Source organism: Micromonospora sp. M42, assembly GCF_000568915.1.
In the GTDB taxonomy this organism is placed as follows: Bacteria; Actinomycetota; Actinomycetes; order Mycobacteriales; family Micromonosporaceae; genus Micromonospora; species Micromonospora chalcea.
In genome coordinates, this window is record NZ_KK037233.1 from 5,178,786 (window position 1) to 5,263,492 (window position 84,707).

General features: G+C 71.7%; 75 protein-coding genes and 4 pseudogenes. 36 read left to right on the forward strand and 43 right to left on the reverse strand.

The annotated features are described in order from the left end of the window. Positions 1-761 (reverse strand): annotated as a pseudogene (locus MCBG_RS23940) (PspC domain-containing protein); the annotation flags it as partial. Between the two features lie 155 nt (positions 762-916). On the opposite strand from MCBG_RS23940, the gene MCBG_RS23945 reads away from it, so the two are divergent. The 7 genes from MCBG_RS23945 (at position 917) to MCBG_RS23975 (ending at position 9,289) form a co-directional block, all read left to right on the forward strand. Continuing rightward, positions 917-2,188 carry a PspC domain-containing protein gene (locus MCBG_RS23945; RefSeq protein ID WP_082930979.1) on the forward strand — a complete coding sequence of 424 codons (1,272 nt, stop codon included), beginning with the start codon at positions 917-919 and terminating at the stop codon, positions 2,186-2,188. Position 2,189: 1 nt separating this feature from the next. Further along, the gene (locus MCBG_RS23950; RefSeq protein WP_030501521.1) at positions 2,190-2,867 is read left to right on the forward strand and encodes a response regulator; all 678 of its coding nucleotides are present in this window, start codon (positions 2,190-2,192) and stop codon (positions 2,865-2,867) included. 583 nt (positions 2,868-3,450) lie between these two features. Continuing rightward, complete coding sequence (locus MCBG_RS23955; protein ID WP_043328348.1) at positions 3,451-5,094, forward strand: peptide ABC transporter substrate-binding protein; 1,644 nt, start codon at positions 3,451-3,453, stop codon at positions 5,092-5,094. A gap of 146 nt (positions 5,095-5,240) precedes the next feature. Further along, a complete protein-coding gene (locus MCBG_RS23960) occupies positions 5,241-6,167 on the forward strand; it encodes an ABC transporter permease (protein WP_013288523.1) in 927 nt (308 codons plus the stop codon). Positions 6,168-6,242: 75 nt separating this feature from the next. After that, the gene (locus tag MCBG_RS23965; protein WP_043328349.1) at positions 6,243-7,226 is read left to right on the forward strand and encodes an ABC transporter permease; all 984 of its coding nucleotides are present in this window, start codon (positions 6,243-6,245) and stop codon (positions 7,224-7,226) included. A gap of 25 nt (positions 7,227-7,251) precedes the next feature. After that, positions 7,252-8,280 (forward strand): ABC transporter ATP-binding protein, encoded by a 1,029-nt coding sequence (locus tag MCBG_RS23970; RefSeq protein WP_043328350.1) that lies wholly within the window; start codon positions 7,252-7,254, stop codon positions 8,278-8,280. Beyond that, positions 8,273-9,289 (forward strand): ABC transporter ATP-binding protein, encoded by a 1,017-nt coding sequence (locus MCBG_RS23975; RefSeq protein ID WP_043328351.1) that lies wholly within the window; start codon positions 8,273-8,275, stop codon positions 9,287-9,289. The genes MCBG_RS23970 and MCBG_RS23975 overlap by 8 nt, the downstream gene beginning before the upstream one ends. A 73-nt stretch (positions 9,290-9,362) precedes the next feature. Here MCBG_RS23975 and MCBG_RS23980 read toward each other — a convergent pair whose 3' ends face one another. After that, positions 9,363-9,716 (reverse strand): chorismate mutase, encoded by a 354-nt coding sequence (locus MCBG_RS23980; RefSeq protein WP_043328352.1) that lies wholly within the window; start codon positions 9,714-9,716, stop codon positions 9,363-9,365. 288 nt (positions 9,717-10,004) lie between these two features. Here MCBG_RS23980 and pcrA point away from each other — a divergent pair, with 288 nt between their 5' ends. Continuing rightward, the gene (pcrA, locus tag MCBG_RS23985; RefSeq protein WP_043328353.1) at positions 10,005-12,398 is read left to right on the forward strand and encodes a DNA helicase PcrA; all 2,394 of its coding nucleotides are present in this window, start codon (positions 10,005-10,007) and stop codon (positions 12,396-12,398) included. 60 nt (positions 12,399-12,458) lie between these two features. Here pcrA and MCBG_RS23990 read toward each other — a convergent pair whose 3' ends face one another. Both MCBG_RS23990 and MCBG_RS23995 read right to left on the reverse strand, forming a co-directional pair. Continuing rightward, the gene (locus MCBG_RS23990; RefSeq protein WP_176722804.1) at positions 12,459-13,220 is read right to left on the reverse strand and encodes a M23 family metallopeptidase; all 762 of its coding nucleotides are present in this window, start codon (positions 13,218-13,220) and stop codon (positions 12,459-12,461) included. Between the two features lie 255 nt (positions 13,221-13,475). Continuing rightward, entirely contained in the window at positions 13,476-14,186 is a 711-nt protein-coding gene (locus tag MCBG_RS23995; protein ID WP_043328356.1) for a M23 family metallopeptidase, read from the reverse strand. Positions 14,187-14,588: 402 nt separating this feature from the next. Here MCBG_RS23995 and MCBG_RS24000 point away from each other — a divergent pair, with 402 nt between their 5' ends. From MCBG_RS24000 to sucD, 3 genes are all read left to right on the forward strand, one after another. Continuing rightward, on the forward strand, positions 14,589-14,993 hold the full coding sequence (locus MCBG_RS24000) for a cobalamin B12-binding domain-containing protein (protein ID WP_030501512.1): 405 nt from the start codon (positions 14,589-14,591) through the stop codon (positions 14,991-14,993). A 434-nt stretch (positions 14,994-15,427) separates the two neighbouring features. Next, entirely contained in the window at positions 15,428-16,606 is a 1,179-nt protein-coding gene (gene sucC / locus MCBG_RS24005; RefSeq protein WP_043328357.1) for an ADP-forming succinate--CoA ligase subunit beta, read from the forward strand. Between the two features lie 2 nt (positions 16,607-16,608). After that, a complete protein-coding gene (sucD, locus tag MCBG_RS24010) occupies positions 16,609-17,496 on the forward strand; it encodes a succinate--CoA ligase subunit alpha (protein ID WP_030501510.1) in 888 nt (295 codons plus the stop codon). Between the two features lie 56 nt (positions 17,497-17,552). Here the strand turns inward: sucD and MCBG_RS24015 are convergent, their stop codons facing one another. Further along, positions 17,553-17,822: a hypothetical protein gene (locus MCBG_RS24015; protein ID WP_043328358.1), complete on the reverse strand. Its 270-nt coding sequence runs from the start codon at positions 17,820-17,822 to the stop codon at positions 17,553-17,555. A gap of 159 nt (positions 17,823-17,981) precedes the next feature. On the opposite strand from MCBG_RS24015, the gene MCBG_RS24020 reads away from it, so the two are divergent. Then, on the forward strand, positions 17,982-19,307 hold the full coding sequence (locus MCBG_RS24020) for a cell division protein PerM (protein ID WP_043328359.1): 1,326 nt from the start codon (positions 17,982-17,984) through the stop codon (positions 19,305-19,307). 78 nt (positions 19,308-19,385) lie between these two features. Here the strand turns inward: MCBG_RS24020 and MCBG_RS24025 are convergent, their stop codons facing one another. Next, a complete protein-coding gene (locus MCBG_RS24025; RefSeq protein WP_043328360.1) occupies positions 19,386-19,931 on the reverse strand; it encodes a DUF4190 domain-containing protein in 546 nt (181 codons plus the stop codon). A gap of 35 nt (positions 19,932-19,966) precedes the next feature. Further along, positions 19,967-20,263: a CD225/dispanin family protein gene (locus tag MCBG_RS24030; RefSeq protein WP_043328361.1), complete on the reverse strand. Its 297-nt coding sequence runs from the start codon at positions 20,261-20,263 to the stop codon at positions 19,967-19,969. Between the two features lie 180 nt (positions 20,264-20,443). Between MCBG_RS24030 and purN the strand changes: the two genes are divergently transcribed. From purN to MCBG_RS24045, 3 genes are all read left to right on the forward strand, one after another. Then, positions 20,444-21,064 (forward strand): phosphoribosylglycinamide formyltransferase, encoded by a 621-nt coding sequence (purN, locus tag MCBG_RS24035; protein ID WP_043328362.1) that lies wholly within the window; start codon positions 20,444-20,446, stop codon positions 21,062-21,064. Then, complete coding sequence (gene purH / locus MCBG_RS24040; protein WP_043328363.1) at positions 21,061-22,635, forward strand: bifunctional phosphoribosylaminoimidazolecarboxamide formyltransferase/IMP cyclohydrolase; 1,575 nt, start codon at positions 21,061-21,063, stop codon at positions 22,633-22,635. The genes purN and purH overlap by 4 nt, the downstream gene beginning before the upstream one ends. 146 nt (positions 22,636-22,781) lie before the next feature. Further along, positions 22,782-23,222 (forward strand): hypothetical protein, encoded by a 441-nt coding sequence (locus MCBG_RS24045; protein WP_043328364.1) that lies wholly within the window; start codon positions 22,782-22,784, stop codon positions 23,220-23,222. Between the two features lie 207 nt (positions 23,223-23,429). Here MCBG_RS24045 and MCBG_RS24050 read toward each other — a convergent pair whose 3' ends face one another. The 5 genes from MCBG_RS24050 to MCBG_RS24070 all read right to left on the reverse strand — a co-directional run bounded on the left by MCBG_RS24050 (position 23,430) and on the right by MCBG_RS24070 (position 29,061). Next, on the reverse strand, positions 23,430-24,458 hold the full coding sequence (locus MCBG_RS24050; RefSeq protein ID WP_043328365.1) for an ABC transporter ATP-binding protein: 1,029 nt from the start codon (positions 24,456-24,458) through the stop codon (positions 23,430-23,432). After that, the gene (locus MCBG_RS24055; RefSeq protein ID WP_043328366.1) at positions 24,442-25,479 is read right to left on the reverse strand and encodes an ABC transporter ATP-binding protein; all 1,038 of its coding nucleotides are present in this window, start codon (positions 25,477-25,479) and stop codon (positions 24,442-24,444) included. Before MCBG_RS24055 ends, MCBG_RS24050 begins: the two co-directional genes overlap by 17 nt. Positions 25,480-25,485: 6 nt before the next feature. Beyond that, a complete protein-coding gene (locus tag MCBG_RS24060) occupies positions 25,486-26,442 on the reverse strand; it encodes an ABC transporter permease (protein WP_030501500.1) in 957 nt (318 codons plus the stop codon). After that, on the reverse strand, positions 26,435-27,373 hold the full coding sequence (locus MCBG_RS24065) for an ABC transporter permease (RefSeq protein ID WP_043328367.1): 939 nt from the start codon (positions 27,371-27,373) through the stop codon (positions 26,435-26,437). Before MCBG_RS24065 ends, MCBG_RS24060 begins: the two co-directional genes overlap by 8 nt. Positions 27,374-27,462: 89 nt before the next feature. After that, entirely contained in the window at positions 27,463-29,061 is a 1,599-nt protein-coding gene (locus MCBG_RS24070; protein WP_043328368.1) for a peptide ABC transporter substrate-binding protein, read from the reverse strand. Between the two features lie 390 nt (positions 29,062-29,451). On the opposite strand from MCBG_RS24070, the gene MCBG_RS24075 reads away from it, so the two are divergent. Beyond that, positions 29,452-30,315, forward strand: a complete 864-nt coding sequence (locus MCBG_RS24075) for a bifunctional methylenetetrahydrofolate dehydrogenase/methenyltetrahydrofolate cyclohydrolase (RefSeq protein ID WP_043328369.1) — start codon at positions 29,452-29,454, stop codon at positions 30,313-30,315. A 98-nt stretch (positions 30,316-30,413) separates the two neighbouring features. After that, positions 30,414-31,364 carry a malate dehydrogenase gene (locus MCBG_RS24080; protein WP_043328370.1) on the forward strand — a complete coding sequence of 317 codons (951 nt, stop codon included), beginning with the start codon at positions 30,414-30,416 and terminating at the stop codon, positions 31,362-31,364. 133 nt (positions 31,365-31,497) lie between these two features. On the opposite strand, the gene MCBG_RS24085 is transcribed toward MCBG_RS24080, so the two are convergent. Further along, positions 31,498-32,295, reverse strand: coding sequence for an MBL fold metallo-hydrolase (locus tag MCBG_RS24085; RefSeq protein WP_043328371.1), 798 nt, complete (start codon positions 32,293-32,295; stop codon positions 31,498-31,500). A 139-nt stretch (positions 32,296-32,434) separates the two neighbouring features. Between MCBG_RS24085 and MCBG_RS24090 the strand changes: the two genes are divergently transcribed. Beyond that, positions 32,435-33,652: an NADP-dependent isocitrate dehydrogenase gene (locus MCBG_RS24090; protein WP_043328372.1), complete on the forward strand. Its 1,218-nt coding sequence runs from the start codon at positions 32,435-32,437 to the stop codon at positions 33,650-33,652. 313 nt (positions 33,653-33,965) lie between these two features. Here MCBG_RS24090 and galT read toward each other — a convergent pair whose 3' ends face one another. The 4 genes from galT to MCBG_RS24110 all read right to left on the reverse strand — a co-directional run bounded on the left by galT (position 33,966) and on the right by MCBG_RS24110 (position 39,203). Next, positions 33,966-35,039: a galactose-1-phosphate uridylyltransferase gene (galT, locus tag MCBG_RS24095; protein ID WP_043328374.1), complete on the reverse strand. Its 1,074-nt coding sequence runs from the start codon at positions 35,037-35,039 to the stop codon at positions 33,966-33,968. Beyond that, the gene (locus MCBG_RS24100; protein WP_043328376.1) at positions 35,036-35,824 is read right to left on the reverse strand and encodes a DeoR/GlpR family DNA-binding transcription regulator; all 789 of its coding nucleotides are present in this window, start codon (positions 35,822-35,824) and stop codon (positions 35,036-35,038) included. The genes galT and MCBG_RS24100 overlap by 4 nt, the downstream gene beginning before the upstream one ends. A gap of 171 nt (positions 35,825-35,995) precedes the next feature. Beyond that, the gene (gene cysC / locus MCBG_RS24105) at positions 35,996-37,525 is read right to left on the reverse strand and encodes an adenylyl-sulfate kinase (protein ID WP_043328378.1); all 1,530 of its coding nucleotides are present in this window, start codon (positions 37,523-37,525) and stop codon (positions 35,996-35,998) included. Positions 37,526-37,655: 130 nt separating this feature from the next. Beyond that, entirely contained in the window at positions 37,656-39,203 is a 1,548-nt protein-coding gene (locus MCBG_RS24110; RefSeq protein ID WP_084789606.1) for a glycosyltransferase family 2 protein, read from the reverse strand. Between the two features lie 152 nt (positions 39,204-39,355). Here MCBG_RS24110 and MCBG_RS24115 point away from each other — a divergent pair, with 152 nt between their 5' ends. The 5 genes from MCBG_RS24115 (at position 39,356) to MCBG_RS24135 (ending at position 43,397) form a co-directional block, all read left to right on the forward strand. After that, positions 39,356-40,270: an ABC transporter ATP-binding protein gene (locus MCBG_RS24115; RefSeq protein ID WP_043328380.1), complete on the forward strand. Its 915-nt coding sequence runs from the start codon at positions 39,356-39,358 to the stop codon at positions 40,268-40,270. Next, positions 40,263-41,141 (forward strand): ABC transporter permease, encoded by an 879-nt coding sequence (locus MCBG_RS24120; protein ID WP_043328381.1) that lies wholly within the window; start codon positions 40,263-40,265, stop codon positions 41,139-41,141. Before MCBG_RS24115 ends, MCBG_RS24120 begins: the two co-directional genes overlap by 8 nt. Next, complete coding sequence (locus MCBG_RS24125; protein ID WP_043328382.1) at positions 41,138-42,097, forward strand: ABC transporter ATP-binding protein; 960 nt, start codon at positions 41,138-41,140, stop codon at positions 42,095-42,097. Before MCBG_RS24120 ends, MCBG_RS24125 begins: the two co-directional genes overlap by 4 nt. Then, positions 42,097-42,807, forward strand: coding sequence for an ABC transporter permease (locus tag MCBG_RS24130; protein ID WP_043328383.1), 711 nt, complete (start codon positions 42,097-42,099; stop codon positions 42,805-42,807). The genes MCBG_RS24125 and MCBG_RS24130 overlap by 1 nt, the downstream gene beginning before the upstream one ends. A 152-nt stretch (positions 42,808-42,959) precedes the next feature. Beyond that, positions 42,960-43,397, forward strand: coding sequence for a hypothetical protein (locus MCBG_RS24135; RefSeq protein WP_181373771.1), 438 nt, complete (start codon positions 42,960-42,962; stop codon positions 43,395-43,397). 110 nt (positions 43,398-43,507) lie between these two features. On the opposite strand, the gene valS is transcribed toward MCBG_RS24135, so the two are convergent. The 5 genes and pseudogenes from valS to MCBG_RS24160 all read right to left on the reverse strand — a co-directional run bounded on the left by valS (position 43,508) and on the right by MCBG_RS24160 (position 52,261). Beyond that, positions 43,508-46,072, reverse strand: a complete 2,565-nt coding sequence (valS, locus tag MCBG_RS24140) for a valine--tRNA ligase (protein ID WP_043330943.1) — start codon at positions 46,070-46,072, stop codon at positions 43,508-43,510. Between the two features lie 152 nt (positions 46,073-46,224). Further along, positions 46,225-48,055 (reverse strand): annotated as a pseudogene (locus tag MCBG_RS24145) (ABC transporter ATP-binding protein). Positions 48,056-48,442: 387 nt separating this feature from the next. Further along, a complete protein-coding gene (locus tag MCBG_RS24150) occupies positions 48,443-50,263 on the reverse strand; it encodes an ABC transporter ATP-binding protein (RefSeq protein WP_043328385.1) in 1,821 nt (606 codons plus the stop codon). Between the two features lie 37 nt (positions 50,264-50,300). Then, complete coding sequence (locus tag MCBG_RS24155; protein WP_043328386.1) at positions 50,301-50,813, reverse strand: methylated-DNA--[protein]-cysteine S-methyltransferase; 513 nt, start codon at positions 50,811-50,813, stop codon at positions 50,301-50,303. Continuing rightward, on the reverse strand, positions 50,810-52,261 hold the full coding sequence (locus tag MCBG_RS24160) for an AlkA N-terminal domain-containing protein (protein WP_043328388.1): 1,452 nt from the start codon (positions 52,259-52,261) through the stop codon (positions 50,810-50,812). Before MCBG_RS24160 ends, MCBG_RS24155 begins: the two co-directional genes overlap by 4 nt. A 243-nt stretch (positions 52,262-52,504) precedes the next feature. Here MCBG_RS24160 and MCBG_RS34340 point away from each other — a divergent pair, with 243 nt between their 5' ends. Beyond that, the gene (locus MCBG_RS34340) at positions 52,505-52,969 is read left to right on the forward strand and encodes a hypothetical protein (RefSeq protein ID WP_223201312.1); all 465 of its coding nucleotides are present in this window, start codon (positions 52,505-52,507) and stop codon (positions 52,967-52,969) included. 176 nt (positions 52,970-53,145) lie between these two features. On the opposite strand, the pseudogene MCBG_RS24165 reads toward MCBG_RS34340, so the two are convergent. Further along, a pseudogene (locus tag MCBG_RS24165) lies at positions 53,146-53,919 on the reverse strand (EamA family transporter); the annotation flags it as partial. 89 nt (positions 53,920-54,008) lie between these two features. Here MCBG_RS24165 and MCBG_RS24170 point away from each other — a divergent pair. The 3 genes from MCBG_RS24170 to ychF are packed head-to-tail and all read left to right on the forward strand — an operon-like array spanning position 54,009 to position 56,427. Beyond that, entirely contained in the window at positions 54,009-54,515 is a 507-nt protein-coding gene (locus MCBG_RS24170; RefSeq protein WP_043328390.1) for a MarR family winged helix-turn-helix transcriptional regulator, read from the forward strand. A 30-nt stretch (positions 54,516-54,545) separates the two neighbouring features. Next, entirely contained in the window at positions 54,546-55,283 is a 738-nt protein-coding gene (locus tag MCBG_RS24175; RefSeq protein ID WP_043328392.1) for a Type 1 glutamine amidotransferase-like domain-containing protein, read from the forward strand. A 58-nt stretch (positions 55,284-55,341) separates the two neighbouring features. Next, positions 55,342-56,427: a redox-regulated ATPase YchF gene (ychF, locus tag MCBG_RS24180; RefSeq protein WP_043328395.1), complete on the forward strand. Its 1,086-nt coding sequence runs from the start codon at positions 55,342-55,344 to the stop codon at positions 56,425-56,427. 309 nt (positions 56,428-56,736) lie between these two features. On the opposite strand, the gene MCBG_RS24185 is transcribed toward ychF, so the two are convergent. From MCBG_RS24185 to MCBG_RS24245, 12 genes are all read right to left on the reverse strand, one after another. Next, positions 56,737-57,705 (reverse strand): hypothetical protein, encoded by a 969-nt coding sequence (locus MCBG_RS24185; protein WP_043328396.1) that lies wholly within the window; start codon positions 57,703-57,705, stop codon positions 56,737-56,739. A 253-nt stretch (positions 57,706-57,958) separates the two neighbouring features. After that, on the reverse strand, positions 57,959-58,414 hold the full coding sequence (locus MCBG_RS24190) for a hypothetical protein (protein ID WP_140946403.1): 456 nt from the start codon (positions 58,412-58,414) through the stop codon (positions 57,959-57,961). A gap of 463 nt (positions 58,415-58,877) precedes the next feature. Then, positions 58,878-59,327, reverse strand: a complete 450-nt coding sequence (locus MCBG_RS24200) for an NUDIX domain-containing protein (RefSeq protein ID WP_043328400.1) — start codon at positions 59,325-59,327, stop codon at positions 58,878-58,880. Between the two features lie 6 nt (positions 59,328-59,333). Next, on the reverse strand, positions 59,334-60,053 hold the full coding sequence (locus tag MCBG_RS24205; protein WP_043328401.1) for a DinB family protein: 720 nt from the start codon (positions 60,051-60,053) through the stop codon (positions 59,334-59,336). A gap of 143 nt (positions 60,054-60,196) precedes the next feature. Then, positions 60,197-60,892 carry a hypothetical protein gene (locus tag MCBG_RS24210; protein WP_043328403.1) on the reverse strand — a complete coding sequence of 232 codons (696 nt, stop codon included), beginning with the start codon at positions 60,890-60,892 and terminating at the stop codon, positions 60,197-60,199. After that, positions 60,889-61,767, reverse strand: a complete 879-nt coding sequence (locus tag MCBG_RS24215) for an ATP-binding cassette domain-containing protein (protein ID WP_043328404.1) — start codon at positions 61,765-61,767, stop codon at positions 60,889-60,891. Before MCBG_RS24215 ends, MCBG_RS24210 begins: the two co-directional genes overlap by 4 nt. Continuing rightward, positions 61,764-62,123, reverse strand: coding sequence for a GntR family transcriptional regulator (locus MCBG_RS24220; protein ID WP_043328406.1), 360 nt, complete (start codon positions 62,121-62,123; stop codon positions 61,764-61,766). The genes MCBG_RS24215 and MCBG_RS24220 overlap by 4 nt, the downstream gene beginning before the upstream one ends. Before the next feature lie 495 nt (positions 62,124-62,618). Continuing rightward, a complete protein-coding gene (locus tag MCBG_RS24225; RefSeq protein ID WP_043328407.1) occupies positions 62,619-63,113 on the reverse strand; it encodes a GNAT family N-acetyltransferase in 495 nt (164 codons plus the stop codon). 84 nt (positions 63,114-63,197) lie between these two features. Continuing rightward, positions 63,198-63,929, reverse strand: a complete 732-nt coding sequence (locus tag MCBG_RS24230; protein WP_043328408.1) for a class I SAM-dependent methyltransferase — start codon at positions 63,927-63,929, stop codon at positions 63,198-63,200. A gap of 206 nt (positions 63,930-64,135) precedes the next feature. After that, the gene (locus MCBG_RS24235; RefSeq protein WP_043328410.1) at positions 64,136-64,849 is read right to left on the reverse strand and encodes a SanA/YdcF family protein; all 714 of its coding nucleotides are present in this window, start codon (positions 64,847-64,849) and stop codon (positions 64,136-64,138) included. Between the two features lie 23 nt (positions 64,850-64,872). Further along, on the reverse strand, positions 64,873-65,235 hold the full coding sequence (locus MCBG_RS24240; RefSeq protein WP_018784695.1) for a PH domain-containing protein: 363 nt from the start codon (positions 65,233-65,235) through the stop codon (positions 64,873-64,875). A 31-nt stretch (positions 65,236-65,266) separates the two neighbouring features. Continuing rightward, the gene (locus tag MCBG_RS24245; RefSeq protein ID WP_018784696.1) at positions 65,267-65,575 is read right to left on the reverse strand and encodes a 4a-hydroxytetrahydrobiopterin dehydratase; all 309 of its coding nucleotides are present in this window, start codon (positions 65,573-65,575) and stop codon (positions 65,267-65,269) included. A gap of 184 nt (positions 65,576-65,759) precedes the next feature. Here MCBG_RS24245 and MCBG_RS24250 point away from each other — a divergent pair, with 184 nt between their 5' ends. After that, on the forward strand, positions 65,760-66,203 hold the full coding sequence (locus tag MCBG_RS24250) for a (deoxy)nucleoside triphosphate pyrophosphohydrolase (protein WP_181373769.1): 444 nt from the start codon (positions 65,760-65,762) through the stop codon (positions 66,201-66,203). 80 nt (positions 66,204-66,283) lie between these two features. Here MCBG_RS24250 and MCBG_RS24255 read toward each other — a convergent pair whose 3' ends face one another. The 6 genes and pseudogenes from MCBG_RS24255 to MCBG_RS24280 all read right to left on the reverse strand — a co-directional run bounded on the left by MCBG_RS24255 (position 66,284) and on the right by MCBG_RS24280 (position 73,984). Beyond that, positions 66,284-67,393 carry a succinate dehydrogenase/fumarate reductase iron-sulfur subunit gene (locus MCBG_RS24255; RefSeq protein ID WP_043328414.1) on the reverse strand — a complete coding sequence of 370 codons (1,110 nt, stop codon included), beginning with the start codon at positions 67,391-67,393 and terminating at the stop codon, positions 66,284-66,286. Next, complete coding sequence (locus MCBG_RS24260; RefSeq protein WP_043328415.1) at positions 67,383-69,305, reverse strand: fumarate reductase/succinate dehydrogenase flavoprotein subunit; 1,923 nt, start codon at positions 69,303-69,305, stop codon at positions 67,383-67,385. The genes MCBG_RS24255 and MCBG_RS24260 overlap by 11 nt, the downstream gene beginning before the upstream one ends. A gap of 10 nt (positions 69,306-69,315) precedes the next feature. Continuing rightward, on the reverse strand, positions 69,316-70,137 hold the full coding sequence (locus tag MCBG_RS24265) for a hypothetical protein (RefSeq protein WP_043328416.1): 822 nt from the start codon (positions 70,135-70,137) through the stop codon (positions 69,316-69,318). A gap of 228 nt (positions 70,138-70,365) precedes the next feature. Further along, positions 70,366-71,775 (reverse strand): annotated as a pseudogene (locus MCBG_RS24270) (TldD/PmbA family protein). Between the two features lie 76 nt (positions 71,776-71,851). Beyond that, entirely contained in the window at positions 71,852-73,288 is a 1,437-nt protein-coding gene (locus MCBG_RS24275) for a TldD/PmbA family protein (protein WP_043328418.1), read from the reverse strand. Positions 73,289-73,435: 147 nt separating this feature from the next. Continuing rightward, positions 73,436-73,984: a Uma2 family endonuclease gene (locus MCBG_RS24280; RefSeq protein ID WP_043330945.1), complete on the reverse strand. Its 549-nt coding sequence runs from the start codon at positions 73,982-73,984 to the stop codon at positions 73,436-73,438. A 240-nt stretch (positions 73,985-74,224) separates the two neighbouring features. On the opposite strand from MCBG_RS24280, the gene MCBG_RS24285 reads away from it, so the two are divergent. The 5 genes from MCBG_RS24285 to MCBG_RS24305 all read left to right on the forward strand — a co-directional run bounded on the left by MCBG_RS24285 (position 74,225) and on the right by MCBG_RS24305 (position 80,201). Continuing rightward, positions 74,225-75,328, forward strand: coding sequence for an ABC transporter ATP-binding protein (locus MCBG_RS24285; RefSeq protein ID WP_043328420.1), 1,104 nt, complete (start codon positions 74,225-74,227; stop codon positions 75,326-75,328). Continuing rightward, a complete protein-coding gene (locus MCBG_RS24290; RefSeq protein WP_043328422.1) occupies positions 75,325-76,347 on the forward strand; it encodes an ABC transporter ATP-binding protein in 1,023 nt (340 codons plus the stop codon). The genes MCBG_RS24285 and MCBG_RS24290 overlap by 4 nt, the downstream gene beginning before the upstream one ends. Further along, positions 76,344-77,348, forward strand: coding sequence for an ABC transporter permease (locus MCBG_RS24295; RefSeq protein ID WP_043328424.1), 1,005 nt, complete (start codon positions 76,344-76,346; stop codon positions 77,346-77,348). The genes MCBG_RS24290 and MCBG_RS24295 overlap by 4 nt, the downstream gene beginning before the upstream one ends. A gap of 13 nt (positions 77,349-77,361) precedes the next feature. Next, complete coding sequence (locus MCBG_RS24300; RefSeq protein WP_043328426.1) at positions 77,362-78,348, forward strand: ABC transporter permease; 987 nt, start codon at positions 77,362-77,364, stop codon at positions 78,346-78,348. A gap of 107 nt (positions 78,349-78,455) precedes the next feature. Beyond that, the gene (locus MCBG_RS24305; protein ID WP_043328427.1) at positions 78,456-80,201 is read left to right on the forward strand and encodes an ABC transporter substrate-binding protein; all 1,746 of its coding nucleotides are present in this window, start codon (positions 78,456-78,458) and stop codon (positions 80,199-80,201) included. Between the two features lie 84 nt (positions 80,202-80,285). On the opposite strand, the gene MCBG_RS24310 is transcribed toward MCBG_RS24305, so the two are convergent. Beyond that, positions 80,286-82,430 carry a prolyl oligopeptidase family serine peptidase gene (locus MCBG_RS24310; RefSeq protein ID WP_043328429.1) on the reverse strand — a complete coding sequence of 715 codons (2,145 nt, stop codon included), beginning with the start codon at positions 82,428-82,430 and terminating at the stop codon, positions 80,286-80,288. A gap of 85 nt (positions 82,431-82,515) precedes the next feature. Between MCBG_RS24310 and mshB the strand changes: the two genes are divergently transcribed. From mshB to MCBG_RS24325, 3 genes are all read left to right on the forward strand, one after another. Beyond that, complete coding sequence (mshB, locus tag MCBG_RS24315) at positions 82,516-83,439, forward strand: N-acetyl-1-D-myo-inositol-2-amino-2-deoxy-alpha-D-glucopyranoside deacetylase (protein WP_176722736.1); 924 nt, start codon at positions 82,516-82,518, stop codon at positions 83,437-83,439. After that, positions 83,436-83,930, forward strand: a complete 495-nt coding sequence (locus MCBG_RS24320) for a hypothetical protein (protein WP_043328433.1) — start codon at positions 83,436-83,438, stop codon at positions 83,928-83,930. The genes mshB and MCBG_RS24320 overlap by 4 nt, the downstream gene beginning before the upstream one ends. 85 nt (positions 83,931-84,015) lie before the next feature. Beyond that, positions 84,016-84,480 (forward strand): hypothetical protein, encoded by a 465-nt coding sequence (locus MCBG_RS24325; protein ID WP_043328434.1) that lies wholly within the window; start codon positions 84,016-84,018, stop codon positions 84,478-84,480. Positions 84,481-84,492: 12 nt separating this feature from the next. Here the strand turns inward: MCBG_RS24325 and MCBG_RS34345 are convergent. Continuing rightward, positions 84,493-84,707 (reverse strand): GNAT family N-acetyltransferase (locus tag MCBG_RS34345; RefSeq protein ID WP_223201313.1); only part of this gene is annotated, 215 nt, incomplete at its 5' end.

Sequence of the window (84,707 nt, forward strand, 5' to 3'; positions counted from 1 at the left end):
CCGGGCTCGGCGTGGGCGGCGTACGACGCTGCTTCGGGGCGTACCGGTGGCGTGGTACCGACCGGCGGCGCGGCGGTCCACGGCGGCCCGGCGGCCCCCGCGGTCCACGTGCCCGGGGCCGGCGGTGCGAGTCAGGCCACCGGCGGCACCGGACCCGGCACCGGGCCGGGCGGCGGTGCCGGCTGAGCCGGCCGCTGCCCCGGGCCGCGCTGCTCGCGGTTGAGCAGCAGCGCGCCGCCGATCAGGATCACCGCGCCCAGCAGGATGGCCCGGAACCCGTCGGTGACGACGTAGGCGAAGCCGAGCGCCACCACGATGCCGAGCACGATCACGGTGATCGGGGACATGCTGGACCGGCCGCGGCCGAGCATGGCCTCCACCGGGGAGGCGGTGTCGCCCTCGCCGGGGATGATCAGCCAGCCGGCGACGTACACGATGATGCCGATGCCACCGAAGAAGCCGAGCACGGCCAGCAGCACGCGCCACAGCACCGGGTCGGTGTTCGTGGCCCGGCCGATGGCGGCGCACACCCCGGCCAGGTAGCGGCCCTCGCGGGGGCGCACCAGCCCGTACCGGGTGGTGAAGCCGGCGGCGCCGGGCGGCGGGGCGTACCCCCCGGGTGGCGGGCCGGTGAACGGCGCGCCGCCGCCGGGCGGCGTGGTCGCGTGGTCGGTGGGGGGCGCCGACCCCGGTGGGGGCGGCGGCGGGGCGTCCTGTGCTGCCGCCCAGGGGCGGGGCGGACGGGCAGCGTCCTCGGTCATGCCTCCGATACTGCTTGCCCGGCCGCCCGGACTGCCTCAGGACCCGACCCTGACCCCACCCTGAGATCCGCCGGTGGCGAAAGTCCGGGGCGTCCCCGTGGTCCGGGACGTCGCCGCCGTGTGACGATCTGAGCGTCGGCGCCGCCGCCCTCTCCATCTCGACCTGGGAGTTTCCGATCAGCAGCACCCCTGCCCCGCACGCCCCGCGCCTCTACCGGGCCACCGAGCACCGGCTGGCCGCCGGGGTGGCCGCGGGCATCGCCGAGCACCTGGGCATCCCGGTGCTGCGGGTGCGGATGGCGTTCATGGTCCTGCTCGGGCTCAGCGGCCTCGGGCTGCTGCTCTACGCCGCCTTCTGGGCGGTGGTGCCACCCCGCCCCGGCGACACCGCCGTCCCGCCGCGCCGTGACCTGACCCAGCTGCTGCCGTTCGTGGCGATCGGGCTGGGCGTACTGCTGTTGCAGGTCTTCGCCTTCAACTCGGTGGGCGCGGCCGGCACCGCCGGCTGGCTGGTGGCGATCATCGCGGTCGGCGCGGGCGTCATCTGGCACCAGTCCGGGCCGGAGCGGCGCCGGCAGTGGGGCGACGCGGCGGTGCCCTGGCTGGGCGCGGTGGTGGAAGAGACCGACCGGCGCGCGTTCGTGCTGCGCTTCATCGGCGGCGGCGTGCTCGTCGCGGTCGGCATCATCGGCGTGGCGGCCGTCTACTCGCCGGCGCAGAACTTCGACGCGGTGCTCAACGGCGTGATCTTCGCGCTGGTCGGGCTGGCCGGCGTCGGCGTGGTGACCGGCCCGGTGCTCTGGCGGACCTGGAACCAGCTCCGCTCGGAGCGGGAGGGACGCATCCGCGAGCAGGAGCGGGCCGAGCTGGCCGCCATGGTCCACGACCAGGTGCTGCACACACTGGCCCTGATCCAGCGCAACGCCAGCGACGTCAAGACGGTGCAGCGGCTGGCCCGTGGCCAGGAGCGCTCGCTGCGCAACTGGCTCTACAAGCCGACCGCCTCGCCGACCGAGCGGTTCGCGGCCGCGCTGGAGCAGGCCGCCGCCGAGGTGGAGGACACGTTCGCCATCACTGTCGAGGCGGTGGTCGTCGGCGACCGGGAGACCGACGAGCGGGTCGGCGCGCTCGTGGCCGCCGCCCGGGAGGCCCTGGTCAACGCGGCCCGGCACGCCGGTGTGCAGACCGTGTCGCTCTACGCCGAGGTGGAGCCGGAGCAGGTGAGCGTCTTCGTCCGGGACCGGGGCAAGGGCTTCGACCCGGATACGGTGGAGAATCACCGGCACGGCGTCCGAGGATCGATCATCGGGCGGATGAAGCGGCACGGCGGCCGGGCGGAGATCCGGTCCGAGCCGGGAGAAGGGACCGAGGTCCGGCTGATCCTGCCGATCAGCGGCTCCGGCTCCACGGCGGAAAGGGACAGGTGACATGTCCGAGCAGGAACCGGTCGAGGGCACGGCGCCGCGCGGGCCGCTGCGGGTCTTCCTCGTCGACGACCACGCGATGTTCCGGGCCGGCGTGCGCGCCGAGCTGGGCGCGCGGGTCGAGGTGGTCGGCGAGGCCAGCTCGGTGGCCGAGGCGGTGACCCGGATCGCGGCCACCGCGCCGGACGTGGTGCTGCTCGACGTGCACATGCCCGACGGCGGCGGCCGCGCGGTGCTGGAGGCGATGCGGCGTACCCACCCGCAGGTGCGGTTCCTCGCGCTGAGCGTGTCCGACGCCGCCGAGGACGTGATCGGGCTGATCCGGGCCGGCGCGCGGGGCTACGTCACCAAGACGATCTCCCCGGAGGAGCTGACCGACGCGATCCGCCGGGTGGCCGACGGGGACGCCGTGTTCAGCCCCCGGCTGGCCGGGTTCGTGCTTGACGCGTTCGCGTCCCGGCCGGACGCGCCGGTGGCCGACCCCGAGCTGGACCAGCTCACCAACCGGGAGCGCGAGGTGCTCCGGCTGCTCGCCCGCGGGTACGCCTACAAGGAGATCGCCAAGGAGCTGTACATCTCGATCAAGACGGTCGAGACGCACGTCTCCAACGTCCTGCGCAAGCTCCAGATGTCGAACCGGTACGAGCTGTCCCGCTGGGCTGCCGACCGCCGCCTGGTCTGAGCTCACGTCGCTCGGCGACCCCCTGGGAGGCATCGTCCCCCCGGGGGGTCGTTGTTGTCCGCACAGTCGACGTCGGTATCCTCCGGACGGACAAAAAAGCCGCAGCCGTGCGCCCGTTGACGGCCCGGAGCGGGCGCGGTCCATGTCACAGCGCATGCGGGCGGCAGGGATGCCCGTCAACCTCCATGTGCCCGTCTTGCCTGTTCAGGGCCCTATCGTCCGTACGCTTTGTGATCTTTTCTCAAGTATCGGCAACGTGGCGGGCAACTAACGTCTTGATAACGGCACCTTCACGGAAAGGGCCGGTGGGTGTCACAGTGGCAGCACCTCACCCCCCGGTGTGAGGCATCTCGTCGGGCCTGCCGACCACGTGGACGCCGCCACCAGCGTCGCCGCGTGGTTGTCGACCCTGCGCGGTGCCCACGTCCAAGGTGTGGCGCCCGGCGGATCGGTACCCCTGGGGTGTCCCGAAATCCTCTGCGGTAAACCGACGTCCGGCTTGTCCGGGTCGCCGGTGGTGTCACCCCCAAACGTGCGTGAAACCCACGACGGAACCAGGTTAAGAAAGAGGAGGCCCCTCGGAATGAGAGTCTCGAAGCGGGCGAGCGGCGCGCTCGCGGTGGGCGCGGCATTCGCGCTCGTCGCGTCCGGCTGCTCCAGCGGGAACAACGACGGTGGCGACGCCGGCGCCAGCTCGGACGGCGCGATCGTCATCGACGGTACCCAGCCGGAGAACCCCCTGGTTCCGGCGAACACCACCGAGACCGGTGGCGGCGCGATCATCGACTGGATGTGGAGCGGTCTGGTCGAGTACCCCAACAACGGTGGGGCGCCGCAGAACCTGCTCGCCGAGTCGATCGAGACGAGCGACTCGAAGGTCTTCAAGATCAAGATCAAGCAGAACACCAAGTTCCACGACGGCACCACCGTCAAGGCCGAGAGCTTCGTCAAGGCCTGGAACTGGGCGGCGTACGGCCCGAACGGCGCGCAGAACGCCTCCTTCTTCTCCGACATCCAGGGCTTCGACGAGGTCTACACCGAGGACCCGGACGGCCCGGACGGCCCGCAGAAGGCCCCGGAGCCCAAGGCCAAGGACATGTCCGGCCTCAAGGTCGTCGACGACTGGAACTTCGAGGTCACGCTGAACGCGCCGACCGCCGTGTTCCCGACCAAGCTCGGCTACAGCGCCTTCGTGCCGCTGCCGGACGCCTTCTTCTCCACCACCCCGGCGGAGTTCGGCAAGAAGCCGATCGGTAACGGCCCGGTCAAGCTCGTCTCCTGGCAGGACGACGTCGAGATCAAGCTGACCCGCTTCGACGACTACAGCCTGCGCGACAAGATGAAGATCAAGGACGTCACCGTCAAGATCTACCAGGACGACACGGCGGCCTACAACGACCTGCTCGCCGGCAACCTGGACTTCCAGCAGCAGGTTCCGGTCTCCGCGCTGGCCGGTGACAAGTGGAAGACCGACCTGGCCGAGCGGGCCATGTCCTCGACCACCCCGTCGACCGGCATCATCGCCTTCCCGATCTACGACAAGCGCTTCCAGAACCCGAAGCTGCGCAAGGCGATCTCGCTGTCCATCGACCGGCAGGCGATCACCGACAAGATCTTCTTCGGTACCCGTAAGCCGGCCGACAGCTGGGCCAACCCGCTGACCCCGGGCGCCGAGCCGGGCAACTGCACCGCCTGCAAGTTCGACGTGGCCGAGGCCAAGAAGCTCTACGCCGAGTCCGGTGGCTTCCAGGGCAAGCTGACCCTGTCGTACAACGCGGACGCCAGCCACAAGGAGTGGATGGAGGCCGTCGCCCAGCAGATCAAGACCAACCTGGGCATCGACGCGGTCGCCGTCGGCGTGCCGACCTTCGCGGTCTTCCGCGCCAACATCAACGCCTACAAGATGACCGGCGCGTACCGGGCCGGCTGGCAGCAGGACTACCCGGACGTGGAGAACTGGATCAACCCGCTCTACGTCACCGGTGGTTCCTCGAACGACGGCAAGTACAGCAACCCGCAGGTGGACGCCCTCTCGAAGGAGGCCACCGCGGCCCCCAGCATCGAGGAGGCCCACAAGAAGTTCGCTGAGGCCGTCAAGCTGATCGACCAGGACGTTCCGTCGATGCCGATCTACTTCGGTGGCCAGCAGTCCGGCCACTCGGAGAAGATCAAGAAGCTCGAGCTGACCAACGTCGGCGAGCTCGACATCACCTCGGTCGAGCTCTGATCCGAACGCTCTGACCCCGGGTCGGGCTCGCCTACCGGTGAGCCCGACCCGGGGCCGTTCCGCGAGGGGGTGTACAACGAACCCCTCGCAACGTTGTCGCCGCCGCGCCGGCCCGCCCCGGCGCTCCCTGTCTGGAGGACCACCCCATGGGCCGTTATCTCTTGAGACGGCTGCTGCAACTCGTGCCGGTGTTCATCGGTACGACGTTCCTGATCTACTGGCTCGTCTGGTCAGTGCCCGGTGACCCCTTCGCCGGCAAGTGCGGCGACCGCGGTTGCCCGCCGAACTACCGCGCCATGATGACCGAGAAGTACAACCTCGACGAGTCGATCTGGGTGCAGTACGCCAGCTACATGAAGAACCTTCTGCAGGGTGACTTCGGTATCACGTTCGGCGGTCGCGAGATCAGCGACATCATCGCCACGTCGTACCCGAACACCCTGAAGCTGGCGGTGGTCGCCCTCGCCATCGAGGCCGTGATCGGTCTCGGCGCCGGCATCCTCACCGGCCTGCGGCGCAACGGCTTCCTGGACAACCTGGTCCTGGTCTCCACCCTCTTCCTGATCGCCCTCCCGGTCTTCGTCATCGGCTTCGTGCTGCAGTGGCTGCTCGGTGTGAAGTGGGGCATCATCAACCCGACCGTGTCCAACGAGATGCGGTTCAGTGAACTGATCGTGCCGGGCTTCGTGCTCGGAAGCGCATCGATGGCGTACATCGCCCGGGTGGCGCGTACGAGCATCGCCGAGAACCGGCGTGCCGACTACGTCCGCACCGCGATCGCCAAGGGCCTCCCGATGCGCCGCGTGGTCGGCGTGCATCTGCTGCGCAACTCGCTCATCCCGGTGGTCACCCTGCTCGGCACCGACCTCGGCGCGCTGATGGGTGGCGCGATCGTGACGGAGGGCATCTTCGGCATCAACGGCATCGGCCGTCAGGTGCTCCGCTCGATCGTCACCAAGGAGAGCGCTACCGTTGTCGGCATCGTCGTGGTGTTGGTGCTCGTCTATCTCATCATGAACCTGGTGGTGGACCTGCTCTACGCCGCCCTCGACCCGAGGATCCGCTATGAGTGACCGCCGCAGCGTACGAAACGTCCCAGCAGTCTGCGCGGGTAACCACGCCCGCGCCGAGCGCAGCGAGGTACGGGCATGAGTGACCCGAATACCGCGTCGATCGTGTCGACGCCGCCCGCGACCATGCCCACCGAGGCGGGGTCGGGCGCGCCCACCAACGCGGGCCTGCCGGAGAGCGCGAAGCAGAACAAGCCGCGTGGCCTGCTCGGTGACGCCTGGATCGACCTGCGCCGCAAGCCGCTGTTCTGGATCTCGGCGACGATCATCCTGATCTTCCTCGTGATGGCGGCCTTCCCGTGGCTGTTCACCTCCGGCGACGCGGTCAACGGCTCGCTGGACCGCAGCCGGGTCGAGCCGTCGTCGGCCGCCTGGTTCGGCTACGACGTGCAGGGCCGCGACGTCTACGCCCGGGTCATCTACGGCGCCCGCGCCTCGATCGTGGTCGCAGTGGTCTCCACCGTCCTGACGCTGCTCGTCGGCGGCACGATGGGCATCATCGCCGGCTACCGCGGCGGCTGGGTGGACGCGCTGCTGTCCCGTGTCGCGGACATCTTCTTCGGCCTGCCGTTCGTGCTCGGCTCGATCGTCATCCTGACCACGTTCAACGGCTCCGGCACCGACAACGGCGAGTGGACGATCATGGGCCTGGTCATCCTGTCCCTGAGCGTGCTGAGCTGGCCGGTGGTGATGCGGCTGATGCGCTCCTCGGTGCTCGCCACCAAGGAGGCCGACTACATCGTCGCGGCCCGCGCGCTCGGCGCCAGCACCGGCCGGATCATCCTCAAGCACCTGCTGCCGAACTGCCTGGCCCCGCTTCTGGTCTACGGCACGATCATGGTCGGCTCGTTCATCGGCGCGGAGGCCACGCTCTCGTTCCTGGGCATCGGCCTGAAGAGCCCGGTCGTCTCCTGGGGCATCATGATCAGCGAGGCGCAGAACTACATCCGGGTCTCGCCGTACCTGCTGTTCTTCCCCTCCGCGTTCCTCGTCGCCGCAGTGCTGAGCTTCGTCATGCTCGGCGAGGCGGTCCGCGAGGCCCTCGACCCGAAGCTTCGATAGGGGAACTGAGTTGTCCGACATTCTCGTGTCCGAGCAGTCCGCGCCGGGCGCCGACGGATCCGGTCGCCCCTCGGGCCGGCTGCTCGAGGTCGACGACCTTCGGGTGGAGTTCCGTACCCGGGACGGCGTCGCCAAGGTCATCAACGGAGTCACGTACCACGTCGACGCGGGGGAGACCCTCGCCGTGCTCGGCGAATCGGGCTCCGGCAAGAGCGTCACCGCGCAGACCATCATGGGCATCCTGGACACCCCGCCCGGGTTCGTCACCGGCGGCCAGGTCCGCTTCCACGGCAAGGACATGCTCACCATGTCCCCCGAGCAGCGGCGGCGGATCCGGGGCGAGGGCATCGCCATGATCTTCCAGGACTCGCTCTCGGCCCTCAACCCGGTTTTCACAGTCGGCTTCCAGATCGCCGAGCAGTTCCGCATCCGGCGCGGCATGAGCCGCTCGGACGCCAAGAAGCGCGCGATCGAGATGCTCGACCAGGTGAAGATCCCCAACGCCAAGGGCCGGTTCAGCAACTACCCGCACCAGTTCTCCGGCGGTATGCGGCAGCGCGCCATGATCGCCATGTCGCTGGCGCTGGACCCCGAGGTGCTGATCGCCGACGAGCCGACCACCGCCCTGGACGTGACCGTGCAGGCCCAGATCATGGACCTGCTCGGTGAGCTCCAGCGGGAACGGCAGATGGGCATGATCCTGATCACCCACGACCTCGGCGTGGTCGCCGACGTCGCGGACCGGATCGCGGTCATGTACGCCGGCCGGATCGTCGAGGAAGCCGACGTCTACGACCTGTACCGCAAGCCGGCACACCCGTACACGCTCGGCCTGCTCAACTCGATCCCGCGGATGGACGAGAAGGGCCAGGAGCTCCGCACGATCAAGGGCCTCCCGCCGAACCTGATGAACATCCCGCCGGGCTGCGCGTTCAACCCGCGCTGCCCGATGGCGCAGCCGGTGTGCCGGGAGAAGGTCCCGCCGCTGCTGCAACTGGGCAACGGCCGGGCCAGCGCCTGCCACTTCGCCGAGGAACTGGTGAACCGTGACTGAGAACATCATCGAGGTTCGTGACCTGGTCAAGCACTACCCCGTGACCCGGGGCGTGGTGTTCAAGAAGACCATCGGCCACGTCAAGGCGGTCGACGGCGTCTCCTTCGACCTCAAGGCCGGCGAGACGCTCGGCGTGGTCGGCGAGTCCGGCTGTGGCAAGTCCACGCTGGCCCGGGTGCTGATGAACCTGGAGAAGCCGACCGGCGGCCAGGTGCTCTACAAGGGCCAGGACATCTCCAAGCTCTCCGGTGGCGCGCTGCGGCGGCTGCGCCGGCAGATCCAGCTGGTGATGCAGGACCCGTACACATCGCTCAACCCCCGGATGACGGTGGGTGACCTGATCGGCGAGCCGTTCGAGATCCACCCCGAGGTGGCTCCGCGCGGCAGCCGGCGCACCAAGGTCAAGGAGCTGCTCGACCTGGTCGGCCTCAACCCGGAGCACATCAACCGGTACCCGCACCAGTTCTCCGGCGGCCAGCGGCAGCGCATCGGCATCGCCCGGGCGCTGGCGCTGCGGCCCGAGGTGATCGTCTGCGACGAGCCGGTGTCGGCGCTGGACGTCTCCATCCAGGCGCAGGTGATGAACCTGCTGGAGAAGCTCCAGGGCGAGTTCGGCCTGTCGTACGTCTTCATCGCCCACGACCTGTCGGTGGTGCGGCACCTCTCCGACCGGGTCGCGGTGATGTACCTGGGCAAGATGGTGGAGATCGGCACCGAGGACGAGATCTACGAGCGTCCGACCCACCCGTACACCCAGGCGCTGCTGTCGGCGGTGCCGGTGCCCGACCCGACGGTGCGCGAGAGCAAGGCGATCATCCGGCTCCAGGGCGACGTCCCCTCGCCGGTCAGCCCGCCCTCGGGCTGCCGGTTCCGGACCCGGTGCTGGAAGGCGCAGGACGTCTGCGCCCAGGAGGTGCCGCTGCTCCAGATCCGGCCGGGCTCGGACCACCCGAGCGCCTGCCACTTCGCGGAGAAGCGGGAGATCGTCGTCACCCACGACGCGGCCTGAACCGAACCGGACCGCCTGCCGGCGTCAACTCGACGCCGGTAGGCGGTTCGTCGTATCCGGGGGCGTCACGGCGTCACAGCGGGCCGCGACCGGCGCGCAGCAGCAGGAGCGCGAGCTGGGTGCCGTCCGCGCCGAGCTCGGCCCGGAACCGCTCCAGGATCTCCCGTTCGCGGGAGAGCACGAGCCGGGTCCCACCGGAGGCCATCCGGGTCGCGCCGACCTCCTGGGAGAGCGCGGCCCGCTCCTGCCAGAGCGCGATGAGCGTGCTGTCGATCTCGTCGATCCGCCGCCGGATCTCACCGATCCGCTCGGCGGCCGTCGCGTCGTCGGTGCCGGTCCGGGACGCCGCGGCGCCGCTCGGGTCGGCGTCGGCCGGCCGGCCGTTGCGCGCCGGGCTGCCGCTGGACTCCACCACGTCAGTCATCATCGTCGTCCCTCTCGGGGCTCGGGCCCGGTACCCGGATCCCGGGACGGAAACGCCCCGGGCTCTCCGAGCCCGGGGCGTTTCGTAGGTCTGTGATCAGGCGCGACCCACGGCTGCCGGACTCCCGGTGCCGTAGTAAAAGTAGAAGCGCTGATCGAACACGTCGTCGAGTATGCCGACCACCCGGGCGGGCGCGCAAGAAGACGCACCAACAGGTGAGACGTGCCGCCGGGCGCCGACCGGCCGCGCGGGCGGGGAAGTGTCCGGCCGACGGCATAGACTCGGACTGCGATGCATCCTCTCTTCGACATCCCCGCGTCCCCGCCTGCGCCGGAGTCCCGGCCGACCCCGCCGCGCCGCCCCGGGGCCCCCGGGTCGGACCCGCAGGCCCTCCTCGACGGCCTGAACGGCCCCCAGCGGGACGCGGTGACCCACGCCGGCTCCCCGCTGCTCATCGTGGCCGGCGCCGGCTCCGGCAAGACCCGGGTGCTGACCAACCGGATCGCCTACCTGCTCGCCGCCCGGGACGTGCATCCCGGCGAGATCATCGCGATCACCTTCACCAACAAGGCCGCCGGCGAGATGAAGGAGCGGGTGGCCGCGCTCGTCGGCCCGCGCGCCCGGATGATGTGGGTGTCGACGTTCCACTCCGCGTGCGTACGCATCCTGCGGGCCGAGCACGAGCACGCCGGCCTGAAGTCGACGTTCTCGATCTACGACGCGGACGACTCGCGCCGGCTGATGCAGATGGTCGCCCGCGAGCTGGACCTGGACCCGAAGCGCTACCCGGCCCGGGGTCTGGCCGCCCAGGTGTCGAACCTGAAGAACGAGCTGGTCGACCCGGAGGAGTTCGCCGGCCGGGCCAAGGGGCCGAACGAGCGGGCGCTGGCCGAGGCGTACACGCTCTACCAGCGGCGGCTGCGCGAGGCGCACGCGCTGGACTTCGACGACCTGATCATGACCACGGTGCACCTGCTCCAGTCGCACCCGCACGTGGCGGAGAGCTACCGGCGGCGGTTCCGGCACGTGCTGGTCGACGAATACCAGGACACCAACCACGCCCAGTACGTGCTGATCAAGGAGTTGGTCTCCGGCACCGAGGGGATCCCGCCGGCCGAGCTGTGCGTGGTCGGCGACGCCGACCAGTCGATCTACGCGTTCCGCGGCGCGACCATCCGCAACATCCTGGAGTTCGAGCGGGACTTCACCGACGCCCGCACGATCCTGCTGGAGCAGAACTACCGCTCGACCCAGACCATCCTCAACGCGGCGAACGCGGTCATCGACCGCAACACCTCCCGCAAGCCGAAGCGGCTGTGGAGCGACGCCGGGGCCGGGGAGCAGATCGTCGGGTACGTCGCCGACACCGAGCACGCCGAGGCCGACTGGGTCGCCCGCGAGATCGACCGGCTGGTCGACGACGGCGACACCCGCCCGGGCGACGTGGCCGTCTTCTACCGCACCAACGCCATGTCCCGCGTGTTCGAGGAGGTGTTCATCCGGGTCGGCCTGCCCTACAAGGTGGTCGGCGGGGTGCGCTTCTACGAGCGCAAGGAGGTCCGCGACGCGCTCGCGTACCTGCGCGCGGTGGTGAACGACGACGACACGGTCAGCCTGCGGCGGATCCTGAACACCCCGCGCCGGGGCATCGGCGAGCGGGCCGAGGCGTGCGTGGAGGCGCTGGCCGCGCGCGACCGCATCTCCTTCGGCGCCGCGCTGCGCCGGGCCAAGGACGCACCCGGCATCTCCACCCGGGCCGCGAACGGCATCGCCGAGTTCGTCGCGCTGCTCGACGCGGCGCGGGAGCTGGCCGCCACCGGCACGCCGGAGGAGGTGCTGGAGGCGGTGCTGACCCGCTCGGGTTACCTGGCCGAGCTGGAGGAGAGCCTCGACCCGCAGGACGCCGGCCGGGTGGACAACCTCCAGGAGCTGGTGAGCGTCGCCCGGGAGTACACCGAACGGATCGAGGCGCTCGGCGCCGACGACGAGCGGGCCACCCTGGCCGGGTTCCTGGAGCAGGTGGCGCTCGTCGCCGACGCCGACCAGATCCCCTCCGACGACCCGGACCACCAGGGCGTGGTCACGCTGATGACGCTGCACACGGCCAAGGGCCTGGAGTTCCCGGTGGTCTTCCTGACCGGCCTGGAGGACGGCGTCTTCCCGCACCTGCGCTCGCTCGGCGACACCCGGGAGCTGGAGGAGGAGCGGCGGCTGGCGTACGTGGGCATCACCCGGGCCCGCCAGCGTCTCTACCTGTCCCGCGCGGTGACCCGGTCGGCGTGGGGCGCGCCCGCGTACAACCCGCCGTCGCGGTTCCTGGAGGAGCTGCCGCCGGAGCTGGTCCGCTGGGAGCGCACCGAGGGGTCGTACACCTCGTGGGGTGGCGGGGGCGGCGGCGTCGGCGGCCGGGCGGACCGCCTGGGCCGCGGCGGCTTCGCCGGCGGCACGCCGAAGGCGACCGAGCTGGCGAAGCGGCTGGGCGTGGACGCCAGCCGGCTGTCCACGGCGAGTGAGCTGAAGCAGGCCCCGAAGGTCTCGGCCGGGGACCGGGTCAACCACCAGCGGTACGGCCTGGGCCGGGTGCTGGCGGTGGAGGGGGCCGGGCCGGGCGCCCGGGCGCAGATCGACTTCGGCGACCAGACGATGTGGCTGGTGCTGCGGCACGCCCCGATCGACAAGCTCTGAGCGTGAGCGGGCCCGGTCCGGCTCGTGGCCGGACCGGGCCCTGCCCCTGTCGTGGCGCGGTCAGCAGGCCACGTCGATGCCCCGTGCGCGCAGGAACGGCGCCGGGTCGATCTGGTTCCACATGGCGCCCTGGTGCACCTCGAAGTGCAGGTGCGGGCCGGTGGAGTCGCCGGTGGAGCCTTCGTAGCCGATGACCTGACCGGCGGTGACCTTGTCGCCCACGGCGACGGCGAGCCGGCTCTGGTGGGCGTAGTGGGTCAGGTAGCCGTTGTGGTGGTCGATGAAGACCGAGATGCCGTAGCCGTCGCCCACGTCGCCGGCCTTGACCACGGTGCCCGCCGCGGCGGCGTGGATCGGGGTGCCGGCCGGCATGGCGAAGTCGATGCCGGCGTGCTGGGTGCCCCAGCGGGGCCCGTAGCAGGACGTGATGTCCGCGCCCTTCATCGGGATGACCCAGGTCGGCTTCTTCGCCACCGCCTTCTTCGCCACGGTCTTCTTCGGCTTGGGCTTGGCGGTGGCCGTCTTCTTCGGCGCCGGGGTGGTCGCGCTCGGGCTCGGCGCGGGGCTGGCGGGGACGGCGGACGGGGTGATCGGTTCGCGGGCCGAGCGGTCGGCGCGGGCCGCGTCGTCGACGCGGGCCTGTACGCCGAGGTCGACGGCGGCCGGCGTCGGCGCGGACCGGTCGGCGACGGTGACCACGCCGCCGATGCCGAGGCCGAGCAGGGCCACCGCGCCGGTGACCACGTATGCGGTGCGCCGGGCGCGGCGCGGACGCCGGTGCCGGGCGGGAGCGTTGTCCGGGGTGGGGCTGCTGTGCTGCACGGGATCCTTCACCAGTCGAGGGGCACGTGACCACGAAATACTGGTGTCGGGCCGACCGGTTCTGGACGTTCCAGCTCATCGAGGCTGCGGGCCGTCGCGGCGTGCCCGGTTGCCGACCGGACGGGCGGTTCATCGGCGAAGACGATCACCTACCGATGTGGTCCCGCTCACACCGGCGGGTGTGACGTGGCAGACTTCCGCCAAACGAAACCGCCCGGATCGTGTGATCCGGGCGGTGACGGGGCGTACTGAGCGTCAGGAGGCGGCTACGTCGCCGTAAATCGCTTCGATTTCGAGCTGGATGTCCACTCCGCGCTCCTTGAGGAACGCCACCGGGTCCTGCGGCTGGCCCTTGACATGGATCTCCAGGTGCAGGTGGGAGCCGTAGGAGTGGCCGGTGTTGCCGACCAGGCCGAGCTGGTCGCCGGCCTTCACCTCCTGGCCCTCCTTGACCGACACGGCGGAGGAGTGGCCGTAGATGGCCTCGGTGCCGTCGGAGTGCTTCACGATCACCGCGTAGCCGTAGCCGCCGAACCAGCCCGCCTTGGTGACCGTCCCGGCGTGGACCGCCTTGTACGGCGTGCCCTCCGGCGCAACCAGGTCGATGCCGGTGTGCAGCTTGCCCCAGCGCATGCCGTAGGGGGACTTGAAGTCGTAGCCGTGCAGCGGCAGGAGCCACGGGTCCTGCTCGGTGATCTTGCTGTCGGTGCGGTCGGACCGGGACGCGCGGTCGGCGCTGTCGGCACGGGCCGCCGCGTCCTGGCTGGCGACCGAGGCCTGCCGAAGCTCGTCGAGGACCGAGGGGTTGACGCTCTTGGCGTCAGGAAGGGCGTTCGCGCCGATGGCGACGATGCCGGCGCCGACGAACGCGGTGGTGACCACCGCCGCGTAGCGGCTCCGCGGGGGGGTGGGTACGCGACGGCGGCCGCGATAGCGATCGGGCTCAGACGACAGGCGCTGGCGCACGCACACCCTCCGTTGTCGGGGATCCGATGCGACTCCGGACCGTTCGGTGAAGCTCGGTGGAACCTCCGGTGTCGCGTCGTCACCCGTCCGTGGACCTGATGACAACCGTGGACACGTTAGCCAACTGCCACTCCTGTCACAAGCCGAAGCGCCGAACTGGCGATTCGTTATGTCCGTTTCCATCCTGGCTTGTCATGTCTCGTGCCGCCGGTCGGATGGGCCTCCGACTGTCCATTCGTCGCGGACAGTGACCGATCGGCGGAGGTGTCCGGCTTTCCGCGTCCGCGCCTGAGCGGTAGGAGAGTAGCCCGGGCGTGGGACGGTCCGGGCCCCGCTTTCCGCCCCCCGCTCCGCCGGGTTACCGTTCGTTCAGGTCAGTGTCCTGGTGAAAGGTGTGCGCAGATGAGCTCTCGTATCCGGGTCGTCGTCGCGAAGCCCGGCCTGGACGGCCACGACCGGGGCGCGAAGGTCGTCGCGCGTGCCCTGCGCGACGCGGGCATGGAGGTCATCTACACCGGCCTGCACCAGACGCCCGAGCAGATCGTGGAGACCGCCATCCAGGAGGACGCGGACGCGGTCGGCCTGTCCGTGCTCTCCGGCGCGCACATGACGCTGTTCAAGCGCGTACTCGAACTGCTCGCCGAGCGCGAGGCCACCGACATCGTGGTGTTCGGCGGCGGGATCATCCCCGAGGCCGACCTGCCGGAGCTGGAGCGGCTCGGCGTCGCGAAGATCTTCACCCCCGGCGCGACCACCGGGTCGATCGTCGAATGGGTGCGGGAGAACGTGGCCCAGCCGGTCGGCTGACCCGCCGCATCTGCGGCTCCGGGCACGGGGGAGGGGCCGGACGCACCCCTCACACGCCCGGCCCCTCTATGCACGATGCCCCGCCGCCACCCCTCGACCGACAGGGCATCGGCCGCTCCCGTCGTCGCGCTTGACCAGCGCTCCGACATCACACTCAACGACGCCCCCGACCGGCGGTTACGCCCGGTCCGGCACATCCCCCGGACGGCTGACAACCGCGGCCGCCGCCGCGTGCCGGCGCCGCCGGAAACCGGTGCCGGCCGAAGAGGGCTGTGCATTACCGCACACCCCGCACCCGCTCGGTTGCCGCCGGTTCCCATCTCGTTAGGCTGCGGCAAATGGCCTGTCTCTTCTGATGACAGGCGTCAAACTGATTTTCCAACGCTGGTGGCGGCGCGACGGCGCGCCGCGGAGACGGGACGGGACGCGCAAACGTGGACCTGTACGAGTACCAGGGGCGGGACCTGTTCGAGCGGCACGGCTTGCCCGTGCTCGCCGGCGGCGTCGCCACTACCCCGGAGGAGGCCCGCGCGATCGCCGAACGCCTCGGCGGTCGGGTGGTCGTCAAGGCGCAGGTGAAGGTCGGTGGCCGCGGCAAGGCCGGCGGCGTGAAGCTGGCCGAGGGCGCGGAGGAGACGGTGGCCCGGGCCACCGACATCCTCGGCATGGACATCAAGGGTCACACCGTCCACAAGGTCATGATCACCGTGACCGCGGACGTGGCCGAGGAGTACTACTTCTCTTACCTGCTCGACCGGGCGAACCGCACCTTCCTCTGCATCGCCAGCGTGGCCGGCGGCATGGACATCGAGCAGGTCGCCGCCGAGACGCCCGAGAAGGTCGTCAAGGCTCCGATCGACGCCAACACCGGCGTCGACGAGGCGAAGGCCCGGGAGATCGTCACCGCGGCCGGCTTCCCGGCCGAGGTCGCCGACCAGGTCGTCGACGTCGCGGTGAAGCTGTGGCAGGCGTTCGTCGCCGAGGACGCCACGCTCGTCGAGGTGAACCCGCTGGCCACCACCAAGGACGGCAAGCTGCTGCTCCTGGACGCCAAGGTCACGCTGGACGAGAACGCCGCGTTCCGGCACCCGGACCACGAGGCCCTGGTCGACCAGGCGTCGGTGGACCCGCTGGAGCAGGCCGCCAAGGCCAAGGACCTCAACTACGTCAAGCTCGACGGCGAGGTCGGCATCATCGGCAACGGCGCGGGCCTGGTCATGTCCACGCTCGACGTGGTCGCGTACGCGGGCGAGCGGCACGGCGGCGTCAAGCCGGCCAACTTCCTCGACATCGGCGGCGGCGCGAGCGCCGAGGTGATGGCGAACGGCCTGGAGATCGTCCTGTCCGACCCGTCGGTCAAGAGCGTCTTCGTCAACGTCTTCGGCGGCATCACCGCGTGCGACGCAGTCGCCAACGGCATCGTGCAGGCGCTGGCGCTGCTGGAGCAGCGCGGCGAGAAGGCCACCAAGCCGCTCGTCGTCCGTCTCGACGGCAACAACGCCGAGGCCGGTCGGGCGATCCTCGACGGCGCGGCCAACCCGCTGATCCAGCGGGTCGACACCATGGACGGCGCGGCCGAGCGGGCCGCCGAGCTGGCAGCTGCGGGGGTCTGACAATGGCTATCTGGCTGACCAAGGACTCCAAGGTCATCGTGCAGGGGATGACCGGTTCCGAGGGTTCCAAGCACACCCGGCGGATGCTCGCCGCCGGCACCAACGTGGTCGGCGGCGTGAACCCGCGCAAGGCCGGCACCACCGTCGACTTCGACGGCACCGAGCTGCCCGTCTTCGCGTCCGTCGCGGACGCGATGAAGTCCACCGGCGCGGACGTCACAGTCATCTTCGTGCCGCCGCAGTTCACCAAGGCCGCCGTGGTCGAGGCGATCGACGCCGGCATCGACCTGGCCGTGGTGATCACCGAGGGCGTGCCGGTGCACGACACCGCCGCGTTCTGGGCGTACAACAAGTCCAAGGGCGAGCGCACCCGGATCATCGGCCCGAACTGCCCGGGCATCGCCTCGCCGGGCGCGTCCAACGCGGGCATCATCCCGGCCGACATCACCGGCTCCGGCCGCATCGGCCTGGTCAGCAAGAGCGGCACGCTGACCTACCAGATGATGTACGAGCTGCGCGACATCGGCTTCTCCACCTGCGTCGGCATCGGCGGTGACCCGATCATCGGCACCACCCACATCGACGCCCTGGCCGCCTTCGAGGCGGACCCGGAGACCGACGCGATCGTCATGATCGGTGAGATCGGCGGCGACGCCGAGGAGCGGGCGGCCGAGTTCATCAAGGCCAACGTCACCAAGCCGGTGGTCGGCTACATCGCCGGCTTCACCGCCCCGCCCGGCAAGACCATGGGTCACGCCGGCGCGATCATCTCGGGCTCGGCGGGCACCGCCGACGCCAAGAAGGCGGCGCTGGAGGCGGTGGGCGTCAAGGTCGGCAAGACCCCGACCGAGACCGCCAACCTGATGCGGGAGCTCATGTCCGGCCGCTGAGCGGCCGTACCACGCGCCGAGGGGGCCGACCGGGGAACCGGCCGGCCCCCTCGCGTTCAGCGGTACCAGTACGGGTAGTACGAGTTGCCCCGGGCCCGCACGATGGCGCTGGCGACGATGTTGATCACACCGAACGCGATGGCCAGCCAGCCGAGCAGCTGCGACTTGCCGTTGCGCCGCGCGTCGCGGATCGACAGCGCGCCGAAGACGATGCCCAGGATGCCGCAGCAGAACAGGCCGAAGACGATGCCGAGGACGCCCCAGAGCGTGGTCCGGTCCCGGCCGACGGCCGGCGGCGGCGGTGGTGGCGGATACGGAGCGTGCACGGCTTCCTCCGAACGGTAGGCGCCGCGACGGGAATGGTCGCGTCTGAGGCCGAGGCTAGACCGGATCACCACCGCTGAGGCGGGGGTTCGGCGAACTCGCCGCGCTGCCGACCCGGTATCGGACTGCCGTCCTTCCCGCGGCGTGCCAGAGTAGACCCGATGTCACGTGTCACCCCTGACCAGCCACGCCGTCCGGCTTCCGGTCCCCGCGCCGGGGAACGGCCACCCGGCCGCGCCCGCCCGGCCGCGCGGGTGCCCGCGCCGCGCTCGGGCGAGGAGCCGCGCAGCCGGGCGCCGTTGCCCGTCGCGGCCGGGGTGGCGGCGCTCTGGGCCGCGCTGACCTCGTGGCTGCCGGTCTCCGTCGTGCTGGGCCTGGCCCAGCTCAGCGAGGACGCCGGCTCGCTCGGTGGCGCGCTGCGCGCCGGCCTGGCCGGCTGGCTGCTCGGGCACGGCGTGCCGCTGCAGACCACAGCCGGGCCGCTGGGCCTGATCCCGCTCGCGCTGAGCGCGCTCGCCGTCTGGCGGCTCACCCGCGCCGGCGTGCACGTCAGCCGGGCCGTCGGCGCGCGCGGGGCCGGCTCGCCCCGCCAGGCGCTCACCGTCGCGGCCGCCGTCGGGATCGCGTACGCGCTGCTCGGCGCGCTCGCCGCGTTCGCCGTCGACGCGGGCGGGCTGCGGGTCTCCCCGGTCACCGCCGCGCTCACGTTCGCCGCGTTCGGCGTGCCGGCCGCCCTGGTCGGGGCGCTGCGCACCACAGGCGTCTGGGCGCTGCTGACCGCGCGCTGCCCACCGCCGCTGCGCGACGGCCTGCGTACCGGCCTGGTCGCGGCGCTGCTGCTGCTCGGCGCGGGCGCGGGGGCGGCCGGACTGGCGGTGGCCACCGGCGGCGGCGACGCGGCCGACATGATCGGCGCCTACCGGACCGGGGTGGCCGGTCAGGCCGGCATCACCCTGGTCAGCCTCGCGTACGCGCCGAACGCCATCGCCTGGTCGGCCAGCTACCTGCTCGGTCCCGGGTTCGCCGTCGGCACCGACACCGCCGTCCGCACGAGTGAGGTGTCGGTCGGCGCGCTGCCGGCCGTACCGTTGCTGGCCGGCCTGCCGCGCGGCCCGATGGACGGGCTCGGCGCCGCGCTGCTCGCGGTGCCGGTGCTGGCCGCGATGGCGGCCGGCTGGCTCCTGGCCCGGCGGCTGATCCGGGCGGCCGCCGAGGAACGGGCCGATGTGGCCTGGCCGGCGCTGCTCGGGCCGGCCGCGCTCGCCGGACCGGTGGCCGGCGTGCTGCTGGGGCTGGTCGCGGCGGTCTCCGGCGGGCCGCTCGGCGGCGGACGGCTGGCCGAGGTCGGCCCGTCGCCCTGGCCGGTGGCGGTGGTGGCCACCCTGGTGATCGCGGTGGGCGCGGTACTCGGCGCGGCCGCCACCCGCACCCTGACCCGCCCGGCGCGTCCGGCACCCCCGCCCCGCGCCACCCCGGCGCCCCGCTGATCCGTCCGGCGCCGCGCGGGGAGAGAGACGCGCGAGGGGCGCCCGGCGGTTGCCGGACGCCCCTCGTTCGAACGACGGTCAGGCGCCGAAGTTGTTCATGTTGATCGCAGCGCCCGCGATGGCGCTGACGATGCCGACGACCACGCCGACGGCGCCGCAGATCAGGGCGGCCCGCGCCTGGCCGGCGTTGCTGGCCTCGCCCGCCTGGACCTTCTTCTGGCCGAGCACGCCGAGGACGACCGCCACGATGCCGGCCGGGACACCCAGCAGCGGGCAGCACAGGCCGAGCACGATCGAGGCGATGCCGACGATCATGCCGGCCAGGCCCATGGTGTTGTTCTGGCCCTGACCCTGCGCCGGGCCGGCCGGGTAGCCGGCGGTCGGGTACTGCGGCGCGGCACCGTACGGCGGCTGCTGCTGCGCGTACGGGTCCTGGCCGTAGGCGGGCTGACCCGAGGTGGGCTGGCCGTACGGCTGGCCCGACGTCGGCTGCTGGCCGTACTGGGGCTGCTGGCCGTACTGCGGGGCCTGCGGCGGCTGGGCGTACGGGTCGTTCGGCTGAGCGGTCGGGTCCTGGTTCGGCTGCTGGCCGTACGGGTCCTGGCCGGGGTAACCGGGCTGCATGTCTGGGTGCTCCTCAGGTTCGGTTCGGTTGTGCGTCAGTTGCTGCCGCTGTTGCCGGCGATACCAGCCAGGCCGCCGAGGAGGCAACATCCCACCACGATGATGGCGATCCAGGCCAGGCCGGCGATGAGGGCCCACTTGGACCACTTCTTGGACTCGGCGGCGGCAGCCTGGGCGCCGGCGTAGTCGCCCTGCTGGATCAGCGGGTTGACCTTCGACGCGTTGATGATGGCCGGGATCGCGAGCGGCCAGAACAGGAAGATCGCGACGATGGACATCGTCATGTTGTTGTCGATCTGCTGCGGCTGCTGCGGGGGGTATCCGGGCTGCATGCGACGTACTCCTCGGTCCGACGGCACGCGGCGTGCCGGATTCTTCGTGGGGGTGCGGGCCGGGCGCGAGGCCGGACACCGGGCGACCGGCAGCGTACCGCGAGCACGCCACCCGGGAGGTCAACCGTTGAGCCGCCGCCCCGAGGCCGGGGCGCCTGACCTGCCCGATAGGGTTGCCGCGTGACCGAGCCCGCGTCCGTCGCCCGCCTCGTCGTCCTCGTCTCCGGTTCCGGCAGCAACCTCCAGGCGCTGCTGGACGCCACCGCCGACCCCGGCTACGGCGCCCGGGTCGTCGCCGTCGGCGCCGACCGGGACGGGATCGCCGGCCTGGACCGGGCCGCCGCCGCCGGCGTGCCGTCCTTCGTCGAGCGGCTCAAGGACCACCCCACCCGCGCCGACTGGGACAAGGCGCTCACCGCGCGGGTCGCCGAGCACCGGCCGGACCTGGTCATCAGCGCCGGGTTCCTCAAGCTGGTCGGGCCGGAGTTCCTGGCCGCGTTCGGCGACCGCTACCTCAACACGCACAACACGCTGCTGCCGGCGTTCCCCGGCATCCACGGCCCCCGTGACGCGCTGGCGTACGGCGTGAAGGTCACCGGGGCCACGCTGTTCTTCGTCGACGCCGGGATGGACACCGGGCCGATCGTGGCCCAGGTCGCCGTGCCGGTGCTCGACGACGACGACGAGGACACGCTCACCGAGCGCATCAAGTCCGCCGAGCGGCGCCAGCTCGTCGAGCAGGTCGGCCGCCTGGTCCGTGAAGGCTGGACGATCACCGGAAGAAAGGTCACCATCCCGTGAACGCCACTGAGGACGCCGGCCGCCGCCCGATCCGGCGCGCGCTGGTCAGCGTCTACGACAAGACCGGCCTGGCCGAGCTGGCCCGCGCCCTGCACGGGGCCGGCGTGGAGATCGTGTCGACCGGGAGCACCGCGTCGACGATCTCCGGCGCCGGGGTGCCGGTCACGCCGGTCGAGCAGGTCACCGGCTTCCCGGAGATCCTCGACGGGCGGGTCAAGACGCTGCACCCGAAGATCCACGGTGGTCTCCTCGCCGACCTACGCAAGGACGCGCACGCCGCCCAGCTCGACGAGCACGGCATCGCCGGCATCGACCTGCTGGTCTCCAACCTCTACCCGTTCCAGGCCACCGTCGCCTCCGGCGCCGACACCGAAGAGTGTGTCGAGCAGATCGACATCGGCGGCCCGGCGATGGTGCGGGCCGCGGCGAAGAACCACGCCTCGGTCGCGGTGGTGACCGACCCGGCCGCGTACCCGGCGGTGGTGGCCGCGCTCGCCGACGGCGGTTTCACGATCGCCCAGCGCCGGGCGCTCGCCGCCCGGGCCTTCGCCGACATCGCCGACTACGACGTGGCGGTGGCCGACTGGTTCGCCACCACCGTGGCGCCGGCCGAGGACGGCTGGCCGCAGTTCGCCGGGCTGGCGCTGCGCCGCCAGGCCGTGCTGCGGTACGGCGAGAACCCGCACCAGGCGGCGGCGCTCTACACCGATCCGGGCGCGCCGGCCGGGCTGGCCCAGGCCGAGCAGCTGCACGGCAAGGAGATGTCCTACAACAACTACGTCGACGCGGACGCCGCCTGGCGGGCCGCCAACGACTTCCCGGACCAGCCGGCGGTGGCGATCATCAAGCACGCCAACCCGTGTGGCATCGCGGTCGGCGCGGACGTGGCCGAGGCGCACCGCAAGGCGCACGCCTGCGATCCGGTCTCCGCGTTCGGCGGGGTGATCGCGGTGAACCGGCCGGTCGACGCGGCGATGGCCGGCCAGGTCGCGGAGATCTTCACCGAGGTGCTGGTGGCGCCCGGCTTCGACGAGGACGCGCTGGAGCTGCTGCGGGCCAAGAAGAACCTCCGCCTGCTGCGGGCGCCCGAGTTCGCTGTGCGGCCCGCCGAGTGGCGGCAGGTCAGCGGCGGCGTGCTGGTGCAGTCGCGGGACGCCGTCGACGCGCCCGGCGACGACCCGTCCGGCTGGACGCTGGCCACCGGCGACCCGGCCGACTCCGCGACGCTGCGCGACCTGGCGTTCGCCTGGCGGGCGGTCCGCGCGGTGAAGAGCAACGCGATCCTGCTGGCCCGCGACGGCGCCACCGTCGGCGTCGGCATGGGTCAGGTCAACCGGGTGGACTCGGCGCGGCTGGCGGTCAGCCGCGCCGGCGACGAGCGGGCCCGCGGCTCGGTCTGCGCCTCCGACGCGTTCTTCCCGTTCGCCGACGGCCCGCAGATCCTCATCGATGCCGGGGTACGGGCGATCGTGCAGCCGGGCGGCTCGATCCGGGACGAGGAGACCATCGCGGCCTGCAAGGCGGCCGGCGTCACCATGTACCTGACCGGGACGCGGCACTTCTTCCACTGACCAGGCCGTAATCGCCCGGGTGCGTCGGTCGTCCACCCGACGGACGCACCCGGACGCCGGGCCGTTGCCCGCCGCCGGAACCGGTTGCTAGCGTGTGCGCGGCGAGATCGACCGTCTCCGCCGCCCGTGAGACCGGCAGGTGTGCCATGCGCGTTCGCGACCGGTTGACCGCCGTCGTCGTCACGCTGGCCTTCGTCCTGGCCGGACTGGGATCGGCCGCCGCGCCCGCCGTCGCACCGGCCCCCGCCCCGATCGTTGCCGCGCTCGCCGCCGCGCCGCCCGCCGATACGCCCGCCGCCGCGCCGCCTGCCGGAACGCTCGCCGCCGCGCCGTCCGCCGGAACGAGCCCGGTCGCGCTGCGTACCGCGTACCCCGGAATCTCCTGGTCGGAGCTTGCCGCCGGGCCGTGGCACGACCACGGCGGCGGCCTCGGCTACGCCGACGGACCGGACGACCTGGCCCCGGCCGCGCTCCCGCGCGTGGCCGGTCCGGCCGTGCCGGAACCCGTCGTGCCCGCGCCCCGGCCGCCGGTCGTGCCGCTGCCGCCGCGCGGCCCGCTCGCCGCGCGCGCCCCGCCGGCCGCCTGAGCCACGCCGGACCCGGGACCCGCACGCCGGGACACCTCACCCGAGCCGCACCGGACTGCCGCGTCGACCCGGCGGTTCCGTCGCGGGACACCGATCACGTACGGCGGCGCGCCTCAACGCCTCCGGGATCGCCCCGGGTCCACGCCCAACCCGCCGCAGCGGAGGCCCCGCCCCCTCTTCCTCCGGGGGACGGGGCCTTCGTCGCGCTCACACGTCGGTGCGGACCTCGGCGAAGTGGCAGGCGCTGGGGTGCGGGTCCGCCGCCCGGGGCACGGTCTGCGGGTCCTGGACCGCGCAGACCTCCTCGGCCTTCCAGCAGCGGGTCCGGAAGTGGCAGCCGGACGGCGGGTCGGCCGGGCTGGGCACGTCGCCGCTGAGCCGGATGATGGTCTGCCGGTCGCGGGCCTCCGGATCGGGCACCGGGACCGCCGACAGCAGCGCCTGGGTGTACGGGTGGGTGGCCCGCTGGTAGATCTGCTCCTCGGTGCCGATCTCGACGATCCGGCCCAGGTACATCACCGCGACCCGGTCGGAGATGTGCCGCACCACCGACAGGTCGTGGGCGATGAAGATGTACGACAGCCCGAACTCGTCCTGGAGCTGCTCCAACAGGTTGATCACCTGGGCCTGGATGGAGACGTCGAGCGCCGACACCGGCTCGTCGCAGACGATGATCTCGGGCCGCAGCGCGAGCGCCCGGGCGATGCCGATGCGCTGCCGCTGGCCGCCGGAGAACTGGTGCGGGTACCGGTTGACGTGTTCCGGGTTGAGCCCGACCACGTCCAGCAGCTCCTGCACCCGCTGCCGCCGGCTGCGCTTCGGCGCCGCCTCCGGGTGGATCTCGAACGGCTCGCCGACGATGTCGCCGACAGTCATGCGCGGGTTCAGCGAGGTGTACGGGTCCTGCATCACCATCTGCATGTTGCGGCGCAGCCGGCGCAGGTCCGCCCCGCCGGCCCGCAGCAGGTCGCGGCCCTCCAGCGTGACCCGCCCGGCGGTGGGCGTCTCCAGGCGCATCAGCAGCCGGGCCAGCGTGGACTTGCCGCAGCCGGACTCGCCGACCACGCCGAGCGTCTCGCCGCGCCGCAGCTCGAAGGAGACGCCGTCGACCGCCTTGACCTGGCCGATGGTCTTCTTGAACAGCACGCCCTGGCTGATCGGGAAGTGCTTGACCAGGTGGTCGACGGAGAGGATGGTCTCGCCGCGCACCTTCGTGGCGTCAGCCGGCGCTGTCATCGTGCACCTCCTGCGCGAAGTGGCACGCGCTGGTCCGCCCGTCGCCGAGCACCAGGTCGTGCGGCACCTCGTCCACACAGACCTGCTGGACGTACGGGCACCGGGGGTGGAACGGGCAGCCGGAGGGGATCGCCATCAGGTTCGGCGGCAGGCCGCGGATGCTCGACAGCTCCTGGCCGCGCACGTCCAGGCGCGGGATCGACTCCAGCAACCCCTTCGTGTACGGGTGGGCCGGCGCCCGGTACAGCGCGCGCACGTCGGCGTGCTCGACGATGCGGCCCGCGTACATGACCGCGATCCGGTCCGCGACACCGGCGACCACGCCCAGGTCGTGGGTGATCAGGATGAGCGCCGTGCCGAGGTCGCGGCGCAGGTCGGCCAGGAGGTCCATGATCTGCGCCTGCACCGTCACGTCCAGCGCGGTGGTCGGCTCGTCGGCGATCAGCACCTTCGGGTCGAGAGCCAGCGCCATGGCGATCATGACCCGCTGGCGCATGCCGCCGGAGAACTGGTGCGGGTAGTCGCCGAGCCGCTTCGCCGCGGCCGGGATCCGGACCAGGTCCATCAGCTCGATCGTGCGCCTGCGCGCGTCGGCCCGGGACATCCCGGCCCGTTCGCGCAGCGACTCGCCGATCTGCCAGCCGACCGGGAAGACCGGGTTCAACGCCGACAGCGCGTCCTGGAAGATCATCGCGATCTCGGTGCCCCGGATCTGACGGCGTTCCTCCTCCGGCCGGGTCAGCAGGTCCCGCCCCTGGTAGAGGATCTGCCCGCCGCGCACGTACGCGGGCGGGGTGTCCAGGATGCCCATGATCGCCTGGGCGGTGACGGACTTGCCGGAGCCGGACTCGCCGAGCACCGCGAGCGTCTCCCCGGCGTCCAGGTGGTACGTCACCCCGTTGATGACCCGGGCCACGCCCTCGCGGGTGCGGAACTCGACGTGCAGGTCCCGTACCTCCAGCAGGTGCCCGCCCGGCGGGGTGGGCGAGGCCGGCGTGGGCCGGGCCGACGACTGGGTCATGGGTTGTCACCGCAGCTTCGGGTCGAAGGCGTCGCGGATCGCGTCGCCGAGCATGATGAAGGCGAGCACGGTCAGGGCGAGGAAGGCCGACGGCACGATCAGCGGCGTCGCCGACTCGCGCATGTGCACCCGCCCGGCGTCGATGTCGATGCCCCAGGAGATGGTCGGCGCCTTCAGGCCGATGCCGAGGAAGCTCAGCGTCGCCTCGGCCGCGATGAACGAGCCGAGCGCGATGGTGAGCACCACGATGGCCGGGGCGAGCGCGTTCGGCAGGATGTGCCGCCACATGATCCGGCCGTTGCCGGCCCCCAGCATCCGGGCTGCGGCCACGTAGTCCTGCTCCCGGGCGGTGATCACCGAGGAGCGGACCACCCGGGCCGCGGTGGTCCACCCGAGCAGCGCCAGCACGAAGATCACCGCGAACAGCCGTACCGTGTCGCCGCTGGTGCTGACCCGCTTGAGCAGCACGATCGCGGCCAGCAGCAGCGGGATGCCGAGCACGATGTCGATCACCCGGGAGAGCACCGCGTCGACCCAGCCGCCGAAGTAGCCGGCGAGCATCCCGACGACGAGCGCGATCACGCCGGTGATCAGCGCGGAGAGCGCCCCCACCAGCAGTGAGGCGCGGGCGCCGTAGACCGCGCGGGCGAACGTGTCGCAGCCCTGGAAGTCGTACCCGAAGATGGCCCCGCCGGACGGCCCGGCGTGCTGGCGGGAGAGCACGCAGTCGCGCGGGTCGTTCGCGGCGAACAGCCCGGGGGCCACCGCCATCGCGGCGACGAGCACCACCAGGAGCAGGCTGATCCAGAAGACCGGGTTGCGGCGCAGGTCCCGCCACGCGTCCCCGGCCAGGCTGCGGGCCCGGTCGGGGCGCCCGGCCCGGCCGGGCGTGCCCGGTTCGCCGGAGACGCCGCGCCGCGCCGCCTGGTTCTCGGTGGCCGCCACCGTCTCGAAGTCACTCATAGCGGATCCTCGGGTCGAGGACGGCGTAGAGCACGTCCACCACCAGGTTGGAGAGCAGGTAGACCACGACGAGCACGCTGACGATGCCGACCACCAGGGGGCCGTCCTCGGTGCGGATGCCGCGGAACAGGTTGAAGCCGACGCCGGGCACGTTGAACACGCCCTCGGTGATGATCGCGCCGCCCATCAGGTTGCCCAGCTCGACGCCGAGGAAGGTGATCACCGGGATGAGCGAGTTGCGCAGCACGTGTACGCCGACGATGCGGCGTCGACGTAGGCCCTTCGAGCGGGCGGTGCGGACGTAGTCGGCGCGCAGGTTCTCGGTCACCGAGGTACGGGTCAGCCGCAGCGCGGTGGCCAGGGACAGCGAGCCGAGCACGATGCCGGGCAGCAGCAGCGCGTAGAAGGAGGGTTGCGCTCCGGCGGTGGGCGGGAAGATCGGCCACCGTACGCCGAGGAAGTACTGCGCCAGCGGCGCGAGCACGATGGTGGGTATGCCGAGCACCAGCAGCGTGAGCACGAGCGTGGCGTGGTCGAACACGCCGGAGCGGCGGATGGCCGCGATCACGCCGGCGGTGACTCCGAAGATCACCGTGACCGCCATCGCGATCACCGCCAGCTTGAGGGTGACCGGCCAGGCGGCGGCGAGGATGTCGCTGATCTGCCGCCCGGTCAGCGACTGCCCGAGGTCACCCTGGACCAGACCGCCGAGGTAGTTGAAGTAGCGGTAGAAGAAGCCGCCGACCCCTGTCGCGTCCAGGTGGTACTTCTCGGTCAGGTAGGCCCGCTGCGCGGGGGTCACCGGCCGCTCCCCGGCGAGGGCCTGGATCGGGTCGCCCTGCCCGGCGAACATCAGCGCGTAGACGATCAGAGTGGTCCCGAAGAAGGCGAGGACCATCTGCAGGAGTCGCCGCAGGATGAAGCGGAGCATGCTGGCAAGTCTGCCGAAAACGGCGCAAATGCGGGCCAATGCCAAGGCCGGGCCACCCGGTGGGGGTGGCCCGGCCCGTCAGCAGGGTGTCAGGCGAGTTCGATCTTCAGCAGGTCCACCCGGTCGAAGAGGTCCACGTGGACGTTCTTGACCTTGGTCGAGTGGCCGAAGTTGTTCTGCCCGTACCGCAGCGGGATCACCGGCATGTCCTGCGCGAGCAGGTCCTCAGCCGCCTGGTACTTCTTGATCGCCTCGTCCTCGGTCGCCGCGCGGGCGCCTTCGGCGAGCAGCTTGTCGAACTCCGGGTTGCTGTAGCCGTAGTAGTTCGACGAGCCGGTGCTGCTGTACAGCGGGCCGAGGTAGTTCTCCATGGACGGGTAGTCCATGACCCAGCCCATCCGGAACAGGCCGACCGGCTGCTTCTTCTTGACCTTGGTCAGCAGGTCCGCGAACTTCGGCTCGGCGGTGCCGACGCAGTCCACGCCCAGGTTGGCCTTGAGCTGGTTACAGGTGGCGTCGATCCAGTCCTTGTGGCCGCCGTCGCCGTTGTAGGACAGCTCGATCTTCTTCGGGCCGCCCGCGGCCTCGTACATGGCCTTGGCCTTGACCGGGTCGAACGCGCCCGCGGTGCCGATGGTGTTCTCCCGGTAGCCGGCGACCACCGGCGAGACGAACGAGCGGGCCGGCCGCTGCGAGTCCTTGAAGATCGACTTGGTGATCTCGTCCCGGTCGATCGCCATCGAGATGGCCTTGCGCACCTCGGGCTTGCTGAACTCCTCCTGGAACGTCGGGAAGGCCAGCACCTGCAGCGAGGAGGCCGGGCTCTCCTGGTAGCGGTCGCCCAGGTCGGTCGCGGCGGTGGACAGGTTCTCGGTCGGGATCGTCTTGATCACGTCGAGGTTGTCCGACAGCACGTCCGCGTACGCGGCGGTCGGCTGCTGGTAGATGCGGAACTCGACACCGGCGACCTTGGGCTGCTGGCCCGGGAAGGCGTCGTAGCGCTCCACCTCGACCTTGGCGTCGTGCTGCCAGCTGCCCTTCATCTTGAACGGGCCCTGACCGATCGGGGCCTGCTCGTAGCCCTCGGCCAGCACGCCCGGCGCGGAAAAGGCCGCCTCGGGCAGCGGGTAGAAGGCGGTGTAGCCGAGCATCGACTTGAAGTCCACGTACGGCTCGTTGAGCGTCACGGTGAAGGTCAGGTCGTCGACCTTCTGCAGGCCGCTGAGCGTCTTCGCCTTCGGCGTCTCGCCCTGGAGGTCGTCGTAGCCGGCCACCTTCTCGAAGAAGTAGCTGGAGTTCTGGCCGTTCGGGGCGTACGCGCCGTAGTTCCAGGCGTCGATGTAGTTGTCGGCGGTGACCTTCTCGCCGTTGTGGAACGTGTAGCCGGGCTTCAGCTTGATCGTCCAGACCTTGTTGTCCGACGTCGTCACCGAGTCCGCCGCCACCTCGTGCGGCTTGTTCGCCTCGTCGTAGTCGACGAGCGGGCTGAACAGGGCCGACAGGACCTGGGAGCCGCTCGTCTCGTTGGTGTTTGTGGGCACCAGGTGCTGCGGCTCGGCGATCTCGATCCGCACGGCCGCGTCGGGGTTGCCGGCACCGCCGCTGCCGCCGCCCGAGCCGCAGGCCGTCAGGCCGAGCGTCACCGCGAGCGGGAGCGCGGCCCAGGCCGCGAGCCTACGAACACGCATGGGGTCTCCTCATCTCCTCACGCTGCGCGGTCGTCCCGACGTTGGGTGACTCTGCGCAACGAGCGGTAACGGTAGGTCGCGGTTCGGCCCATCGACAACTGGCGCGTGGTTGATCGATGACGGATCGTGTTCGCCCTGTCTTGTCGTTGCCGCTCGCGCGTGCTAAACCTCGCCCCTGCCTGGTTCTTTCCTGGTTGCCTCTGTTCCGGTCCGCGCGTGGCCGGGCGGTCTGCGACGGCTGTTCCCGCTGTCCGGTCCCTGCCCGTCCGGGTGTGACCGGGCTGCGGCGTCACCGTGATTGGTGACTCTCCGTGACTTAGCGCACGTTGCGCAGCGTGATCGTCGGCCGTCGTCGTCCGGGCCCGCCAGCGGGCGTGAGACGATCACGACGTGACGGCGACGATCCTGGACGGCAAGGCCACCGCGGCGGAGATCAAGGACGAGCTACGGGCCCGGGTCAAGGCGCTCGCGGAACGCGGCATCACCCCCGGCCTCGGCACGGTGCTGGTCGGGGAGGACCCCGGCTCCCAGGCGTACGTCAACGGCAAGCACCGCGACTGCGCCGAGGTCGGCATCGCCTCGCTGCGGGTCACGCTGCCCGCGGACGCCACCCAGGAGCAGCTCGACGCGGCTCTGGCCGAGCTGAACGCCGACCCGGCCTGCCACGGCTACATCGTCCAGCTCCCGCTCCCCGGGCACCTCGACACCCAGCGCGCGCTGGAGTCGATCGACCCGGACAAGGACGCCGACGGGCTGCACCCGGTCAACCTGGGCCGGCTCGTCCTCGGGTACGACGCGCCGCTGCCCTGCACCCCGCGCGGCATCGTGGAGCTGCTGCGCCGCCACGACGTGCCGCTGCGCGGCGCGAACGTGGCCGTCGTCGGCCGGGGCAACACGGTCGGCCGTCCGCTGGGCCTGCTGCTGACCCGGCGCAGCGAGAACGCCACCGTGACGCTCTGCCACACCGGCACGCTCGACCTCGCCGCGCACACCCGCGCCGCCGACGTCGTCATCGTCGCCGCCGGCGTACCGGGCCTGCTCACCGCCGACATGGTCAACCCGGGCGCGACAGTGGTCGACGTCGGCATCACGCGCGTGATCGGCGACGACGGCAAGGGCCGCTACACCGGCGACGTCGACCCGGAGGTCGCCGAGGTCGCCGGCAAGCTCGTGCCGATGCCCGGCGGCGTCGGTCCGATGACCCGGGCGATGCTGCTCACCAACGTGGTCGAACGGGCCGAGCGGGCGGGCTGACACCCACCCAGGTCATAACCGTCCGCCCCTGGCCCGATCGGTGCCAGGATGGCTGATACGGTCCGGAAAACCGACTGGGATCAGGGAGTGGGACGACCATGGGTAAGAAGGTCACTGTCGTCGGCGCCGGCTTCTACGGCTCGACCACCGCACAGCGCCTGGCCGAGTACGACGTCTTCGACACCGTCGTGATCACCGACATCGTGGAGGGCAAGCCGGCGGGTCTCGCGCTCGACCTCAACCAGTCCCGCGCGGTCGAGGGCTTCGAGACCAAGGTTGTCGGCGTCACCACCGGCCCGAACGGCGAGGGCTACGACGCCATCGAGGGCTCGGACGTGGTCGTCATCACCGCCGGCCTGCCGCGCAAGCCCGGCATGAGCCGGATGGACCTGCTGGAGACCAACGCCAAGATCGTCCGGCAGGTCTCCGAGAACGTCGCCAAGTACGCGCCGAACGCCGTCGTCATCGTGGTGTCCAACCCGCTCGACGAGATGACCGCGCTGGCCCAGCTCGCCACCCAGTTCCCGCGCAACCGGGTGCTCGGCCAGGCCGGCATGCTGGACACCGCCCGCTTCACCAACTTCGTCGCCGAGGCGCTGAGCGTACCGGTGAAGTCGGTACGGACCCTGACGCTCGGCTCGCACGGCGACACGATGGTCCCGGTGCCGTCCAAGAGCACCGTGAACGGCAAGCCGCTGCGTGACGTCATGCCGGCCGAGCAGATCGAGGAGCTGGTCGTCAAGACCCGCAACGGTGGCGCCGAGGTCGTCGCGCTGCTCAAGACCGGTTCGGCGTACTACGCCCCGTCCGCCGCCGCGGCCCGGATGGCGAAGGCAGTGGCCGAGGACTCCGGCGAGGTCATGCCGGTCTGCGCCTGGGTCGACGGCGAGTACGGCATCTCCGGCGTCTACCTGGGCGTCGAGGCCGAGATCGGTGCCGAGGGCGTGAAGCGGGTCGTCGAGACCGACCTGGACGCCGACGAGCTGGCCGCGCTGAAGGAGGCCGCCGAGGCCGTCCGCGCCAAGCAGGGCGACGTCGCCAGCATGTGAGCCCGACCAACTGCGCAGAAGGCCCGCCGGCTTCCGCCGGCGGGCCTTCCGCTGTCCCGCCCGCGTCTCTTCCCGCCCTCCCCGTCGATCATGAAGTTGACGGCGTATTCGATCTCCAATTCCGCCGCCAACCTCATGATCGAGCCGGTCGGGGGTGGGGGGTGAAGGGAGCGGTCAGGTGGGGAGTGGCCAGGGTGGCGGGGGAGAGGGTTGCCAGCAGGGTCGTGCGGGCGTGGCGGGCTTCGTCCGGGTCCACCTCGTGGGCGTACGCCAGCTCCGGGGCGACCAACTGGATCGCGTGCACGAGCAGGTCGCCGGTGATCAGGAGGCGCTCGTCGTCCGCCTCGATGAGCACCGACTGGTGACCCGGCGTGTGGCCTGGGGTGTGCAGCAGCCGTACCCCCGGGGTGAGGGGCGTCTCGCCGTCGACCACCCGCAGGCGGCCGGCGGCGCGCAACGGCCCCAGGAGCCGGGCCGGCAGTTCCGGGTGGAACAGATCCAGCGCGTCCAGCTCGGCGCGCTGTACCAGGTGGTCCGCGTTCGGGAACAGCGCGCCGGCCCAGCCCACGTGGTCGGTGTGCAGGTGGGTGAGGACCACGGTGCGGACGTCGGCCGGATCGATCCCGGCGGCGGCCAGCTCGGCCGGCAGCCGGCCGGGGACCGGCGCCCAGCTCGCGGCGAGCGAGTCGGCCGGGCCGATGCCGGCGTCGACGAGCGTGACCGGCCCGTCGCCGGTCCGCACCGCGAACGCGCGGAACCGCAGCCACCACCGGCCGTCGGCGGTGACGGCGCCCGGGTCGAGCCGGTCGGCAGCCGCCCAGTGCGCCTGGGTGGCGCCGGGAAACGCCTCGCCGCGGGGCTGGAAGAAGGGCCCCTCGCCGTCGGACAGCGCGGTGACCGTGATAGACCCGAGGGTGCGGCTGCGCGGCATCGCACGATGATGCCAGCGGGTCGCGGTACGGCGCAGCCCGCTTTTCCGGCGGCCCACCCGGGCCGCCTGGGGACTGCCGGCCAGTTTCCAGTACGCTCGTACTGCTTGAGCACGTGTCCCCCGAGAGGAGCGCCGGCCGATGGCGAAGATCAAGGTAAACAACCCGGTCGTGGAGATCGACGGCGACGAGATGACCCGGATCATCTGGAAGCAGATCCGGGAGCAGCTGATCCTGCCCTACCTCGACGTCGACCTGCACTACTACGACCTGTCGATCCAGCACCGTGACGCCACCGACGACCAGGTCACCGTCGACGCCGCCAACGCCATCAAGGAGCACGGCGTCGGCGTCAAGTGCGCCACCATCACCCCGGACGAGGCCCGGGTGGAGGAGTTCGGCCTGAAGAAGATGTGGCGGTCGCCGAACGGCACCATCCGCAACATCCTCGGCGGCGTGGTCTTCCGCGAGCCGATCATCATGTCGAACGTGCCGCGGCTCGTCCCGGGCTGGACCAAGCCGATCATCATCGGCCGGCACGCGCACGGCGACCAGTACAAGGCCACCGACTTCGTCGTCCCCGGCCCGGGCACGGTGACCATCACCTACACCCCGGCCGACGGCGGCACCCCGATGGAGATGGAGGTCGCCAACTTCCCCGGCGGCGGCATCGCCATGGGCATGTACAACTACGACGAGTCGATCCGGGACTTCGCCCGCGCCTCGTTCCGGTACGGCCTGGACCGCAACTACCCGGTCTACATGTCCACTAAGAACACCATCCTCAAGGCGTACGACGGCCGGTTCAAGGACATCTTCGCCGAGGTGTTCGAGAACGAGTTCAAGGCCGAGTTCGAGGCCGCCGGCCTCACCTACGAGCACCGGCTGATCGACGACATGGTCGCCGCCGCGCTCAAGTGGGAGGGCGGGTACGTCTGGGCCTGCAAGAACTACGACGGTGACGTGCAGTCCGACACCGTCGCGCAGGGCTTCGGCTCGCTCGGCCTGATGACCTCGGTGCTGCTCTCCCCGGACGGCCGCACCGTCGAGGCCGAGGCCGCCCACGGCACCGTCACCCGGCACTACCGGCAGTACCAGAAGGGCGAGAAGACCTCGACCAACCCGATCGCCTCGATCTACGCCTGGACCCGGGGCCTGGCCCACCGGGGCAAGCTGGACGGCACCCCGGCGGTCACCGAGTTCGCGAACACGCTGGAGAAGGTCATCGTGGACACCGTCGAGGGCGGCCAGATGACCAAGGACCTCGCGCTGCTCATCTCGCGGGACGCCCCGTGGCTGACCACCGACGAGTTCATGAACGCGCTCGACGAGAACCTGGCGCGCCGGCTCGCCGCCTGACGTGTAAGGAAGGGCCCCTTCTTAACGCCTCGCGTTGTAGAAGGGGCCCTTTTTAACACCTCAGGGCTGTCGGGGCGGCGTGACCTCGCTCGGTGCGTTCTCGTTGACAGGGTGGACGAGATGCCAGTCGCGTCCGTGAAGGTGGGCCGTCGCCGCGCGCCGGCCGGCCGACCTTCGAGGCTGCTGAGCGCAGCCAGCCGTCCCTTCCCTGCGGGGGGTCCTGTCCCGGGCCCCCCGCGCCCCCGTGCCCGGGCTGCGGTTGTTAAGAAGGGGCCCTTTCTCTACCGCAGGCGTTAACAAGGGGCCCTTCCTTTCATGCGGCGCGCAGCAGCTCGGCGGCTCGCTCGGGGGCGATGTCGTTGATGAACACCCCCATGCCGGACTCCGACCCGGCCAGGTACTTCAGCTTGTCCTTGGCCCGCCGGATGCTGAACAGCTGCAGGTGCAGGTGGCCCAGCTCCCTGTCGATCCGTACCGGCGCCTGGTGCCAGGCCGCGATGTACGGCATCGGCAGGTCGAACAGCCCGTCGAAGCGACGCAGCAGGTCCAGGTATAGCGGCCCGAACGCGTCCCGCTCGGCGTCGTCGAGCGCCGGGATGTCCGGCACCGGCCGGTGCGGCGCCACGTGCACCTCGAACGGCCAGCGCGCCGCCGCCGGGACGTACGCGGTCCAGTGCTCGTTGCTCGTCACCACCCGTTCCCCGGAGGCGCGTTCGGCAGCCAGCACGTCGGCGTACAGGTTGCCGCCGGTGCGCTCGGCGTGCCGCCGGGCGGCGGCCAGCATGTCGCGGGTGCGCGGCGTGACGAACGGGTACGCGTAGATCTGCCCGTGCGGGTGGTGCAGCGTCACCCCGATCTCCACGCCCCGGTTCTCGAACGGGAAGACCTGCTCCACGCCGGGCAGCGCGCTCAGCGCTTCGGTGCGGTCGGCGAGCGCGTCCAGCACGGTCCGCACCCGGTGCGGGGGGAGCCGGGCGAACGAGGCGTTGTGGTCGTCGGTGAAGCAGACCACCTCGCACCTGCCGAGGCCGGGGCGTACCGGGGTGAACGGCGTGATCTCGGCCGGTTCGTCGGCGACCCGCTGGCTCAGTGACGGGAACCGGTTCTCGAACACGACGACGTCGTAGTCGGGCGCCGGGATCTCGCTGTGCCGGTCGCCCCGGGACGGGCACAGCGGGCACTGGTCGGCCGGGGGCAGGAACGTGCGGGTCTGCCGGTGCACCGCGACCGCCACCCACTCGTCGGTCAGCGGGTCGTACCGCAGCTGCGAGGCGGGTGGGGGAGGGGGCAGGTCCCGCCGGTCCGGCTGGTCCCGGACCGCGTCGTCCCGCTCGTCGAAGTAGATCAGCTCGCGGCCGTCGGCCAGCGCGATCTGCGTACGCTTCACTGCGCCCCCCTCTGCGCGGGCACCGTCACCAGCTCGCCCACCCTGTCGTCGAGTACCCGTCGTGCCTCGGGCGCCAACCGGTCGTCGGTGACCAGCACGTCCGCCGCGTCCAGCGGCACTATCGACGAGATGCCGACGGTGCCCCACTTGGTGTGGTCGGCCAGCACCACGAGCCGGTCCGCGGCGGCCACGAGCGCCCGGTTCGTGTCCGCCTCCATCAGATTGGGCGTGGTGAACCCGGCCCGTTCGCTGATGCCGTGCACGCCGAGAAAGAGCACGTCCAGGTGGAGCGCGGCGATCGCGGCCACGGCGAGCGGCCCGACGAGCGCGTCCGACGGCGTGCGTACCCCGCCGGTGAGCACCACTGTCTGGTCGGGCCGGCCGCCGACGTGCAGCGCCTCCGCCACCGGCAGCGAGTTGGTGACCACCGTGAGGCCGGGCACGTCGACAAGTCGCCGGGCCAGCTCGGCGGTGGTGGTGCCGGCGGAGAGCGCGATGGCGGCGCCGGGCCGGACCAGCCCTGCGGCGTGGTCGGCGATCGCCGCCTTCTCGGCGGACTGGCGGTCGGCCTTGGCGCGGAAGCCGGGCTCGTCGGTCGAGCCGGGACCGGCGGGCGTCGCGCCGCCGTGCACCTTGGCGAGCAGGCCCTGCTCGTGCAGCGTGTCCAGGTCGCGGCGGATGGTCATGTCGGACACGCCGAACTCGGCGGCCAGTTCGGTGACCCGGACGCCGCCGGCGAGACGCAGTCGTTCCAGGATCGCCGTCTGCCGCTGCCGTGCCAGCATTCCGGCCCACCTCCGAGCGTCACCGACCGCGATGCTCACGCGGTCGAACGTGTTCCAACAAAGGCGAACACTACCGCGCAGCGAGGGGCGATGCGAAACCGCCGTCGTCCGTAAGGCCGGACGACGGCGGTCGAGGCGCTCGCAGGCCGGACGCGTCCGGCGGCCGAAAGGTCAGGCGGGCTGGAGGCGGGGCTCCACCCAGCCGGTCTCGGTGAGGTGTTCCATCACCTTCCCGATGGCCTCCTCGACGCTGATGTCCGAGGTGTCCACCACGAGATCGGCGTCGGTGGGCTCCTCGTACGGGTCGTCGATGCCGGTCATCCCGGTGAGCAGGCCGGCCCGGGCGCGGGCGTACAGGCCCTTGCGGTCGCGCTGCTCACAGACCTCAAGCGGCGTCGCCACGTGGACCAGCAGGAAGCCCGCGCCGGCCGCCTCGGCCATCTCCCGCGCGGTGGCGCGGGCCGCCGCGTACGGCGCGATCGGGCAGCAGATGCCGACCCCGCGGTGCCGGGCGATCTCGGCGGCCACCCAGCCGATCCGGCGCACGTTGAGATCCCGGTCGGACTTGCTGAACCCGAGCCCGGCGGACAACTCCCGCCGCACCACGTCGCCGTCGAGCAGCGTGATCGTGCGGTCGCCCTGCTCACGGAGCACGTCGGCCAGGCCCCGGGCGATCGTCGACTTGCCCGAGCCGGACAGCCCGGTCAGGAAGATCACCAGTCCCCGGTACCGCCGCGGCGGGCGGGCCCGGACCAGTTCCTTCGCCACCGCCGGCGGGGTGTGCCACTCGGGCAGCGGGAAGCCCCGGTCCAGCAGGTCGTCGATCTCCTCCACGCTCAGCGCCAGCCGGCGGTTGCGCGGCGGGATGTCCTCCCGCCAGCGCCACTGCCCGTCCCGGTTGTCGTAGGCCAGCTCGCGGGGCACCAGCACACGCAGGCCGGCGCCGGAGAGCATGCCCTCGGTGGAGAGCAGGTGGGTCACGCCGTACGCGGCGGCGACCCGGGCCCGCAGCAGCGCGTCGCTGATCTCGTCACGCCGGCGGGCCAGCGGCACCGCCACCAGCGTCGCCGGGGGCATCCGGTCGCGGGCGGCGAACACGGTACGCACCAGCGCCTCGGACGGCAGGCCACCGGTCGACCCCTCGCCCACCGGGATCAGCACCAGCAGGTGCGCGCCGAGCGTGCGGGCCGCGTGCGCGATCTGCGCCAGTTGCGGGCGGTGCAGCGGACGGTCGGCGAAGACCCCGAGCACCCGGCCCGGCGGCAGCAGGCCGCGTACCTCGTCGGGGCCGCGCCGCAGGCGCTGGAACGGTCCGTGGCCGCCGTCGCCCAGGCGGCGCACCGTGCCACCGACGCCCACCAGGCCCTCGCGGCCCGGCCAGACGTCCGTCACGTCCATCGCCGCGACCGGCGCGCCCTCGCCGTCGGTGAGCACCACCGCCCGGCGGGCCGGGTCCGCCGGGTCGAGCCCGTCGGCCAGCGCGGCCGGCACCTGGAGCGTCACCGGCACCGGCCACGGGGTGCCGTCGGCCAGCCGGCCGCGCCGGCTCAGCGAGGTCAGGTCGGCCCGGCTCATGAAACCGGTGAGCGGCGCGTACGCCCCGCTCAGCAACAACTGGAGATCGGCCAGCTCAGCGGGTCTGGGCGCGTACGACGGCGCATCCCGCAGAACGTCCTCGGGCAGCAGCCACCCGTTGCTCATCGAACCCCCAACTCACCGGCCGGCACACAGTTTCGCAGCCCACCGGCGATCGGTCGAGAGCGCCACCCGGCCTCCCGGTAATCGCGCGTTCCGGCGATCGTGCCGAGGACGAACCGGGGTCTTCGAATCCTTACCGCCGGGCCGCCGCCGGTCGATCGTGCGAACGGCTGCCGGCGCGCGCCGTCCGGCCGAGCGCGCGATCCCGGATCCGCCGGACCGCCCGCCGGATCCGGGCGCGGAGCCGGCGCGGATCCTCCACCCGGGGCGGCCCGCCGTCGGCCGCGCAGCGCACCACGAGCGGCAGGTTCGCGTCCAGCGCCCACCCGGCCTGAATCACCCGGGCCCGGACCTCCCAGGTGCCCCGGGTCCGGCCGCCGTCGAGCGCCGCGAAGTCGACGGTGGCGGTGCTGCGGTGACAGACCCGGCCGTCGGCGGCCGGCTCGGTGGTGGCGTCGACCGGCAGGAAGAACTCCTCCCGGGTCTCCCGGCGGCGGATCACCACGTCGGTCCTCGCCCCGCCGGCCCGCATCACGACACCGTCCGGCGCGGCCTCGGCCACCGGGAGCACCGGCAGCCCTCGGTCGTCGAAGCGCAGCGGCTCGTCCCCGGCGCGCAGGTGGGCGGAGACGGCGACGGTCAGCGTCCGTCCCTCCACCTGCCACCGGTCGACGGCGGCGTGCGCCCGGACACTCACGTCCCACTCCGCCAGCCGGCGCAGGTCGGCCATCCGCCCCTGCGCGGCGAGATGCGCGATCACCTGGTACATCGGCGGCACCCCGGCGATCGCCTCGGGTGCGACACGCTCCTTCACGAGCTGCCCCACCTCGTCCGCCACCTGCCCGGCCCAGGGCTCCGGCGCGCTCAGCAGCGCCTGCCCGCGCAGCCGGTTCAGCATCTCCTTGCGCAGCCAGCGCCGGTGCAGCCGCAGGCGGGCCGCAGCCGGTGGGCGGTGGGCGTCCACGATGTCCATCGCGGCCCGCAGCGCCGCGTAGTACTCCGCCGGGTCCATCCGGGTGGCGGTGACGTTGCCCGCGTCCTCGCGGCGGGCGTGGTGGTAGCAGGGGTGGTCGGCCAGCACGCAGATCCGCTCGGCGAGCAGGTAGGCCGCCGCCATCAGCCGGTGGTCCTCCAGGCGTCGCGGGTGGCCCTCCGGGAAGCGCAGCCCGTGCCGGTCGAGGAAGGACCGCCGGAACAGCTTGTGACAGGTCATGCTGTCGGCCAGCGGCGCGTTCGCCAGGGTGGCGTCGAACCGGTTCTCCCGGAACAGCTCCCGCGGTACGCCCCGCCGGTGCCCGATCATCCGTCCGACGACGATGTCCGCGTCGTGTGCCCGGGCGCAGGAGTGCAGGCGGGCCAGCGCCTCGTCGCCGAACCAGTCGTCGTCGTCGGCGAAGAAGACGTACTCGCCGCGTGCCTGCTCCAGCCCCTGGTTGCGCGGGCGCGACGGCCAGCCCGAGTGCGGCAGGCGCAGCACCCGCACGTGCGGGTCGGCAGCGGCCAGCTCGTCCAGGCGCTGCGGCGTCCCGTCGGTCGACCCGTCGTCGGCGAAGATCACCTCGTATCCGCCGGGCGGCAGCCCCTGCCGCGACAGCGACGCGACGAGCGGATCGAGGTGGGCCCCGCAGTTGTACGTGGGCACCACCACGCTCACCGCCGGCCGGTCCGTACCGTCGCTCATGACGCCCCCCGTCGAGTCGCCTCACACGGTGGCAGCTTCCCCGCGACGCCGCTACCCCGTCGGTCACCTAGGGGGCCCGGAGCCGAGGGATCAGGGGATCGCCCGGGTCAGGACGGGCTCCGGCGCGGCCCCGGAGTTCTACGCTGAACGGCGTGACACTGCTCGCGACCGAGTCGCTGACCAAGACGTACGGAGGCCGGGTCACCGCGTTGACCGACCTCACCGTATCGGTCGAGCCGGGGATCATCGGGCTTGTGGGCGCGAACGGCGCCGGCAAGTCCACTCTGATCAAGATCCTGCTGGGTCTGCTCCCGCCGACCAGCGGCCGGGTACAGGTGCTCGGCCTCGACCCGACCACCGACCCGGCGGCGGTCCGCGCCCGGGTCGGATACATGCCCGAGCACGACGCCCTCCCGCCCGACCTGTCCGCCGCCGAGCTGGTCACCCACCTGGGCCGGATCAGCGGACTGCCGCGCACCGTCGCCCGGGAACGGGCCTCCGAGGCGCTGCGCCACGTCGGTCTGCACGAGGAGCGGCACCGGGCCGTCGGTGGCTACTCCACCGGTATGAAGCAGCGGGTCAAGCTCGCCCAGGCGCTCGTACACGATCCCGATCTGCTGCTGCTCGACGAGCCGACGAACGGCCTCGACCCGGCCGGCCGGGACGCCATGCTCGCGCTGATCCACCGGATCGGCACCGAGTTCGGCATCTCGGTGGTGGTCTGCTCGCACCTGCTCGGCGAGGTGGAGCGGATCTGCGACACGCTCGTCGCCATCGACGGCGGCCGGCTGCTGCGCGCCGACCGGGTGTCCGCCATGACCACCGCCACCGACGTGCTCGCCGTCGAGGTGAGCGAGGGCACCGACGAGCTGGCCGCCCGGCTCGCCGCGCTCGACCTGCCGGTGACCCGCGACGGGCGGCTGCTGCTCGTCCCGCTCGCCGACGACGCCACCTACGACCAGATCCTCGGCGCGGTCGCCGAGCTGGACCTGCCGCTGCACCGGCTGGACCAGCGGCGGCACCGGGTGGCCGAACTCTTCGCCGCGAGGGAGCCCAGCCATGTCTGACGCGACCGGGGTCATCCACGACATCGGCTACCAGCGCTACACCGGCCCGCGGCTCGGCCGCCGGCAGGTCTTCGGCGCGCTCTACCTGCACGGCGTGCGTACCGTCTTCGGGCTGGGCCGCAGCGCCAAGGCCAAGATCTTCCCGTGGCTGGTCGTCTCCGTGGTGACCGTGGTGGCCGCCGGGGTCACCGCGGTGCGCAGCCAGATCGGCGAGGTGGTGATGACGTACGCCCAGTTCGCCGACGCGATGAGCTGGCTGGTCATCTTCTTCGCCGCGGTGGCCGCGCCCGAGCTGGTCTCCCGCGACCTGCGCAGCGGCGTGCTGCCGCTGTACTTCTCCCGGCCGCTGCCGCGCGGCGACTACGCGCTGTCCAAGCTGCTGGCGCTTGTCACCGCGCTGTGGCTGCTGCTCGGCGGCCCGCAGCTGGTGATGTTCCTCGGCGCCGCGTTCACCACGAACCGGGGCGTACGCGGGGTGTGGGACGAACTGCTCGACCTGCTGCCCGGGCTGCTCTACGCCGGGCTCTGGGCGGTGGTGTTCGCCTCGATCGCGCTGCTCGTCGCCTCGCTGACCGGCAAGCGCGCGTTCGCGGCCGGCGGCATCGTGGCGGTCTTCCTGATGACCACGCCGGTCGTCGGCGTGCTGTCCATCCTGCCCTCGCGGACGATCAACGAGCTGGCCTTCGTCGCCTCCCCGCCGACGCTCGTCGGCGGCGTGGGCAACTGGGCGCTCGGCGACCGGCTGACCCAGGGACGGGGTGGCATGCCGATCGGCGACTTCGGGCCGGTCTACGCCGCGGTCGCCGTGCTGCTGGTCGCCGCCTGCGTCAGCCTGCTGCTCCTGCGATACCGGAAGGTGGCCGCCCGATGACGGCGATCAGCACCCAGTCGACGGCCGGTACGCCCGCCGCCGCGACGAGCACGCTCGACCTGGCCGGTGTCTCCCGCTGGTACGGCAACGTGGTGGCGGTCAACGACGTCACCATGCGGCTCGGCCCCGGCGTGACCGGCCTGCTCGGCCCCAACGGCGCCGGCAAGACCACGCTGCTGCACATGATGGCGGGCTTCCTGTCGCCGTCGCGCGGCACCGTGACGCTGGACGGGGCGCCGACCTGGCGCAACCCCGGCGTCTACCGGCGGCTCGGCCTGGTCAGCGAGCGCGAGGCGGTGCACACGTTCCTCAGCGCGTACGAGTTCGTGCTGGCCAGCGCGAAGCTGCACCGGCTGCCCGACCCGGAGGCCGCCACGAAGCGGGCGATCGAGCTGGTCGAGATGGAGGACGCGCAGACCCGCCGGATCGGCACCTACTCCAAGGGCATGCGGCAGCGCACCCGGGTCGCCGCCGCGCTGGTGCACGACCCGCAGGTGCTGCTGCTCGACGAGCCGTTCAACGGGATGGACCCGCGCCAGCGGCTGCACATGATGGCGCTGCTGCACCGGCTCGGCGACGCGGGACGGACCATCCTGTTCAGCTCGCACATCCTGGAGGAGGTCGAGCAGGTCTCCGGCACCGTCCAGGTGATGGTCGCCGGCCGGCTGGCCGCCTCCGGCGACTACCGGACCATCCGCCGCCTGATGACCAACCGGCCGCACGTGTTCGCGGTCCGCTCGACCGACGACCGCGCCCTGGCGGTGGCGCTGATGGCCGAGGCGTCGGTCTCCGGCGTCGAGCTGGGCCGCACCGGCCTGACCGTCAAGGCCGGCGACTATGGCGCGTTCACCCGGGCCCTGCCCCGGATCGCGCTCCGGCACGGCATCCGGGTCCGGCAGCTCCTGCCGGAGGACGAGTCGCTGGAGAGCGTCTTCTCGTATCTGGTGGAGGCATGATGTCGACAGTCACCTGGATCACCGCGCGCGGCCTGTTCGGCCGGAGCCGGTTCCTCATGCTGCTGCCGTTGCCGCTGATCCTGATCGGCCTGGCGGTGCTCTGCCGGTCGCTCGGCGTCGACCCCGGCCAGTGGGGCCCGCCGGTGCTCGTCGGTCTCGGCCTGGCGGTGGTGCTGCCGGTGGTGGCGCTGATCGTGGGCACCGGCGTGCTCGGCGCGGAGATCGACGACGGCACCGTCGTGCACATCCTCACCAAGCCGCTGCCGCGCTGGCAGATCGTGCTGCCGAAGCTGGCGGTCGCGGCCGGCGTCACGGCGGTCACCGTCGGTGTCCCGATCTACGTCGCGGGCGTGCTCGCCGATTCGGTACGCCTCGGACTCGCCCTGGTCGTCGCCTCGGCGGCGGGCGCGCTGGCGTACTCGGCGCTGTTCCTGGCGCTGAGCCTGGTGACCCGGCGGCCGGTGCTGCTCGGCCTGGTCTACGTGCTGATCTGGGAAGGCCTGCTGGGCCGGTTCGTCAGCGGCACCCGGGTGCTGTCGATCCAGCAGTGGGTGATCGCCCTGGCCGACCGGATGGCGCCGACGCCGCTGCTCGGCACCAGTGTCTCGGTGCCGGTCGCGGCGGTGCTCACCGCGCTGGTGGCGGTCGGGTTCACCGTGCTGGCGATCGACCGCCTGCGCTCGTTCAGCGTGGCCGGCGAGACGAGCTGAGCCCTGAGGGCGGGACCCGTTTTCTGGCGTTCGCGACGGAAAACGGGTTCCGCCCTGCCGTGTCCGGTCTGCTAGTTTGCGGCGGCTACGAACACCGACACGGGGAGAACACTGTGCGTTCAGCTCGCTTCGCCCTGCTCGCTCCGGCCGCGGTGGCGATGATCGTCATGTCCGGCTGCGGCGACGACGAGGACACCCCCTCGGCCGGGTCGGCGGCACCCTCCGCCCCGGCCGCCACGTCCGTGCCGCCGGTGACGCCGGCCCCGGTGGGCCTCGACGAGGCCACCCGGAAGACCTGCACGACGGCGGAGAAGGACATCACCGCCGCCCTGAAGGAGGTGGCCGAGGCGGAGAAGATCGGCCCGCCGGCCGGTCACTCGGCGGTCAGCGCGCAGTACTCGGCGGGCGCGGCCACGCTCTACACGCACGCCTTCACCAACAGCGACGAGGTGAACAGCGCGGTGAAGGGCGTCGCGACCGAGATGAGCGACCTCGCCGACGCCTGGGCCAAGGCGCCGGGCAAGGCGCCGAGCAGGGCGGATCTCACCGCCGCCCGGGACAAGCTCAAGGCCACCTGCGCGGCCGACTGAGGCATGCACCGCCGCGGGCCGGTCCGGCCGGCCCTTCGGGGTGTTAAGAAGGGCCCCTTCTACAACGCCAGGCGTTAAGAAGGGGCCCTTCCTTACATCGCCGGCGGCGCTCAGAACGCGCAGGCGATGACCAGTTCGGTGGTGCGATCCGGCAGCAGGTCCAGCTTCGCGATCCGGCCCGCCGCGCGCAGGTCGTCGGCGACCGTGCCGAGCTGGTCCAGCACCGCCGCCGGTCCGAGCGCCTCGGCCAGCGGCACGTCCGCCTTCATCGACAGCTTCCGTTCCGACTTGGCGCGGCGCACCTGACCCAGCGCGTCAGCGGCCAGTCGCAGCAGTTCCGGGTGACCCGGCGCCTGCGTCGCGCGGCCCACCTCGTACGTGGTCGGCCACGGCGAGCGGTGCACCGAGCCGTACCGCCACCACGACCAGACCTCCTCGGTGACGAACGGCAGCACCGGCGCGAACAGGCGCAACTGCACCGACAACGCGGTCGCCAGCGCCGCCCGGGCCGAGTCGGCCGCCGGCCCGGTGCCGTAGGCGCGCTCCTTCACCAACTCGATGTAGTCGTCGCAGAACCGCCAGAAGAACGCTTCGGTGGCCATCAGGGCGGCGGTGTGGTCGTACCCGTCGAAGGCGGTGGTCGCGGTCGCGACCACGCCGGACAGTTCGGCGAGCATCGCGGTGTCCAGCGGTTGGGTCGCCGCGGCCCGCAGTGCGTCGGCGGCGCCCAGCCCGAGCGCGAACCGCGACGCGTTGAGCAGCTTGGTGGCCAGCCGCCGGCCCACCTTGACCTGGGCCGGGTCGAAGGCGAGGTCCATGCCCGGCTTGCCGTTGGCGGCCCAGTAGCGGACCGCGTCGGAGCCGTTCTGTTCCAGCAGCGCCATCGGCGTGACCACGTTGCCCTTGGACTTCGACATCTTCTTGCGGTCCGGGTCGAGGATCCAGCCGGAGAGCACAGCGGTGTGCCAGGGCAGCGCGCCGTGCTCCAGGTGGGACCGGGCGACGGTGGCGAACAGCCAGGTCCGGATGATGTCGTGCCCCTGCGGGCGCAGGTCCATCGGGAAGACCCTGGCGAACAGGTCCGGGTCGGTCTCCCAGCCGCCGACGATCTGCGGGGTCAGTGACGAGGTGGCCCAGGTGTCCAGCACGTCCGGGTCGCCTGTGAAACCGCCCGGCACGCCGCGCTGCGACTCCTCGTATCCGGGCGGCGGTTCGCTGCTCGGGTCGATCGGGAGCGTCGCCTCGTCCGGTGTGAGAGGGTGGGTCCAGTCCGGCTCGCCAGTGTCGTCGAGCCGGTACCACACCGGCACCGGCACGCCGAAGAACCGCTGCCGGCTGACCAGCCAGTCACCGGTGAGGCCGCCCACCCAGTGTTCGTAGCGGTGCCGCATGTGCTCCGGCACCCAGTGCAGCTCCCGACCCCGGGCCAGCAGCTCCTCGCGCAGGCCGGCGTCCCGGCCGCCGTTGCGCAGATACCACTGCCGGGTCGAGACGATCTCCAGCGGCCGGTCGCCGCGCTCGTAGAACTTCACCGGGTGCGTGATCGGGCGCGGCTCGCCGACCAGATCACCCGCGTCGGCCAGCAGCTCCACCAGCGTCCGCCGGGCGCCGTTCACCGTCTGCCCGGCCAGCGCCGCGTAGGGCGCCGCCGGCACGCCGGCCGGCGGCTCCGGCAGCAGCCGCCCGTCCCGGCCGATCACCACGCGGGTGTCCAGCCGCAGCTCACGCCACCAGGTCACGTCGGTCAGGTCACCGAACGTGCAGACCATCGCGATGCCCGTGCCCTTGGCCGGGTCCGCCAGCGGGTGCGCGCGCACCGGCACCTCGACCCCGAACACCGGGGTACGCGCGGACGCGCCGACCAGGTCCGCGTACCGCTCGTCGTCGGGGTGGCAGACCAGCGCCACGCAGGCCGGCAGCAGCTCCGGGCGGGTGGTGTCGATCAGCACCTCGCGGCCGTCCGGCCCGGTGAACCGCAGCCGGTGGTACGCGCCGGGCCGCTCCCGGTCCTCCAGCTCGGCCTGCGCCACGGCGGTGCCGTACCCGACGTCCCACAGCGTCGGCGCCTCGGCCTGGTACGCCTCGCCCCGCGCCAGATTGCGCAGGAACGCGCGCTGGCTCGCGGCGCGGGCCGCCGACCCGATCGTGGTGTACGTCAGCGACCAGTCCACGGACAGCCCGAGCCGCCGCCACAGCGCCTCGAACGCCTTCTCGTCCTCCACGGTGAGCAGTTCGCACAGCTCGATGAAGTTACGCCGGGAGATCGCCGTCGGGTTCTTCCGGGCCGCGTCGTCCACCGGCGCGGACGGCGGCCGCCAGTTGCTGTCGTACGGCAGCGCCGGGTCGGGACGCACGCCGTACACGTTCTGCACCCGGCGTTCGGTGGGCAGCCCGTTGTCGTCCCAGCCCATCGGGTAGAAGACCGTGCGCCCGCGCATCCGCTGGAACCGGGCCACCGTGTCGGTGTGCGTGTACGAGAAGACGTGCCCCATGTGCAGTTCGCCCGACACGGTCGGCGGGGGAGTGTCGATCGCGTATACGTCCGACCGCTCCTTCGTACGGTCGAACGCGTACGTGCCGTCGGACTGCCAGCGGCGGGCCCAGGTCTCCTCGAGGCCGTCCAGGCTCGGACGCTCGGGGACGCCGCCGCGGGCGCTGATCGTCGTGTCGGTCATCAGCCGATGGTAGGCAGCCCGGTTGCCGCACTCCACGACTTTCCCCACCCCGCGCGTCCTCGCCGATCTTGCGCTTGCCGCCCCGGCACAAGCCGCTTTTCGGGCATCCCTCGGGCCGCAAGTGCAAGATCAACGAGGGTCGGAGGAGAGAGCTAGAGGAGCGAGTCGCGCCACTGGCGGTGCAGGGCGGCGTAGCGGCCGTCGGCCGCGATCAGCTCGGCCGGTGGGCCGTCCTCCACGATCCGGCCGTCGTCGAGCACCAGCACCCGGTCCGCCGTCTCCACGGTGGAGAGACGATGGGCGATCACCAAGGCGGTACGGTCGCGCAGCACGTTGTGCAGGGCCCGCTGCACCAACCGCTCGGTCGGCACGTCCAGCGACGAGGTCGCCTCGTCCAGGATCAGCACCCGCGGGTCGGCGAGGAACGCCCGGGCGAACGCGACGAGCTGCCGCTGACCGGCGGACAGCCGCCCGCCGCGCCGGTGCACGTCCGTGGCGTACCCGTCGGGCAGCGCGGCGATGAAGTCGTGCGCGCCGATCGCCCGCGCCGCCGCGACCACCGCCTCGTCGTCCGCGTCCGGCCGCCCGAACCTGATGTTGTCGGCCACGGATCCGCTGAACAGGTGGGTCTCCTGGGTCACCAGCACCACCGCCCGGCGCAGTTCGGCGTCGGCCAGGTCACGCAGGTTCACCCCGTCCAGGTCGACAGCGCCCGCGTCCGGGTCGTGGAACCGGGCCAGCAGCTTCGCGACAGTGGACTTGCCGGCGCCGGTCGGCCCGATCAGCGCCACCGTCTGCCCGGGCGGCACGACCAGGTCCAGGCCGGACAGGATCGGCGTCTGCCGCCGGTAGCCGAAGTCGACGGCGCGGAACGTCACCGCCCCGCGCGGCGGCCCGGCCGGCAGCGGCACCGGATCCGCCGGTTCGGCCACCGCCGGGCGCTCGTCCAGCACCCCGGCCAGCTTCTCCAACGCGGCGGTCGCCGACTGGAGCGCGTTGTAGAACTGGCTCAACTCCTCCATCGGCTCGAAGAACCGGCGCAGGTAGAGCAGGAACGCGGCGAGCACGCCCACCTCGACGCCGCCGCCCAGCACCCGCCAGCCGCCGTACCCGAGCACCACCGCCGTGGTCAGGTTGCCGATCAGCCGGATGCCCGGCGAGTAGATCGCGATCAGCCGGAACGCGCGCAGGCTGGAGCGCCGGTAGTCGTCGTTCACGGCGGCGAAGATGCGCTCGTTGCGCTCCTCCCGGCGGTACGCCTGCACGGCCCGGATCCCGCGCAGCGACTCGACGAAGTGCACGATGACCAGCGCCACCGCCTCCCGGGTACGCCGGTAGGCGCCCGCCGACGCGCGCGCGAACCAGCGCGACAGCAGGAACAGGAACGGGAACGCGAGCAGCGTCACCGCCGCCAGCGGCAGGTCCAGCCAGAGCAGGATGCCCGCCACCGACAGCACCGACAGCCCGGCCATCACCAGCTTGTCGATGCCCCCGTCGACCAGTTCGGCGATCGACTCCAGGTCGCTCGTCAGCCGGGACACCATCCGCCCGGAGGTGTAGCGCTCGTGGAAACCGACGTCGAGGCGGAGGAAGTGCCCGTACACCCGTCGGCGCAGGTCCAGCAGGACGGCCTGGCCGATCCGGGCGGCGAGGGTGAGGAACGCGCGCCGGGCCGCGTACTCGACGGCTGTCGCCACCACGAACGCGGCGGCGACAGCGATCAGCGGGCCGGGATCACCGGCCCGCAGTGGCCCGATGCCCCGGTCGATGCCGAGCATGACCAGGTACGGGCCGGACATCGCGGCGGCGTTCTGGGCCAGCAGAAGCGCCACCGCCAGCCCGAGCGCACGCCGGTGCGGGCGCAGCAGTTGCCGCAGCAGGAGCCGGCTGCGGGCGCGGAGCCGGGCCACCGCCGCCGGGAGGAGTCTCGGCGCGTTGCGGTCGGCGTCCGGGTCGGTGGCCCGGGCCGCGCCAGCGGGACAGGTCGTCGCGTCCGCCGGTGCGGTTCTAGGGCAATAAATCATGAACACTGAAGAGGGGGAACGACCACCTTCGCCGTGAGAATGACATTTTTACTCGTGTGCACTGTGATAAATTACTTAGTAGATTTTGGCTTGGCGACCCCCAAGCACGGAGCCCAAAGGGGCAAGGCTAGCCGCTACCGACACGCCGGACAGGAGCTTATCCAATAAACGAGGCCTTTCTACCTGTACTAAAGAACAACCGGAATCAGACCCTGACGAGCAGCGGGTTGCACTACGCCCGTGTGCTTTTCATTCGCTCAGGCTCCAATGCCCTATATGTGTTCGCTTACAGTCCCGGCCAGGCCGAGCGCTCCCTGAGGCGGGGCAACCCGCGGCGCGCCGCCGGTCACGAGCGCACCAGACCGACGCCGCCGGAACGGCGCTCCGGCTCGGCGGAGAGCACCGCCCGGTACGCCGGCACCCGGGCCAGCAGCTCCGAGTGGGTGCCGACGGCGACGATCCGGCCGCCGTCCAGCAGCGCCACCCGGTCCGCCAGCGCCACTGTCGAGGGGCGGTGCGCCACCAGCAGGGCCGTGGTGCGGCTCTCCCGCAGCACCCGGCGCAGCGCCGCCTCCACGAGCGCCTCGGTGTGCACGTCGAGCGCGGAGAGCGGATCGTCGAGCACCAGCAGTACGGGCCGCCCGAGCACCGCGCGGGCCAGCGCGAGGCGCTGCCGCTGCCCGCCGGACAGCGACAGCCCCTGTTCACCGACCCGGGTGGCCAGCCCCCAGGGCAGCTCGTACGCGAAGTCCGCCTGCGCCAGCGCCAGCGCCGCCCGGACCTCCTCCTCGCCCGCGTCCGGCCGCCCCAGCGTCAGGTTCTCCCAGACCGACATGGAGAACAGGGTCGGCTCCTCGAACGCCACCCCGACCAGCCGTCGCAGCGAGCCGAGCCGCAGGTCACGCACGTCGCGCCCGTCGACGGTGATCCGGCCGCGGGTCACCTCGTGCAGCCGGGGGACGAGCGACAGCAGCGTGCTCTTGCCGCAGCCGGTGACGCCGACGAGCGCCATCGTCTCGCCCGGCTCGACGGTCAGGTCCAGGTCGTGCAGCACCGGCGCCGAGGTGCCCGGGTAGCGAAAGGTGACCCCCTCGAAGCGGAGCCGGCCGCGTACGTCGGCGCGCTCCAGCGACCGGGCGTGCGGCGCGTCCACGATCGTCGGGCGGGTGTCGAGGACCTCCTGGATCCGGTCGGCGGCGGTGGCGGCCTCCTGGCCGTTGGCGATGATCCAGCCGAGCGACTGCACCGGCCAGATCAGCATGAGCTGGAGGCTGACGAACGCGACCAGCTCCCCGATGGACAGCGCGCCCTCGGCGACGGCCGCCGCGCCGGTCACCAGGACCGCGCCGAGGGTCAGGTTGGGCACCAGGTCGAACAGCGCCGAGGTGCGGGCCAGCAGCCGCGCCTTGCCGATCCCGGTGTCGTGCAGCCGGCGCGCGCCGACGGCGAACCGTGCGGCCAGTTCCGGCCCCCGCCCGTACGCCCGCATGGTGCGCAGCCCCTGCGCGGTCTCCTCGACGAGCGTGGCCACGTCGCCCTGCTGGTCCTGCATCCGGCGCGACGCCGCGTGGTAGTGCCGGGCGAAGCGGCGGCTGATCAGGAACAGCGGAACGGCGCTGGCCGCGACCAGCGACCCCAGCCAGGGGTGCAGCCGGATCAGCAGCACCACCACGGCGACGTAGGTGATCAGGTTGAGGACCAGGAACAGCAGCCCGAAGGAGAGGAACCGCCGGATCACCGAGAGGTCGCTGGTGATCCGGGACAGCAACTGGCCGGACTGCCAGCGGTCGTGGAAGCCGGCCGGGAGCCGTTGCAGGTGGGCGTAGATGTCGGCGCGGATGGCCGCCTCCATGCCCACCGAGGACGACGACTGGGTCCAGCGGCGGATGAAGATGAGAACCGCCTCGGCCAGCCCGAGCAGCAGCGCGAGGGCGCCGAGCCGCAGCAGCCCGGCCTCGTCGTGCCGGGCCACCGGCCCGTCGACCACCCGCTGCACCACCAGCGGAACGGCGAGGCTCGCCGCAGTGGCCGCGAGCGCCGCCACCAGCAGCCAGGCGAACTCCGTCGCGTACGGGCGCAGGTAGGGCCGCAGCCGCCAGAGGTTGCGCAGCGGCTTGGACCGGGCGTCGTCTTGCGCCGCGGGGTTGCCGTCGCTGGGCGCGGGCACTACCCGACGGTAGCCGCCGGGGGTGACGTTTCCGCTGTCAGCTAGCCGTCACCCGTCCCTCATGCCCGAGAAGCCACTTCTTCACGGGCAGGCCCCAGCGGTAGCCGCCGAGCGTGCCGTCGGTGCGCAGCACGCGGTGACAGGGCACGAAGAGCGCTGCCGCGTTGCGCGCGCATGCCGCCGCGGCGGCGCGGACCGCGGCGGGGCGTCCGGCCAGTGCGGCGAACCCGGTGTAGGTGACCGGGTCGCCGGGCTTGACGTCGCGCAGCACCTGCCAGGCGTGCGTCAGGAAGAGCCCGCCGCTGTGCTGCTCCACCGGGATCGCGTCGATCGCGGCGAGGTCTCCGTCCAGGTAGGCCCGGACGGCGGCGGTGACCGGACCGAGGTCGGGCCGTTCCCGCAGGTCACCACGCAGGCTCGGGTGGGTCAACGGCGCCAGGGCCGCCGGGTCGGGCGTGAAGCCGGCCGCGCGTACCGCGCCGTCGGGGCCGGCGAGCACGCTCAACGGGCCGACCGGTGTGTCGATGACGGTGCTGTCCACAGTGCTCATGCTGCTCTCCAGAGTCGGATCGTCGCGTAGGACCGCCAGGGGCGCCAGCGTTCGGCGTACGCGAGCAGGGTCTTGGGGGTGTCGGGCAGGCCGAGCGCGGTTGCGCCGCGGCGTACGCCCAGGTCGGTGGTGAGGGCGACGTCGGGGTCGCCGAGTGCGCGCATGGCCAGGTAGCCGGTGGTCCACGGGCCGACGCCGGGCACCGCGGCCAGGAGCCGGACCGTCTCCTCCCGGTCGCCCCCGGGTTCCAGGTCCAGCGTCCCGTCGGCGACGGCGCGGGCCAACGCCCGGATCGTCTCCCGGCGGGCGGCCGGCATCCGGAACGCCGGGTCCGGCGCCGCGAGCACGTCGGCGGGACCCGGGAACGCCACCAGGCCGTCGGCCGGGTCGTCGGTGCCCGAACCGCTCGCCGACCGGACGGCGGAGAGCAGGCGGGTGAGCGTGGTCCGCGCCGAGGTCAGCGAGACCTGCTGGGTCACGACGGCGCGGACGGCCAGCTCGAAGCCGTCGACCGCGTGCGGAAGCCGGACGCCCGGCTCGGCGACGACCGCCGGGGCCAGCGCCGGGTCGGCGGCCAGGGTGGCGTCCACCGCGACCGGGTCGGCGTCCAGGTCGAGCAGGCGGCGGCAGCGGGCCACCGCGGGAGCCAGGTCACGCATGTCGGCCAGCCGCAACGTGGCGTCGATGTGGCCGTCGGACGGGGTCAGCGCCACCGTGCCGGGACCGTGCGGCAGGCGCAGCCCCCGGTGGTAGGTGCCGTCGCGGACCACCTCGACGCCGGGCAGCGCGCGCAGCGCGAGGAAGTCCAGCAGCGCGCCCGCGTGCAGCGGTGGCCGGTATGCCAGCCGCAGCGAGAGCGTGCCCGCGCCGGTGGCCGAGGCCGGACCGCGTCGCCCGGCGCGCAGCTCGGACGGGGTGCCGCCGTAGACCTCACGGACCGTCTCGTTGAACTGCCGGACGCTGCCGAACCCGGCGGCGAAGGCCACCTCGGCCAGGCCGAGGCCGGTGGTCTCGATCAGGATCCGGGCGGTCTGCGCGCGCTGTGCCCGGGCCAGCGCCAGCGGGCCGGCGCCCAGCTCGGCCTGGAGCATCCGGTGCAGGTGCCGCTCGGTGTAGCCCAGCCGGCCGGCCAGCCCGGGCACCCCGTCGCGGTCGACCACGCCGTCGGCGATCAGCCGCATGGCGCGGCCGACCAGGTCGGCCCGGACGTCCCACTGCGGGGAGCCCGGCGCCGCGTCCGGCCGGCACCGGCGGCACGCCCGCAGCCCGGCTCCCTGCGCGGCGGCGGCCGACGGGAAGAAGCGGACATTCTGCCGCTTGGGTGTCATCGCCGGACAGGACGGCCGGCAGTAGATCCCGGTCGACGTCACGCCGGTGTAGAACCAGCCGTCGAACCGCGGATCGCGGCTGTCGACGGCCCGGTAACACCGCTCAAAGTCCAGCTCCATGCCCCCGATCCTGCCCCCCGCCCCGCCGGCGTGGCTGGCGGTATTCGGACATGACGTTTGGCAGTCGCGTCAGCTCGGGGAGGTGGCGGTATCGCCGGTTCCCGGATGCCGCCACCTCGGCGGAATGGTGTGGATCATGCCCGGCGGACCCGAGAAAGTGTCGTAAGTGGTCGGTACGGTCCCGCCACCAACTCAAGAAAAGGTGCGGGGCATGGCGAGCGTGGCCGGGCGGGGTGTCCGCTGATGCGATCGGGGCGGGCACCGTTGGACGCCGCGGTGGTGCAGGGCTTCTACGAGCGGATGAGGTTGGTGGCGCCGGCCGCCTACGGCGCGATCGAGCGCGACCGGGCCGGTGACCCCGGGCGCCCCTTCCCCGACACCGCCTGCGGCCGGCTGGCCGGCTCGCTCGACCCGGACGGGCTGCGCGCGCTCGGCATGTGGGCGCACCACTGGTGCATGCGCTTCTACGACGACGACACCCGCGTCGGCCTGCGGCTGGTCCGGGAGATCGCCGCCCGGTCCGGCCTGGGCTGGACCGCCGACGAGGTGCGGTGGCTGCTCGACCGGTCGTACGAGGCCGGGCCCGCCGCCGCGCACCGGTTCACGCTGCCGCTGGCCGCCGCGGCGCAACTGCCGGCCGGTGCGCTGCCCGAGGGTGTCGCCGCCGAGGCGTGGCCGGACGACTGGCGCCGGCTGCGGGCCGGCTGACGGCGCCGCCACCAGCCCACCGCTCTGCCGCCCGCCCGAACGCCGACCAGCGCCATCGCCGGGTGGTCCGCGTCGCCACCCAGCCGCGGGCGAGGAGGCCGGTCCGGCATCTGGGCGAGCACCATCGCCGCCACGGCCACCGCGAAACCGGCGAGCTGGACGGGGTCCAGCGCCTCACCGAGCACCGCCCAGCCGAGCGTCGCCGCAGTCAGCGGGCTCAACGCGCCGAGCACCGACACGCGGGACACCGGCAGTCGCGCCGCGCCCCGGAACCACAGCACGTACGCCAGCGCGGTGCCGGCCAGCCCGAGCCACGCGTACCCGAGGACTGCCGGTCCGTCGGGCACGGGCGGCGCGCCCTCGACGGCGGCGGCGACCGGCACGATCATCAGGCCACCGGCGACGAGCTGCCAGCTCGTCGCGGCCAGGATGCCCACTCCGGGTGGCCGGCCCCAGCGGCGGGTGAGCACCAGCCCGGCGGCCATCGCCACGGCCCCGGCGAGCCCGGCGGTGACGCCGAGCGGGTCGAGGCCGGCGCCGGGGCGCAGCACTACGAGGGCGACGCCGAGCGGGGCGGCCACGGCGGCGACCAGCGCCGGCCGGGTGGGGCGGTCGCGGAGCAGCGCGACCGTCAGCACCGCCACCAGCAGCGGCTGGGCGGCGCCGAGCACGGCGGCGGTGCCGCCGGGCAGCCGGTACGCGGCGAGGAAGAGCAGCGGGAAGAACACCCCGATGTTGAGCGCGCCGAGCACGGCGGCCCGCCCCCACCAGAGGCCGTGTGGTCGCCGTCGGGTCAGCGCGAGCAGCAGCAGACCGGCCGGGAGGGCGCGGATCGCGCCGGCCCAGAGCGGCCGGTCCGGGGGCAGGAGTTCGGCGGTGACCAGGTAGGTGGTGCCCCAGGTGACGGGGGCGGCGGCGGTGAGCGCGACGTCGGTCCAGCGAGAGTTCACAGCAGCTTCCTCAGCTCTAAGTATCTTAGGGCTAAGCTACTCAGGCCCGAGCGAAAAGGGAAGTGGGACGTGGGGCACAATCGGCAGCCGTGACAGGCGACGAGGTGGACGCGATCGTCGAGCAGTGGCGGCGGGAACGACCCGGCATGCGGCCCGAGCCGATGGCCGTGTTCGGCCGCATCTACCGGCTCGCCCGGCTGGTCGGCGACGGCCAGGAGAAGGTGTACGCGGCCTGGGGCATCGGCCGAGGTGAGTTCGACGTGCTCGCCGCGCTGCGCCGCTCCGGTGAGCCGTACACGCTGGCGCCGAAGGCGCTCGCCGCCTCGCTGATGCTCACCTCGGGCGGCATGACCGGGCGGCTCGACCGCCTCGAACGGGCCGGCCTGGTACGGCGCTCGCCGGACCCGGCCGACCGGCGGGCGCTGCGGGTCACACTCACCGACACCGGTCGCCGGGTGGTCGAGGAGTCCGCCGAGGCCGGGCTCGCGGTGCAGCGGCGGATCCTCGACGCGCTGCCGCCGGCCGACCAGGAGCGGCTGGCCGACCTGCTGCGTACGCTGCTCGCCGCGGCCGACACCTCCGGTCCGGCACAATGATCGTCACTGTCATCGGCCGGAAGGACGCCCGTGCCCGCCACTGAACCGACGATCGTCGCCACCAGCATGGGTTTCGCCAGCCGTCGTCGTGGCCCCTGGGACGCCCGGCCCAGCGCCCTGTTCGACCTGATGGCCGACCTGGCCGGGGCCGGTGACGCGCCGCGCGTCTGCTACCTCGGCCAGGCCACCGGCGACCAGCCGACCGGGTTCACCGTCTTCTACGGCGCCTTCGCCGGCACCCGGTTCCGCGCCTCCCACCTGGCGCTCTACCCGATGCCGAACGTCGAGGACATCCGCGCCCACCTGCTCGCGCAGGACGTCATCTGGGTCGGCGGCGGCAGCGTGGCCAACCTCTGCGCGGTCTGGCGGGTGCACGGCCTGCCGGAGATCCTGCACGAGTGCTGGCAGGCAGGCGTGGTGCTCGGCGGTGTCTCCGCCGGCTCGATCTGCTGGCACACCGGCGGCGCCACCGACAGCTACGGCCCGACGCTGCGGCCCTTCACCGAAGGGCTGGGCTGGCTCCCGTACGGCAACGGCGTGCACTACGACAGCGAGGAACAGCGGCGACCGCTGATGCACCAGCTGGTCGCCGACGGCACGCTCCCGGCCAGCCACTGCACCGACGACGGCGTCGGGCTGATCTACCGGGGCACCCGGCTGGCCGAGGCGGTGGCCGACCGGCCGGGCGTGGCCGCGTACCAGCTGGTCCGCGCCGAGGACGGCACCGCCCGGGAGACCCGGATCGAGCCGCGCCTGCTGTCGGAGTGACAGGCTTCGCGGACCTGCCTGCCCGGCGCGGGCGGCGAACCGCGTAAGCTGGTTCGTCGTGAGTCTCACCATCGGCATCGTCGGCCTGCCCAACGTGGGCAAGAGCACCCTGTTCAACGCGCTGACCAAGAACGACGTGCTCGCCGCGAACTACCCGTTCGCCACCATCGAGCCGAACGTCGGCGTGGTCGGGCTGCCCGACGAGCGGCTGGCCAAGCTGGCCGAGATCTTCTCCTCGCAGAAGGTGCTGCCGGCGCCCGTCTCCTTCGTCGACATCGCCGGCCTGGTCCGCGGCGCGTCCAAGGGGCAGGGCCGGGGCAACGCGTTCCTTGCCAACATCCGCGACGCCTCGGCGATCTGCCAGGTGGTGCGCGCCTTCTCCGACCCGAACGTGGTGCACGTCGACGGCAAGGTCTCCCCGGCCGACGACATCGAGACGATCAACACCGAGCTGATCCTGGCCGACATCCAGACGCTGGAGAAGGCGCTGCCCCGGCTGGAGAAGGAGGCCAAGCTCCGCAAGGACCGGGCCGCCGCCGTCGAGGCCGCCAAGAAGGCGGTCGAGGTCCTCGACAACGGTGTGACCCTGTACGCGGGCGCCGCAGCCGCGAAGGTCGAGCTGGAACACCTGCGTGAGCTGCACCTGCTCACCACCAAGCCGTTCCTCTACGTCTTCAACGTCGACGAGGCCGAGCTGGGCAACGCCGAGTTCCTCGACGAGCTGCGCGGTCTGGTCGCCCCCGCCGAGGCGATCTTCATGGACGCCAAGATCGAGTCCGAGCTGGTGGACCTGCCCGAGGACGAGGCCCGCGAGCTGCTGGAGTCGATCGGGCAGTCCGAGCCCGGCCTGAACCAGCTCGTCCGGGTCGGCTTCCGCACGCTCGGGCTCCAGACGTACCTGACGGCCGGCCCCAAGGAGGCGCGGGCCTGGACCGTCCCGGTCGGCGCGACCGCGCCGGAGGCCGCCGGGGTGATCCACAGCGACTTCCAGCGCGGCTTCATCAAGGCCGAGGTGGTCTCCTACGACGACCTGGTCGAGGCCGGATCGATGGCGGCGGCGAAGGCCGCCGGCAAGGTCCGGATCGAAGGCAAGGAGTACGTGATGCAGGACGGCGACGTGGTGGAGTTCCGCTTCAACGTCTGAATCCGGCCCGTTTCCGCAGGTCAGAAGGGTGGTTCCTCGCTCTGGGGCACACCGGGGGGCAACTCCACGCCTCATCGACCGCCCGGCGGGTGCGCTCCTCCGAGTCCGGCATGCACCAGCAGTTCGGCCACGATGATGACCGACTCGCCCTGCATCAGCAGGACCGAAGCGTAGTGGTTGCGCAGGTCGTGAGTCGACTTGAAGGGTTGCAGTTCGCCGGCCCACTTCGGGCCATGGCCTCACAGTGCCGCTACCACGCTGGATCAGCTCTGATCCCGCACCCGAACTCCTCGCGGGTCTTGCGGCCGGCTACAGCACGCGTAGAAGGCCGTACCTCACGGCGAAGTCAGTGTCGGAGCGTGGTGGTGTCCGCCGCAGAAGTTGCTCAGCCTCGCAGCTGCGGCGCTCGGTGCCTAGGCCGACGCTGACGTGTTCAAGCGTCGGGTGATCAACGAATGGCTTGAACGCATCAGCAGGGAGCAGGGCCTCAGTTACCGACAGCTCCCGCAGCTGGGGTGCGGCAGCGAGGCCCTGTAGGGATGTCGTGTGCCGAAGGTGTCGCATGGCGGTGCAGTCGGCGCGTAGCAGCGTAGTGCAGGAGCTGAAGTCGGGAAGTCGGTCCGCAGTGAGCGCGTCCAAACACAGCCATTGCAGTGCGGGCAGGCGTGTCACCGGGTCGAGGTCGGTGAGCTTGCGAACTGCGCGTAGCGCGACGTAGCGAAGCGTGGGGACCTGGAGCAGCCATTCGCCGTGTGCCAACGAGCCGAGGGTCAGCGCCAATGACTGCAGGTGGGGCAGGGCAATCAGTGGGAGATATTGGTCGACCGGGAGTCGCCACAGCGAAAGTCCCTGCAGGTTGGGGTTGGCGTCGATCAGTTCCGGAAGGCCGCCTCGGTGCGCGACGATCCGCAGTTGGCGAAGGTCACGGAACGCGGCGACCGGGGTCAGGTTGAGAGGCTTGCGGGTCTCGCCGATGTCGAGGAGCTCGACGTCGGCGCTCAGTTGGTGCAGCGGCGCCAAGTCAGTCAGGTTGTGTAGGTGGGCGACGCTGAAGCGACGGAGGCGTGGGAACCAGCGCAGGAACCGCAGCGTAGCGAGGTCCTCGTCGAAGCCGTACGCGCGCAGAGTGACCGTCGGATGCTCCGCCAATAGCGCGGCGAGCAACCTGTACTCCGCCTCGGCGAGTGGCTGGCTGAACTGAACAACCGAAGCATCGTCGAGCCTGACTCGAAGCTGCTGCATGTCGAGAGGGCTCGACACGTCCACGATGCGGCTCATGACCTGCGATCTTCCTGCCCAGGCTGCCAGCACGCCAGCGTCGTGAACCATGGTGTCACCGTCGGTGCCCGGCGCTCTCCGGGCCTGTGTAACCCGTCAACTGGCATCGCCGTTTAGCGCATCAACCGGATTACGACACCGGCTGCCAGCGATGTCGGGTCTCAGGACCTGCGTGACAGATCAGTCTCGGGACGTGGGTGACACGTCCGGCTAGACGATCTTCGGTTGAGGGTAGCGCTTGTGTATGCCCTGGCTAGTTGGGGTTGGCAAGAACTTCGATGTGGATCGGTTCTTGGCTGTTGAGGTAGAGGACGTAGCCCGCTTCTTGGTCCTCGATCGCGTCGACAGGAACCATCTCAAGCGCGTAGTCCGGCCGGGGTAGGAATCCGAAGTCGGCGGGAGGGTCGAACCTCTCGATGGAGGTAACCCGCACCTTCGTCGGTGGGATGCCGACGAAGCAAGGGTCACTGGCTTGCAGTTCGGAGGCGTCGGGCTCCAGTCGCCACGGTGTGTTGAGCCAGCCGTGCGCGTCAGGGTCACGAGGAAAGCCCACGGTGCCATCCCATGAGTTGGTTGACTCGGGGTCCGCCTCCCGCCATGGCCAGTCGATGAGCAGGCGCTGGGGCGTGGTCCTGACGACCCGCGTGTCGAACGCCTCGGCTGAGATCAGGAGCAGGTCGCCGACGGTGTAGCCGAGGGCCTTCGTCAACCTGGTGCTATCCATGGTCTGATCTGCCAGTTTCCTTGCTCCAGCTCATGAGCGACAAAGCTAGGAATGGCACCGGCGGGGCGTCAAGCTTCGTCCCGGTGCTGCGGGGTGCGGGCCGCGCGTGAGGGTTCGGGTTTGCGGACCTTGAACCGGGCGATCGGCTTGACAGTGGTGCGGGTGACCTCGGCGACGAGTTGGTCGCCGTTGTGGACGCGGAAGGTGGTGTCGGAGGCTTCGACGGTGAGGGTGGTTCCGGCGTGGTGGATGCCGACGTGGATGCGTTGGCCGGCGATGACGAGGTTCCTCGGCAGCTGACGCGGCCTTCGACCCGGATCGGTTCGGGTGCCGGGGCGGGTGGGGGTCCGGCGGGGGCGACGACTTCCGGTCCCGGCCCGGGCGAGTGATCGACCGAGCCGCAGGCTCCCCCTGCGCGCGTTCGTGCCGAGAGACGTGTCCGTCGTGGTCAGGCGCGACGCTCGGCAAGGACCCTGCGGAACAGGGCCGGGTAGCCGGCATGAGCCAGCGGTAGCGCTCCGAGCGCGTCTGCGGTGAACCAGCCGACGGCGTCGTGTTCCTCCGGCGCCAGGTTGGCCGGAGACCCGCTCCACGCTTCGATCAGCCAAATCCGCATGTCGAACGTGTCGGCGTGAACCTCGTGCACTGGTGGACCCGACGGCACCGCCACGTCGACGCCCAGTTCCTCTCGGAGCTCACGGGCAAGTGCGACACGGGGCGGTTCCCCGGGCTCGACGTGCCCGCCGGGCAGGTCCCAGACGTCAGGCAGCACACGACGCAGGGGAGAGCGGTGGCACAGGAGTATCCGGTCGCCGTCGCACAGCAACCCGGTGACGATGCGTGCCTTGGGAGAGCCGTCCGCCGAGGCCTCCGATGCGGGGCCGGTCCACGTGGACACCGGACGCTACGCCTGCGCGTCCAGGTCGCGCACCGCGAAGCGGAGGTGTTCCCACTCCTCGTCGAAGATGACGTGGAGGCAGTGCAGGACCGGCTTCTCGTGTTCGGGTGACCAGGCTGACGGCCGAGGCTCGGCGAGCAGCTCCGGAGTGATGCCCGTGAGGAAGTCCCGCACCATGGCCTGCCGCTCGGCGCGCAGATCGAGCACCTGGGCGAGACTCGGCCGCGCCGCGGGGAAGATCGACATGTCGAGTCCGTCCGTCTCGTACTCTGCGTGCGGCTGCCCGAGCGGATGGAAGGGCTGCGGCAGGCGCAGGATCGCCTTGCCGAGCCAGGCGTCGGTGGCGAACGCGAGGTGGCGCAGGGTCTGCGCGAACGACCACTCGCCGTCGATCGAGATGTCGGCGGCGCCGTCGGGCATCGACACGACCCGGTCGACCGCGGCCGCCCAGGCTCGTTCGAGCGCCGCCCACGCCGCGCGCAGGCCGTCGGGATCCTCGGCACGCCTCAGCTCGCGCCCGGGGAACCGCCGGTTGAGTTCGGCCTCGACGAGCGGCACGACGTCGACACCGTTGACCAGCAGCGCGCCGTCGGTGAGCCACGGCGCGTCGATGTCGAGCCCGCGCACGTCGACGCCGCGCATCACCGCGCCGGCAAGCGTCGACCTGGTGAAGCGCGCGCCTTGCAGGTCCCGGTCCACGAACGTCGTGAGGTCGCTCTGGTCCACGGCGCACCCCTCTCGTCGGCGATCGCGGCAATGCTAGCGAGCAGGTCCGACAACAGCTGTCGATGCGACCGGACCGGGGAGCTGCGGGTGGCGGCCGACGACCCGCATAACGCGGATCGTCGGCCGACCATCCGTGCCCGCCGTCAGGCGTTGGCCCGGCGGATGGCCGCCATCCCCCCGAGGGCGGCCACCGCGGCGATCAGGGCGGGCCACCCCACCAGCAGGCTGACCTGGTGCTGGCTGCTCAGCCACTGCCAGATGTCATCGAACCATCCCTGCCAGGTGATCAACGCGACGAGCAGGCCGGTCACCAGGATCAGGGCCGCGCCGGCCCCGAACAGGCCGTTCATGCCGAACCGGACGTACCAGACGGCGACGAAGACGGAGACGAAGTTCAGGAACAGGAACGGCACCGCGTAGACGGCGATCTGCAACAGCCCGTTGTCGACGTCGACGTACGGGATTCGGAAGAACCGCAGCTGGATCCCGAAGCCGCCGGTGGCGCCCTCGATCAGGTTGAGCAGGTAGAGCAGGACGCCGTAGACGACCGCCTGCACCACGTTGACGAGCACCGTGGCGAGGTAGAAGGTGCGCCGGGTGACGCCCATGCCGAGCGCGAACGGGAACACCTGGCTGATCGAGGTGGCGGCGACGATCGAGCAGACGATGTAGATACTGACCAGACCGCCCGTGGTGTTCTTGCCCGGCGCGGCCTCGTCGATCGAGGCGAAGATCAGCAGGTTGACGCCGAGCGAGATGGCCATGATGCCCCATGGCCAGGCCAACTGGCTGACCCAGGCGATGGTGTGCATCCGGGCGACGTCGAGGATACGAGTCATCGCGCGTTCGTCCTTTCCGTCGTCAGGCGCACCACGGCCTGTTGGAGCGACACCGGTGCCAGGTCGATGCCGAGCTTCTTGGCGCGCGTCCGTTCGGCGTCGTCGAACGACCCGCGCAGCGACGCGCGGACCGCGCCGCCGAGTTGCTCACGATGCAGCGCCTGGTGCGCGGCGGCGAACTCGTCCACCGCAGCGGCCGGGCCGGACGCCTCCACCACCTCGCCGCGCAGCTCGTCGCTGGGCGCGTCGAGCAGCAGCTTTCCGCGGTCGAGCAGCAGTACGTGCTCGATCAGGTCGGCCACCTCGTCGATGAGGTGTGTGGAGAGCACGACGGTGCGCGGGTTCTCGGCGTAGTCGGCGAGCAGCCGGTCGTAGAAGAGTTGCCGGGCGACCGCGTCGAGACCGAGGTACGGCTCGTCGAAGAAGGTCAGCGGCGCGCGTGCGGCCAGGCCGATCGTCACGCCCAGCGCGGACAGCATGCCGCGGGACAGTTTGCGTACCTTGCGCTTGCGCGGCAGGTCGAAGTCGTCCACCAGGGACTGCGCGAAGTCCTCGTCCCAGTTGGGGAACAGCCGCTTGGCCAGGCTCAGCACGTGCCGGACCTGGTACGCGGTCGGGTACGTCTGACTCTCCTTGATGAAGACCACCCGCGACAGCACCCGCTCGTTCTCGTACGGCCGCTCACCGAAGAGCATGAGGTCGCCGCTGGTGCCGCTGTTCTGGCCGGTGATCAGCTGCATCAGCGTCGTCTTGCCGGCGCCGTTGCGGCCGAGAAGCCCATAGATCTTGTCGCCCGTCAACGTGAAGGTGACGTCATCGAGAGCGGTCACCTCGCCGAACCGCTTCGTGAGCCCGGCTGCCGCCACGACGCTCATCGCTGTTCCTCCCCTGTGTCGATGAGCTTCTTCAGCTCCTCGGTGCCGATGCCCAACTTGCGTGCCTCCTCGATGAGGGGCCGCACGTACTGGTCGGAGAACTCGCGCCGGCGGCGTTCCCGGAGTGTTTCGACGGCGCCCGTTGCCACGAACATTCCGATCCCCCTGCGCTTGTAGAGAAGCCCGTCATCGACCAGGCGGTTGATCCCCTTGGCGGCGGTCGCCGGGTTGATCCGGTGGAACGCCGCAAGCTCGTTCGTCGACGGCACCTGGGTCTCCTCCGCGTACGTCCCGTCGATGATCGAGTTTTCGATCATCTCCGCGATCTGGACGAAGATCGGCCGGCCGTCATCCATCCTGGTTCTTTGGTTCATTACTCATGTAACTAACCTTGGCGCTCGCGGGCCGGGGCGTCAAGTCTTCTTCGGTACGCGTGGCCGATTACGGCTCGATCGAGTTCGCGCCGTGACACTGACGATCGACGAGAGCACCCGCCAGGTACGGCAGTCCGTCTGCGGCTGTTGCGACACCGCCGCGGAGCGGACCTGGGCCGACATCCATGCTGACGACGCGTCACCTTCGGCTGCCGGGTCGGGCCGGTGGCCGGCTCGCCGGGGCCGGCCGCGACGCTCGTCAACGGCGGTGAGGTCGCGGGGGACAGCCCGATCTTCGGCCGCAAGCTCCCCGAGTTCCGGCAGATGGTTGACCTGATCCTGGAGCGTGTCCTGCCGCGACCTCACCCGGTGATCAAGGGGTTTATGTCTCCCGGACCGCGCCGACCGGACACAAACTCCTTGATCACCGGGCGGGCCGGGGCGGGACCGGGGCGGGGCGGGCGGGGCGGGGGAGCGTCAGGTGACTGCGGGGCTGCGGCGTTCGATCAGGGTCACGTCGCGCCAGGTGCCGTAGTGGCGGCCCACCCGCTCGCGGGTGCCGACGACGCGGAAGCCGCACGTCGCGTGCAGCGCGAGACTCGCCGTGTTCTCCGGGAACACGCCGGACTGGATGGTCCAGATCCCGGCCGCCTCGGTCGAGGCGATCAGCGCCTCCAGCAGCGCCCGGCCGACCCCGCGCCCGCGCCCCCGCGGGTGCACGTAGACGGAGTGCTCGACCACACCGGCGTAGACGCAGCGGTCGGAGACAGCGGAGCAGGCCACCCAGCCGAGCACGTCGCCTGCCTCGTCGAGCGCCACCCAGCGGTGGCCGGGCAGCCGGGTGGCGGTGAACCGCGCCCAGTCCGGCGGCTCGGTCTCGAACGTGGCGTTGCCCTCGGCGATGCCCAGACGGTAGATCTCCAGCACGGCGTTGGCGTGCGAGTCGTCCATCGCGACGACGGTGACAGTCATCGGTTCCCCCTGTCCGGACCGGCGGTCGTCAGCGTAGTCGCGCGTCGAGGGGCCGGGACGACGCCCGGCCCCTCGACGTGAGCGCTACCGCCGCCGGTAGACGGAGATGTGCGAGCGGCTGTCCGCGTCGAACGGCGACCGGTCCCAGTCGGCGTACCGCTCGGTGAGCCGCAGCCCGGCCCGCTCCGCCAGCTCGTCGACCTGATCCGGCCAGGCGTAGCGCATGGCGAACGGCTTCAGGTGCACGCCGGAGGCGTCGAACGTGACGGTCTGCCGCACGAACGTCTGCGCCGCGCGGTCGTACCGGTGCACGCGGATGGTGGCCGAGTCCTCGGTCACCTCCCGCACCTGGACCTGCTCGTCCCGGTCGAAGTCCGCCGGGTCGGGCACGAACGTCTCGATGACGAACGCCCCGCCGGGCGCGAGCACCCGGGCGACGTTGCGGAAGCACGCCGCCTGGCGTTCCTCGGAGACCAGGTTGAACAGCGTGTTGAACACCAGGAAGACCAGACGGTACGGCCCGGCGACCGGGACGTCCGCCATGTCGCCGATGGTCACGGGCAGGTCCGCGCCGCCCGGCTTGGCGCGCAGGTGCGCGACCATCTCCGGGGACGCCTCGACGCCCTCCACGGTCAGACCGCGGGCGGCCAGCGGCAGGGCCACCCGGCCGGTGCCGACCGCCAGTTCGAGCACCGGGCCGCCCTCGGCCAGCGGTGCGAGGAAGTCGACGGCCGGGGCCGGGTCGGGATTGCCGGGGCCGTCGTAGGTGTCGGCCCAGAGCCGGCCGAACAAGCCGGGATCGTCGAAGACGGACATCACACGCCCTCCCGCCGGGCGGAAGGGACAGGACGCGGCGCGAGGTCAGCGACCTCCGCCGGAATGGGGTACGGAAACACGAAGCCTCGTTTCGGCAAGGGTGACGACGGGTCGGTTGGGCTTCGCAGCGTGTGACATGGCGGTGCTCCCTCCGGTCGGCTTCGAGGGGTCCAGCAGACCAGCAGCCGACCGGGGCGACAACCGGATTACGCCCGCAGCGCGTCGTCCACAGCGGTCTCCCGGCGGCCGAGGTGCACCGGTTCGCGCCCGCTGAGCACGTCCACGGCGGCCTTGACGCAGGCGGCGTGCTCCCGGGTGGAGCTGATCCGCCACTGGCCGGCGTACCGGCGGGCGGTGTCGTCGCCGACGCCGACGGTGTCGATGCCGGCGTCCCGGCAGAGCGCCACCGCGCGCGGCAGGTGGAACGACTGGGTGACCACAGTGGCCCGCCGGACCCCGAAGACGCGGTGCGCGCGCACGCACGAGTCGTACGTGTCGAAGCCGGCATGGTCCAGCACCGTCTTCTCCGCCGGGACGCCCCGCTCGACGAGCCAGCGCCGCATCGCGTCCGGCTCGTCGTAGTCCCAGTCCATGTGGTCGCCGGAGAGCAGGAGCACCTTGACCTTGCCGGCGGCGTACAACTGGCGGGCGATCTCCAGCCGGCCGGCGAGGAACGGCGCCGGGGTGCCGTCCGGGTCCACCTTGGTGCCCAGCACCAGCGCGACCGGCGTCTCGGGCACGTCCGCGGCGCCGAACAGGCGACCCTCGGCGGCGCCGCGGACCCAGGTCACGCTGGCGATCGTGGCGGCGCCCAGCAGCACCACGGCGGCCGTGGCGAGCACCAGGAGCCGGCGGACCAGGCGTACGACCCGGCGACGGTCGCCCCGCCAGGCCCGCCAGCGCGCCGTCAGCCCTCGCATGGCGGCGATTGTGCCAGTGCGGGTCAGGAGATGTGGTGCAGGATCACGTTGTGCACGTGGTGGCTCTTCTCCGCGCCCCGGAACTCGACCTCGTAGGTGTGCGTGCCGACGTGCACGGCGATCGACCCGGTGGAGAAGAACGAACCGCCCCAGGACTTGTTGCTCACCACGCTCACGCTGGTGATCTTCGAGTACGGGATGCTGGTGATGGCGTACCGCTTGCCGACGAAGGAGCGGTCCTGGATGATCACCCGCCGGTCGGTCAGGCCGATGAAGCCGGTGCCGGTGCCCACCGCGTCGTAGACGGCGATGATCTGCTCACCGGGCAGCAGCCCGCTCTGGATCTGCTGGAACTGTTCCTTGCGGTCGTACGTGGGGCCAGACATGCATCTGAGGGTAGGCGGGGCGCGCCAGCGCTCAGGGCTCGGTGACCGCGCGGACCGCGTCCTCGATGCGCGCCGCGAGCAGCACCTCACCCTCGGTGAGTGGCTCGCCGTCGCCGTGGCCCAGCCGGATCTGGGTACGATCGGCCCGGCGGCTGATCTCCGGGCGCAGCCGCAGCGCGTCGGCGACCACCGCCACCCGTTCGGTGAGCGCGGCGTGCTGGGTGTCGTCGAGGACGATCGTGCGGCGGATCTGTTCGCCCTCGCGCGTCCATCCCGACAGCAGGGCGAGCGCGTCGCTGAGGTAGTCGTGCTTCGCACGGCCGCTGAACAGCACGCGCATCACCGCACCTCCCAGGCGTCGTTGCCGGCTTGTGGCCAAATCGTCGCCATCCCGTGTCCCAGTCGACGCTCTCTAGTCTCTCGCCACTCAGATGGTGTGTCCACGCCCACACTTCCGTGTTCTGCTGACCTGACGGCCGACGCAGCTACCCAAACCGCCGATTGATCTGGCACGCTGGTGGCCCGTGCGGACCGAACGGATTAGCGGGGGCGGACACGCCGACCGGCGGGAGCCGAGGGTGGTCGTCGGGGCCGCGATCATCGAGGGCGGCCGGGTGCTGGCGTGCGAGCGCTCCGCGCCCCCCGAGGTGGCGGGCCGGTGGGAGTTCCCCGGCGGGAAGGTCGAGCCGGGTGAGGCCGAGACCGACGCGCTGGCCCGCGAGTGCGCCGAGGAGCTGGGCGTACGGGTGGCTGTCGGCGCCCGCGTCGGCCGTGACGTACGGATGGCGCACGGCCGGTCCGTGCTGCGCGTCTACGCCGCCCGCCTGCTGCACGGCGACCAGCCGAAGGCCCTGGAGCACGCGGAGCTGCGCTGGCTCTCCGCCGCCGAGCTGGACAGCGTCGACTGGCTTCCGGCCGACGTGCCGATCGTGGCCGCGCTGCGTCCGCTGCTCGCCGCGTCCGACTGAGGCTCCGGACCGGACAGGCGGGCCGAAACGGGACGGGGGCCGGCGGCGCGTGCCGCTGGCCCCCGTCGTCGTGCTGTCGTTCAGTGCTTCGGCTCGTCCTGCTGCGGGTGGGCGAAGTTGAGGTGCTCCGGGGGCAGCGGGAACGTCACGTCGTCGCCGAACGGCGACGGCGCGGCGGCCCGGTTGAACGTCAGTTCGGTCAGCGGCAGCTTGCCGTTGGCGTCCACCGCCGGGGCGGTCGGGTGCGGCACCTCGCGGTGCCAGTTGACGCCCTGCTGGGCCTGACGCTCGGCGGCGCTGTCGTGCGAGCCGCCCGCGTGCGAGTGCACCCCGCCGTGCGAGTGCGTTCCGCCGGAGTGCGCGTGCGCCCCGCCGTGCGCCCCTCCGGACGTGACGGCACCGCTGGAATGCCCGCTGGTCGCGCTGGTCTGAGGCACCTGACCCCTCCGGAAGATCTTGTTACCGAGCCACACAAGGGGATCGTACCTGCGGTCGACGACCCGTTCCTTCATGGGGATGATCCCGTTGTCGGTGATCTTGATGTGCTCGGGGCAGACCTCGGTGCAGCACTTGGTGATGTTGCAGAAGCCGAGTCCCATGTCGGACTGCGCGTACTCCCGGCGGTCGGTACGCGCGTCTAGCGGGTGCATGTCCAGCTCGGCCGCCCGGATGAAGAACCGGGGGCCGGAGAACGCCGGCTTGTTCTCCTCGTGGTCCCGGATCACGTGGCAGACGTTCTGGCACAGGAAGCACTCGATGCACTTGCGGAACTCCTGCGAGCGCTCCACGTCGACCTGCTGCATCCGGTAGTCGCCGGGCGCCACGTCGGCCGGCGGCGCGAACGCCGGGGTCTCCCGGGCCTTCTCGTAGTTGAACGAGACGTCGGTGACCAGGTCCCGGATCACCGGGAACGTGCGCAGCGGGGTGACCGTGACGGTCTCCGACTCCTCGAACGTCGACATCCGGGTCATGCAGCCCAGCCGCGGCTTGCCGTTGATCTCCATGGAGCAGGAGCCGCACTTGCCGGCCTTGCAGTTCCACCGGCACGCCAGGTCCGGCGCCTCGGTGGCCTGCAGCCGGTGGATCACGTCGAGGACCACCTCGCCCTCGTTCACCTCGACCGTGTAGTCCTTCAGGTCGCCGCCGGTCTCGTCGCCCCGCCAGATGCGGAACTGGCGCTTACTTCCCATCAGTGTTCGCCTCCTCGGTGAGGGCGTCGAACTCGGCGAGTTCCTCGTCGGTCAGGTACTTGGCCAGCTCGGCCCGGTCGAACAGCCCGATCAGCTCCGGCCGCATCTTCGGCAGCGGCTTGTGGGTCAGCCGGACCGCGTCCCCGTCCAGCGAGCAGACCAGGTTGACCCGCCGCCACTTCGGGTCCATCGCCGGGTAGTCCTCCCGGGTGTGCCCGCCGCGCGACTCCTGCCGCTCCAGCGCCGCCATCGCGGTGCACTCCGAGACCACGAGCATGTTGCGCAGGTCCAGCGCCAGGTGCCAGCCCGGGTTGTAGCGCCGGCCGCCGACCGCGCTCACCTTCGCCACCCGCTCCCGCAGCTCGGCCAGCCGGCGCATGGCGTCCGCGAGCTCGCCCTCGCGCCGGATGATGCCGACCAGGTCGCCCATCACCGCCTGGAGGTCCTGCTGGAGCTGGTACGGGCTCTCGCCGGTGTCGCGCTGCAACGGCGCCAGCGCCGTCTCCACGGCGGCCTCCACCGCCGCCACCGACACCGCCGGGCGGCTGGTGAGCTGATCGGTGTACGTGGCCGCGTGCCCGCCCGCGCGCTTGCCGAAGACCAGCAGGTCGGACAGGGAGTTGCCGCCGAGCCGGTTGGAGCCGTGCATGCCGCCGGACACCTCACCGGCGGCGTAGAGCCCGCGCACCGTGCCGTACGCCGCGCCGGAGTCCGGGTCGACCTCGACGCCGCCCATCACGTAGTGACAGGTCGGGCCGACCTCCATCGGCTCCTTGGTGATGTCGACGTCGGCCAGCTCCTTGAACTGGTGGTACATCGACGGGAGGCGGCGGCGGATCTCCTCGGCCGACTTGCGGGAGGCGATGTCCAGGTAGACGCCGCCGGCCGGCGTACCCCGGCCCTCCTTGACCTCGCTGTTGATCGCGCGGGCGACCTCGTCACGGGGCAGCAGCTCCGGCGGACGCCGGTTGTTGTCCGGGTCGGTGTACCAGCGGTCCGCCTCCTCCTCGGTCTCCGCGTACTGCTTGCGGAACACGTCCGGGACGTAGTCGAACATGAACCGCTTGCCCTCGGAGTTCTTCAGCACCCCGCCGTCGCCGCGCACCGACTCGGTGACCAGGATGCCCTTCACCGAGGGCGGCCAGACCATGCCGGTCGGGTGGAACTGGAGGAACTCCATGTTGATCAGCGTCGCCCCGGCGCGCAGCGCCAGCGCGTGGCCGTCCCCGGTGTACTCCCAGGAGTTCGAGGTGACCTTGTAGGACCGTCCGACGCCGCCGGTGGCGAGCACCACGGCGGGCGCCTCGAAGAGGATGAACTCGCCGGACTCGCGGTAGTAGCCGAACGCGCCGGCGACGCGGTCGCCGTCGAGCAGCAGCTCGGTGATCGTGGTCTCGGAGAAGACCCGGATCCGCGCGTCGTAGCTGCCGAACTCCTGCTTGTCCTCCTGCTGGAGCGAGACGATCTTCTGCTGAAGCGTACGGATCAGCTCCAGGCCGGTCCGGTCGCCGACGTGCGCCAGGCGCGGGTACTCGTGGCCGCCGAAGTTGCGCTGCGAGATCTTCCCGTCCTTGGTGCGGTCGAACAGCGCGCCGTACGTCTCCAGCTCCCAGATCCGCTGCGGCGCCTCCTTGGCGTGCAGCTCGGCCATCCGGAAGTTGTTCAGGAACTTGCCGCCGCGCATGGTGTCCCGGAAATGCACCTGCCAGTTGTCCCGCGAGTTCACGTTGCCCATCGCGGCGGCGGCGCCGCCCTCGGCCATCACCGTGTGCGCCTTGCCGAACAGCGACTTCGAGATGATCGCGGTCTTCTTGCCGGCCAGCCGGGCCTCGATCGCCGCGCGCAGGCCGGCGCCGCCGGCCCCGATCACGACGACGTCGTAGTGGTGTCGTTCGATTCGCGTCTCAGTCATGTCCAGGCTCTCAGTTGATGAACCGCAGGTCGTTGATCCAGCCGGCGGCGACCGCCATCACGTAGAAGTCGGTGAGCGCCAGGGTGCCCAGGGTGATCCAGGCGAGCTGCATGTGCCGGACGTTCAACCAGGACACCCCGGTCCACGCCTTGTAGCGCATCGGGTGCTTGGAGAAGTGCTTGAGCCGCCCGCCGATGATGTGGCGGCAGGAGTGGCAGGAGATCGTGTACGCCCACAGCATCACCACGTTGCCGACCAGGATGATGTTGCCCAGGCCGAAGCCGAAGCCGTCGGGGGAGTGGAAGGCCAGGATCGCGTCCCAGGTGTTGATCAGCGAGATGATCGCGGCGGCGTAGAAGAAGTAGCGGTGCAGGTTCTGCCCGAGCAGCGGGAACCGCGTCTCACCGCTGTACGACTGGTGACCGTCCGGCACCGCGCAGGCCGGCGGCGACAGCCAGAACGACCGGTAGTACGCCTTGCGGTAGTAGTAGCAGGTCAGCCGGAACAGCAGCAGGAACGGCAGGGTGAGCGCCGCGTCCGGGATGATCCACCAGCCGGGCAGGAACTGGCCGAAGTGCGAGGAGCCCTCGACACAGCGGTCAGTGACACAGGGGGAGTAGAACGGTGTCAGGTAGTGGTACTGCTCCACCCAGTACCACTTGTGCATGAAGACCCGGACCGTCGCGTAGATGACCCACGCGCTGAGCCCGACCACGGTGATCAGCGGAGCGAACCACCACCGGTCGGTCCGCAACGTCTTCGCCGCGATGGCGGCGCGCGCCCGCCCTCCCCGCGGCTGCGATCTCGGCGTCTTGGCCGACGTAGTTGTCATTCGAGTCATCTCCCTGACGTCACTGTCACGTCTTGCGCACGCACGAGGCCACACCGGCGAACCGGTGCGGCTAAGTGACACACGTTACGCCGATCTTCACGGCCCGGCCGCGCAACGCAGTGTCCCGTGTGTCCCGCAGCTTGGAAAGAGTCAGTTCATGATCAATGTGGCGGGTCGGTCGAACGGTGCGCCGACCGGCGCCGCGGGTGCGCCCGGCGACGCGCCGGATCACCCGGACGCGCCGCCGGTGAAGTGCCAGGAGGACAGCCGCAGCGTCGGCGCCTCGTACCAGGACCCGTCGACCCGGCCCGGCTGCCGGACCGGCGCCCGGCCCAGGCCCAGCACCCGCCCCGGCCCCAGCGCCCGCGGGTACGACTCGGTGAACCGGAAGTCGCGCACCGCCCGGGTCGGCACGCCGTCCTCGACCAGCCACACCCCGTTGCGCGTCAGCCCGGTGACCACCAGCTGCTTCGGGTCCAGCACCCGCGTGTACCAGAAGTCGCTCACCAGCAGCCCGCGCCGCATCCCGGCCACCAGCGCGGCGGTGTCCGGGTCGCCCACCGCTCCGGTGACGCCAGCGCTCACCGGCCCGGCCGCGACTGTCGTGCCCGCATCGGCGACGCCCGGATCCGCCAGCAGGCGGATGTTGTGCGGGATCGGCCCGAACGTCGCGCTACCCGGCATGCCGTGGCCGGTCGACCCGCTGCCCGCCTCCGCGCCGCCGCGCCTGTCGTACGCCACCGCCCCGGTGATGCCGCCCTCGACCAGCGGCAACGCCCGCCGCGGCGTGCCCTCCAGGTCGAACGGCACAGTACCGGCGTGCAGCGGGTCGTCCACCAGCGTCACCAGCGGGTCGAACTGGGCGGTGCCCGGCTCGGCGAACGACTGCCGTTCGGCGTACCGCTTGCCGTTGAAGCCGAACCAGGCGAGGTTCTGCAGCAGGTCGGCGACGGCGGCCGGTTCGAGCACCACCTCGTAGTGCCCGGGCGGCAGCTCGACCGGGTCGGCCGCGGCCCGTGCCTTCGCCGCCGCGTGCGCGCCGAGCGCCGCCCCGTCGAGGTCGGCGAGCCGGTCGGCGCAGAGCCGCGCCACCCCGTCCGCGGCGCCGGCGCGGGCGATGCCGTCCATGGCCGCCTCGGCCGCGCTTCCGGCCGCCGTGTGCCCGGCCGAGTTGGCGAACGCCCCCGACCGGTACGCGGTGCGGCAGTAGCCGGCGCCTCCAGCCCGTCGACCGCGTCCACGAACGCGCGTACCCGCTCGGCCCGCTCGCCGGGCGAGGCGAACGCGGTGGCCTCGTCGTGGCCTGGGCCGGTTACGGCACGGGCGTCGGCGCGGTCAGTCCCGGCCAGGCCGGGTCGGGCGGCGCGAGCCGGGCCGCGGCCCGGGTCCGCTCGACCAGGGCGGGCAGCCCGTCGGGTCGACCCGGCTGCCGCTGCCGGTCGCGGTCCGCCCGTCCACGTGCAACCGCAGGTGTACGGAGACACCGGTCTCGGACACGTTCTGATGGATGAAGGAGTTGGCGAACCGGGTCAGGGCCAGGTCGGTGCGGGTCACCAGCACCTCGGCCTCGGCGCCCGGACCGGCCGTACGCCGGACCAGGTCCACCACCCCCGCGGCGATCCCCAGTTCGGCGCTCATGCCGGCACTCCGCTTCGCTCCGTGCCGTCATGAGGCACTGTCGCCCTGAGCCTGCTGATTCGCTCGCTGCGCTCGCTCATGCCCGCACCCCCACCCGGACGCCGCGGAACCGGGCCGGCGCGGCCGGATGGCCGGTGTGCCCGACCTGGCCGGGCTGCCCCTTCCCGCAGTTGGGCGTGCCCCAGGCGACCGTCTCCGAGGAGAGCATGTCCATCGAGCGCCAGAAGACCGGCCCGATGCCGGTGTACGTCGGGTTGCGCAGCATCCGCCCCCGGCGGCCGTTCTTGACCTCCCAGCCGACCTCGCAGCCGAACTGGAAGTTGAGCCGCTTGTCGTCGATCGACCAGGACCGGTTGATGTCCATCAGCACCCCGTCGTCGGTGGCCGCGATGATCTCGTCCAGCGTGTGCGGGCCGGGTTCCAGGCCCACGTTCGTCATCCGCACCATCGGCAGCCGGGCCCAGCCGTCGGCCCGTACGCTGCCGCCGTAGTCCAGGCCGGCGACGGCGGCCGAGTCCCGGCCGGCGAGCACCCCGACCCACCGCCCCTCGCGGACCGCGTCCCGGGCCACGGCGGGGGAGCCCTCGTCGTCGTAGCCGAAGCTGCCCAGAGCCCCGGGGATGGTCGGGTCGATGGTCACGTTCATCAGCTCCGAGCCGTAGCGCAGCGAGCCGAGGCGGGCCAGGTCGAGCCAGGACGTGCCGGCGAACGCCGCCTCCCAGCCGAGGATGCGGTCCAGCTCGATGGCGTGCCCGACCGACTCGTGGATCTGCAGCGCGAGCTGCTCGCCGCCGAGGATCAGATCGGTCTCGCCGGCCGGGCAGAGCGGCGCGGTGAGCAGCTCGCGGGACTCCTCGGCGATCCGGGCGGCGTGCGCGGCCAGGTCCAGCGAGGTGACCAGCTCCCAGCCGGTCGTGCCGTACTGCCCGCGGTAGCTCGGGTAGGACCGGCGCTGCGTCTCGCCGTCGCCGATCGACGTGGCCGAGATGCCGCCGCCGCACTCCCGGATGTGCTGGTCGATCCGGTGGCCCTCGCTGGAGACGAACCATTTCGTGGTGTCCCAGATCTGGTAGAGCCCTTCGGCCAGGTCGGCGCCGTGCTCGCGCATCGTCGCGGTGGCGCGGACCAGCAGGTCGCCCTTGTCCGACAGCGGCACCCCGAGCGGGTCGACGGCGCACTCCGAGGCCCAGCTCGCCACCGCCGCCTCGGAAGGCACCAGGTCGATCGGCGGGCCGGGAACCCGCGCGCTCGCGGTGGCGATCGCCGCGGCGCGCCGGCCGGCGTCGCGGGCCGCCGCGTCGGACAGATCGGGTACGGCGTGGAAGCCCCACCCCGAACCGACGAGCGCGCGTACGCCCAGCCCGATGCTCTCGTCCTGGCTCAGCTCCTCGATGTCGCCGTTGCGCGCAGACATCGACTCGTAGCGGCGGTGCATGACCCGGGCGTCGGCGTAGCGGGCGCCCGCGTCCAGGGCGGCTTGGACGGCAGCGGTCGCCGCGTCGAACTCGCTCATGCTGGCACTCCGTTGCCCTGCTGACGCTCGCTCATGCCGGCACTCCGCTGCGCTGCGTGCCGGCATGAGGCACCTTTGCGCTGCCCCGATGATTCGCTCGCTGACGCTCGCTCATGCGCCGACCCTAGGCGAGCCCACCGACATCCGTCAGGGGACGAGATCCTCCGGCCGGATCGTGGCGCGGACGGGCTCGGTCAGCTCCAGCAGGGAACCGGGCTTTGTCACCGACACCTCCCGGTAGTGCCGACCCTGCCGCCGGTGGAGGTGCAGCGTGCCTGTCTCCTGCTCCACCAGCAGGTACCACTCGATGCCCGCGGCGGCGTAGTAGTGCATCTTGAGCACCTTGTCGGTTGCCGCGTTACCAGGTGAGATGACCTCGCACACGAGCCGAACGTCCCGCGCCTCGATCATCGGCTGGTCGAAGTCGATCGGCTCGGTGACGACCAGGTCGGGAATCGGTATGCGGCCTGGCCGGAGCCGGACGTTCACCGTCTCCAGCAGTTCCAGGCCGACGTGCCGGGCCGCGGCCTCCAGCAGGTTGCCGAGGTTCCGCTGGATTCGCTGGTGCCGCGGAGTCGGTGCCGGTGTCACGTGCAGGCTCCCGTCGAAGAGTTCGACGCGTTGCCGCGTCTCGCCGAGGGCGAGGTACTCCTCTTCGGTCCACGGGCCGTCGTGGCCGAACACCGCCGCGGTCATGGTCGCCTCCACCTCGTGCCGACAGGAATGGTCCCTTCGTCACCGGGACCATGGTCGCACTCCGGGTGCGGCGATGAGGCCGCGACGGCCAGTCGCGAGTGTGGATGTCCCAGGTGACGGGCGTGCGAGACGGAAACCCAGTCGTTACGCTCAGGCCGCTGACAGACCGCTCGATGTAGCTTATTTTCGCCTCCTGGGTTTTCCTGTAGGTTCTCTTCATCACCGAAGGGGAGGCGGTCAATGGGCAGGTCGGAGGCGGTGCCGTCCGGGGAGCCGGACCGCCCGGAGGTGCCGGAGCAGCGCTCCGGCGACGGGCCCTATCTCCAGGTCCGGGACCTGCGGGTGCGGTTCGACACCGAGGACGGCGTGGTCCGGGCGGTGGACGGCGTGTCGTTCGCCGTCGAGCGGGGCCGCACGCTGGGGATCGTGGGGGAGTCCGGTTCCGGTAAGAGCGTGACGTCGCTGGCGATTCTGGGTTTGCACAACGTGAAGCGGACGACCATTTCCGGGGAGATCTCGGTCGGTGGTCGTCAGTTGGTGGGTCTGGGTGAGGAGGAGATTCGTCGGTTGCGGGGCCGGGACATGGCGATGATCTTTCAGGATCCGTTGTCGGCGTTGCATCCGTACTACTCGGTGGGTCGGCAGATCGCGGAGGCGTACCGGGTGCACCACCCGAGGGCCGGGCGGCGGGAGGCCCGGACGCGGGCGGTGGACATGCTGGGCCGGGTGGGGATTCCGCAGCCGGCGAAGCGGTTCGATCAGTTTCCGCATGAGTTCTCGGGTGGGATGCGGCAGCGGGCGATGATCGCGATGGCGCTGGTGAACGATCCGGAGCTGTTGATCGCTGATGAGCCGACGACGGCGCTTGATGTGACGGTGCAGGCGCAGATCCTGGACCTGCTTGCGGATCTGCAGGCGGAGTTCCGGTCGGCGATCATTCTGATCACGCATGACCTGGGTGTGGTGTCTCAGGTGGCTGATGACGTGTTGGTGATGTATGCGGGTCGGGCGGTGGAGCACGGGAGTGTGGAGCGGGTGTTGCGGGCGCCGCAGCATCCGTACACGTGGGGGTTGTTGTCGAGTGTGCCGTCGTTGCACGGTGACGCGGACGCGGACCTGGTGCCGATCCCCGGCAACCCGCCCAGCTTGATCAATCTGCCGTCGGGGTGTGCGTTCCATCCGCGGTGCCGGTGGGCCGGTGTGAACGGTGACCGGTCCCGCACCGAGGTGCCCGAGCTGCGGGAGGCCGGCGTGCCGGGTCACCTGGTCGCCTGCCATCTGCCGGCGGGTGACCGGGAGCGGATCTACCGGGACGAGGTCGCGCAGGTGGGGGTGGCCCGATGAGCGCCGAGACCGAGCCGCTGCTGTCGGTGCGGGGACTGACCAAGCACTTCCCCGTCCGGCAGGCCCTGCGTAGCACGGGTGCGGTGCGGGCGGTCGACGGGCTGGACTTCGACGTGCGGCCGGGCGAGACGCTCGGCCTGGTCGGGGAGTCCGGGTGCGGGAAGACCACGACCGGGCGGATGCTGGTGCGTCTGCTGGAACCCACCGCCGGGACGATCGAGTTCGCCGGGCGGGACATCACCCACGGCGGACGCCGTGAGCTGCGCGCGCTGCGGCAGGACCTGCAGATCATCTTCCAGGACCCATACGCCTCGCTGAACCCGCGCCACACGGTCGGGCGGATCGTGGCGATGCCGTTGCAGGTCAACGGCATCAACCCGCCCGGCGGCGTGAAAAAACGGGTCCAGGAGTTGCTGGAACTGGTCGGGCTGAATCCGGAGCACTACAACAGGTACCCGCACGAGTTCTCCGGCGGGCAGCGCCAGCGCATCGGCATCGCCCGCGCCCTGGCGTTGAAACCGAAGCTGATCGTCGCCGACGAACCCGTCTCGGCGCTGGACGTGTCGATCCAGGCGCAGGTCATCAACCTGCTCCGCGACCTGCAACGCGACCTGGACCTGGCGTTCGTGTTCATCGCCCACGACCTCGCCGTCATCCGCCACTTCTGCCACCGCGTCGCTGTCATGTATCTCGGCAAGATCGTCGAAATCGGCGACCGCGACGACATCTACACCCGGCCGCAGCACCCCTACACCCGAGCCCTGCTGTCGGCGATTCCGGACGTCACCACGCTCGGGCCCGCCGGACGGATCCGCCTCACCGGCGACGTCCCGACCCCGTTGAACCCGCCATCGGGCTGCCGCTTCCGTACCCGCTGCTGGAAAGCCACCGACCACTGCGCCACCGAAGAACCGGCGTTGACCACCCGGGACGGCGGCGGGCAGCTCACCGCCTGCCACTACCCGGAGAGCGGACCGGTCGGCATGCCGACCGGCGAACCCGTGGAGGTGTCGAAATGAGCCTGTCGCCGGTCGAGGGCGCGGCGCTCGCCGAGATCGAGTCCTCCGATCAGGAGCCGGACGAGAAGAAGCGGCTGGTCGGCCGCTCACCGGGCCAGCTCGTCTGGGCCCGGCTGCGGCGCGACCGTACCGCAATGGTCAGCGGTGTCGTGCTGGCCCTGTTCATCCTGGCGGCGGTGGCCGCGCCGCTGATCCAGCGGCTGTACGGCGTGTCGCCGAACCAGCAGTTCGGTGACCTGCTGGACGCCACCGGCATGCCGCTGGGCTACGTGGGCGGCGTCAGCGGTGACCACTGGTTCGGGCTGGAACCGGGCCTGGGCCGGGACATCCTCATCCGGATGATCTACGGCATCCGGACGTCGCTGCTGATCGCGCTCGGCGCCGCGCTGGTCACCACGACCATCGGCGTGGTGCTCGGGATCGTCGCCGGCTTCCTGGGCGGCGTGGTCGACTCGGTGATCAGCTGGATCACCGACGTCGCGCTGGCGTTGCCGTTCCTCATCTTCGCGCTGGCCGTGGTGCCGACGTTCTCGCTGCGCTTCTACGGCCCCCGGGACGCGGTGCCGACGTGGTTCGCGGTGACCACGCTGATCGTGGTCTTCGCCGCGTTCGGCTGGACCGGCACGGCCCGGCTCGTCCGGGGCCAGGTGGTGTCGCTGCGCGAACGGGAGTTCGTGGAGGCGGCGCGGGCCAGCGGCGCCGGGCTCGGGCACATGCTGTTCCGGCAGTTGCTGCCGAACATCTGGGCCCCGATCCTGGTGGCGTTCTCGCTCGCCGTGCCGTCGTACGTCACGGGCGAGGCGGCGCTGTCCTTCCTCGGCGTCGGACTGCCCGAGTCGGTGCCGAGCTTCGGCCGGATGATCTACCGCAGCATCGACTACCTGCAGACCGACCCGGCGTACGTCTTCTTCCCCGGCATCACCATCTTCGCGCTCGTGCTGGCGTTCAACCTCTTCGGCGACGCGCTGCGCGACGCGCTCGACCCGAAGTCGTCACGGTAGGGGGTTCGACGACATGGTGCGGTTTCTGCTGAAGCGGCTGCTGCTCGCGGTCTCGGTGCTGCTCGCGGTGAGCATCGTCAGTTTCCTCATGTTCTTCGCGCTGCCCCGCGACCCGGTGACCGGCATGTGCCCGAAGAACTGCAACGCCGAGCGGCTGGAGCGGGTACGCACGGAGCTGGGGCTCAACGACCCGAAGCCGACGCAGTACGTCAACTACATGAAGGGCATCTTCGTCGGCCGTGACCTGGGCAGCGCGCAGGGCGGCAAGTGCGAGGCGCCCTGCCTCGGCTACTCGTACGTCAACAGCGAGGCGGTGACCGACACGTTCGCCCGGGTGCTGCCGGTGACGCTGAACATCGTGCTCCCGGCGGCGGTGCTCTGGCTGGCGCTCGGCGTGGGGCTCGGGATGATCTCCGCGCTGCGGCGGGGGTCGCTGCTCGACCGCATCTCGATCGGGTTGACGCTGACGTTCGCCTCGCTGCAGCTCTACTTCGTCGGCGCCGTGCTGCTGCTGGTCTTCGTGTACTCGCTGAAGATCCTGCCGACACCCCGCTACGTGCCGTTCCTGGAGAACCCGATCGAATGGGCGCGCGGCCTGGTGCTGGCGTGGGTGACGCTCGCGCTGCTCTTCTCCGCGATCTACGCGCGGCTGTCCCGGGCGCAGATGCTGGAGACGCTCTCCGAGGACTTCGTGCGGACCGCGCGGGCCAAGGGCGTGGCGAAACGCAATGTGTACGGACGGCACGCGCTGCGCGCCGCGATCACGCCGATCGTGACGATCGCCGGGCTCGACGTGGGCGCGGCACTGGGCGGCACCGTCATCACCGAGACGACGTTCGGCATCCAGGGGCTGGGGCGTACGGCGGTGGAGGCGGTACGCCAGGGCGACCTGCCGACCATCATGGCCACCGTCCTGGTGTCGGCGCTGTTCGTGGTGGTGGCGAACATCGTGGTCGACCTGCTGTACGCGTTCATCGATCCACGGGTGCGTCTGGGCTGATCCGGGCGTCGCCGGTGGTCGATCGTTGTGCCCCCGTTATCTGCTCGAAATTTACCGCGAGTGAAAGCTAGGCGAAGCTTTCCTTCATCGGACCCGAGGAGTTGAGTATGCGAGCAAGACTCGCCACCGCCGTGGGCGGTGCGATGGCACTGGTGGTCGCCCTCAGTGCGTGCAGCAAGAACACCGGCGACAACGGCGACACCGCGGACACGAACAAGCCCCGCAGCGGCGCCATCGCGACCGACCCGAAGGACTCGCTCGGCCCGGCGGCCGAGGTGCCCGGCGCGGCCAAGGGCGGAACCTTCTACATCCTGCGCGAGAGCAAGATCTCCCACCTGGACCCGCAGCGGGTCTACTCGTTCGCCGGCCTGATGGGCAGCCAGCTCTACGCCCGGTTCCTCACCACCTTCAAGGACGACGGCAAGGGCAACGTCACGCTGGTCGGCGACCTCGCCGAGACGCCCGGCAAGAACGTGAACAACGACTGCAAGGTCTGGGAGTTCACGATCAAGGAGGGCGTCAAGTTCGAGGACGGCCGCCCGATCACCTCCAAGGAGATCGCGTACGGCATCGCCCGCTCGTTCGACCCGGACCTGACCGGCGGCCCCACCTACCTGCAGGAGTGGCTGGCCGACAGCCCGCAGTACGACACCAAGTGGGACTTCAAGAAGAACAAGACCTCGCTGCCGCCCGGCCTGACCACGCCGGACCCGCGCACGCTGCGCTTCGAGTTCAACAAGCCCCGCTGCGACCTGCCGTTCGCGGTGTCGCTGCCGGCCACCGCGCCGCTGCCGCCGGACAAGGACACCGGCGTCAACCTGGACAACATGCCGTTCTCGTCCGGGCCGTACCGGTTCACCAAGATCCAGCCCGGCGTGGAGATGGTGCTGGAGCGCAACACGAACTGGGACCCGGCCACCGACCCGGTGCGGCACGCGTACCCGGACAAGTTCGTCTGGTCGCTCGGCTCGGACAACACCACCCAGACCAACCGCGTCCTCGCCGGCACCGGCAACGACGCGGCGGCGGTCGCCACCGGTGGCGTGCCGCCCGAGCTGATCGCGAAGGTGACCGGCGACCCGGCGCTCAAGGCGCGGATGATCGTCGCGGCGACGCCCAACGCCTACCGGCTGAGCATCAACACCACCCGGGTCACCGACCTGTCCGTGCGGCAGGCGATCAACTACGCGATCGACCGCAGCAGCATCACCAAGAACCTCGGCGGCCCGTACGGCGCGGTGCCGCTGACCACGCTGCTGCCCCCGACCACGCTCGGGTACAAGAAGTTCGACGCGTACCCGGCCGGTGAGAGCGGCGACCCGGCGAAGGCGAAGGAGACGCTGGGCGGCAAGTCGGTGAACCTGGTGCTCGGCACCTCCGACGACACCGCCTCGCAGGAGACCGCCACCCAGGTCAAGAACGCGCTGGAGAAGGCCGGCTTCACGGTCACCGTCAAGCCGATCCCCGAGGACGGCTACCTCGACTTCGTGAAGAAGAAGAGCAACCCGTGGGACCTGTGGGTCGACTCGTGGGCGGCCGACTGGCCCAGCGGCGCCTCGATCCTGCCGGTGCTCTTCGACGGCCGCAGCCTCAAGGCCGAGGGCAACAGCAACACGTCCCAGCTCAACAACGAGGCGATCAACGCCGAGTTCGACCGGGTGCTGGCCCTCGACCCGGCCAAGCAGGCCGAGGAGTGGAGCAAGCTGGACGAGAAGCTGATGAAGGAGTCCGCGCCGGCGGTGCCGCTCTACAACGAGGTGGTCTCCGTGGCGCACGGCGAGAAGGCCGGTGGCATCTTCATCGGCAGCATCTTCGGCTGGCCCAGCTTCGTCAACGCGTACGTCAAGCAGTAGCTCTGCAAGGAAGGGCCCCTTGTTAACGCGCGGCGTTAATAGGGGGCCCTTCCTCTACCGCAGGCGTTAACAGGGGGCCCTTCCTTACAAGTAGCGGCGGAGGAAGTCCAGCTCCAGCCGGAGCAGGCGCTCGGACACCCCGCCCGCGGCCAGGTGGCTCGCCCCGGTCAGCGGCAGCACCGCGTGCGGCCGGCCCGTCGCCAGCAGCGCCGCGGACAGCCGCAGCGTGTGCGCGGCCAGCACGTTGTCGTCGGCCAGGCCGTGCACCAGCAGCATCGGCCGGGCCTGCGCCGGGTCGCCGAGCGGCTCGGCGGCCAGCTCGACCAGCGAGTGGTGGGCGTAGACGTCCATGCCGTCGTCGGGCATGCCGAGGTAGCGCTCGCTGTACGCGGTGTCGTACAGCGCCCAGTCGGTGACCGGCGCGCCGACGATCGCGCACTTGAACAACTCCGGGTGGCGCAGCACCGCGAGCCCGGCCAGCCAGCCGCCGAACGACCAGCCGCGCACCGCCACCCGTTCCAGGTCCAGGTCGGGGTGCTTGTCGGCGAGCGCGGTGAGCGCGTCCACCTGGTCGGTGAGGATCACGTCGGCGACCCGGCGGTGGATCGCCTTCTCGAACGAAGGCGCGATGCCGGGGGTGCCCCGGTTGTCGATGGTGACCACCGCGAAGCCCTGCTCGGCCCACCACTGCCGCTCCAGCCAGACGCTGCGGGCCGCCACCACCTCCTGGTGGCCGGGGCCGCCGTAGATGTCCAGCAGCACCGGCAGCCGGGTGCCTTTGACGTGCTCGGCCGGGTAGAGCACCGCGCTTGGCAGCCGCCGGTCGGTGACCCGGACCATCGTCGGGCGCGGCGCGTACGAGCAGGTGGCGGCCAGCGAGCGCAGCTCACCCACCTCGCGGTCGCCGTGCCAGACGCGCCAGCGCACGCCGGGGTGCTCCAGCGACGCGATGCCCACCGCCAGCGTGGAGCCGCCGATCGAGGCGGTGTGCCAGCCGGGGTCGCTGCCCATCCGGCGGGCGTCCATGCCGCCGCCGATGGTGGTCCGCACCCGGTAGAGGTGGCGCTGGCTCGGCTCACCCTCACTCGCCTCGACCAGCAGGTCCGCGGTCGTGCCCGGGCCGTTCGGCAGCCGCCCGACCACCCGCCGCACGTACAGCGAGGGCGGGGTGAGCAGCGTGCCGTCGGCGAACAGGCAGCGTGCGTCGTACCCGTCGTGGGCCAGTTCGCCGCCGACCAGCACCCGCCCGTCGGGCAGGTGGGCGGGGGTGCCGGGGATCGGTTCCACCCAGCGCGGGTCGGCCAGCTCGGCGTGCACCTGCGTCTCCCCGGTGCGCGGGTCCACCGCCAGCACCAGGCCGTGCTGCTGCGAGCGGCGCAGCACCGTGATCAGCGGCCCGCCGTCGGACCAGTCCGCCGAGCTCAGGTAGGGGTAGGTCTCCCGGTCCCAGTGCACGTCGACCCAGCCGCCGTCGAGGTCGAGCAGGTGCAGGCTGACCTCCGCGTTCGGGCCACCCGCGACGGGGTACGCCAGCGACGTCGGCGGGCTCGCCGGGTCGGCCGGGTCGTGCAGGTACCAGCGTTCCAGCCGGGACTCGTCGACCCGGGCGGCCAGCACGCTGCGCCCGTCCGGCGCCCACCAGTAGCCGCGGTAGCGGTCGAACTCCTCGGCGGCGATGTGCTCGGCCAGCCCCCAGGTCACGCCGCTGTCCTCACCGGCGAGCAGGTTGTCGGTACCGTCCGGCTCCACCACCCGCAGCTGGCCCCGGCGTACGCCCTCGGCGGCGTCGGTGACGTAGGCCAGCCGCTCGCCGGTCGGGTCGGGCCGGGGGTCGATCACCGGCCCGCCGGTGGCCACCTCGACCACGTCGCCGTGCACCAGGTCGGCCCGGAACAGCCGCCCGGCCAGCGCGAACGCGGCCACCCGGCCGGCCGCGTCCAGGGCGTACGAGCCGATGCCGCCGGAGCTGAGCCGCAGCCGCTCGCGCAGCGCCCGCTCACCCGGGGACAGGCGGGCCGGATCGGCGTCCGCGCCCAGCAGCACCGCCGGGTCGGCGACCAGGCGTTCCTCGCCGCTGTCGATGTCGAGCAGCCAGAGCGCGTCGGCCGGGTCCTCCGGTCCCGCGGAGCGCAGGAAGACGACCCGGGCGCCGTCGCCGGAGACGGTGACGGCGCGCGGCGCCCCGTGGCTGAACCGACGGGTACGGGCGGCCAGCTCGGGAAAGTCCACGCCTGCAGCGTAGGCGCGCGCCGGAGGTGATGTGGCCGACCTGAGCGGACGCATCACCGTCGAGCGGGCAGGACCGCCGGTTAGAGTGACGGGCGTGACGACGCTGCCCGACCGACGCCTTCTGCTGGTCCACGCGCATCCCGACGACGAGTCGATCGGCACCGGCGCGACGATGGCGCACTACGCCGCCACCGGCGCCCACGTCACGCTCGTCACCTGCACGCTGGGCGAGGAGGGCGAGATCCACGTCCCGGCGCTGGCCCAGCTCTGCGCGGCCGAGGCGGACCAGCTCGGCGGCTACCGGATCGGCGAGCTGGCCGACGCCTGCGCCGCGCTCGGCGTCACCGACCACCGGTTCCTCGGCGGCGCGGGCCGCTACCGCGACTCGGGCATGATGGGCATGGCCACCAACGAGCACCCGCGGGCGTTCTGGCAGGCCGACCTGGACGTCGCCGCCGGGCACCTGCTGGAGGTCATCCGCGAGGTCCGTCCCCAGGTGCTCGTCACGTACGACCCGAACGGCTTCTACGGCCACCCGGACCACATCCAGGCGCACCGGGTGGCGATGCGCGGCGTGGAGCTGGCCGCGGCCGAGGGGATCGCCCCGGCGAAGGTCTACTGGACGGCCATGCCGCGCAGCGTGCTCGACGCCGGGCTGGAGACGTTCACCGAGTCCTCGGACAACCCGTTCGCCGGCATCGAGAGCGCCGACGAGCTGCCGTTCGGCACGCCGGACGCGGAGATCGCCGCCCGGATCGACGGCACCGAGCAGCACGCCGCCAAGGAGGCGGCGATGCGGGCCCACGCCACCCAGATCCCGGCCAACTCGTGGCTCTACTCGATCGCCGGCAACTTCGGCGGCGAGTTCATGGGCGTCGAGTACTTCACGCTCGCGGTGGGCGAGAAGGGGCCCGGCCATGGCCCGTACGGCTGGGAGGACGACCTCTTCGCCGGGATCGCCCCGGACGCCGCGGATCGGTCCCCGGTCGCGGCGGCCGGTGTCCGGTGACGCTGCCAGCCGTACCCGTGTCGACAGTTGCCGAGCCGCCACCGGAGGCCGCGCCGCCGAGCCGGGCGGAGCGGACGCTCGACCGCGCGCTGCGGGTGACCGGCGGCGTGCTGACGGTCTGGGGCGGCGTGCTGCTCGCGCTGCTCGAACTGATCTTCTCGACCTGGGCCTGGGAGCTGGTGCAGGGCCGTTCCGGCGCGGCGCAGGCGCTGGTCGGGGTGGGCGCGGTGGTCGTCGGCGTGCCGGTGGTGGTGGCGGCGACGGTGCTGCTGGGCTCGTTCGGGCACCGGTCGACGGGGGGCCGCTGGGCGGTCGTGCTGGCCGCGCTGCCGTGGTTCGTGGTGATCGTGGCGGGCGGTGTCCGGACCGTCGAGGGTGATCTCGCGCTGGTCGGCGACAACGTGCTCGGCCTGGCGCTGATCGTGGCCGGCGCGGTCACGTTCGCGGTGGTCGGTTTCCGGCACCTGGTGACGCCGCCCCCTGTCCGGTGAGGTGCTGACGCCACACAGGCGACGGTGGTAGACATTCCTGCCAGAGGCCCGCCGAGGGAGCGGGCGGTACGGCGGGAGGCGTGCGATGGGTCAGCGGTGGCGTGCGGTCGGAGTGCTGGCGGCCGCGTTGTTCGCGGTGAACGTGGTGGCCCGGCTGGTCACCAGATTCGCGTTCCCGGACGACGACGCCGCGTCCGACCGGGTGTCGCTGGCGATGTTCCTGGTGATCGGGCTGATCCTGGCGGGCGTCGCGTTCCGGTGGGGGGCCGACCGTCCGCTCGGCCGCCTGGCCGGTGACCTGGCCGCCGCGGTGGGGGTGGCGCTGGCGCTCACCGTGTTCGTCGGTCCGCTGGTGGTCGGGGAGAACCCGTTCGGCGGTGGCGCCGGTCTCTTCTTCGCCCAGATCTGGCTCTATCTCGCCGCCACCGCCGCCGGTGTGCTGGTCGGCTACCTGATCCTCACCGCGCTCGGCCGGGACTACCGGTCCCGGCAGCTCAAGCGGTACGCCGAGATGAAGCGGTCCCGGCCGCGCCGGGTCGTCCGGCGCTGACCCTCCGGCCGTTCAGGCGGCCGGGGCGACCCGGGTCAGGTAGGTGTGGTGGGTGGTGAACCCGAGCCGGCGGTAGAGCTCGACCGCGCCGGTGTTGCTCTGCTCCACCTGGAGGAACGCCCGCGTGGCGCCCTCGGCCGCGCCCCAGCGGGCCAGGGCGCGGACGACCGCGACGGCGAATCCGCGCCGACGCGCCTCGGGCAGCACTTCGAGCAGGCTGACGCCGA

Coding starts and splice junctions, on each gene's coding strand:
- MCBG_RS24155 (WP_043328386.1), bottom strand. CDS start 50,813: ATGAGCACTGTGGACAGCACCGTCATCGACACACCGGTCGGCCCGTTG.
- pcrA (WP_043328353.1), top strand. CDS start 10,005: ATGCATCCTCTCTTCGACATCCCCGCGTCCCCGCCTGCGCCGGAGTCC.
- MCBG_RS23955 (WP_043328348.1), top strand. CDS start 3,451: ATGAGAGTCTCGAAGCGGGCGAGCGGCGCGCTCGCGGTGGGCGCGGCA.
- MCBG_RS24275 (WP_043328418.1), bottom strand. CDS start 73,288: ATGAGCGAGTTCGACGCGGCGACCGCTGCCGTCCAAGCCGCCCTGGAC.
- MCBG_RS24080 (WP_043328370.1), top strand. CDS start 30,414: ATGGGTAAGAAGGTCACTGTCGTCGGCGCCGGCTTCTACGGCTCGACC.
- MCBG_RS24025 (WP_043328360.1), bottom strand. CDS start 19,931: ATGCAGCCCGGTTACCCCGGCCAGGACCCGTACGGCCAGCAGCCGAAC.
- MCBG_RS24305 (WP_043328427.1), top strand. CDS start 78,456: ATGCGAGCAAGACTCGCCACCGCCGTGGGCGGTGCGATGGCACTGGTG.
- MCBG_RS23980 (WP_043328352.1), bottom strand. CDS start 9,716: ATGATGACTGACGTGGTGGAGTCCAGCGGCAGCCCGGCGCGCAACGGC.
- MCBG_RS23950 (WP_030501521.1), top strand. CDS start 2,190: ATGTCCGAGCAGGAACCGGTCGAGGGCACGGCGCCGCGCGGGCCGCTG.
- MCBG_RS24240 (WP_018784695.1), bottom strand. CDS start 65,235: ATGTCTGGCCCCACGTACGACCGCAAGGAACAGTTCCAGCAGATCCAG.
- MCBG_RS24225 (WP_043328407.1), bottom strand. CDS start 63,113: ATGACTGTCACCGTCGTCGCGATGGACGACTCGCACGCCAACGCCGTG.
- MCBG_RS24130 (WP_043328383.1), top strand. CDS start 42,097: ATGTCGACAGTCACCTGGATCACCGCGCGCGGCCTGTTCGGCCGGAGC.
- MCBG_RS24210 (WP_043328403.1), bottom strand. CDS start 60,892: ATGACTCGTATCCTCGACGTCGCCCGGATGCACACCATCGCCTGGGTC.
- MCBG_RS24055 (WP_043328366.1), bottom strand. CDS start 25,479: ATGACCCAGTCGTCGGCCCGGCCCACGCCGGCCTCGCCCACCCCGCCG.
- MCBG_RS24300 (WP_043328426.1), top strand. CDS start 77,362: ATGGTGCGGTTTCTGCTGAAGCGGCTGCTGCTCGCGGTCTCGGTGCTG.
- MCBG_RS24255 (WP_043328414.1), bottom strand. CDS start 67,393: ATGGGAAGTAAGCGCCAGTTCCGCATCTGGCGGGGCGACGAGACCGGC.
- sucD (WP_030501510.1), top strand. CDS start 16,609: ATGGCTATCTGGCTGACCAAGGACTCCAAGGTCATCGTGCAGGGGATG.
- MCBG_RS24050 (WP_043328365.1), bottom strand. CDS start 24,458: ATGACAGCGCCGGCTGACGCCACGAAGGTGCGCGGCGAGACCATCCTC.
- MCBG_RS24160 (WP_043328388.1), bottom strand. CDS start 52,261: ATGGAGCTGGACTTTGAGCGGTGTTACCGGGCCGTCGACAGCCGCGAT.
- MCBG_RS24000 (WP_030501512.1), top strand. CDS start 14,589: ATGAGCTCTCGTATCCGGGTCGTCGTCGCGAAGCCCGGCCTGGACGGC.
- MCBG_RS24290 (WP_043328422.1), top strand. CDS start 75,325: ATGAGCGCCGAGACCGAGCCGCTGCTGTCGGTGCGGGGACTGACCAAG.
- MCBG_RS24215 (WP_043328404.1), bottom strand. CDS start 61,767: ATGAGCGTCGTGGCGGCAGCCGGGCTCACGAAGCGGTTCGGCGAGGTG.
- MCBG_RS24020 (WP_043328359.1), top strand. CDS start 17,982: ATGTCACGTGTCACCCCTGACCAGCCACGCCGTCCGGCTTCCGGTCCC.
- cysC (WP_043328378.1), bottom strand. CDS start 37,525: ATGAGCAACGGGTGGCTGCTGCCCGAGGACGTTCTGCGGGATGCGCCG.
- MCBG_RS24220 (WP_043328406.1), bottom strand. CDS start 62,123: ATGGATGACGGCCGGCCGATCTTCGTCCAGATCGCGGAGATGATCGAA.
- MCBG_RS24185 (WP_043328396.1), bottom strand. CDS start 57,705: ATGAGCCGCATCGTGGACGTGTCGAGCCCTCTCGACATGCAGCAGCTT.
- MCBG_RS24065 (WP_043328367.1), bottom strand. CDS start 27,373: ATGCTCCGCTTCATCCTGCGGCGACTCCTGCAGATGGTCCTCGCCTTC.
- valS (WP_043330943.1), bottom strand. CDS start 46,072: ATGACCGACACGACGATCAGCGCCCGCGGCGGCGTCCCCGAGCGTCCG.
- MCBG_RS24245 (WP_018784696.1), bottom strand. CDS start 65,575: ATGCGCGTGCTGTTCAGCGGCCGTGCGAAGCACGACTACCTCAGCGAC.
- MCBG_RS24120 (WP_043328381.1), top strand. CDS start 40,263: ATGTCTGACGCGACCGGGGTCATCCACGACATCGGCTACCAGCGCTAC.
- MCBG_RS24030 (WP_043328361.1), bottom strand. CDS start 20,263: ATGCAGCCCGGATACCCCCCGCAGCAGCCGCAGCAGATCGACAACAAC.
- MCBG_RS24090 (WP_043328372.1), top strand. CDS start 32,435: ATGGCGAAGATCAAGGTAAACAACCCGGTCGTGGAGATCGACGGCGAC.
- MCBG_RS24295 (WP_043328424.1), top strand. CDS start 76,344: ATGAGCCTGTCGCCGGTCGAGGGCGCGGCGCTCGCCGAGATCGAGTCC.
- MCBG_RS24100 (WP_043328376.1), bottom strand. CDS start 35,824: ATGCTGGCACGGCAGCGGCAGACGGCGATCCTGGAACGACTGCGTCTC.
- MCBG_RS24085 (WP_043328371.1), bottom strand. CDS start 32,295: ATGCCGCGCAGCCGCACCCTCGGGTCTATCACGGTCACCGCGCTGTCC.
- MCBG_RS24260 (WP_043328415.1), bottom strand. CDS start 69,305: ATGACTGAGACGCGAATCGAACGACACCACTACGACGTCGTCGTGATC.
- MCBG_RS24265 (WP_043328416.1), bottom strand. CDS start 70,137: ATGACAACTACGTCGGCCAAGACGCCGAGATCGCAGCCGCGGGGAGGG.
- MCBG_RS24060 (WP_030501500.1), bottom strand. CDS start 26,442: ATGAGTGACTTCGAGACGGTGGCGGCCACCGAGAACCAGGCGGCGCGG.
- MCBG_RS24070 (WP_043328368.1), bottom strand. CDS start 29,061: ATGCGTGTTCGTAGGCTCGCGGCCTGGGCCGCGCTCCCGCTCGCGGTG.
- MCBG_RS24110 (WP_084789606.1), bottom strand. CDS start 39,203: ATGAGCGACGGTACGGACCGGCCGGCGGTGAGCGTGGTGGTGCCCACG.
- MCBG_RS24045 (WP_043328364.1), top strand. CDS start 22,782: ATGCGCGTTCGCGACCGGTTGACCGCCGTCGTCGTCACGCTGGCCTTC.
- MCBG_RS34340 (WP_223201312.1), top strand. CDS start 52,505: ATGCGATCGGGGCGGGCACCGTTGGACGCCGCGGTGGTGCAGGGCTTC.
- MCBG_RS24280 (WP_043330945.1), bottom strand. CDS start 73,984: ATGACCGCGGCGGTGTTCGGCCACGACGGCCCGTGGACCGAAGAGGAG.
- MCBG_RS24125 (WP_043328382.1), top strand. CDS start 41,138: ATGACGGCGATCAGCACCCAGTCGACGGCCGGTACGCCCGCCGCCGCG.
- MCBG_RS24325 (WP_043328434.1), top strand. CDS start 84,016: ATGGGTCAGCGGTGGCGTGCGGTCGGAGTGCTGGCGGCCGCGTTGTTC.
- MCBG_RS23960 (WP_013288523.1), top strand. CDS start 5,241: ATGGGCCGTTATCTCTTGAGACGGCTGCTGCAACTCGTGCCGGTGTTC.
- MCBG_RS24230 (WP_043328408.1), bottom strand. CDS start 63,929: ATGTCCGTCTTCGACGATCCCGGCTTGTTCGGCCGGCTCTGGGCCGAC.
- MCBG_RS24285 (WP_043328420.1), top strand. CDS start 74,225: ATGGGCAGGTCGGAGGCGGTGCCGTCCGGGGAGCCGGACCGCCCGGAG.
- MCBG_RS24235 (WP_043328410.1), bottom strand. CDS start 64,849: ATGCGAGGGCTGACGGCGCGCTGGCGGGCCTGGCGGGGCGACCGTCGC.
- MCBG_RS23965 (WP_043328349.1), top strand. CDS start 6,243: ATGAGTGACCCGAATACCGCGTCGATCGTGTCGACGCCGCCCGCGACC.